Raw genomic sequence first — 112,784 nt, forward strand, 5'->3', positions numbered from 1 at the left:
CACGAATTGCTTGATTCAGTTGTTAAAGAGCGGTTGGTTAAGATCTTTCGTCTCAACCGAGGCGCGCATTCTACAGCAGCCTCATTTGCTGTCAAGTGATTATTTTCAGAAGTTTTCGAAGATTTCTTCAACAACTTCAACCACTTGCGCTTCCGATCTCTCGTTAGCGGGAGGCGAATTCTACAGCGTTACACGCTGCTGTCAACACCTCTTTTTCTCCGCTTTCGACCGAGAAGATCGAACCGTTGAAAGCACCAGAAAACCGGCATTTCCAACTCCTTCCAGGCTTCAATGAACTGAAGCAACCCACATTCGAAACCTGCTTAACTCATTGAATTTCAAGGAGTTTTCCGTTTCGGCTGCGCCGGAAGTGGGGCGAATTATAGAGACTCAGAATCTGCCGTCAACACTTAATTTCGCTTTTCTTTCAATAACTTGCCGATAGGCCAAAAAGCACTCAAGTCCTTCTATATAGAAGAAGGATTCAGCACCCTTTCTATATAGAGAGAACTCTCAGAGCACTCCATCCTCCTTCATCGCAGCCACTGCACCCGCCCCCAAGCCCAGCACGCGCTGTAAAACCTCCAGCGTATGCTCGCCCAGCAAAGGAGGCGCACGGCGATACTCGACAGGAGTCCGCGACAACCGAATCGGGCTGGCCACCTGCGGCACCATCCCCGCCAGCGCGTGAGGCAGCTCGATCGCCAACCCGCGCGATTTCACCTGCGGATCCTCGAACACCTGTGACAGATCATTGATCGGCCCACATGGCACGCCCGCCTGCTCCAGCTGACTCACCCACTCTGCGGTGGTCTTGAAAACGGTCGCCTGGCGGATCAGCGGAATCAGGACGGCCCGATTCGCCACTCGCAGCTTATTAGTCGCGAAACGCGGATCATCCGCCCACTGCGGCTGCCCCGCCACTTCGGCGAACTTGCGGAACTGCCCGTCATTACCCACCGTGAGAATGAAGTCGCCGTCAGCCGTAGGAAAATCCTGGTACGGCACAATATTCGGATGCGCATTCCCCAGCCGCTTTGGCGCAGTGCCCGTCGTCAGGTAGTTCATCGCCTGGTTGGCCAGGCACGCCACCTGCACATCCAGCAAAGCCATATCGATATGCTGCCCACCACCATCGTGATCACGGTGGGCCAGCGCCGCCAGAATCGCCACGGTCGAATACAGCCCCGTCAGGATATCCGTGAGCGCCACACCCACCTTCACCGGCCCCGCACCCTCATCACCTTCGGGCCGCCCGGTCAGGCTCATCAGACCGCCGAGCCCCTGGATCATGAAGTCATAACCCGCACGCTTCGCATACGGTCCGGTTTGACCGAAACCGGTGATCGAGCAATAGATCAGATCCGGATTGATTGCCTTCAGCGACTCGTAATCCAGGCCATAAGCCGCCAGCCCCCCCACCTTGAAGTTTTCGATAAGGATGTCGGACTTGGCTGCCAACTCCCTTACCAGCTTCTGACCCTCGGGACGCGTGAAGTCGATCGTCACCGATTGCTTGTTGCGATTGGCCGACAGGTAATAAGCCGCCTCGCTGGTGTTCTCGCCGTAAGCGTCTTTCAGGAAGGGCGGCCCCCAGGCGCGAGTGTCGTCACCATTGCCCGGGCGCTCGACCTTGATCACTTCCGCCCCAAGGTCGGCAAGAATTTGCCCGGCCCATGGGCCGGCCAGCACTCGCGATAAATCCAGTACCCGTAGATGCGACAGCGCGCCCATGGTCGCTCTCCTATTAATAGAACGCCTGCAGGCCGGTCTGCGCACGACCGAGGATCAGCGCGTGAACGTCGTGAGTACCTTCATAGGTATTCACCACTTCTAGGTTGACCAGGTGACGGGCCACACCGAACTCATCAGAGATCCCGTTGCCGCCCAACATGTCACGCGCCATACGAGCGATCTCGAGAGACTTGCCGCAAGAGTTGCGCTTCATGATGGAAGTGATTTCAACCGCAGCAGTGCCCTCATCCTTCATGCGGCCCAGACGCAGACAGCCTTGCAGCGCCAGGGTGATCTCGGTCTGCATGTCAGCCAGCTTCTTCTGGATCAACTGAGTAGCGGCCAGCGGACGGCCGAACTGTTGACGATCCAGGGTGTACTGGCGAGCGGTGTGCCAGCAGAACTCGGCCGCGCCCAGCGCACCCCAGGAAATGCCATAACGTGCAGAGTTGAGGCAGGTGAACGGACCTTTCAGACCACGCACGTCCGGAAAGATGTTCTCTTCCGGCACGAACACGTTATCCATGACGATTTCGCCGGTGATCGAAGCCCGCAGGCCGACCTTGCCGTGAATCGCCGGGGCGCTCAGGCCTTTCCAGCCCTTCTCCAGTACGAAGCCACGGATGTCGCCGGCATCATCTTTGGCCCAGACCACAAACACATCGGCGATCGGGCTGTTGGTGATCCACATCTTGGCGCCGGTCAGGCTGTAGCCGCCATCGACCTTGCGTGCACGCGTAATCATCGCGCCCGGGTCGGAGCCGTGGTTCGGTTCGGTCAGACCGAAGCAGCCGATCCACTCGCCGGAAGCCAGTTTCGGCAGGTACTTCTGTTTCTGTGCTTCGGTACCGAATTCGTTGATCGGCACCATCACCAGCGAAGACTGCACGCTCATCATCGAACGGTAGCCAGAGTCGACACGCTCGACTTCACGGGCAATCAGGCCATAGCTGACGTAGTTGAGGCCGCTGCCACCGTACTGCTCGGGAATGGTTGCGCCCAACAGGCCGACTTCGCCCATTTCACGGAAGATCGCCGGATCGGTCTTCTCATGGCGGAAGGCTTCCAGAACGCGTGGCGCGAGGCTCTGCTGGGCGAATTGCTCGGCAGTGTCGCGGATCATGCGTTCTTCTTCAGTCAGCTGTTGATCCAGCAGCAGTGGATCGATCCAGTTGAAGCTAGCTTTACCGCCCATGAGTGAGTCCTCGCAAATCGGGTGAATTAACGTGGCATTGATCCTAGGCCCGCTTCGCCATCCCGGCAAACGAGGATTTCGCATCCTGTTGTGCTAATTTCTCACTCCGAAACGTCGCGAAATGCCGATTAAGCGATGTATTAGTGAGGTTGACGTACATGCGCCGCAAGATACCCAGCACCACCGCCCTGATCAGCTTCGAAGCCGCCGCCCGTCACGAGAGCTTTACCAAGGCCGCCGAAGAACTTTCCCTCACCCAGGGCGCCATTTGCCGACAGATCGCCAGCCTGGAAGACTTCCTCAGCGTCGAACTCTTCCGACGCTCGCGTCGCGGGGTGAAACTGACAGAAGCGGGCCTTTCCTACAGCCGCCGGGTTGCCACTCAACTCGACGCCGTTGAACGCGACACCCTGTCGGTGATGGGCCAGCAAGGTACCAACGTGATCGAACTCGCCGTGGTGCCCACCTTCGGCACGCAATGGTTGTTGCCAAGGCTGAAGGACTTCCAGCTCAAGCACCCGGAAGTGACGGTCAACCTGACGAATCGCACGCGCCCATTCCTGTTTGCCGACACTGACTTCGATGCCGCCATCTACTTTGGCGATGCCGACTGGTCCGGTACCGAATCCCACAGGTTGATGGGCGAGAATCCGATGCCGGTATGCAGTCCCGCCCTGCTCGGCAACAAGACGCATCTGACACCCGATAAAATCGCCGATCTGCCGCTGCTCCAGCAAACCACCCGCCCCTACGCCTGGCGACAGTGGTTCAACTCGCAACACCTGAACATCCCCCGCGACATGACAGGTCCGCGCTACGAGCTATTCTCCATGCTGGCCCAGGCTGCCATGCACGACATGGGCATCGCGCTGATCCCACCGTTCCTGATTCAGCGCGAACTGGCCGAGAAACGCCTGGTGATTGCCAACCCAAACGCGCTCTCCAGCATCAAGGCGTATTACCTGATGATTCCGGAGCGAAAGGTCGAATCGGCGTCACTCAAGGCTTTTCGCGATTGGCTGGTGAACCAGGCACACAGCTACAACCTAGAAGGATAAAGGGCCTCAGCGATTACTAACCCCGTAGTCAGGAAAACCAAAGCCCTACAGATATAACTATTTGTCGCAAATAGACAGACTGTATCCGAAAGTCGTACAGACGTCCCACAAGCGCCTGACGACGTGGCTTTGCGCCCTCATTCGCGACTCATTGCGACCTATTCACGTCACCGATGAGAAAATTCTTCAAATTCATCCAGACTCCTTGAAAGGCACGGCCTGCAAGGGATTCAACTGGCCATCTGCGACATTCGGTCACGGGATGACTTGTAGTTAATTTTCCGTCACCCGTCATAATCCCTTGAAGGGCATAAACTTCGCCTGCAAAATGCCGCGCCCCGCCCTGATTTGGCGGGATCGTGCTGATCGGCCGCCCCAGTCGCACCATCCGTAGTGCATGGGTTTACTCAATAAGATCACGCAGGAGATTTGACGTGCACATTGGTGTTCCTCTCGAAACCCAGACCGGTGAAACACGGGTTGCTGCAACCCCGGAAACCATTAAAAAGCTGATCAGCCAAGGTCATAAGGTCACTGTGCAAACCGGCGCCGGCGTTAAAGCCAGCGTTGTCGACAGTGCCTATGAAGCGGCAGGCGCAACCATTGGCAGTGCCAATGACGCGTTTGGCGCCGAGCTGATTCTCAAAGTGGTCGCGCCAAGCGATGCCGAACTGACGCTGATCAAGCGCGGAACGGTGCTGGTGGGCATGCTCAACCCGTTCAACAACGACACCATCGCGAAGATGGCCGAGTGCGGGATTACCGCGTTCGCCCTGGAAGCGGCGCCACGCACCTCCCGGGCCCAGAGCCTCGACGTGCTGTCGTCCCAGGCGAACATTGCCGGCTATAAGGCGGTGCTGCTGGCCGCCCACTACTATCCGCGCTTCATGCCGATGCTGATGACCGCTGCGGGCACCGTGAAAGCGGCGCGCGTGCTGATTCTGGGTGCTGGTGTGGCCGGGTTGCAGGCGATTGCCACGGCGAAACGTCTGGGTGCCGTCATCGAAGCGTCCGACGTACGTCCGGCCGTGAAGGAACAGATCGAATCCCTCGGCGCCAAGTTCGTCGACGTGCCTTACGAGACCGATGAAGAACGCGAATGCGCGGTCGGCGTCGGTGGTTACGCACGCCCGATGCCGGCGAGCTGGATGCAGCGTCAGGCCCAGGCCGTGCACGAGCGCGCCAGGCAGGCTGACATCGTCATCACCACCGCACTGATTCCGGGCCGCAAGGCACCAACGCTGTTGAGCGCGGACACCGTGGCGCAGATGAAACCCGGCTCGGTGGTCATCGACCTCGCGGCAGCACAGGGTGGCAACTGCCCGCTGACCGTGGCCGATCAGGTCGTGATCGAGAACGGCGTGACCATCGTCGGCCCGACCAACCTCGCCGGTGAAGTCGCCGCAGACGCCTCGGCGCTGTACGCACGCAACCTGCTGGACTTCCTGAAGCTGGTCTTTACCAAAGAAGGCCAGTTCGAAGTGAACCTCGAAGACGACATCGTCGCCGCGTGCCTGATGTGCCGCGACGGCCAAGTCATCCGCAAAAACGCCTAAGCAGGGATTCAGACGATGGAAGAGCTTATCTCCCCCGGTATCTACAACCTGATCATCTTCGTGCTGGCGATTTATGTCGGTTATCACGTGGTATGGAACGTTACACCCGCGCTGCACACGCCTTTGATGGCGGTGACCAACGCCATTTCGGCGATCGTGATCGTCGGCGCCATGCTCGCCGCCGCACTGACCGTCACCCCTCTGGGCAAGACCATGGGCACCCTCGCCGTGGCACTGGCCGCGGTCAACGTATTCGGTGGCTTCCTGGTGACCCGCCGCATGCTTGAGATGTTCAAGAAGAAAGCCCCGAAAGCAAAAGAAGAGGCGCCTAAGTAATGAGCATGAACCTCGTCACGACGCTCTACCTGATCGCGTCGATCTGCTTCATCCAGGCCCTCAAGGGCCTGTCGCACCCGACCACGTCGCGCCGCGGCAACCTGTTCGGCATGCTCGGCATGGCACTGGCAATCATCACCACGGTCGGCCTCATCTATAAGCTGGGCGCCGAGCTGGCGACTGCTGGCATCGGTTACGTGATCGTCGGCCTGCTGATCGGCGGCACCGCCGGTTCGATCATGGCCAAACGCGTTGAAATGACCAAGATGCCGGAACTGGTTGCGTTCATGCACAGCATGATCGGTCTGGCAGCGGTGTTCATCGCCATTGCTGCCGTGGTCGAGCCGCAGTCGCTGGGCATCGTCAAGCAACTGGGCGACTCGATCCCGGCGGGTAACCGTCTGGAGCTGTTCCTTGGCGCAGCCATCGGTGCAATCACCTTCTCCGGTTCGGTGATCGCCTTCGGCAAGCTGTCTGGCAAGTACAAGTTCCGGCTGTTCCAGGGCGCACCGGTACAGTTCAGCGGCCAGCACAAGCTGAACGCGGTACTGGGCCTGGCGACTCTGATCCTCGGCGTCACTTTCATGCTGACCGGCAACCTCGCCGCGTTCGCACTGATGCTGGCCCTGGCGTTCGTCATGGGCGTGCTGATCATCATCCCGATCGGCGGCGCCGACATGCCGGTGGTGGTGTCGATGCTCAACAGCTATTCCGGCTGGGCGGCGGCGGGTATCGGCTTCTCGCTGAACAACTCGATGCTGATCATTGCCGGCTCGCTGGTGGGTTCGAGTGGTGCGATCCTCTCGTACATCATGTGCAAGGCGATGAACCGTTCCTTCTTTAATGTACTGCTCGGCGGTTTTGGCAATACAGCAGACGCCGGTCCTGCCGGTGAGAAGGAAGCCCGTCCGGTGAAATCCGGTTCGGCTGACGACGCGACGTTCCTGCTGACCAACGCCGACACCGTGATCATCGTTCCGGGTTACGGCCTGGCGGTGGCCCGCGCGCAGCACGCCTTGAAAGAGCTGACCGAGAAGCTGACCCACCATGGCGTGACCGTGAAGTACGCGATCCACCCGGTGGCCGGCCGGATGCCTGGGCACATGAACGTACTGCTGGCCGAGGCCGAAGTGCCGTACGACCAGGTGTTCGAGATGGAAGACATCAACTCCGAGTTCGGTCAGGCCGATGTGGTTCTGGTGCTGGGCGCCAACGACGTGGTGAACCCGGCCGCCAAGAACGATCCGAAATCGCCGATTGCCGGCATGCCGATCCTCGAAGCGTTCAAGGCCAAGACCATCATCGTCAACAAGCGCTCGATGGCCAGCGGCTATGCCGGTCTGGACAACGAACTGTTCTACCTGGACAAGACCATGATGGTGTTCGGCGACGCGAAAAAAGTCATCGAAGACATGGTCAAAGCGGTCGAGTAACCCTCGCCGGCAACACCGAACGCCCCGACTTGTCGGGGCGTTTTTGTTTGCGCAAAACGTCGGACAATTTGCCGCGTTGTTGCAGATCCGGTAACGGTGTTTTACTTGAAACCCGCTAAATAGACGCCTCGTTTGCGACCTTGGTAGCGGGACAGGCGCTCGCGAAATTCACTAGACTGCGCATCCTGCTACTCGCTGCCCGAGAAAATAATCCATGTACCGTGACCGTATTCGCCTGCCTTCGTTGTTGGATAAAGTGATGAGCGCCGCCGACGCCGCTGCGCTGATTGAGGACGGCATGACCGTCGGCATGAGCGGCTTCACCCGCGCCGGCGAAGCCAAGGCCGTGCCCCATGCGCTGGCCGAGCGAGCCAAGGTCACGCCGCTGAAGATCAGCCTGATGACCGGCGCCAGTCTGGGCAATGACCTCGACAAGCAACTGACCGAGGCTGGCGTGCTGTCCCGGCGCATGCCGTTCCAGGTCGACAGCACCTTGCGCAAGGCAATCAACGCCGGCGAAGTGATGTTCATCGACCAGCACCTGTCGGAAACCGTCGAGCAACTGCGCAACCAGCAGCTGAAGCTGCCGGACATCGCCGTCATCGAAGCCGTGGCCATCACCGAACAGGGCCACATCGTGCCGACCACTTCGGTGGGCAACTCGGCGAGCTTCGCGATCTTCGCCAAACACGTGATCGTCGAGATCAACCTGGCGCACAACGCCAACCTCGAAGGTCTGCACGACATCTATATTCCGACCTACCGCCCGACCCGCACGCCGATCCCGCTGGTAAAGGTCGACGACCGCATCGGCAGCACCGCGATCCCGATCCCGCCGGAGAAGATTGTCGCCATCGTCATCACCCAGCAGTCGGACTCGCCGTCCACCGTGTCGTCGCCGGATGTCGATACCAAAGCCATCGCCGATCACCTGATCACCTTCTTCAAACAGGAAGTCGATGCCGGACGCATGACCAACAAGCTCGGTCCGTTGCAGGCAGGGATCGGCAACATCGCCAACGCAGTGATGTGCGGGCTGATCGACTCGCCGTTCGAAGACCTGACCATGTACTCCGAAGTGCTGCAGGACTCAACCTTCGACCTGATTGATGCGGGCAAGCTGAGCTTCGCCTCGGGCAGCTCGATCACTCTGTCGGAGCGGCGCAACAGCGACGTGTTCGGCAATCTGGAGAAGTACAAGGACAAGCTGGTATTGCGTCCGCAGGAAATCTCCAACCACCCGGAGGTGGTGCGGCGCCTGGGCATCATCGGCATCAACACCGCCCTTGAGTTCGACATCTATGGCAACGTCAACTCCACCCACGTCTGCGGCACGCGGATGATGAACGGCATTGGCGGCTCGGGCGACTTCGCGCGCAACGCACACCTGGCGGTGTTCGTGACCAAGTCGATCGCCAAGGGCGGCGCGATTTCCAGCGTGGTGCCAATGGTCAGCCACGTCGACCATACCGAGCATGACGTCGACATCCTGGTGACCGAAGTGGGCCTGGCCGACCTGCGCGGCCTGGCGCCACGGGAACGCGCCCGGGTCATCATCGATAACTGTGTGCACCCGGATTTCCGCCAGGCGCTGAACGACTACTTCGACAAAGCCTGCGCGATCGGCGGCCACACCCCGCACATTCTGCGTGACGCCCTGAGCTGGCATATCAATCTGGAAGAAACCGGACGCATGCTGGCGGTGTAATCCGCACAGATTTTCCGCTGGCGCAAACACAGTTTCGCCAGCGGGATCTTGAAATCACTTCAATCGCCAAAAACTGTACTGCTGTACCGGTCTTTTCCTACGGCTTTTACCTACTCGAATCATCGAATTGGATAAAAATGCACCAAATAAGAGCAGACAAGTACAGTTTGCGCAATTTTGACCCGTACACCCCCTATAAACAGTTAACTGGTCACTCACATTACAGGTGAACTGTATCTAGAGAGTCTGGCCAAACGAGAGGATCATGGGCACCAGTTAAACCACTACCTAATCCCGCCACAAGCGGAAGGATGTCAACCATGGAACGTACACTCAGTTCCGAACTGTTCTTCGAAGACAAAGCTGTAAACACCCAGGCTTCCCTGCCTCTGCGCGTAATCGCCAATCTGATGCTGTGGCAGCGCCGCATCTCCAGCCGCCACCAACTGGCTCGCCTGGATTCGCGTCTGCTGGCCGATGCCGGTATCAGCGAAGCACAACGCTACGAAGAGCTGAGCAAGCCGTTCTGGCGCTAAGCAGCGTCGCTGGCTCTGGTCGCTAGACCCACCGCCAGCAACCCGAATTGAATAAACAAGACCCGTCGCGGGAAACCGCGACGGGTCTTGTCGTTTGCGGGCCAGAAAAACCGAGTATCCACTCTTGATCATCGAACAGGTACAGTTCTCGTAACTTAAGAAAAGACAGGTACAGTTACGATAAATCGGTTCAGGCCAGCATCCTGACCACTGTGCGAAGTTGCAACGGAAGCCTAAGCTCCATTCAGAACGTGGCGAATGCTGTGCAACTGGCGTCTGACCTTCAGACACCGAGCCACCTCTCAATACGGTTTATCCACAGGAGTTCTCCCATGTCCCGTCTTCGTCTGCTCAGCGCCGCCGCTCTGCTGGCCGTAGCTGCCAACGCCAGCGCCACCAGCTTCATCGTTACCACCGACGCCGTTGTTGGCGCGCTCAAGTCTTCTTCAGATGCCACCTCCGACGTTACTTCGTCCTTCCGTGACGACAAGATCGTGCTCGCTGCCCGTGACGACGCTGCCAGCTTCGTAGCCAGCGAAGGTGAAATCCGTGGCGTGAAACTGGAGAGCGCACTGGATCACATCCGTCATCAGGCTCCGCAACTGAACGCGACCGACGCACAGCTGGCCCAGGCCATTCTGACGATCTAAGCGACAGGGGCATCGCGGGACACGCCGGTCGTGTCCCGATGTTTCGGCGCTGGCTCTAGTCGGGGCATTGCGCTAGCCTTGGGACTCGCCAACAGTTGCCGAGTCCCATGCGTTTTCTTTCAAATCTGCTTATCCCTTCTTTACTGCTCACCGCCTGCTGGATTCCTCTGGCAGACGCCTTCGATGTGTCCACACAGAACACCGTCGTCAGCGTCTGGGCCACGGGCATGGTTTCTTCCGCACCGTTCGACCGTAAACTGATCATCGCCGCGCACGACGATGCCGCAGCGTTCGTTGCCAGTGACGGCCAGATGCGCGGCGCACAGCTCGAATCTGCGCTGCATTACCTGCGCAAGAGCCGGCCAAAACTTCATGTCAGTGACCTTGAACTGGCACAGGCAATTCTCGTCCAATAGTCATCCCTGTCCTTTCGGAGTCGTTCCATGCGTAGCCCGCTGATTGCTGCCGCCCTTGGCCTGCTGTTGTTGGCCGATATGGCCCAGGCACACACCCTGGTAGCCACCAGTAACATCATCGTCCGCGCCTCCCAGCGCACCATCGATTTCACCTCCGACACCACTACGTCGATTCGCGATTCGAAAATCATCCGCGAAGCCCATGACGACGCTGCCAGTTTCGTGGCCAGCGACGGTGATATCCGTGGTGCAAACCTGGAAGCGGCCTTCAAAACCTTGCGCACCCGCGTGCCGGAAGCCCGCGACGCCAGTGATCAGGTACTCGCCGAAGCCATCCTCGCACTGTGAGGTCACTCGGCGCCTGGCTGCTGGCCGGGGCGTTGTTGCTGCTTGGCAACAGCGCCCACGCCGGCCTGCAATTGCGGCTCAAGACCGATGGTTTGAGCCCCGCCCAACAACAGGCCAGCCAGGCGCTGCTCGATGAGGCCATGCAGGCATTGCCGCCGAGCTTCATCGAACGCCTGGACCGGCGCATCGATGTCGGCTGGACCGACGACATGCCTGGCAACGCCTACGGTCAGGCAACGCTCGTCTCCGAGCTGGACCTGAACCGCAAACTGCTCGCCGGACTAACCGATGGCAGCGCGGCCAAAGAAAAAACCAATCGCCCCCATGGCACCGTTCGCCGAGAACTGCTGGCCACGGTGCTGCACGAAATCACCCACATTTACGATCGCGCGCGCTTGTGGCCGGCGGCCGAACGCACGCTGATCCAGCGCTGCACCCGGCGCAACAACAGCGCCGGGCTGATCGGCATTCCCGATGAGTGCCGCGGCCAGAACGGTCGGCGCTTCACCCTCAGCGATGATCCACGCCTGCTCGATCTCGCCGGCTGGCAGCAATACGTCGGGCGTCGGGGTGAGCGGGAACAGCACAACCGGCAGATCGCTCGCAGCCCCGACCTCTACGAAATCTCCAGCCCGAAGGAGTTTGTCGCGGTCAACATGGAGTATTTCCTCCTCGACCCGAGCTACGCCTGCCGTCGCCCGGCGCTGTATCGCTATTACCAGGAACACTTCGGCTGGGCACCGCCAGCAAAGGATGAATGCGCCAAAACCTTCGCCTTCCTCAACGCCGGCAACGACTTTGCCAAACAGCCCCTGGGCCAGGTCGATCCGGAACGTGTGTACGCGGTGGATTACCTGCTGGCAGAAGCCAACCAGAACTGGGTCAGCCGTTGGGGCCACAGCATGCTGCGTCTGGTGATCTGCGCACCTGGCCGGCCACGCGGGCCGGACTGCCGGCTGGATCTGGATCAGCATCTGGTGTTGTCGTACCGCGCCTTCGTCGGGGACGTGCAGCTGTCGAGCTGGGACGGTCTTGTCGGCAAGTACCCGTCGCGCCTGTTCGTACTGCCGCTGGCGCAGGTGATCGACGAGTACACCAAGACCGAACTGCGCAGCCTGGCGTCGGTGCCGCTGAATCTCTCGCGCAGCGAAATCGAGGGCGTGGTCGAACACGCCGCCGAAATGCACTGGAGCTACGACGGCAATTACTTCTTCCTCTCCAACAACTGTGCGGTGGAAGGCCTGAAACTGCTGCGCAGCGGCAGCAACAACGCCCGACTCACCGGCCTCGACAGCATCATGCCCAACGGCTTGCTGGAAGTGCTGAAAGGGCGAGGCCTGGCCGACACCAGCGTGCTCGATGATCCGAAAGAAGCGCTGCGCCTGGGTTATCGCTTTGACTCGTTCCGTGACCGTTATCAGGCGATGTTCGATGTGTTGAAGAAGCAATTGCCGATCAAGCAGACAACCGTTGAAGAATGGCTTTCGCTGTCCGCCGAAGAGCGTCGGCCCTGGTTCGAACGGGCCGACCTGCGCACCAGTGCCGCGCTGCTATTGCTGGAACAGGCCAGTTTCCGCCGCCAACTGTTGCTGGCTCAGGATGAGGTCAAGCAACGTTACCTCGGCGCCCGGGAGCTGGAAAACGGTGGCATGGACAAGGCCAACGCGACGTTGCAGCAGATTCTCGCCAACAGCGGCTTCCTCAGCCGGCCGGCAGAATTGCTCGACTCCCGAGGTTATGGCCTGCCGCAACCAAGCGAATTCAGCCGACTGGAAGCAGAAAGCAGCCAGCGCCAGAAACAATTGCTGGCCCTGACCGGCGATCTCGATAAGGAAGTGCGCGCGCTGCTGGAGCCCAAACGAGCAGCCGAGATTGCGGCCAGCGAGGCCAACGTAAAGCAGATCGGCGAACATCTGCGCAAACTGCACAAAGCCTCGGGCGGATTGGAGTTGCCCTGAACAACAGCCCTGAAAACAAAAGACCACAGCCCGTAAAGGCTGCGGTCTTTTTTATTGCCTGACGGTCAGTACAGAACGCCATCCAACACTTCGTAAACAACCCCGCTACCCACCGCGATCAGCACGATGTCACCGCCGGCACGACGCCATTCATAACCCGGGTAATAAGGCAGACGACTCAACGCCCGGTTATCCAGCCGCTCGCCGTAATAGCCGCGGGGCAGCGGCCGGCCACGTACCAGGTGGATGCCTGGAGGTGGCGGCGCACCGCGCACGAAGTAGCCATGATTGTCGCGGATCACCTGACGCACCGGGCCGAAATCCCGAGGCGGCGGGCCGCCGCGATGGTTGCTTTGCCAATCATGGTGATCACCACCGCGATTGTCGTAGTGGCCCTGTTGCGGGCCGCCGTGGTCGTGATCGTCGCGCGGATCGGCGCTGGCCAGCAGCGGTGTCGCGCTGATCATCAGCACGCCCAGACTGGCAATCAGACGTTTCGGCATTTTCATCGGGTCTTTCCTCACTGCACTGACAGCAAAAAGGGATTCAGAACGTGGTTCTGAATCCCTCGGTCTTGCTTGGTTAGTCTGTGCTTGGAGGCTCTAATTCCTCTGTATCAGGAACTTTACCTTCAGCTGACGCGAGCCTTACGCACGCCTTCGGACAGCGCCGAACACAGGCTCAGCACGCCGTCGATGGCCTGGTCCGGCGTGGTCGCGTTGGCGATGTGATCGATCAGCGCCGAGCCCACCACCACACCGTCGGCCAGACGCGCAATGGACGCGGCCTGCTCCGGCGTGCGGATACCAAAACCGATGCTGATCGGCAGATCGGTATGACGACGCAGACGCGCCACCGCCTCCTCGACGTGTTCCAGAGTCGCCGCACCGGCGCCGGTCACACCGGCAACCGACACGTAGTAAACGAAGCCTGAGCTGCCATTCAACACTTTCGGCAGACGCGCATCATCGGTGGTAGGAGTGGTCAGACGGATGAAGTCGATGCCCGCCGCCTGGGCCGGGTCGCACAGCTCCGAGTTATGCTCCGGCGGCATGTCGACCACGATCAGGCCATCAACGCCGGCCTCTTTGGCTTCAGCGATGAAGCGCTCGACGCCGAACTTGTGGATCGGGTTGAAGTAACCCATCAGCACCAGCGGGGTGTCGCTGTTTTCCTTGCGAAACTCGCGGACCATTTGCAGGGTTTTGATCAGGTTCTGTTTGGCACCCAAGGCGCGGATGTTCGCCAGCTGAATCGCCGGGCCGTCGGCCATCGGGTCGGTAAACGGCATGCCCAACTCGATCACGTCGGCACCGGCTTTCGGCAGGCCCTTGAGGATCGCCAGCGAGGTGTCGTAGTCCGGGTCGCCAGCAGTGACGAAGGTCACCAGGGCGGCGCGGTTCTGTTCCTTGAGTTCGGCAAAGCGGGTTTGCAGGCGGCTCATCAGTGTTTCTCCTGCTTCGATTGCTCTTGTTGAGAGTGTTCCATGTGGTGCATGACGGTCTGCATGTCTTTGTCGCCGCGACCGGACAGGTTGACCACCATCAGGTGATCCTTCGGCAGTTTAGGTGCGCGTTTGAAGACTTCGGCCAGGGCATGGGCGCTTTCCAGTGCCGGAATGATCCCTTCCAGACGGCAGCACTGGTGGAACGCAGCCAGGGCTTCGTCGTCGGTCACCGAGGTGTACTGGACGCGGCCGATGTCATGCAACCACGCGTGCTCAGGGCCGATGCCCGGATAGTCGAGGCCGGCGGAAATCGAGTGGGCGTCGATGATCTGGCCATCGTCGTCCTGCAGCAGGAAGGTGCGGTTGCCGTGCAACACACCCGGGACACCGCCGTTGAGGCTGGCCGCGTGCTTGCCGGTCTCGATGCCGTAACCGGCGGCTTCGACGCCGATGATCTCGACGCTCTTGTCGTCGAGGAACGGGTGGAACAGGCCCATGGCGTTGGAACCGCCGCCGATGCACGCCACCAGGCTGTCCGGCAGGCGACCTTCCTGGGTTTGCAACTGATCGCGGGTTTCCTTGCCGATTACGGCCTGGAAGTCACGAACCATGGCTGGATAAGGGTGCGGACCGGCCACGGTGCCGATCAGGTAGAAGGTGCTGTCGACGTTGGTCACCCAGTCACGCAGCGCTTCGTTCATTGCGTCTTTCAGGGTGCCGGTGCCGGCGACCACCGGGATCACCTCGGCGCCCAGCAGCTTCATGCGGAACACGTTGGCCTGCTGGCGCTCAATGTCGGTGGTGCCCATGTAGATCACGCAGTCCAGTCCAAAACGCGCAGCCACGGTGGCGGTAGCCACGCCGTGCATGCCGGCGCCGGTCTCGGCGATGATGCGTTTCTTGCCCATGCGCCGCGCCAGCAGGATCTGGCCGATGCAGTTGTTGATCTTGTGCGCGCCGGTGTGGTTCAGCTCTTCGCGCTTGAGGTAGATTTTGGCGCCGCCGCAGAACTCGGTCAGGCGCTCGGCGAAATACAGCGGGCTCGGACGTCCGACGTAGTCGCGCTGGAAGTAGGCCAATTCCTCTTTGAACGCCGGATCTTCCTTGGCCGCCTCGTATTCGCGGGCCAGGTCGAGGATCAACGGCATCAGGGTTTCCGCGACATAACGGCCGCCGAACGAGCCAAACAGGCCGTTGGCGTCAGGGCCGTTACGCAGATCGGAGGAGTTCGAAGTCTGGGTCATGGTTCGCTCCAGCGGATTTCACGAGAAGACAATGGCGTTCACTCTACCCCTGACCTTCCAGGCTGAAAACCGATAAGATCGCCACAACCTGTCAGGAAAACTCACAGATATCATGAGCCATGATCTTCCCCCGCTGAACGCCCTGCGCGCCTTCGAAGCCACCGCTCGCCTGAACAGCGTCAGCCAGGCTGCGGAACAGCTACACGTCACCCACGGCGCGGTCAGCCGCCAGCTCAAGGTGCTGGAAGAGCATCTCGGTGTCAGCCTTTTCGTCAAGGACGGTCGTGGCCTGAAACTCACAGATGCCGGCATCCGCCTGCGCGATGCCAGCGGCGAAGCGTTTGATCGCCTGCGCAGCGTTTGCGCCGAACTCACCCAAAGCACCGCCGATGCGCCGTTCGTGCTCGGTTGCTCCGGCAGCCTGCTGGCGCGCTGGTTCATTCCGCGATTGGGACGCTTGAATGCGGATCTGCCGGATTTACGTCTGCACCTGTCAGCCGGCGAAGGCGATCTCGACCCGCGCCGTCCGGGACTGGATGCATTGCTGCTGTTCGCCGAACCGCCATGGCCGGCAGACATGCAAGTCTATGAGCTGGCCAGCGAGCGCATCGGCCCGGTCATGAGCCCGCTGTTCAGCGGCTACCAGCGCCTGCAATCGGCACCGCCCATTGCCCTGCTCGACGAACCCTTGCTGCACACGACTTCACGCCCGCAAGCCTGGCCGAGCTGGGCGCAGCAAAGCGGCCTCGACGCCAAGGCGTTGAAGCTGGGGCAAGGTTTCGAGCATTTGTATTACTTGCTGGAAGCGGCCGTCGCCGGGTTGGGCGTGGCAATCGCGCCGGAACCACTGGTAACCGAAGACTTGAAGGCCGGGCGCCTGGTCGCGCCATGGGGTTTCAGTGAAACCCCGGCGCAACTGGCGTTGTGGCTACCCAAGCGCGCCGCGGACGGACGCGCCCGGCAATTGGCGCAGTGGCTCAGGAACGAGCTGCGCCAGACGGATCACTCGCCGCGCTTGAATAGCAAGTAAGCGGCCAGCAGACCCAGCGCACCGACCGCCACACCGGCAGTCGTCCACGGGTGTTCCTGCGCGTAATCGCGGGTGGCGATCCCGGTCTCGCGGGTTTTGACTTTGACTTCTTCGTAGGCATCGCTGAGCAGGCTGCGCGAATGTTTCAGCGCGCTTTCAGCGTTGCTCTTGAGCGCCTTGAGGGTCTTGCGCGACTCGTCAGAAGCGTCGTCCTTCAGGCTTTCCAACGACTTGAGCAGACTCTCGATCTCCGCTTCCATGCTTTGCAACGAGGCTTTGCGTAACGAGGTGTTGGCCATGGTGGCTCTCCTGCATTGGTGATGAGTGGCGTGTGTTGGTTGGGACTTCAGCGTTTCTGGAAAGTGCAGAAAATCTGAACTTCCTCTTGTCCGGATCGCCGAAATCAACACGGCAAATCGCTGCTAGGCTCAATTGCACACTTCAAGGAGAACACCATGAGTGACCATCACACCTACAAGAAAGTCGAGCTGGTCGGTTCGTCCACCAGCAGCATCGAAGACGCCATCAACAATGCGTTGGCCGAGGCCAACAAGAGCATCAAGCATCTGGAATGGTTTGAAGTGACCGAAACCCGCGGCCACATCAAGGATGGCAAGGCTGCCCACTTTCAGGTGACCCTGAAAGTCGGGTTCCGGATAGCCAGCAGCTGAGTTTGGTCTACGCTTCTGAACTTGCGCGCTGGCCGAGTGCCATAGGAATGGCAATGCGCTACGAGGTGAGTGCATCGAGCGAACGGCTCGATGCCCGCCTTAATTAATCCGACCAGGGAGTGCGACCGATGAAGAAGTTGATATTGGCAGTAGGTTTGTTGAGCCTTGCGGGTGGTGCGTTTGCTGCCGGCAAGCCCTGTGAAGAACTGAAGGCTGAAATCGCGGCCAAGCTGGATGCCAAGGGCGTTTCCGGGTATTCGCTGGAGATTGTCGACAAGGGTGCGGCCAGTGGCGGCAAAGTCGTCGGCACCTGCGAAGGCGGCGCCAAAGAGATCGTCTACACCCGCGGCTGATCACGCCGGAAAAACAAAAGCCGACGCTATGCAGACCGTGTGAAAACCCAGTCGCCCGTCGCTAAAAACAAATGCCCCGACTTGTCGGGGCATTTGCTTCTCTGAAATTTGAAAAATTAAGGGCCTTTCAGCCCATCATCGCGATCAGCTTCTGCGCTCCCAGCACCTTGATTGCCCTTTTCAGGTTGTAGGCTTGTACCGCCAATGCCATTTCGGCTTGCGCACCTTTGAGTTGGCGCAGTAAAAAACGACCGTTTCCAAACAGCCATTGCTTGAGGTTGCCGAAGGGGTGTTCGACGATGGATCGTCTGCTGGTCATCATTTCGGGATGGTCCCGCATTCGCTGTTCCATCCGCTCAAAGGCGGCCTCATGAGCATGGCGTGTGAGATAGCGCCGATTCGTTTGGGTGCAGCGGCTTTTTAGCGGACAAACGCTGCAATCGCTGATGCTCGCCTGATAAACACGATTACCTTTGTTCATCTGTTTGAGTGTCAACCGCTTGCCGTCAGGGCATCGATAGGTGTCGCTCTGTTGCTCGTAGTTGAAGTCCGTGCGATCAAAAAACTCAGCGCCGTCACCCTGATTGTTGACCGAACGATTAGGTGGCACGAACGCCGTGATGCCGGCATCGTCACACGCCTGAAACTGCTCGCCATTGGAGTAACCGGCGTCAGCCGTGACGTCCAATTGCGGCTGCTCCAGTTCGGCCTTGGCAGCTTTTGCCATCGGTTCAAGCTGCTGCCGGTCTGCGCCATCCCGAGTGACTTCATGGTGCAGGATCAGACAATGCTCAGCGTCTACAGCGCTCTGGATGTTGTATGCCACATACTTGCCGGAAGGTGTCCGCATTTTTTGTGCATCCGACTCGCCGACAATGTGCTGAACCAGACCTTGAGCCTCCATCAGCCCTTGGCAGGTCTGGTTATCGGCCTTTTTTGCCTGCAACTCCCGAAGCGCGGTTTGCACGGCCGTGCGATCAATCGACTCTCCCTCTTCCCCGCGATCAGCCTCATCCAGTTGCGCCAGATAGCGGGCAATCCGCTGATCAAGCACCGCCTCCTGGTGCCTGAGCTTTTTAGGCGTCATTTGTTTACGGTTCGAAGCCACTGCCTGAAATTTGCTGCCATCAATGGCCACCAGCTCACCGGCAATCAGACCTGCGTTGCGACAAAACCGAACAAAGGCACGGCAGGTCGCGGTGAACGCAGCACTGTTGTCACGCCGAAAATCAGCAATGGTTTTGAAATCGGGGGCCAGTCGGCCCAACAACCACATGACCTCAACATTGCGCTGGCACTCGGCTTCCAGCCGTCGCGAGGAGCGAATGCGCTGGAAATAGCCGTAAAGATAGAGTTTGAGCAAATCGGCGGGGTCGTACGAAGGACGCCCAGTGGCCTTCGGCCTGGCTTTATCGAAACCCAGCTGCTCAAAGTCCAGAAGTGAAACATAGGCCTCGATGACACGAACCAGATGGTCATCAGGAATAAGCTCGTCCAGCGACACCGGAAAAAGTGCGGTCTGGGACCGGTTTTCACCTTGGATATAGCGCATAAGAAAATGCCCGTATCTTGCGATACGGGCATTTTCTTTAAGGGGACGGCAGATTGCTAGGTTTTCACACAGTCTGCTATGCGTCGGCTTTTTTGTGCGCGGCTATCGGGCTCAGCCCTTCATCACCTGCGCCAGCAGTTCGTAGGAATGCAGGCGATCGGCGTGCTCGTACAGGTCGCAGGTGAAGATCAGCTCATCAGCCTGGGTCTGTTCGATCAGCACTTCGAGTTTCGCGCGGATTTTCTGCGGGCTGCCGACCATCGCCAGACCGAGGAAATCACCCACGGCCTCACGCTCGTGGGGCAGCCACAGGCCGTCCATGGTTTTCACCGGTGGGCGCTGCACCAGACTTTGCCCACGCATCAGCGCGAGGATTCGTTGGTACACGGAGGTCGCCAGGTAGTCGGCCTGTTCATCGGTGTCGGCTGCCACCAGCGGCACGCCGAGCATCACATACGGTTTATCGAGCACCGCCGATGGCTTGAAGTGATTGCGGTAGACGCGAATCGCCTCGTGCATGAAACGCGGCGCGAAATGCGAGGCGAAGGCGTAGGGCAAACCGCGCTCACCGGCCAGTTGCGCACTGAACAGACTCGAGCCGAGCAGCCAGATCGGCACGTTGGTGCCGGTGCCCGGCATCGCGATCACCCGCTGATCCGGCGTGCGCGGACCAAGAAAGCGCGCCAGCTCAGCCACGTCTTCGGGGAAATCATCAGCACTGCCGGAACGCTCACGACGCAAGGCACGGGCGGTCATCTGATCGGAACCCGGCGCACGCCCCAGACCGAGGTCGATACGTCCCGGATACAGGCTTTCGAGGGTGCCGAACTGCTCGGCGATCACCAGCGGTGCGTGGTTGGGTAGCATCACGCCGCCAGAGCCGACCCGGATGGTCGACGTGCCGCCGGCCAGATAACCCAGCAACACCGAGGTGGCGGAACTGGCGATGCCGTCCATGTTGTGGTGCTCGGCGACCCAGAACCGCGTGTAGCCAAATTTCTCGACATGCTGCGCCAGGTCCAGCGAGTTGCGCAGCGACTGGGCCGGGCTGCCGTTCTCGCGCACCGGCACCAGATCGAGGGTGGAAAATTTTACGTCGGACAGTTGCTTCATAAACCTGCATCTCCGATTGAGGGCGCAGGTGTGTTCTTGGCGAACGCGAACCTGCCCAATTCATAAGCGTGTTGTGTGCAATGAGGGCATATACCCGAGTTTCAATAGCCGATCCGAAATTTCCTACTAAAAAAGTCAACGATTCACATGGGCTGAACTTTGTTCCGACGTCTATCCTCAGAAGCCTTGCAGGCAAAAACCACGACGGCGCGGCATTTCGCGCCCGATTTGAAGGAGGCACACATGGCTATCGTGAAGAAGGCATCCGCGCATTGGGAAGGTGACCTGAAAACCGGCATCGGCTCGATTTCCACCGAAACCGGCGTCCTGCGTGAAGCGCCCTACGGCTTCAAGGCCCGCTTCGAAGGCGGCAAGGGCACCAATCCGGAAGAACTGATCGGCGCCGCCCATGCGGGCTGTTTCTCCATGGCGTTCTCGATGATTCTCGGTGACGCCGGGCTCAAGGCCGACAGCATCGACACCCAGGCCGAGGTCACGCTGGATCAGGTGGACGGCGGTTTTGCAATCACCGCAGTGAAACTGATCCTCAAGGCAAAAATTCCGGGAGCGACCCAGGCGCAGTTCGAAGAGCTGAGCAACAAGGCCAAGGAAGGTTGCCCGGTGTCGAAGGTGCTGAATGCGAAGATCAGTCTCGACGCATCTCTGGTCAGCTGACTGCCTTGAGCCGGATCAGAACCCGCCAGGCAAAAGTGTGGTCGAATAAATGACAGCAGCTTTCGCGCATCTTCGTGCGCGCTGCTTCGATGGAGCTTCAACCATGAAACGTTTTGCCTTGGCGGTTATCTGTGGCGTGCTGGCAACGTCGGCCTTCGCAGCGCCCAAAGATTGCGAAGAACTCAAGCAAGAGATCGAAATCAAGATTCAGGCGAATGCCGTGCCCTCCTATACCCTGGAGATAGTTTCCAAAGAGGAGGCGGAAAAACACGACATCGCCATGATCGTCGGCACCTGCGACAACGGCACCAAAGCCATCATCTATCAGAAGAACGACCGCTGATACGCCTCAGATGATGCAGTTGACCTCGCGGTCTTCGGCGACGATTTCCCGCTTGTCGTTGTACAGGCGCGCACTCGGGGTAAACGCCAGAGAACGGCCTTCCAGCCTGTAACGCTGCCCTGCTTCGAAATGATCGTAGCGGATGGTCAGGTAGCACAGACGCTCCACGGGGCCGGTCATCAGGCTGCCGCCTCCGCCGAACACTTCAAAGTCGAAGCGCACCCGCAACTCATGGCTGCCGGGCGTTACCTGAAAGAAACGCCCGTCAGTCAGTCGCTTATTGTCGAGACGCTCAGCCATCAGCAACTTACCGCCCGGGGACGGCGTCGAGAACTCGACCCAGGCCATGTTCGGATCGACGGGGGGCAACGGTGTCTGGCAACCGGCGAGCAGGCTGACGGCGAGCAACAGCATCATCGTACGCATGATGGATGTCCGTGAGTTCGGACATCCAGCATAACGCCGATCAGGTTCGCTGACAGCCCGCCGGCGTGCCCTGGCCCACCACGTTGCGTTGTTGATCGTAGAGTTTGGCCCACGGGCGGAAACCGATGCTTCCCGCCTGCAACTGATAACGCTGGCCAGCGTTGAAATCCTTGAATTTCACGTTCAACTGACAATCGCGCCACAGCGGCTCGGCATCCGGGCCGATGTTGGTCGCCTCGACCGGGAATTGATAACGCACCGTCAGCTCATGGCTGCCAGGCTGCACTTCGAAGTAACGATGATCGACGGCAGCCTTGTCGTCGACTTCCAGCGCCTGCAGCGCCGTGTCCTGTTGCCGGGCATCCAGATCGATCCAGGCTTGCGAGGGGTCAGGGTTCGGCATTCCGAATCCGGCACAACCGGCCAGCGTCAGCACGCTTCCTGTCAGTATCAACATGCGCATAGCGAAGCTCCAATGGGCGGGATAGTCTTGGGCAGACTTTCCGGGGGATTTCTTATTTTGATCAGGCCGCTTCCAAGCCATGGGTTACTTGATCGCGTTTTGCGGATTTTGTTTCCGGGTGTGATGATTTTGTTGCTCAACGGTTGCTCAAGCCTGAGCTATTACAGCCAGCTGGCCAGCGGTCAGCTGCAGCTTTTGCGGGCGCGGGAGCCGGTGGCCAAGGTGATCGCCGACCCGGCTCGCGACGCCAAACTGCGCACTCACCTGGCCCAGTCCCAGAAAGCCCGGGCTTTTGCCAGCGAACACCTGCATCTGCCGGACAACCAAAGCTATCGCCTCTATGCCGACATCGGTCGGCCGTTTGTCGTGTGGAATGTGTTCGCCACCCCGGAGTTTTCCCTGAGCCCACAGAACCATTGTTTCCCGATTGCCGGTTGCGTGGCCTATCGCGGCTATTACAGCCAGAGCGCGGCGCGGGGCGAAGCCGCGATTCAGCGCCTGCAAGGCATGGACGTGTCGATCGGCGGCGTCGAGGCTTACTCGACCCTGGGCTGGTTCAATGACCCGATCCTCAATTCGATGATGGGCTGGGGCGACGAGCGTCTGGCAACGCTGATCTTCCATGAACTGGCCCACCAGCGTTTCTATGTGAAGGACGACACCGAATTCAACGAGTCCTTCGCGACCTTCGTCGAGCAGGAAGGTACGCGGCAGTGGCGAGCGTTTCGGGGCTTGCCCCCGGAAAACGACTCGAAGCTCAAGCAACGGGACCAATTCATTCAGTTGATCCTCGATACCCGCTCACGTCTTGAAAAGCTTTATGCACAACCATTGGCGGCAACGCAGATGCGCGAGCGCAAGGCTGCGGAGTTCGAACGGTTTCGACAGGACTACCGAACAATGCGCGATAGCCAGTGGGCCGGCGACAAACGCTATGACGCCTGGGTCAATGCGCCGTTGAACAACGCGCGGCTGTTGCCGTTCGGGCTGTATGACCAGTGGGTGCCGGCGTTTGCGGCGTTGTTCAGGCAGGTCGATGAGGATTGGGTCAGGTTTTACACAGAAGTCGAGAAGTTGGGTGGCTTGCCAGTCGTTGAGCGTAAGTCGGCTCTGAAAGTGCTGGCAGGCTCATAAATCTACTGCGGCTTTTTGGCCCCATCGCGAGCAGGCTCGCTCCCACAGGAAACCGAGTCCCGGTACTGAAACGCGGTCACTGTGAGAGCGGGCTTGCTCGCGAAGGCTATCTGATCAGCGCTGCAAAAATGCCTGATGCAACTGATCCAAAGTCTCGAAGTGATAAGCCGGCGCCTCGGCATTCAACTCTTCAAAACTGCCAAACCCATAACCAACAGCCGCCGCATCCAGACCGTTGCTGCGAGCACCGATCAGGTCGTGCTTGCGGTCACCGATCATCAGCGTGCTGGCCGGGTCCAGCCCTTCCTCGGCCATCAGGTGGGCAATCAGCTCGACCTTGTTGGTACGAGTGCCGTCCAGTTCGCTGCCGTAGATCACCTTGAAGTGCCTGGCAAAATCAAAGTGCCGGGCGATTTCCCGGGCGAACACCCACGGCTTCGACGTCGCGATATACAGCTGCCGGCCTTGGCCGCTCAGAGTTTCCAGCAACGGCGTGACGCCTTCGAACACCCGATTCTCGTAGAGGCCGGTGACCTTGAAGCGCTCGCGATAGAAATTCACCGCCTCCCACGCCTTCGCTTCATCAAAACCATAAAACTGCATGAACGCCTGCAACAGCGGCGGGCCGATGAAGTGTTCCAGCTTGGTCAGGTCCGGCTCATCGATGCCGAGTTTGCTCAAGGCGAACTGGATGGAACGGGTGATGCCCTCGCGCGGATCGGTGAGGGTGCCATCGAGGTCGAACAGTACGGTCTGGTAATGCATGAAAAATCCCGGGCGGTAGAGAGAAAAGTCAGAGCTGGTCGTAGCCTTCAGCCAGATGCAGGTCCTTGAGCTTCACGTAGTTCGCCGCGCTGTAGGTGAAAAAGGCGTTTTCCTTGTCGGTCAGCGGGCGAACCTGTTTCACCGGACTGCCCACGTACAGAAATCCGCTTTCCAGGCGCTTGCCCGGCGGCACCAGGCTGCCGGCGCCGATGATCACGTCGTCCTCGACCACCGCGCCGTCCATGACGATGCTGCCCATGCCGATCAATACGCGGCTGCCGACGGTGCAGCCGTGCAGCATGACCTTGTGGGCGATGGTCACGTCATCGCCGATCAGCAGCGGGAAGCCGTCCGGGTTGAACGGGCCGGCGTGGGTGATGTGCAACACGCAGCCATCCTGCACGCTGGTGCGCGCGCCGATGCGGATGCGGTGCATGTCGCCGCGGATCACGGTCAGCGGCCACACGGAGCTGTCTTCGCCGATTTCGACGTCGCCGATCACCACCGCCGAGCCGTCGACAAAAGCGCCTGGGTTCAAGCGTGGGGTGTGATTCTGGTACTTGCGAAGGGACACGATTAGTTCTCTCTCTGTCGCCGATAGCTGCGGTGGGTGTCGATTGTAATTAAGATGGGCGCATGTTTCTTCCAGCCAAGGTGCCAACCGTGAGCGTGAACAACCCTCTTCTGCAGTCCTACGACCTGCCGCCGTTCTCCGCGATCCGTGCCGAACACGTGCAGCCTGCCATCGAAACCATCCTGGCCGACAACCGCGCCGCCATCGCCGAAATCCTCAAGACCCAGGGCCAGAACCCGACTTGGGCCGGGCTGGTGCTGGCGATGGACGAACTCAATGATCGCCTGGGCGCCGCGTGGAGCCCGGTCAGCCACCTCAATGCCGTGTGCAACAGCGCCGAACTGCGTGAAGCCTACGAGTCGTGCCTGCCGGCATTGAGCGCCTACTCCACCGAGATGGGCCAGAACCGCGAGCTGTTCCAGGCCTATGAGGCCCTGGCCAACAGCCCGGAAGCCGCCGGTTTCGACGTGGCGCAGAAAACCATTCTGGAACACGCCCTGCGCGATTTCCGCCTGTCGGGTATCGACCTGCCGGAAGCCGAACAGAAACGCTACGCCGAAGTGCAGAGCAAGCTATCGGAGCTGGGCAGCCGCTTTTCCAATCAGTTGCTCGACGCCACTCAGGCCTGGACCAAGCACCTGACCGATGAAGCCGCCCTCGCCGGCCTGACCGATTCGGCCAAGGCGCAAATGGCTGCTGCCGCCCAGGCCAAAGGCCTCGACGGCTGGCTGATCACCCTGGAATTCCCGAGCTACTACGCGGTGATGACCTACGCCCAGGACCGTGCGCTGCGCGAAGAAGTCTACGCCGCCTACTGCACCCGTGCGTCGGATCAAGGCCCGAACGCCGGCCAGAACGACAACGGCCCGGTCATGGATGAAATCCTCGACCTGCGTCAGGAACTGGCGAAGCTGCTCGGTTTCTCCAGCTTCTCCGAACTGAGCCTGGCCACCAAAATGGCCGAGTCCAGCGATCAGGTGCTGAGCTTCCTGCGCGATCTGGCCAAACGCAGTAAACCGTTCGCCGCCCAGGATCTGCAACAGCTCAAGGCTTACGCCGCCGAGCAGGGCTGCGCCGATCTGCAAAGCTGGGACAGCGGTTTCTACGGTGAAAAACTCCGTGAACAACGCTACAGCGTGGCTCAGGAAACCCTGCGCGCCTACTTCCCGATCGACAAAGTGCTGGGCGGTCTGTTCGCCATCGTTCAACGTCTTTACGGCATCGAAATCGCCGAACTGAAAGGCTTCGACACCTGGCACCCGGATGTACGCCTGTTCGAGATCAAGGAAAACGGCCAGCACGTCGGCCGCTTCTTCTTCGACCTTTACGCCCGCGCCAACAAACGCGGCGGTGCCTGGATGGACGGCGCCCGCGACCGTCGCCGCACCGTCGACGGCGTGCTGCAAAGCCCGGTGGCCAACCTGGTGTGCAACTTCACCCCGGCCGACAGCGGCAAGCCTGCACTGCTGACCCACGATGAAGTGACGACCCTGTTCCACGAATTCGGCCACGGCCTGCATCACCTGCTGACCCGCGTCGAGCATGCCGGCGTGTCCGGCATCAACGGCGTGGCGTGGGACGCGGTCGAGCTGCCAAGCCAGTTCATGGAGAACTGGTGCTGGGAGCCGGAAGGTCTCGCGCTGATCTCCGGCCACTACGAAACCGGCGAGCCGCTGCCGCAGGATCTGCTGGAAAAAATGCTCGCGGCGAAGAACTTCCAGTCCGGCCTGATGATGGTGCGCCAACTGGAGTTCTCGCTGTTCGACTTCGAACTGCACGCCACCCACGGTGACGGCCGCAGCGTCGCGCAGGTGCTCGAAGGCGTGCGCAACGAAGTCTCGGTGATGCGTCCGCCGGCCTACAACCGCTTCCCGAACAGCTTCGCCCACATCTTCGCCGGCGGTTACGCGGCGGGTTACTACAGCTACAAGTGGGCGGAAGTGCTGTCGGCGGATGCCTTCTCCAAGTTCGAAGAAGACGGCGTACTCAATGCCGACACCGGTCGCGCCTTCCGCGAAGCGATCCTGGCTCGCGGTGGTTCGCAGGCGCCGATGGTGCTGTTCGTCGACTTCCGTGGCCGTGAGCCGTCGATTGACGCACTCTTGCGCCACAGCGGCCTGAGTGAGGACGCGGCAGCATGAGTGAGGCACCCGTGAAGACCAAAAAACGCTTTATCGCCGGGGCGGTCTGCCCGGCGTGCAGCGAGCCGGACAAACTGATGATGTGGAGCGAGGACGATGTCCCGCACCGTGAATGCGTGGCGTGCGGTTACAGCGACACGCTCAATGCCCAGGGGCTGTCGGTGCCGAAAGAGCTGGGCACGCGGGTCAACACCAGCGCGCTCAAGCCTGCCCCGGACAAGACGGTTCAGGCGGTGCAGTTCTTCCCGAATCCGAAGCTGAAGAAAAAGCCTGACGAGCAGCACTGATCCTCAACCACCTTCCACGATTCGTCGGTGGAAGGTGGTATTGGCTTAACACCTGTCCCCCGCACTTGCTTCGTAGGCTGGCCTCTTTGCGCCACGCCTCGAAGGAAGCTGCCATGCCCGACACCAATCCCCTCCTGCAACACTGGACGCTGCCACCCTGGCCAGCGATTCGCGCCGAGCATCTCGTGACGGCAGTCAACCGCATCATTGCCGACAATCGACACATCATCGCCCAAGTGATCGCCAGTCAGTCCGAACATCCCGGCTGGGACGATCTGGTGCTGAGCATCGACGAAGCCGATGCCCGCCTCGGTGAAGTCCGCTCGATTCTCGAAACGTTGTCGATGGTCAGGTCCGACGATCCCACCTGGCTCGTGGAAAGCGCCAAGGCGCATCTGGCGATCAATCAGTATCGCTCTGAAAAATCCCGCAATCGCCGGTTGTACAAGACCTATCAGCGTTTGGCGCAGAGCTCGATCGCCGGCAGTTTCGATGAGACGCGCAACATCGCACTGTCGCGGATTCTGCGCCGGTTCAAGCAGTCGGGCATTGAGCTTCCCACTCAACAGCAACAGGAGCTGGCGCGGTTGAACCGCGAGATCGGTGGGTTGGAATTCGTATTTCTGGACAACCTCGAGCGCTGGGCCGAGGCGTGGAGCAAACGTGTTGACGATGTGGCACTGCTTACGGGCCTGCCGCCGGCGATGAAGGATCGCCTGGCGCGCGCCGCACGCCAGGCCGGGCATGACGGCTGGCTGATCCGCCTGGACCAGAACACCTGCCAGCACATCCTCAAGTACGCCGAAAACCGCGCCTTGCGGGAGGAATGCTATGTGGCCTACCTGACCCGCGCCTCCGATCGGGGCCCACTGGCCGGCCGCTTCGATAACGGCCCGGTGCTGACCAAGCTGCTTGCCTTGCGCCAGCAGAAAGCCCGTTTGCTCGGCCACGAAAACGCCGCGCAACTGAGTCTGGCCAAACACAGCGCCGGGACGACCGCATGGGTCAGTGGCTTTCTCCAGCGTCAGGCGGCGCAGCTGGCACCTGCCCTCGCGCAGGATGCGAAACAACTGGCGGCCTTCGCACGGCAACGCGGGATCGACCGGGTCCAGCCGTGGGATGAAGACTTCCTCGCAGAACAATGGCGCCAGCAGCAGTTTCCCGGCGCACTGGAAAACCTGCGTGATTACTTCCCACTCGAGGGCACCCTGCGCAGGCTCTTTCTGTTCTGTGAACGGATGTTCGGGATCCGCATCGTCGAGCAGTCCGGCGGCGGGCACTGGCATGACGATGTGCGCCTGCTGGAAATCAGCGAGCATGAACAGGTCATCGGCTACATCTACCTCGACCCGTTTCACCGCGACAAGGCGGTGGACTTTCCCGGCACCACCACACTGCGCAATCGCCGGATCAACGCCGAAGGTCGCCCGGCGCTGCCGATTGCGCTGCTCTACAGCAATTTCACACCGGCCACCGACACCCATCCGTGCCGGCTCGAAATCGACGATCTGCGGGTGCTGTTTCATGAATTTGGCCATTGCCTCCAGCACGTGCTGACTCGCTCGCCCCATCACAGCCTGTCCGGCATCCTGCAACTGGGGCATGAAGCGGCGGAGTTTTCCGGGCAATTGTTCGAGCAGTGGTGTCAGTCGCGGGAGTTTTTGCTGTGGCTGGGTGCGCATTTTCAGACCGGCGAACGCTTGAGCGACGCACGGGTCGAAGCGGTACTGTCAGCTGCTCAGGCCCATTCCAGCCGGCAACAGGCCTTGTTGCTGATGGGGGCGATGATCGATTTCGAGCTGCACCTGACCCACGGCGACGGGCGCTCGGTCGAAGAGGTCTGCACCGATGTGCAGCGCAGTTTGGGTCATCTGCAACTGCCGGACGATCATCGCTTCGCCAATGGATTCGATTACATGGTGACCCAGTACGACGCCACGGTTTACGCGTACGTCTGGTCGGGCGTGCTGGCTCAGGAAGCGTTCAAGCGCTTCAGCCGGGACTGGGTGTTCAACGCGCAAACCGGCCGAGAGTTTCGTGCAACGTTCTTTGCGCCGGGTGCGGGGCGTCCGTTGCTGGACGCGGTGGAAGCGTTCGTCGGCCGGCCGGTTGCCGGCCTCGTTGACGGGGAGGCCGGGCTCATTACTTCAAATTGACCGTCTGAAACCAGCTCTTCATCGAACACGTGGCAAACGCGCTGGTGCTGCAATCGCCATTGGCCAGCGCGGTGCGCAACTTGTCGACATCGGCCTGCATCACGTAGCGCACGCTGTCCCGGAAGTGACCACTCTCGCCAAAGCCGCCCTGGGTCATTTCGTTCAGTGCGTCTTCCTTGCTCCAGCCCTGCACGACGATCCGGTACATCGCCGCCATCAGGCCGGTGCGATCGGAGCCGTGCTTGCAGTGCATCAGCACCGGGCCGTCGGCTTCGGCGGACTGAATGGCACGCAGGGTCTTGAGCACATCGCTGTCGTCCACGTGATTGGTGCGATAGGGCAGTTGCACCTGATGGATACCGGGGGCTTTCAGCCAGTGGGAATCCGCTTCCGGCAGGAAGTTGATGACCGTGGCCACCTTCAGGTTGTTCAGCAACGGTACCGCGCCGTCGTCGGGGAGCGCGCTGCGATACAGCGTGGGCGACATCTGGAACAGGTTGTATTGCACCTCTACCGGTTGCGCCCACTCGACGGGACGGGAAGCCGGGGTTTGCGCGGCCTGAGCTGGACTCCAGCTGAACAGGGCCAGCAGCGATAAACAGAATGCGAAGGAAAAACGCGTCAGGAACATGCTTTACGGCGACCGTGTGGGTTTCGTCAGTGAAGACCGCAGCTTGCTAGCCACGTAGTCAAATCCCCGTGAGGCGCTTGTAAAAGAATCGTGAATAGGCCGGTTCCCTTGGTCGAAAAGCGGTCTTTTTTCGGCTGAATCGGTTCATCCGGTTGCTTAGCCTGCTACCATTTGTCACATCATGTTGCAGACGTGTACCCCTTCTACCGGTCATTCCGGCCACGTCGCAGCCAGAAAATTCTTGAGCCGTTCGCAGAAACGGCTGACAACCATCAATGCCTGATGAGGTGCATCCCCATGTCTGATGAAGATCGAGACAACCCGCGGCGTGAGTTTTTGCGCAAATCCCTGACCCTTATTCCGGTCGTCACCCTCGCCGGTAGCGGTCTCGGCAGCACGGTGCTGCAAGCCGCGCCTGAAAGCGCGCCTGCCACAGCCCCGGCAAAATCGGCCGCGTTTGAAGCCAGCACTTATCAGCCAAGCTACTTCACCGCCGAAGAGTGGGCATTCATCAATGCCGCCGTCGCGCAGTTGATCCCCAACGATGCGCAGGGTCCAGGTGCACTCGAAGCTGGCGTGCCGGAATACATCGACCGTCAGATGAACACCCCCTACGCCGCCGGTGCCCTTTGGTACATGCAGGGCCCGTTCAATGCCGACGCCGCGCCGGAGATGGGCTGGCAGAGCAAACTGGTCCCGAAAGAGATCTATCGCCTCGGCATCGCCGCCACGGATCAGTGGGCAAAATCCATCAACGGTAAAACATTTGCCGAGCAAGACAGCGCTACCCGAGACGATCTGCTCAAGCAGCTTGAAGCTGGAAAACCGCAATTCGACGCGGTTCCGGCGAAGATTCTCTTCAGTCTGCTGCTGCAAAACACCAAGGAAGGGTTCTTCTGCGACCCGATCCACGGCGGCAATAAAGGCATGGTCGGCTGGACCATGATCGGCTTCCCCGGCGCCCGCGCCGATTTCATGGATTGGGTGGAACGCAACGAGCAGTACCCCTTCCCGGCAGTTTCGATTCGCGGCGAGAGGGCGTGAGCATGGCAACGGTAATGAAGAAGGTCGACGCAGTGATCGTCGGTTTCGGCTGGACAGGCGCGATCATGGCCAAGGAGCTGACCGAGGCCGGACTGAACGTGCTGGCGCTGGAGCGCGGGCCGATGCAGGACACTTACCCGGACGGCAACTATCCTCAGGTGATCGACGAACTCACCTACAGCGTGCGGAAAAAACTCTTCCAGGACGTTTCCAAGGAAACCGTCACCATCCGCCACAGCATCAACGACATCGCCCTGCCGAATCGCCAGTTGGGCGCGTTCCTGCCCGGCAATGGCGTGGGCGGCGCCGGGCTGCACTGGTCGGGCGTGCACTTTCGGGTCGACCCGATCGAGTTGCGCATGCGCAGCCACTACGAAGAGCGCTACGGCAAAAGCTTCATCCCCAAGGACATGACCATCCAGGACTTCGGCGTCAGCTATGAAGAGCTGGAGCCGTTCTTCGATTTCGCCGAAAAAGTCTTCGGCACCTCCGGCCAGGCCTGGACCGTGAAAGGCCAACTGGTCGGCCAGGGCAAGGGCGGCAACCCGTACGCACCGGATCGCTCGAACCCGTTCCCGCTGGAAGCGCAGAAGAACACGGTTTCCGCACAGCTGTTCGGTAAAGCGGCTACGGAGGTGGGTTACAAACCCTACAACCTGCCTTCGGCAAATACGTCGGGGCCGTACACCAACCCTTACGGCGCGCAGATGGGCCCGTGCAACTTCTGCGGTTTCTGCAGCGGTTACGTCTGCTACATGTATTCCAAGGCCTCGCCGAACGTGAACATTCTGCCGGCGCTGAAGCCGCTGCCGAATTTCGAACTGCGGCCTAACGCCCACGTGCTGCGGGTCAACCTCGACAGCACGAAAACCAAGGCAACCGGCGTCACCTACATCGACGGCCAGGGTCGCGAGATCGAACAACCGGCGGATCTGGTAATCCTCGGCGCGTTCCAGTTGCACAACGTGCGCCTGATGCTGCTCTCCGGCATCGGCAAACCCTACGACCCGGTCAGCGGTGAAGGCGTGGTCGGGCGCAACTTCGCCTACCAGAACATGGCCACCATCAAGGCGTTCTTCGACAAGGACACCCACACCAACAACTTCATCGGTGCCGGCGGCAACGGTGTGGCGGTGGATGACTTCAACGCCGACAACTTCGACCACGGGCCTCACGGTTTCGTCGGTGGCTCGCCGATGTGGGTCAACCAGGCCGGCAGCCGACCGATCGCCGGCACCTCCAACCCGCCGGGCACCCCGGCCTGGGGCAGTGCGTGGAAACGCGCGACCGCCGATTACTACACCCACCAGGTGTCGATGGACGCCCACGGCGCACATCAGTCCTACCGTGGCAACTACCTCGATCTGGATCCGGTGTACCGCGATGCCTACGGCATGCCGCTGCTGCGGATGACGTTCGACTGGCAGGAAAACGACATCAAGATGAACCGCTTCATGGTCGAGAAAATGGGCAAGATCGCCGAGGCCATGGGCCCGAAAGCCATCGCCGTGATCGGCAAGAAAGTCGGCGACCACTTCAACACTGCGTCGTACCAGACCACCCACCTCAACGGTGGCGCGATCATGGGCACCGATCCGAAGACCAGCGCGCTGAACCGTTACCTGCAGAGCTGGGACGTGCACAACGTATTCGTTCCGGGTGCCTCGGCGTTTCCGCAAGGGCTGGGCTACAACCCCACCGGCCTGGTTGCCGCGCTGACCTACTGGTCGGCGAAAGCGATCCGCGAGCAATACCTGAAAAACCCCGGCCCGCTGGTTCAGGCTTAAGGAGCGATGACCATGAAGACTCTCGTTATCGCGACCCTCGCGCTGCTCGGCAGCACTGCCGTTCATGGCGCCGAAGTTGATCAATCCTTGATCAAACAAGGCGAATACCTCGCCCGTGCCGGCGACTGCGTGGCCTGCCACACGGCAAAGGATGGCAAGCCGTTCGCCGGTGGCCTGCCGATGGAAACTCCGATTGGCACGATCTACTCGACCAACATCACCCCGGATAAAACCGGCGTCGGTGACTACAGTTTCGAGGATTTCGACCAGGCCGTGCGGCATGGCGTGGCCAAAAACGGCAGTACCTTGTACCCGGCGATGCCGTACCCGTCCTACGCCCGTGTCAGCGAACCCGACATGCAGGCGCTTTACGCCTACTTCATGCACGGCGTGGAACCGGTGGCGCAAGAGAACAAGGCCAGCGATATCCCGTGGCCATTGAGCATGCGCTGGCCGCTGATGGGCTGGCGCTGGCTGTTCGCGCCGAAGGTCGAGGATTACAAAGCCGCGTCGGACGACGCCGTCGTCAGCCGTGGGGCGTATCTGGTGGAAGGCCTCGGACATTGCGGCGCGTGCCATACGCCACGGGCCCTGACCATGCAGGAAAAATCCCTGAGCGCGGCCGAAGGCAGCAGTTTTCTGTCAGGCAGTGCGCCGCTGGAAGGCTGGATCGCCAAAAGTTTGCGCGGCGACCACAAGGACGGTCTCGGCAGTTGGAGCGAAGAGCAACTGGTGCAGTTTCTCAAGACCGGTCGCAGCGACCGCAGCGCGGTGTTCGGCGGCATGAGCGACGTGGTCACCCACAGCATGCAGTACATGACCGACGCCGACCTGACCGCGATTGCCCGTTACCTGAAATCGCTGCCGGCCAATGATCCTGCCGACCAGCCGCACCAGTACGACGAAAAAGCCGCCAAGGCCTTGTGGAATGGTGACGACAGTCAGCGTGGCGCGTCGGTGTACATCGATAACTGCGCCGCCTGCCACCGCACCGACGGCCATGGCTACACCCGGGTGTTCCCAGCGTTGGCAGGTAATCCGGTGTTGCAATCGGACGACCCGACTTCGCTGATCCACATCGTGCTCAAGGGCGGCACGCTGCCTGCGACGCACACGGCGCCGTCGACGTTCACCATGCCTGGCTTCGCCTGGCGTCTGTCGGATCAGGAAGTGGCGGATGTCGTGAGTTTTATTCGTGGAAGTTGGGGTAACAAGGCATCCCCTGTCACCGCGAAAGAGATTGCCAAGTTACGCACCGACGATATGACTACAACATCAGCCGGTGATCTTGGCCAAGTAACAAGCCACAAATAAGCGCAATAACCCCTGCATGATTAATCATGCGGGGGTTATTTATTTAATGGCTGTTACGGATTGGTAATACTGGCATAGGCTTTGGCCAGGGCAACCAGTTTGGCTCGATCCTGCTCACCGATTTCACCGTCACGATCCACATCGTGCTCCAGACGGCCGATGCTGAAGGTATGGCCGCCATCCCGGGAGGTCGCGGTGACAAAAATCGGATCAACCAGCATTTCGGTCTGTACGCCGGCCTCGGCATCCCAGCCCAGTTCCTTACGCGCCAGTTGCATGGAAACCAGTGTATTGGGTTCCGATGGGCCGGGCTGCATCAGTTGCAGAAAAATACCGCGCGAATTAAAAAACGACATCATCAAATCCTTTTGTCTTTTATATAGCCAAGTGGTGTGAAGCGGAGTGGATACTACGAACTTGAACAGTGAACGAACAGCCAACTTATGTTTCTTCAATTTGCACAACTACAACTTTAGCTCTAAACAAACTTACAACTAACTGCGCGATTTATTGATGGACGGCTGAACGGTAGTGGATCCTCCGCCACCTTGCGGATACTGTATGCATGTACAGACCAAGGACACCCGTGATGACCAGCCCCTTGCCCCCGCGCGGTCGCGGCACCGCGACCAACCCGCACAACCGCTTCGCACCGAGTCGTTCGGTGGCCGAAGATGATGGCTGGTATCAGGAAGTGCCTTTGACCCAAGGCACCGAAGTCAGCTTTGAGACGGCAAAGACCATCATCACCCGCAACACCTCGCCGGACCTGCCCTTCGACCGTTCGATCAATCCCTATCGCGGCTGCGAGCATGGCTGCATTTATTGCTATGCACGGCCCAGCCACGCCTATTGGGACATGTCGCCGGGGCTGGATTTCGAAACCAAACTGATCGCCAAAACCAACGCCGCCCAGGTGCTGGAAGAACAGCTGGGGAAAAAAGGCTATCAATGTGCGCCGATCAACCTCGGCTCCAACACCGATCCCTATCAGCCGATCGAACGCGAACACCGGATCACCCGCCAGACCCTCGAAGTGCTGCTGCGCTACCGGCATCCGGTGACCATCGTTACCAAGGGCTCGCTGATCCTGCGCGACCTCGACCTGCTCACCGAACTGGCACAACAGCGGCTGGTGGCGGTGATGATCAGCCTGACCACCCTGGACGACGAACTCAAACGCATTCTCGAACCCCGCGCCGCTGCGCCCAAGGCCCGGTTGCGGGCGATCCGGGTGATGCGCGAGGCGGGGATTCCTGTGGGCGTGCTGTGTTCGCCGATGATTCCGATGATCAACGACAGCGAAATCGAAAGCCTGCTGACCGAGGCCCACGCGGCCGGCGCCCAGAGCGCGGCCTATATGATGCTGCGCCTACCGCTGGAGGTGGCGCCGCTGTTCGAGGAATGGCTCGAGGCGCACTACCCGCAGCGTGCGGCGCATGTACTGAGCCTGATCCGCCAGAGCCGTGGCGGCGAGCTGTACGACAGTCGTTTCGGGGCCCGGATGCGCGGCGAGGGGCCGTTTGCCGACCTGCTCGCCCAGCGCTTCGCCAAAGCGATCAAGCGCTTGGGACTCAATCACCGCGAAGGCTTCAACCTCGATTGCACGGCCTTCTGTCCGCCGGGTCGCCAGATGGCGCTGATTTAGCGACAATTGGCCCTTGATTGAGAGGAAGGAATGCTTGGCCGGTTTACGCCGGTCACGTTTTTTGTGACCTGGAACACACGTTCTAGAGCGCTTGATTCAGTTTGAGTTAAGTTTCGGCAGTTACCTTGTTCATCGAGTGACTGACGGGTCGGGATGACCCGGATGTTCTAAACAGCCACTGGCTTCACACCGGAATACACGGGAACGACTCCCCGAATCCGCCAATGAGGATGAATCATGAGTGACAAGGATAAACAGCCGTTGGCTGCGTCGGCGCAAGCCGCCCCTGTGGCGGAATCCGCCGATGCAGCGTTGAAGCGTATCGTTGACGGCTTTTTGCATTTTCATCATGAGGTCTTTCCGCAGCAGGAAGAACTCTTCAAGAAACTCGCCACGGCCCAGTCGCCACGGGCCATGTTCATCACCTGCGCCGACTCGCGCATCGTTCCTGAACTGATCACCCAGAGTTCGCCCGGCGATCTGTTCGTGACCCGTAACGTCGGCAACGTCGTACCACCCTACGGCCAGATGAACGGCGGCGTTTCCACCGCCATCGAATATGCGGTTCTGGCACTTGGCGTGCAGCACATCATCATTTGCGGCCACTCCGACTGCGGCGCCATGCGTGCGGTACTCAATCCGGACAGCCTGGAAAAGATGCCGACGGTCAAAGCCTGGCTGCGCCACGCCGAAGTCGCGAAAACCATGGTGCATGACAACTGCAACTGCGCCGACGAAAAAGAAAGCATGCCGATCCTCACCGAGGAAAACGTCATCGCCCAACTGCAGCACTTGCGTACCCATCCTTCGGTAGCCTCACGCATGGCGAACGGTCATCTGTTCATCCATGGCTGGGTCTACAACATCGAAACCAGCGAAATCAAAGCTTACGACGCGGATCAGGGATGCTTCCTGCCGCTCGACGGCAGCCATCCGATTCCGGTGGCGACGCCCAAAGCGCGCTTCTAAATCCTCCTAAAAATCCGTGTGGTTTGACGCCGGCCGCTGTTTCAGCGGCCAGGCCTTGCCACGCCTGAAGAAAACTTCGGGAGTATCGCCATGCGTGCGGCTCAATTGAAAGCTGTGTTGCCACGGGAGCTGCTCGCTTCGGTGGTTGTGTTTCTGGTCGCGTTGCCGCTGTGCATGGGCATTGCCATTGCGTCAGGGCTGCCGCCGGCCAAAGGCCTGATCACCGGGATCATCGGCGGTCTGGTGGTGGGCTGGCTGGCGGGGTCGCCGTTGCAGGTCAGCGGGCCGGCGGCGGGTCTGGCGGTGCTGGTGTTCGAGCTGGTGCGCCAGCACGGCATCGAAATGCTCGGGCCGATCCTGCTGCTCGCCGGTTTCCTGCAACTGGTAGCGGGACGCCTGAAGCTCGGTTGCTGGTTCCGGGTCACCGCGCCAGCGGTGGTGTACGGCATGCTTGCCGGTATCGGTGTGCTGATCGTGCTGTCACAGGTGCATGTGATGCTTGACGCTTCACCGAAACCCTCCGGTCTCGACAACCTCACGGCTTTCCCCGGCGCGGTGGCGCAGGCCTTGCCGTCCTTTGGCTGGCAGGCCGGGCTGCTCGGGCTGGCGACCATCGCGGTGATGTGGCTGTGGGAGAAATTCCGCCCGCATTCGCTGCGCTTCATTCCCGGCGCGCTGCTCGGGGTCGGGCTGGCGACAGGCGCCAGCCTGCTGCTGGCGTTGCAGGTCAAACGGGTTGAAGTGCCGGCGAATCTGGCCGAAGCCATCGACTGGCTGACACCGGCGGATCTGCTCAGCCTGGCCGACCCGACGCTGCTGATCGCCGCGTTCGCCGTCGCCTTCATCGCCAGCGCCGAAACCCTGCTGTCCGCCGCCGCGGTGGATCGCATGCACAGCGGCCCGCGTTCGGATTTCGACCGTGAGCTGTCGGCGCAAGGCGTCGGCAACATGCTCTGTGGTCTGGTCGGCGCGCTGCCGATGACCGGGGTGATCGTACGCAGTTCGGCCAACGTCCAGGCCGGTGCCACCACACGCTACTCGACGATTTTCCATGGCCTGTGGCTGCTGGCGTTCGTGCTGTTGCTGTCGAGCGTATTGCAGAGCATTCCGGTGGCGAGTCTGGCGGGCGTTCTGGTCTACACCGGTTTCAAACTGGTGGATCTCAAGGCGTTCCGTGGTCTGGGGCGTTATGGCCGGATGCCGATGTTCACCTACGCCGCCACGGCGCTGGCGATCATCTTCACCGACCTGTTGACGGGCGTATTGATCGGTTTCGGCCTGACGTTGTTGAAACTGGCGTTCAAGGCCTCGCGCCTGAAAATCAGCCTGATCGATCTGCCGCAGGAAGGGGAAATGGAGTTGCGTCTGGTGGGCGCCGCGACGTTCCTCAAGGTGCCGGCGCTGACTCAGGTACTGGGCAGCATTCCGCCGGGCACGACGGTGCACGTGCCGCTCAATAACCTGAGCTACATCGACCATTCGTGTCTGGAACTGCTCGAAGAGTGGGGCCGGGCGAATGCGGCCAAGGGGGCGAAACTGTTGATCGAGTCTCGCGGGTTGAAGCGACGGCTCGAGGGGCGGATCCGCACCACCACCGGGATCGGTGCGGCGGGCTGAAAACATTTGGGGGAACAGAGCAATCTGTTCCCCCAATCGTTTGCGCCGGGATCAAGCCGCAGGCTGATCCAGCTCCAGGCCCACGCCCAGACGGCGGCTCATGCACGGCCAGCGTTTCCATGCCGCACCGGTGTCCGGGCTGCTGAGTTTCTCGCGGTAGGCTTCCACCGACTCCAGCGCAAAGCTGTCGTCGTCGAGCATGCTGTCCACCGCGTGGTGCACCACTTCGTCGAGTTGGTTGGCAAATTCCTCACCGATCAGCTGGTGAGCAATCAGATTGGCGACCGTCATGTCCAAGGGGATCAGTGGCTGGCCGAAATGCTTGATGTACAGGTCGTTGACCTCTTCGACAAAACGGTGCGCCAGATAGGCTTCGTCCAGCAGACTGTCCAGGCCCACGGGTGGCTGGAGGAAGTACTGCTCGGCGATTTTCAGCACCGGTTTGATCTGCGATTCGATTCCCGCTTCCCTGGCGACTTCATTGGCTGCATCCAGCAGGTCTGGCACTTCATCGATGTAGGCGGCGACAAAACGCGTCAGCACGCCATTGGCGTCGGTTTCCGGCAACTGGATCGCCGGGTGCAGGTGTTGCATTTGAGCTTCGAGCTGACGGGTCAGCTTTCCGGTTTCAATCTCGTGTTGTCGGGCTATGTGTATTTGCTCGCGCAATGCGGCGGTGTTCATGAAAACTCCAGGAAACAAGGCAATGAAATAGGGAAGACATAACTTAGCTGGCTTACGAAAAATGCTAAGACGCATTTGTCATAATTATTTCATCCTTGATGCACCGGCGTTATATCGGTTTGCCACCACTCGTCTGCATCCTTCTCCATTCGTGCCCTGGAACGCAAGCGTCAGCTGTTTCATTCGATTTACGTCCGCACATTGCATTTCTCGGTGGCTGTCTATACTCGCCATTGAATGGAGTTAGCTGATGACGCCCGACTGCCCACGCAGCAAGGCCCGGCGATTCAAGTTCGTAGTCTGATGCAGCCGCTCCCTTGCCTCTGGTGAAAGCCGGCGGGATAACAAGAACGATAAGGGGAACCCGCAATGATGCGACATCCACACGTCTGGATGGGCCTCCTGTTGTGGTCGATTTTCAGCCCGGTGCACGCTGCCTGGACTGTGAATATGGCGCCTGGAGCGACTGAAATCAGTCACGCAGTATTCGACCTGCACATGACCATTTTCTGGATCTGTGTGGTGATCGGGATCATCGTCTTCGGCGCCATGTTCTGGTCGATGATGGTGCACCGCCGTTCTACCGGGCAGGTCGCCGCAAAATTCCACGAAAGCACCACCGTCGAAATTCTCTGGACCGTCGTCCCGCTGCTGATCCTGGTGGCGATGGCCGTTCCGGCGACCGCGACCCTGATCAAGATGTACGACACCAGTGAGCCGGATATCGATATCCAGATCACCGGTTATCAGTGGAAGTGGCACTACAAATACCTGGGCCAGGACGTCGAGTTCTTCAGCAACCTGGCCACGCCCGCCGAGCAGATCCACAACAAGGAGGCCAAGGGCGAGCACTACCTGCTCGAAGTCGACAAGCCGCTGGTGCTGCCGACCGGCGCCAAGGTGCGCTTCCTCGTGACCTCCGCCGACGTGATCCACTCCTGGTGGGTGCCGGCCTTCGCGGTCAAGCGCGATGCGATCCCCGGGTTCGTCAACGAAGCCTGGACCCGCATCGACAAGCCCGGCCTCTACCGTGGCCAGTGCGCCGAACTGTGCGGCAAGGACCACGGCTTCATGCCGATCGTGGTCGACGTCAAGGAGAAGGCCGACTACGAAAAATGGCTCGCCGAGCGCAAGGCCGAAGCGTTGCAGCTCAAGGAGCTGACCAGCAAGGAATGGACCCTCGACGAACTCAAGGAACGTGGCGACAAGATTTACCACACCACCTGCGTCGCCTGTCACCAGGCCGAAGGCCAGGGCCTGCCGCCGATGTTCCCGGCCCTCAAGGGCTCGAAAATCGCCACCGGCCCGAAAGACGCGCACCTGAGCATTGTCTTCCACGGCAAGCCCGGCACCGCCATGGCGGCGTTCGGCAAGCAGCTGTCGGAAGTCGATATCGCAGCGGTCGTGACCTACGAACGTAACGCCTGGGGCAACAACAAGGGCGACATGGTCACGCCAAAAGAAGTGCTGGAGCTGAAACAGGCGGAAAGCAAATGAGCCGGTCTATTGCGTACTTCGTGAACCGGTCGGGGCCCTGCGTCCCGGCCTGCCCAGTCCACTCACTTGAAGGAGACCGGCCATGAGCGCTGTCATCGATGACCACGGTCATGCCGAGCACGACCACGCCCACGGCCCCGCCAAAGGCCTGATGCGCTGGGTGCTGACCACCAACCACAAGGACATCGGCACGCTGTACCTGTGGTTTGCGTTCTGCATGTTCCTGCTCGGCGGCTCGTTCGCCATGGTGATCCGCGCCGAGCTGTTCCAGCCCGGCCTGCAGATCGTCCAGCCGGAATTCTTCAACCAGATGACCACCATGCATGGTCTGGTGATGGTATTCGGGGCGGTGATGCCAGCGTTCGTCGGCCTCGCCAACTGGATGATCCCGTTGATGGTCGGCGCGCCGGACATGGCCCTGCCGCGGATGAACAACTTCAGCTTCTGGCTGCTGCCGGCGGCGTTCCTGCTGCTGGTCTCGACTCTTTTCACCCCCGGTGGCGGGCCGAACTTCGGCTGGACGTTCTACGCGCCGCTGTCCACCACCTATGCCCCGGAAAGCGTGACGTTCTTCATCTTCGCCATTCACTTGATGGGGATCAGCTCGATCATGGGCGCGATCAACGTGATCGCCACCATCCTCAACCTGCGCGCCCCCGGCATGACCCTGATGAAAATGCCGCTGTTCGTCTGGACCTGGCTGATCACCGCGTTCCTGCTGATCGCGGTGATGCCGGTGCTGGCCGGGTGCGTGACGATGATGCTGATGGACATCCACTTCGGCACCAGTTTCTTCAGTGCCGCCGGTGGCGGTGACCCGGTGCTGTTCCAGCATGTGTTCTGGTTCTTCGGCCACCCCGAGGTGTACATCATGATCCTGCCGGCCTTCGGTGCCGTCAGCCAGATCATCCCGACCTTCTCGCGCAAGCCGCTGTTCGGCTACACCTCGATGGTCTACGCCACGGCGAGCATCGCGTTCCTGTCGTTCATCGTCTGGGCGCACCACATGTTCGTGGTGGGCATCCCGCTGGTGGGCGAGTTGTTCTTCATGTACGCGACGATGCTGATCGCGGTGCCAACCGGGGTGAAGGTGTTCAACTGGGCCAGCACCATGTGGCAAGGCTCGATGACCTTCGAGACGCCGATGCTGTTTGCCGTGGCGTTCGTGATCCTGTTTTCCATCGGCGGTTTCTCCGGGCTGATGCTGGCCATCGCCCCGGCCGACTTCCAGTACCAGGACACCTACTTCGTGGTCGCGCACTTCCACTACGTGCTGGTGCCGGGGGCGATCTTCGGGATTTTCGCGTCGGCCTATTACTGGCTGCCGAAATGGACCGGCCACATGTACGACGAAACTCTGGGCAAGCTGCACTTCTGGCTGTCCTTCGTCGGCATGAACCTGACGTTCTTCCCGATGCACTTCGTGGGTCTGGCGGGCATGCCCCGGCGGATTCCGGACTACAACCTGCAGTTCGCCGACTTCAACATGGTCTCGTCGATCGGCGCGTTCATGTTCGGCGCCACGCAGATCTTCTTCCTGTTCATCGTGATCAAGACCATCCGTGGCGGCGAACCGGCTCCGGCCAAACCGTGGGATGGCGCCGAAGGTCTGGAATGGAGCGTGCCGTCTCCGGCGCCGTATCACACCTTCACCACACCGCCGGAAGTGAAATGAACCCTGTAGCCGTTGAGGGCCGCCACCATGGCTGACTCGATCTCGATGAAGAAGCTGGTCACCCGACTGCTCGGCGTGGTGGTGGCGATGTTCGTCTTCGGCTTTGCCCTGGTGCCGATCTACGACGTGATGTGCAAGGCGTTCGGCATCAACGGCAAGACCGCCGGGCAGTACGAGGGCGAGCAGACCGTCGATGCCTCGCGGCAAGTGCGGGTGCAGTTTCTGTCGACCAACACCGCCGACATGCCATGGGATTTCTATCCCAAGCATGACGAGCTGACGGCCAACCCCGGCGCGGTGAACGAGATGATCTTCATCGCGCGCAATCCCACCGACAAACCGATGAGCGCTCAAGCCGTACCGAGCATCGCGCCGAGCAATGCGGCCGCGTACTTCCACAAGACCGAATGCTTTTGCTTTACCCAGCAGGTGCTGCAGCCCGGTCAGCAGATCGAGATGCCGGTGCGTTTCATCGTTGACCGCGACATGCCCAAGGACGTGAAGCACCTGACGCTGTCCTACACGCTGTTCGATATCACCGCCCGACATCCTCCGGTGGCTGCAAACACTGGCGGTTAAGCGTGCCCGATAAGGAGAACAATAAATGGCAACTCATGAGCACTATTACGTCCCGGCCCAGAGCAAGTGGCCGATCGTGGCCACGGTGGGGATGTTCGTCACCGTGTACGGCCTGGCGACCTGGTTCAACGATCTGAAGGCAGCGCGTCCGGAATCCCACGGCCCGCTGATCTTTTTCGTCGGCGGTCTGTTGCTGGCGTACATGCTGTTCGGCTGGTTCGGCACGGTGATCAAGGAAAGCCGCGCGGGGTTATACAGCCCGCAGCTGGACCGCTCGTTCCGCTGGGGCATGAGCTGGTTCATCTTCTCCGAGGTGATGTTCTTCATCGCCTTCTTCGGCGCGCTGTTCTACGTGCGGCACATTTCCGGCCCGGCGCTGGGCGGCGAAGGCACCAAAGGCATCGCTCATATGCTCTGGCCGAACTTCCAGTTCACCTGGCCGCTGTTGCACACGCCGGATCCGAAACTGTTCCCGCCGCCCAAGGAAGTCATCAGCCCCTGGGGCCTGCCGCTGATCAACACCATCCTGCTGGTGAGCTCCAGCGTGACCATCACCATCGCTCACCACGCGCTGAAGAAAGGTCATCGCGGCGCGCTGAAACTGTGGCTGGCGATCACCGTGCTGCTGGGTTGCGCGTTCCTCGGCTTCCAGGCCGAAGAATACATCCACGCCTACCACGAACTGGGGCTGACCCTCGGCTCGGGCATCTACGGCGCGACGTTCTTCATGCTCACCGGTTTCCACGGCGCCCACGTGACCATCGGCACGATCATTCTGTTCGTGATGCTGATGCGCATCATGAAGGGCCACTTCGACAACGAACATCAGTTCGGTTTTGAAGCGGCGAGCTGGTATTGGCACTTCGTCGATGTGGTGTGGATCGGCTTGTTCATCTTCGTTTATGTGCTTTAACAGCAGCTGCAAGCCGCGAGCTGCGAGCTTCAAGTCAAAACGGTAAGGCTTGTAGCTTGTAGCTTGGCGCTTGCAGCTACCACGGCACGTGGGACACCAGTTGGCCGCTGTAGAAACCCCAGGCGATCAGGCCGACGGTGACAGCGGCCAACGCCACCCGAACACTCAAGGCGATCACCAGCCGATTCGAGCTGCTGTCGTCCTTGACCAGGAAAAACAGGCCGCTGAACAGGCTGACCACCGTGGCAATCAGCATCAGGACGATGGCTGCTTTGAGCATGGGAAGAACTCCGGGGGAACAAGCGATGCAGTTGAGTATAGCGATCGCACTGACTGATTTTCTGGCGCGGCCATGAAGCGCTTCCGGCCGGGTGTGGTGCCGACACTGGTGGTCGGCCTGCTGCTGCCGTTGCTGATTTCGCTGGGCTTCTGGCAACTGGGCCGGGGCGCGGAGAAAACTGCCCTGCTCGCCAGCTACGCCGAACGCCGCGCCGCCGAACCGATGGCCAGCACCGAGTTGCTGCACAGCGCCGATCCGGCCTTTCGCCGGGTGCATCTGCACGGCCAGTTCGACGCCGCCCACAGCCTGTTGCTGGACAACCGTCAGCGCAACGGCAAGGTCGGCGTCGAATTGCTGCAACCATTCCAGGATCAGCGCAGCGGCCAGTGGCTGCTGGTCAATCGCGGTTGGCTGCCGTGGCCGGACCGGCGCACGGCCCCGCAATTCAATACGCCAGCCGATGCCGTGAATGTCGATGCCTGGGTGTATGTCGCCCCCGGTGCCACCTTCCAGCTGCATGCCGATCCGGTCAGCAGCACCTGGCCGCAGACCGTCACCGCCATCGAACCCGCGAAGCTGTGGAAAACCCTCGAACGCGACGGGTTCGCCTACGAATTACGCGCCGAACCCGGCCCCGCCAGCTATCAGGCCGACTGGCCGGTAGTCGCGATGGGCCCGGAAAAACACCTCGGTTACGCCGTGCAGTGGTTCGCCATGGCCACCGCCCTGCTCGGTCTCTACCTCTATCTCGGCTGGCACAACGCAAAGGAGAAACACCATGGGAGCGGCCATGAATCCACCCAGCATGTCTGAAACGAAAGTCCCGGCCAGTCGCCGTCGCGGACGTATCCAGCTGCTGTTGATCGTGCTCGGCGTGGTCGGTCCGATGATCCTCGCCACCGGCATGTACAAGTTGCAGTTCTGGGTGCCGGAAGGTCGCAGCTATCACGGCGAACTGATCGGCAACGGCCAGACCCGCGCTGACCTCGGTATCCAGGCTGACGAAACGCGCTGGCAGATGCTCGTGACCGCGCCGAAAGACTGTGCGGTGGACTGCCAGCAACTGGTGTACCTGGCGCGGCAGATCCAGATCGGCCTGGGCCGCGAAGCCGGGCGCGCCAGCCACGCCCTGGCCGCTGCACAACCGTTGGCTGCCGACTACGAAGCCAAGCTGACCCGCGAATACCCGCAGCTGCAACGCTACCCGCTGGACCCGGCGACCTTCAGCAAGGCCACAGGCGACAAGGCCACGCCGCAACTGTGGATCATCGATCCCCACGGCAACCTCGTGCTGCGCTACGACCCGAGCGTCAAGGGCAAGGATCTGCTCAACGACCTGCGCCACCTGCTGAAACTGTCGAACATCGGATAAGGGCATCGTCATGGCCAAACCTGGATTTCGCCTCGCGCTGTTTGCCACCCTGCTGGCACTGATCGTCGTGCTGCTCGGCGCCTACACCCGCCTGACCCACGCCGGCCTCGGCTGCCCGGACTGGCCGGGCTGCTACGGGTTCATCAGCGTGCCGAAAAGCCAAGCCCAGCTGGCCCATGCCGAACTGCATTACCCCGACTCGCCAGTGGAGGCGCACAAAGGCTGGAACGAGATGATCCACCGTTACTTCGCCGGCACCCTCGGCCTGCTGATCTCGGTATTGGCCGGTCGCGCGTGGGTCAATCGTCGTCATCCGGGGCAACCGCTGAAACTGCCGCTGTTTCTGCTGGCGGTGGTGTTCGCCCAAGCGGCGTTCGGCATGTGGACGGTGACGCTCAAGCTCTGGCCGCAAGTGGTAACCGGGCATCTGCTCGGCGGCTTCGCGACCCTGAGCCTGCTGTTTCTGCTGACGTTGCGACTGTCCGGCGTACTGCCGGCGCTGACCGTGCCCAAGCGTCTGCAATATTGGGCGACTGCCGGATTGCTGTTGGTGATCGGCCAGATTGCTCTCGGCGGCTGGGTCAGTTCCAACTACGCGGCGGTGGCCTGCATCGACTTCCCGACCTGCCACGGCCAATGGCTGCCGCCGGCGGATTTCGCCAACGGCTTTCACCTGACTCAACACATCGGCCCCAACTACCTCGGCGGGCAACTCGACAGCGATGCACGCACGGCGATTCACCTGACCCACCGCATCGGCGCGTTGCTGGTGACGGTCGTCCTGCTCGGTCTGGCCTGGCAACTGAAAGTGGTCGGCATGACGCGACTGGCCGGGCTGGTGCTGATCGCCCTCGCCGCGCAGATCACCCTCGGCATCAGCAACGTGCTGTTCCATCTGCCGCTGCCGGTGGCCGTGGCGCATAACGCCGGCGGTGCAGCGCTGCTGCTGACCATGGTGCAGGTCAACTATCACGCGCGGACCAGCCTGGTTCGGGTCAAGCAGCCGATGATCGCGCGCTGGCGCCTGAGCCCGCGCAAACACTCGGCGGCGCCCATCACGATTAAAGGAGAGACGCCATGGCGATTCTGATCGGCGAACGTCACGGACAGGCGATCTGGCGTGATTACCTGGAACTGACCAAACCGAAAGTCGTGGTGCTGATGCTCATCACCTCGCTGGTCGGCATGTTCCTCGCGACCCGCGCCGGGGTGCCGTGGACGGTGCTGGTGTTCGGCAACCTGGGGATCGCGTTGTGTGCCGGTGGCGCGGCGGCGGTCAATCATGTGGTGGACCGACGCATCGATGCGGTCATGGCCCGCACCCACAAACGGCCGCTGGCGGAGGGCCGGGTTTCGCCCACAGGAGCACTGACCTTTGCGCTGGTGCTGGCGTTGCTCGGCCAGGCACTGCTGCTGACCTTCACCAATCCGCTGACCGCGTGGCTGACCCTGGCCTCGCTGCTCGGCTACGCGGTGATCTACACCGGTTTTCTCAAGCGTGCGACGCCGCAGAACATCGTCATCGGCGGCCTCGCCGGCGCCGCCCCGCCGCTGCTCGGTTGGACCGCCGCGACCGGCCACGTCAGTGCCGAACCGCTGCTGCTGGTGCTGATCATCTTCGCCTGGACCCCGCCGCACTTCTGGGCGCTCGCCATCCATCGCAAAGAGGAATACGCCAAGGCCGACATTCCGATGCTGCCGGTCACCCACGGCGAGCACTACACCAAGGTGCACATTCTGCTGTACACCTTCGCCCTGCTGGCGGTCAGCCTGTTGCCGTACGTGATCCACATGAGCGGCCTGCTGTACCTGATCTGCGCGCTCGGTCTGGGCGCCAGGTTTCTGCAATGGGCCGTGGTGCTGTACCGTGGCACTCGGCCGCACGCGGCGATCAACACCTTCAAGTACTCTATCTGGTACCTGTTTCTGCTGTTCATCGCCCTGCTCGTAGACCACTACTTACTGTTGAACCTATGACTCGAACCCAGAAAACCGTCTTCATCCTCGTCGCCGTGATCGCGCTGATCCTCGGCCTGACCGTCAACAAAGTGCTGAGCGGCAAGGGCCAGGGCGACCCGACCGCACTGATCGACGCCGGCATCATTCTGCTGCCGCAGAGCCGCAACCTGCCGGACGTGACGATGACCAATCAGAACGGCCAACCGGTCACGATCAACGAGCTCAAGGGCAAGTGGAGCCTGCTGTTCTTCGGCTACACCTTCTGTCCGGACATCTGCCCGACCACCCTCGCCCAGTTGCGCCAGATCAAGAGCGAGCTGCCGAAGGATGCCGTGGACAAGTTGCAGATCGTGCTGGTCAGCGTCGACCCGAACCGCGACAACCCTGCGCAGTTGAAACAGTACCTGGGCTACTTCGATCCACAGTTCATCGGCCTGACGCCAAAGTCCATCGACGAGCTGCAGAAGGTGGCGAACGCGGTGAGCATTCCGTTCATTCCGGCGGACACCAGCAAGCCGAATTACACGGTGGATCACAGCGGCAACCTGGCGGTGATCGGGCCGGACGGGACACAGCGCGGGTTTATTCGGGCGCCGCTGAATAATGCCAAGCTGGTGGCGCAGTTGCCGGTGATGTTGAGCCGCAAGTAAAAACTGAACGCACAAAAAAGGGGACGCCACTGGCGTCCCCTTTTCGTTTTGATCGTTCCCACGCTCTGCGTGGGAATGCAGCAAGGGACGCTCTGCGTCCCAGCGGACGCGGAGCGCCCGGGGATGCATGCCCACGCAGAGCATGGGCACGATCAAATCAGAACGCCGGCAGCACCGCGCCTTTGTACTTCTCGGTGATGAATTTCTTCACTTCCGGGCTGTGCAGGGCGGCGGCCAGTTTCTTCATCGCGTCGCTGTCCTTGTTGTCCGCGCGGGACACCAGGATGTTCACGTAAGGCGAGTCGCTGCCTTCGATGACCAGCGCGTCCTTGGATGGATCGAGTTTGGCTTCCAGCGCGTAGTTGGTGTTGATCAGCGCCAGGTCGACCTGGGTCAGCACGCGCGGGATGGTCGCGGCTTCCAGTTCACGGATCTTCAGGTCTTTCGGGTTCTGGGCGATGTCCTTGACGGTCGACAGGATGTTGCTCGGATCATTCAGGGTGATCACGCCGGCCTTGGCCAGCAGCAACAGCGCACGGCCGCCGTTGGTGGCGTCGTTCGGGATCACCACGTTGGCGCCGCTTGGCAGCTCTTCGATTTTCTTGAACTTGCTGGAGTAGGCGCCCAGCGGTTCCAGGTGCACGCCGGTCACGGACACCAGGCTGGTGCCCTTGGCCTTGTTGAACTCATCGAGGTACGGCTGGTGCTGGAAGAAGTTGGCGTCCAGACGCTTCTCGGCCACTTGTACGTTCGGCTGTACGTAGTCGGTGAAGACCTTGACCTTCAGATCCACGCCTTCTTTGGCCAGTGCCGGCTTCACGAATTCGAGGATTTCCGCGTGCGGTACCGGAGTGGCAGCAACGGTCAGGGTTTCGTCGGCGTGGGCCGAGAACGCTGCAACGGCAGCCAGGGCAACAATCAGTTTTTTCATTCAGCTAACTCCTTTTTACGGCGCCCGTCTGGCGCCTGCCAGCGAATGGCCGGCTCATGTCATTACAAAACCGGTTATTTGCGCGAGAAGTGCACGACCAGTCGGTCGCCGACCATTTGCAGCACTTGCACCAGAATCAGCAGCAACACCACGGTGACAATCATCACGTCTGTCTGGAAACGCTGATAGCCGAAACGGATCGCCAGGTCACCCAGGCCACCGGCACCGACCACACCGGCCATCGCCGTGTAGGAAACCAGTGTAATCGCCGTCACCGTAATCGCTGCGAAGATGCCCGGACGGGCCTCCGGCAGCAGGGCGTTCATGATGATCTGGCGAGTGGTCGCCCCCATCGACTGGGTCGCTTCGATGATGCCGCGATCGACTTCACGCAGGGCGGTTTCCACCAGCCGCGCGAAGAACGGCGTCGCACCCACCACCAGCGGTGGAATCGCACCGGCCACGCCCAGCGAGGTGCCGGTGATCAGCACGGTGAACGGGATCATCACGATCAACAGAATAATGAACGGCAGCGAACGCAGGATGTTCACCACCAACGACAGCAGCGCGTACACGCCTTTGGCTTCGAGCAACTGGCGTGGGCTGCACAGGAACAGCAGCACGCCCAGCGGCAGGCCGAGCAGCACGGTGAACAGCAGCGAACCGCCGAGCATCATCAGGGTGTCGCCGGTGGCGAGCCAGATTTCGTACCAGTCGATATTGGTGAAGAAACTCATCAGGTCTTCCATTAGCGCAACACCTCCATGTGAACGTCAGCGGCGGTGAAGCGGGCGAACGCCGCTTCCATGTCGCCACCGGTGACGGCGAGGGTCAATTGCCCGTAAGGAATGTCTTTGATGCGGTCGATGCGACCGGCCAGGATGCTGTAATCCACACCGGTTTCCCGGGCGACGGTACCGAGCAACGGCGCGTAGGTCGCTTCGCCCTGGAAGGTCAGACGCACGATGCGGCCCGGCACGTGAGCGAAGTCATCGCGCTGCTCGCTTTCGTCGATCTGCTCGCTTTCCTGAACAAAGCGCTTGGTGGTCGGGTGCTTCGGATGCAGGAACACATCGGCCACCGAACCTTGCTCGACGATCACACCGGCGTCCATCACGCCGACCTGATCGCACACGCGGCGGATCACATCCATCTCGTGGGTGATCAGGACGATGGTCAGTTTCAGCTCGCGGTTGATCTCGGCCAGCAGTTGCAAGACCGACGCTGTGGTCTGCGGGTCGAGGGCGCTGGTGGCTTCGTCGCACAGCAGGATCTTCGGCTTGGTCGCCAGAGCGCGGGCGATGCCGACACGCTGCTTCTGACCGCCGGACAGCTGCGCCGGGTACTTTTTGGCGTGATCGGACAGACCGACCCGCGCCAGCAACTCGGCCACACGCTGGTCGATCTCGGCGCGGGACAGTTCACCGGCCAGGGTCAGTGGCAGCGCGACGTTGTCGGCCACGGTCTTGGATGCCAGCAGGTTGAAGTGCTGGAAGATCATCCCGACCTGCTGACGGAAACGGCGCAGGCCGTTGGCGTCCAGCGCGGTGACTTCTTCGCCGTCGACGATGATCTTGCCGCCACTGGATTGCTCCAGGCGATTGATCAGACGCAGCAGGGTACTTTTTCCCGCGCCGGAATGGCCAATCAGGCCGAACACCTGACCGTTCTCGATGGAGAAGCTGGTCGGGTGCAGCGCGGTGATGTCCTTACCGGCGACGCGGTAAGTCTTATGGACGTTTTGAAACTCGATCACGTAGCGAACCTTGTGGGGCGCGTTGGAAAAGGATCAGCGGTTAGCCGGGCGCGCATTTTAGCCTGTCCGTATAGAGGTTCTTAGCATTTATTTCGCGAATAACCTTCGATTTGGCAATAACAGGATCAAAGGTCATAAAAAAGGAACGCCCGAAACCCTCATCAGTCACTAATTAAGCGACTTGAAAACCCTGGGTGCCGTGCCTGGGAAACACTCAAGCGTTCCGGGGCAATCCCGGGACAAACAGGAGTTCATGACTGATGAGTACCAAGAAACCTGCCAATGACAAAAGCCAACTGGCCGGCACCGATACCCCGGATCGCGCCAACACCAATGCCAAACTCGACAGCCTGGAGAAGTTTCGCTCCGACGCTACCGGTCAGGCCCTGCGCACCAATCAGGGCGTGAAAATTGCTGATAACCAGAACACCCTCAAGGCCGGGGCTCGCGGGCCGTCGCTTTTGGAAGACTTCATCATGCGTGAAAAGATCACGCACTTTGACCATGAACGGATTCCCGAGCGCATCGTCCACGCCCGCGGCACCGGCGCCCATGGTTTCTTTCAGAGCTACGAGAACCATTCGACGCTGACCAAGGCCGGTTTCCTGCAGGATCCGGGGAAGAAAACCCCGGTGTTCGTGCGCTTTTCCACGGTCCAGGGGCCGCGTGGTTCCGGTGACACCGTGCGTGACGTGCGTGGTTTTGCCGTGAAGTTCTTCACCGACGAAGGCAACTTCGATCTGGTCGGCAACAACATGCCGGTGTTCTTCATTCAGGACGCGATCAAGTTTCCAGACTTCGTCCACGCGGTGAAACCCGAACCGCATAACGAAATCCCCACCGGCGGCTCGGCTCACGACACGTTCTGGGATTTTGTGTCGCTGGTACCGGAATCGGCGCACATGGTGATCTGGGCCATGTCCGATCGGGCCATCCCGAAAAGCCTGCGCAGCATGCAGGGCTTCGGCGTGCACACCTTCCGGCTGATCAACGCCGAGGGTAAATCGCGCTTCGTCAAATTCCACTGGCGCCCTACTGCCGGCACTTGTTCGCTGGTATGGGACGAGGCGCAGAAGCTCGCCGGTAAAGACACCGACTACCACCGGCGCGATCTGTGGGAAGCCATCGAGATGGGTGACTACCCGGAATGGGAACTCGGCGTTCAGGTCATCGAAGAGGAAAACGAGCACGACTTCGATTTCGACATCCTTGACCCGACCAAACTGATTCCCGAAGAAATCGTTCCGATCACGCCGCTGGGCAAGATGACCCTCAACCGCAACCCGGACAACTTCTTTGCCGAAACCGAGCAGGTCGCTTTCTGCCCCGGCCATATCGTGCCGGGCATCGACTTCTCGAATGACCCGCTGCTACAAGGCCGGCTGTTTTCCTACACCGACACGCAGATCAGCCGACTCGGCGGGCCGAACTTTCATGAGTTGCCGATCAATCGCCCAGTGGCACCGTTCCACAACGGCCAGCGCGATGCCCAGCACCGTACGGTGATCGACAAGGGCCGCGCTTCGTATGAACCCAATTCCATCGATGGCGGCTGGCCGAAGGAAACCCCACCGGCGGCGCAGGACGGCGGGTTCGAAAGCTATCCGGAGCGCATCGATGCCAACAAGATCCGTCAGCGCAGCGAGTCGTTCAGCGACCACTTCTCCCAGGCGCGGCTGTTCTTCAACAGCATGAGCCCGCACGAGAAAGAGCACATCATCGCAGCCTACAGTTTCGAACTCGGCAAGGTTGAGCGTGAGTTCATCCGGGCGCGGCAAGTGAACGAGATTCTCGCCAACATCGATCTGGAGCTGGCCAAACGCGTGGCGGCCAACCTGGGTCTGCCAGCGCCAGGCAAAGGTACCGTGGACGTGCCTGAAACATCACTGGATCGTTCGCCGGCGCTGAGTCAGGCCAACCTGCTGCCGGAGAACATCAAGACACGAAAAGTTGCGATCCTTGCGGCCAACGGCGTCGATGGTGCGGCGATTGATGCGATGAAGAAGGCGCTGGCGGCAGAAGGTGCGCACGCCAAACTGCTTGGTCCGACTTCGGCGCCGGTGAAGACCGCCGATGGCAAAACCCTGGCGGTAGATGCGTCGATGGAAGGTTTGCCTTCGATTGCGTTCGATGCGGTATTCGTGCCGGGTGGCGCAGCGTCGGTTAAAGCGTTGAGCGGTGACGGCGTGGCGTTGCATTACCTGCTGGAGGCGTACAAGCACTTGAAGGCGATTGCGCTGCATGGCGAGGCCAAACAGTTGCTGGACGTGTTGAAGCTGGAAACGGATGCGGGGTTGGTCGAAGGCAAGGATGTAGGCGCGCTGACCCAGCCATTCTTTGCGGCGATCGGGCAGCATCGGGTTTGGGATCGGGAGCCTAAGGCCAAGGCCATTCCAGCTTAAGGTTGTTGGTTAACTGAAAGGACGCCTTCGCGAGCAAGCCCGCTCCCACAGGAATTATGTTGTACCTGTGGGAGCGGGCTTGCTCGCGATTTTTTATGGTTTACGAGGACTCAAAACCACTTGAGCGGGAACGCTGCGCAGGATCTGCTTTTTGATTTGCAGATCGAAATCCGGATCGAGCTTCTTAACGCGCTTGGTGATCAACGTCGCCAGCCACGGGTAATCATTGGTGCGCGGGGCCTGAATGCTCACCGCACAGTCGTAATTCACCACATCGGCGGCGATCGCATCCAGTTGGCGGCGAAGTTTGCGGCTATCGGTGATATTCAGCGCAACCGTGGTGCTCTCGGCAGTCGGATCGATCACTTTGGCCTTCGGCTTGGCTTCAGCGGCTTGCAGCGCCGCTTCGGCTTTCTCCAGTTCAGCCTTGCGCGCTTCGGTGATCGCGCCATTGACGCCACCGGTCAGTGCCGGGGCCTTGGGCATCAGCACGCGGGCACGGGCCAACGCGGTCGCGGCCGCATTCACATCGCCCTTTTGCAGGACGATCTGGCTGCGGCGCAGATAGGCCTCGGCCAACTGGCGCTGGTATTGCTCAAGGGATTGATCGTTGGGTGTTTCGGCCTGCAAGGCTGCCAATTGGTCTTCGGCAGTGGCCAGTTCGCTGCTGGCCAGGCTTTGCTCCAGCTGTGCGATGGCCGTGGCCCGCGCATCGGGGACTTCGGCCACCGGTGGCGTGCTTTGGCAGGCGCCCAGCAGCACTGAAAAGGCCACAAGGAGCAGATAACGGGAGGCGAACGGCTTCATTCCTGCGACTCTCTATTTGCGCAAAAAACGAGCAAGTCTACACCCCTCGACGGGGCAGAACAAAACTCAGCAGAAACAGTGCGGCCGCCGTCACAACGATTGACGGGCCCGCCGGGGTGTCCTTGAACCAGGACAGCGCCAGCCCGCCACACACGGCGAGCATGCCCAGCACGCTCGCGCCCAGTGCCATCTGTTCCGGCGAACGGGCGTGACGTTGTGCCGCAGCCGCCGGGATGATCAACAGCGAAGTAATCAGCAACACACCGACGATTTTCATCGCTACCGCGATCACTACCGCGATCAACAGCATCAGCGCCATGCGCAAACCGGCCACCGGCAGACCTTCGACTTTGGCCAGCTCTTCGTGCACGGTGATCGCCAGCAGCGGGCGCCACAGCGTCACCAGCAACACCAGCACCGCCGCGCTGCCGCCGAGGATCCACGCCAGATCGGTCGGGCTGATCGCCAGCAGGTCGCCGAACAGATAGGCCATCAGGTCGATCCGCACTTCATGCATGAAGCTTAGTACCACCAGCCCGAGAGAGAGCGTGCTCGGCGCAAGAATGCCCAACAGTGTGTCGGACGCCAGCGGCTGGCGCTGTTGCAAGGTCACCAGCAGCACCGCCAGCAGCAGGCAGCCCACGGTGACCGCGACGGTCGGGCTGACATCCAGCAGAAAGCCCAGCGCCACGCCGAGCAGTGCGGCGTGGGACAGCGTGTCGCCAAAATAGGCCATGCGCCGCCAGACCACGAACGAGCCCAGCGGCCCCGCGACCACCGCCAGCGCCAGACCTGCAAGCAGGGCGTAGAACAGAAAATCAGCCATGCTTGCAGCTATCTCCGTGAACGTGAGGTTGGCCCGTCAAAGGCCCCTTGACCACCGAACCGTGCAGGTCGTGGGCATGGTCATGATGGTGGTGATAGATCGCCAGGCTCGGCGCATTGTTGCCGAACAGCTCGACAAAAGCCGGATCGCCACTGACCTGCTCAGGATGCCCGGAGCAGCAGACGTGACGGTTGAGGCACACCACCTGGTCCGTGGTGCTCATCACCAGATGCAGATCGTGGGACACCATCAGCACACCACAACCGTGACGGTCGCGCAGACGGGTGATCAGGCTGTACAGCTCGGCTTGCCCGGCAACATCGACGCCCTGCACCGGCTCGTCGAGCACCAGCAGTTCCGGCTCGCGAAGCAGTGCCCGAGCCAACAGCACGCGCTGCATTTCACCGCCGGAAACGCTTTGCACCGGGCTGTCGATGACGTGCTCGGCGCCGACTTCCTTGAGTGCCGCCAGCGCACGCGGACGATCGACGCCCGGCACCAGCCGCAGAAAGCGCAGGACTGACAGCGGCAAGGTCGGATCGACGTGGAGTTTTTGCGGCATGTAACCGACGCGCAGCTTCGGCTTGCGCCAGACGTTGCCGCTGTCGGGTTTCAGCAGCCCGAGCACGGCGCGCACCAGCGTGGTCTTGCCGGCGCCGTTGGGGCCGATCAGAGTGACGATCTGCCCCGGCTCGACGCTCAGGTGAATGTTGTCCAGCACGTTCTGCCCGGCAAATCGGACAGCCACCTGCTCCAGACGGATCAGCGCATCGCTCATCAAGCCCCCCGGCAACCGGAGCAGAGGCCGACCACTTCGACGGTCTGGGCCTCGACGATGAAGCCGACGTCCTTGGCGCTGTGAACGATAGCGTCGCTGATGGTTTTTTGCTCAAGTTCGATGGCGGCATGGCATTCGCGGCAAATCAGGAACTGACCCTGGTGCGAATGTTTCGGGTGAACACAGCCAACGAAGGCGTTGAGCGAGGAAATGCGGTGCACCAGACCGTTTTCCAGCAGGAAATCCAGCGCCCGGTATACGGTCGGCGGCGCGGCGCGGCGGCCGTCCTGCTCGCTGAGCACGGCCAGGATGTCGTAGGCACCCAGCGGCTTGTGACTCTGCCAGACCAGTTCCAGCACCCGCCGGCGCAACGCGGTCAGGCGCAAGCCTTTCTGTGCACACAGGGCATCGGCCTCGGACAGCGCGCTGTGAACGCAGTGCGAGTGGTCGTGGGGACGGCTGGCGATCGGTGTAATAGGCATGAGCGGCGACGAGTTTGGTTAGAGACGTTATTATGTTACCCGTTCTCGCCTCATTGAGTGGTCATCGTGTCCCGACTTTTTTCTGTTTTTGTCGTATTCATCACCGGTTTTCTGCTGATCGGTCCGGCTCAGGCCGAGGTCAGAGTCCTCACCAGCATCAAGCCCCTGCAACTGATTGCCGCTGCGGTGCAGGACGGCGTGGCTATTCCCGAAGTGCTGCTGCCACCGGGGGCTTCGCCGCATAACTACGCATTGCGACCGTCCGACGTGCGCAAGGTGCAATCGGTGGACCTGCTGTACTGGATCGGCCCGGACATGGAAAGTTTCCTGCCTCGCGTGCTGAACGGTCGTACGTTGCCGAGCGTCGCGGTACAGGACCTGCCTGGCATGAAACTGCGCCGCTTCGCTGCGGACAACCATTCCCACGCTGAAGAAGCCGACGAACATGATCACGACCATCGCCCGGGCAGCGTCGATGCGCATTTGTGGCTATCGCCGGTGAACGCGCGGGTCATTGCCGACAAAATGGCCGCTGACCTGAGCGCCGCCGACCCGGCCAATGCCGAGCGCTATCAGAGCAATGCCAAGGCGTTCGACGAGCGTCTCGATGCGCTGGATCAGCGTTTGAAGAAGCGCCTGGCCAGCGTTGAAGGCAAACCCTACTTCGTCTTCCACGAAGCCTTCGACTACTTCGAAGACGCCTACGGCTTGAAACACACTGGCGTGTTCAGCGTCGCGGCGGAAGTGCAGCCGGGCGCCCAGCATGTGGCGGCGATGCGTACGCGTTTGCAGGAAGTCGGCAAGACGTGCGTGTTCAGTGAGCCGCCGCTACGTCCACGTCTCGCCGAGACCCTGGTGGCAGGCCTGCCGGTGAAACTGGCGGAACTGGATGCGCTGGGCGGGTACACGCCAGCGACGGCTCAGGGTTACGAGCAAGTGCTGGAGAAGCTGGGGAATGATCTGGCGGGTTGTCTCGAATCGCTCTGATACAAAAAAAACCGCAGCCTGTGCAGGCTGCGGTTTTTTCTTTTACAGGGCGAAAGGTAGCGGCGTATTGACCGTCTGACGCTGCGCCAGCCGCTGCTCGAACTCTTTCGGATCGTGAATCAGCACGTCCTGCCCGGCGAACGATTCCGCCGCAATCAGGCGGGATAGCCAGAACCGCACGCACGCCACTCGCAGCATGGTCGGCCACAGTTCGGCTTCGGCCGCCGTGAAAGGTCGCAATGCCGCGTAGGCGCCAAGGAAGGCCCGTGCACGCGGGCCGTCGATCAGGCCGTCATCGTCCGAGCACCAGTCGTTCAGGGCAATCGCCACGTCATAGAGCATCGGCCCGGAGCAGGCGTTGTAGAAGTCGATCAGCCCGGTCAGGTGCGTGCCTTCGAACATTGCGTTGTCGCGAAACAGGTCGGCGTGGATATTTGCCCGAGGCAGCGCGAGAATTTTCTCTTTCTGTTGGGTGATTTCGTCCAGCGCGGTTTGCAGCAGCGCACGCGGCGCGTCGCTCAGGTGCGAAAGAAACTGTGTGCCTTCTTCCAGCATCCAGTCCAGACCACGATCGGTCTTGCGCTTGATCATGTTGTCGCCCTGGGTCGCCAGGTGCAGGTGCGCCTGCAACTCACCGACCTGCGCACAATGCTGGGCGTTGGCCTGCTTGATGTGCTTGCCGGCCAGGCGCGGTTGCAGCAGCGCCGGTTTGCCTTTCAGCTCGCGCAGGGCAACGCCGTCGGTGGTGCGCAGTGCGTAAGGCACCGGCAGGTCGGCTTCGTGGAGGACGTCGAGCAGGTCGATGAAGAACGGCATTTCCTGCACCGGGCCGCGCTCGACCAGGGTCAGGACGAACTCGCCCTTTTCCATGCTGATGAAGAAGTTGGTGTTTTCGCTGCCGGCGGCGATCCCCTGGAAATCGAGCAGACGGCCGAGCCCGTATGGGGCGAGAAAGGTTTCCAGCTCGGGCCGAGCCAGGGGGGTGAACACAGACATGGTTAAAAACTGCTCAGTTCTGGCGCCGCCATCAAACGGCGCCGATTAAAAGTCAGGAAACTTACTTCCAGGTAAAGATTTCCCACGACGGAATAAGCATATCCGGCTGGTCGGACCGGATGTAGTTCGCGTCCGAACCATCGGCGCGCACCAGGAAATAGGGTTTACCGCCCTTCGGTGTGACCTTGATCGCGTAGACGAATCCACTGCGGCTGTATTCCTGAATGACCTTGTCGCCTTCCGTGTGCGTGCTAATGGTAACTTCCGGCTCCGACGATGGCGCATCATCCGCCGCGATCGCGGCCAGCGGTGAAACAGCAATCAGACTGACCAGCAGCAAGCGATTTAACGTACGCATGATAACCTTGTCCCTTTGTCGTCAACGGTCCCGCTATTCTAGCGCCGGGCCCGCCGAAAAGGTTGATTCTGCTCATGAGCCAAGCCCCCCTCGTCCTGGTGGACGGTTCGTCTTACCTGTACCGCGCCTTTCACGCGCTGCCACCGCTGACCACCTCCAAAGGCCTGCCGACCGGTGCGGTCAAAGGCGTGCTGAACATGCTCAAGAGCCTGCGCAAGCAGTATCCGGACAGCCCGTTCGCCGTGGTGTTCGACGCCAAGGGTGGGACATTTCGCGATGAGATGTACGCCGAATACAAAGCCAACCGCCCAAGCATGCCCGACGACATGCGCGTGCAGATCGAGCCGCTGCACCAGAGCGTGATCGCCCTCGGTTTCCCGCTGCTGTGCGTCGAAGGCGTCGAGGCCGATGACGTGATCGGCACCCTGGCCCGCAGCAGCGCGGCCGCCGATCGTCCGGTGATCATCTCCACCGGCGACAAGGACATGGCGCAACTGGTCGACGGCCACATTACCTTGGTCAACACCATGTCCGGTAGTTCGATGGATGTGGAGGGCGTGAAGGAGAAATTCGGCGTCGCTCCGGAGCAGATCATCGATTATCTGGCCCTGATGGGCGATTCTTCCGACAACATCCCCGGCGTTCCCGGCATCGGTCCGAAGACCGCTTCCGGCCTGCTGGTAGGCGTCAACGGTGGCCTGACCGAGCTGTACGCGCAGCTCGACATCGTGCCGACCCTGCCGATTCGCGGCGCCAAGACGCTGCCGGCCAAGCTCGAAGAGCACAAGGAGATGGCGTTCCTCTCCTATCAACTGGCGACCATCAAGGTCGACGTGCCGCTGGATATCGGCCTCGAGGACCTGCAAATGGGTCCGGAGGACCCGGCCAAACTTTACGAGCTGTACACCCTGCTGGAATTCAAGAGCTGGCTGAATGACCTGGATCGCGATGCCAAGCGCCAGGAACTGAGCGCTGCTGCCGAGCCTGCGCCGGCCGGCGATCTGTTCAGTGCGCCTGCCGAAGAGGAAGCGCCCGCCGCTCCGGCTGAAGCCGCGTACGAAACCATCCTCGATCAGGCGCGATTCGACGTCTGGCTGAAAAAACTGAAGAACGCCAAGCTGTTCGCCTTCGACACCGAAACCACCGGGATCGACGCGCAGCAGGCGCAACTGGTCGGGCTTTCCTTCGCGGTACAGGCCAACGAAGCGGCGTACATCCCGCTGACCCATTCCTACATCGGCGTGCCGGAGCAGTTGGATCGCGACACTGTGCTGCGCGCACTCAAGCCGATCCTTGAAGACCCGAACAAGCTCAAGGTCGGCCAGCACGCCAAGTTCGACATGAACATCCTGGCCAACTGCGCCATTGGCGGCGATCAGAATGAAGGCATCACTGTGCGCGGGATTGCCTTCGACACGATGCTTGAGTCCTACGTGCTCAACTCCACCGCCACCCGTCACGACATGGACAGCCTGGCGCAGAAATACCTGGACCACACCACCGTGAGCTTCCAGGACATCGCCGGCAAAGGCGCCAAGCAGCTGACCTTCGACCAGATCGCTCTGGAACAGGCCGGGCCGTATGCCGCCGAAGATGCCGACGTGACCCTGCGCCTGCACCAGACGCTGTTCGAAAAACTCAGCGCCATCCCGAGCCTGGCCAGCGTGCTGACCGACATCGAGATCCCGCTGGTGCCGGTGCTCGCTCGCATCGAGCGCCAGGGCGCGTTCGTCGATGCTGAACTGCTCGGCATTCAGAGCATTGAGCTGGGCAACAAGATGGTCGCGCTGGAACGTGAAGCCTTCGAGATTGCCGGTGAAGAGTTCAACCTCGGCTCGCCGAAGCAACTGGGCGTAATCCTCTACGAAAAACTTGGCCTGCCGGTGCTGAAGAAGACCGCCAAGGGCCAGCCGTCCACCGCCGAAGAAGTGCTGGCGAAACTGGCCGAAGACGACCACCGCTTGCCGAAAGTGCTGATGGAACACCGTTCCATGAGCAAGCTGAAAAGCACCTACACCGATCGCCTGCCGGAGCAGATCAACCCGCGTACCGGGCGTATTCACACTTCGTACCATCAGGCCGTCGCTTCGACCGGGCGCCTGTCGTCGAGCGATCCGAATCTGCAGAACATCCCGGTGCGCACCGCCGAGGGCCGACGCATCCGTCAGGCGTTCGTCGCGCCGAAAGGCTATAAACTGCTGGCGGCGGACTACTCGCAGATCGAATTGCGGATCATGGCGCACCTGTCTCGCGACGAGGGCCTGATGAACGCCTTCCGCAACAATCTGGACGTGCACACCGCCACCGCGGCCGAAGTATTCAAGGTCGAGCTCAACGAAGTGACGTCCGACCAGCGCCGGAGCGCCAAGGCGATCAACTTCGGCCTGATCTACGGCATGGGCGCGCAGAAGCTGGGCAAGGACATCGGCGTCGACACCAAGACCGCCAAGGCCTACATCGACACCTACTTCGCGCGTTACCCGGGCGTTCGCGAGTACATGGATCGCACCCGCGCGCAGGCGGCCGATCAGGGCTTCGTGGAAACGATCTTCGGTCGTCGTCTGTATCTGCCGGAAATCAACTCGAACAAGCCGCAGGATCGCGCGGCCGCCGAACGCACGGCGATCAACGCGCCGATGCAGGGCACCGCAGCGGACATCATCAAGAAAGCCATGGTGGCGGTGGATAACTGGCTGAGCGCTTCCGGGCTGGACGCCAAAGTCATCCTGCAGGTGCACGACGAACTGGTGCTGGAGGTTCGCGAGGATCTGGTCGATCAGGTTCGCGAAGAAATTCGCGTGCACATGAGCGAAGCGGCAAAACTGGATGTGCCGTTGCTGGTGGAAGTGGGAGTTGGCAACAACTGGGACGAGGCGCACTGAGGCCTCTGGGACGCGGCTTTGCTGCGACCGAGCGTCGCGGCAAAAGCACCGAAAACCGCTTAGGCCTGATCGTTCTTGAGTTTATTCCAAAGTTTTTTGAAAAGATTCTGAACTAATCTTGCGACAGGGCACTCAGAGATACTGAATGGCTGGTGAAGCCCTTCGATGCTCCTATGTTGTGTTAAGTGTTGGCAGATATCTGAACCCCGCCCTAGCGGTTCGGAACTTAAACCCCGGAACTTCTCCCTCCCCATACGAAGTCCGGGGCTTTTTTTTGCCTCAAAATTGGCTGTAGCGCGGTCATGCTGCGTTAAAAGCGTTAGTAAAAATGCTCATTTAGGTCCCCTAAACTCCGCTTTTTACTAACACTTTTGCCTTGCCTGACCGCACTACAGCCAATTTTCCATATCCTTATTATTCAGCCGCTGCTTCCGCGCCTTTATCGGCCAGTTCCATCCAGCCTGCCAACACAGTGTAGGCCTCTTCCAGACCCATGCGTTTTGGGGCGGAGAACAGCTGGATCGTCACTTGATCGCCCCAACCCTTACGGATTTCCGACTGCACCTTGAGCAGCGTGTTCTTGGCCGCGCCGTAGGTCAGTTTGTCGGCCTTGGTCAGCAGGATGTGCATCGGCATGCCGGCGGCAACGGCCCAGTCGAGCATCAGCAGGTCGAAATCGGTCATTGGATGACGGATGTCCATCATCAGAATCAAACCCTTCAAACTCTCGCGGCCACCGAGGTAAGCCTCGAGGTGACGCTGCCAGTGCTGCTTGAGCGGGATCGGTACTTTTGCATAACCGTAACCCGGGAGGTCGACCAGACGCCGTTCATCGTCTAGCTTGAAGAAGTTCAACAGCTGTGTGCGACCCGGGGTTTTCGAGGTGCGCGCCAGGCTGGCGTGAGTCAGGGTGTTCAGCGCGCTGGATTTACCGGCGTTGGAACGACCGGCAAACGCCACTTCGAAGCCTTCGTCGTCGGGGCACTGATCGACCTTGGCGGCACTGAGCATGAACGTGGACTGTTGGCACAGGCCGAGGATGGGATTCTTGAGTTGCATGGGATTTCCGATGTGGGCGGCGCCGGGATTAGGCGCGGAACGCGGTGTCGCTTCCGTTTCAGTGACGCCAGTATATAATGCCGCAGATTTTGTGTGTGCTTTGTCCCAGCGAAGGATGAAGTTCACGAGAGCGACAGACCTTGATTGCGCATTAGAACGCAGAACGCTCTCAACCCTGAAAAGGTCGTTTTATGACGAAATGGCTGCTGGCTGCCGGAGTCTTGATGCCGATTTACAGCGCACAGGCTACACAGGATCCGGAAGCCGTGTACAACCGTGTTTGTGGAGCCTGTCATTCCGGCCAACTACCCATGGCGCCCAAAAGAGGCGATCAGGAAGATTGGACGCCGAGGTTGGCGAAAGGTATGGAGACGCTGGTGCAACACGTGACCCAGGGTTTCAAGGCGATGCCGCCGCGTGGTTTGTGCATGGACTGCAGTGCCGAGGATTACCAGGCCCTCATCCTCTGGATGAGCGAGAGTAAGCCCGGTCCATAACTCTTAACCCTTAGCCGTAGTTGGATTAGCTGATGAACAAACTGATCGTGAGTCTGCTGTTGACCGTGGGAATCTCAGGCTTCGCCCATGCCGCCGGTGATGCAGCCGCAGGCCAGGCGAAAGCTGCCGTATGCGGCGCCTGCCATGGCCCGGATGGCAACAGCATGGCGCCAAACTTTCCAAAGCTGGCCGGACAGGGTGAACGCTACCTGACCAAGCAATTGCACGACATCAAGTCGGGCAAGCGCACCGTTCTGGAAATGACCGGCCTGCTGACCAACCTGAGCGATCAGGACCTGGCCGATATCGCCGCCTACTTCGCCAGCCAGAAAGGCAGCGTCGGCGCCGCCGATCCGAAGATCGTCGCTCGCGGTGAAGCCCTGTTCCGTGGAGGCAACCTCGAGAAAGGCCTGCCAGCCTGCACCGGTTGCCACTCGCCGAACGGCGCCGGCAACGCAGCCGCCGGCTTCCCGCACCTGGGTGGCCAACACGCTCAGTACATCGCCAAGCAGCTGACCGATTTCCGCAAGGAAGAAGCCGGCCGCAACAACGACGGCGACGCTATGACCATGCGCACCATCGCCCGCAAGCTGAGTGACGAAGACATTGCGGCAGTCTCCAGCTACATTCAGGGCCTGCACTAAGACACGCGATTCGAGCATTGCGTGCGATGGCCAACGCCTGCCACGTTAACGCTCGATTAATCCGTCGCAGCAAGTATAAAAAGGGTGGCTTTGGCCGCCCTTTTTTGTGGCCGCTGCCGTTACACTACAGAACTCATGCCCGCCAGGATCTGTCTGAAAACAGGTCGCGCGAGGCGACCAAAATTGTCCAGGAGTAAAGCATGCGTAATCTGATCATCAGCGCCGCCCTCGTCGCTGCCAGCCTGTTCGGCGTGACCGCCCAGGCCGCCGAAGCCCCTGCTGCCCCTTACGTCGAACTGAGCAACCCGGTGCCGGTCGCCGTGCCTGGCAAGATCGAAGTGGTCGAACTGTTCTGGTATGGCTGCCCGCACTGCTACGCGTTCGAGCCGGTGATCAATCCGTGGGTTGAAAAACTGCCATCCGACGTCAACTTCGTGCGCATTCCTGCGATGTTCGGTGGCCCGTGGGACGCTCACGGCCAGATGTTCCTGACCCTGGAAGCCATGGGCGTCGAGCACAATGTGCATGCTGCGGTGTTCAACGCCATCCAGAAAGAACACAAGAAGCTGACCGACAAGAACGACATGGCCGACTTCCTCGCCACTCAAGGCGTGGACAAGGACAAGTTCCTGGCGACCTTCGATTCGTTCGCCATCAAAGGGCAGATCGTGAAAGCCCGCGAACTGGCCAAGAAGTATGAAATCTCCGGTGTTCCAACCATGATCGTCAACGGTAAGTACCGCTTCGACATCGGCTCCGCCGGCGGCGCCGAACAGGCGCTGAAACTGGCTGATCAACTGGTGGCCAAAGAGCGAGCGGCCAACAAGGCAGCCGCCAACTAAGCGCGGCAATCGCCATGCGCCGCTGGGGAACCGATCGCGTCGTTGGCCTGCATGAACCGCAGGTCAACGAGCATCACCTGGAATCGACGGGCCTGCCCGCAGACAGCCGTCTGCGCTTGCTCAGCTTCAATATTCAGGTCGGCATCAGCACCGAGCGCTATCGGCACTACCTGACCCGCAGCTGGCAGCATCTGCTGCCGCACCCCGGACGCTCCAGCAATCTGCAAAAGATCGGCAATCTGCTCGGCGACTTCGATCTGGTCGCCCTGCAGGAAGCCGATGGCGGCAGCCTGCGTTCAGGCTACGTCAATCAGGTCGAACACCTGGCCCAGCTCGGCGCCTTCCCCTACTGGTATCAACAACTCAATCGCAACCTTGGCCGACTGGCCCAGCACAGCAATGGCGTGCTCAGTCGCCTGCGTCCGTGGGCGATTGAAGACCACCCGCTGCCGGGTCCAAAGGGACGCGGGGCGATTCTGGTGCGCTTCGGCGAAGGCCCGGAAGCGCTGGTGGTGGTGATGATGCACCTGGCGCTCGGCGCCCGGGTGCGCAGCATGCAACTGGCCTACATCCGCGAGCTGATCGGCGGCTACAAGCACCAAGTGCTGATGGGCGACATGAACACCCACGCCAGCGATCTGTTGCAACACTCGCCGTTGCGCGACCTCGGCCTGCTGGCCCCGCAACTCGAAGCGACATTCCCCAGCTGGCGCCCCCAGCGCTGCCTGGATCATATTCTGCTCAGCCCGACCCTGACCCTGGAAAAGGTCGAAGTGCTGGCGCAACCGATTTCCGATCACCTGCCGGTCGCGGTAGAGATTCGTCTGCCGGGTTCGCTCACGGCCGATGCATTGCCCGCGTTGAGCACTGCCCTTCGCGGAACCCCTGAATGAGCGACGAAGCCCAGCGCTGGAAAGAGAAATACCTCAAAAGCATCGAACAACAGGAAAAGCTCGAACGTCGATGGGACGCCCGGCTCGACCTGCTGCGCCGCGGCCTGGTGCGCAGCACGCTGGCAGCGGAAGGCACCGACCGCGTGGTCGACCAGTGCATGAAAGAAATGCGCGACGTGGTGCGCACCGATGACATGGACGCTGGCCTCGCCGCCCTGCTGCCGCGCCTGGAAAAAGCCGTGCTCGATTCCGAGCAGCGCCGGGAAACCCGGATCGAACAGGTCAGCACCGCACTGACGGCGCTGGTCACTCAACTGCAATCTCTGCCCCTGCCTCGCGATGTGGCCCAGCCGTTGAAGAAATTCGCCAAGCAGCTGGATGGCCGGGTGAGTCAGGCCAGAGAGATGCCGCTGCTGCTCAGCGAACTCAGCGGCCTGCAGGGCAAGGCCTTGAGCCAGCTGGCAACGCCGGCGGAACCGGGACGCCCGGGCTTGTTGCAGCGCCTGTTCGGCAATCGCGACAGCGAGGAAACGCCTGCTCCAGTGGCTCAAGCCGCTGCGGTCGCACCACCAGCGCAGCCACAGCAAGCGCCCGTCACACATGAAGCTGCGCCAGCGCCGGAAGCGGCTGTTACAAGCGCCGAACCGGTCGCCACTGCGAGCGTCAGCCAAGCACCGGTTGCCGCCCCCGTGGCCGAACCCGCGAAAACTCCAGAGCCACCCCCCGAATATCATGCGGAGCCGGAGGTGGCGGCCTTCGAGCCGGCCAGAATTCTCACCGAATCCCCCTCCGCCCCCAGCGAACCAGAAACCGCCGAGCCAGAACCGGAGCCGCAGACCTTCACGCCTCCTCCGGTTTTCGCGCCGGCAGTGCCCACGGCCATCAACCCCGACGAACTGATCCACCCCGGCGATAACCCGCCGCCCGTGATCCTCGACAGCCTGCCCCTGCCCGAGCCCATCGCCCAGGCATTGGCCGCCATCGATCCGGAACAATCCGAGCACGACATCCTCTACGCCCTGCCGGACTCGCCGGAGCCGTCCTACAGCTCGGTCGCCAAACACATCGAAGACACGCTGATCGGGCTGCTGGATGACCTGACCTTGCCGGAGCGCCATCGCCCGCAAGCCGAGGCCATGCGCGATCGATTGAAAAACGGCCTGAACTGGTACGAATTGCTGCCGATCCTCGACGATCTCGCGACCTTGATGCTGGCCATTACCGACAGCGGCCAGCACGAATTCGAAGCCTACCTGCAGCAACTCAACGAGCGCCTCGAAGCGTTCCAGAGCAACTTGCAGGCCGCCAGCGAAGGCCACGCCGACAACAGCTCTGCGGCGCGAGCGATGGACACGCAGATCCGCGAACAGGTCGACGGCCTGCAGAACAGCGTGCAGGAAGCGGCCGATCTGGATGATCTGAAGCAAGTGCTGGAAAACCACCTCGAAGGCCTGCTCGGCACCATGGATCAGCACCAGAAGCAGCGCGACGCCCGGGAACAGGAAGTGGCTGGACGCCTGAAAAGCCTGGCCGAACGCGTCGCACACATGGAGCAGGAAGCGCAGGGTTATCGCGAACACCTCGAAGAGCAACGCCAGAAAGCCCTGATCGATCCGCTCACCGGCCTGCCCAACCGCGCCGCCTGGACCGAACGGCTCGAACATGAAATCGCCCAATGGCAGCAGCACGGCAATACCTTGAGCCTGGCCATGCTCGACCTCGATCACTTCAAACGAATCAACGACAACTACGGGCATCTGGCCGGCGACAAGGTCTTGAAAATCATCGCCACGGTGCTGCGCAAGCGTTTGCGCGGCAGTGACTTCATCGCCCGTTTCGGCGGGGAAGAGTTTGTCCTTCTGCTCCCGGCCACCCCGCCGGCGGTCGGCGCCAAACTCCTGGAAACCCTGCGCGCCGCCATCGAAGCCTGCCCGTTTCACTTCAAGGGCGAGCGCGTCACGATCACGGTTTCCATGGGGCTGGCGGCATTCCGGCCGGGAGAACACAGCGATCTGGTGCTCAAAAGAGCCGATCAGGCGCTTTACCGGGCGAAAAACGCAGGGCGTAACCGGGTAGAGCTGGGCTGAGGCAATTGTTCCATATTGTTTAAATCAGCCCTTTAAGCGTCGAAGCGCAAGGCGATACGTTACACTGTTGCATTATCGTCTTGCGTGTACTGCCCTCTGCCATGAAATTTTTCACCCTCCTCGCGTCGCTCCTCTTATTGGCCGGTTGTGCCAGCGGCCCGCGTTTCGACACCAGCCATCCTTCGGTCAATCACGACAGCCGTGTGCAGTTCGTGATCGTGCACTACACCTCCGCCTCGCTCGAACGCTCACTGCAATTGCTGACCCACGGCGAAGTCAGCAGCCATTACCTGATCGGCGATGACAAGAACGCCACCATCTATAAGCTGATGGACGAAAACCTGCGCGCATGGCACGCCGGCGAAAGCGAATGGCAAGGCCGTACCTGGCTCAACTCCAGCTCGATCGGCATCGAAATCGTCAATCCGGGCTTCAAGGACACACCGACCGGTCGCCTCTGGTATCCCTACAGCGAAGCCCAGGTGCAATCGTTGATCGTCCTGCTCAAGGACATCAGCAAACGCCAGGGCATCAGCCCGCGCCACATCATCGGCCATAGCGACATCGCCCCGTTGCGCAAGCTCGACCCGGGGCCGCTGTTCCCCTGGAAGCGACTGGCGGCCGAGGGGCTGGGGCTCTGGCCCGACGAGCAAGCCGTGGCACGCCAGCAAGCGCAGTTCGACGCCGAGCTGCCGAGCATCACCTGGTTCCAGAGCCAACTGGCACGCCTGGGCTACTCGACGCCGCAAACCGGTGAGCTGGATGTAGCGACCCGCCATGTACTCGCGGCCTTCCAGATGCACTACCGCCCTGCGCGCTTTGACGGCACGCCGGATGCGCAAACGGCAGCGTTGCTGCTGGTGCTGAATCAGACAAAATAATGACGCCCGCCCGACGGTCAGGGCGAAATCGCAATCAGCAGCTATAACTCATTGGTAATTCTTCGGATATCCATGATGGTTGCTACCCGAGAGACGCTGCGTAGCTGGTTTTATCGCCCCTGGTTTCTGGCGATGATCGCGGCTGTCCTCAGTGCGAGCCTGCTGATCACCGGCGGGCTGTTCGTGGCCGTGCGCCAGGTCGAGCAAAGCGAAAGCCAGGAAATGAACGCCCAGGGGGAGCGGTTCCTGGCACGTCTGGAGCAACTCTTCGGCCAGTTGCGCGAAAGCCTCGACGACCTCGAAGCCCAGCCCTTGCGCAGCTGCGACGACGAAATGATCGCCACGTTGCAGCAAGTGACGTTCAACTACCGCTTCGTCTATGAAGCCGCCTACATGGACGCCACGCGGATTTGCTCCAACCGTCCGCGCCAGGAAGGCCTGTCGGTGATCCGTCCTCCGGACATCAAGGGCCCGACCTACAGCTACTGGCTGAACACCACCACCGAACCCGATGAAAACCGCGCAGCGCTGATGCTCGGGCGCGGCAACTTTCGCGTAGCCACCTCGCGCGGACATCTCACCGACATGGTCGACCTGTTGCCCGGCAGCAGCCTGTTGGTAGTGCTGGATCACGGGACCCGGGCGATTCCGGTGCTCGGCGTTCCACAGGTCTGGCCGCCCACCGAGCCCTGGCCGCCGAAAACACCGAACGCGCTGCAAGTCACCCAGTCACACCTGATCTACCGCATGCCAACCGACAACCCGGAATACCAACTGGTGCTGATCAGCCCGCGCACGGGCATGCACATTCCGGAGCTCTGGTGGTGGATGGTGCCTTTCTGTCTGGTGCTCGGTGCGCTGGTGGGCGTACTGGTGTTCTGGGTCGTGCGCCAGCGCCAGTCGCTCGACGCCGAGCTGCACGGCGCCATCCGCCGCGGCGAGTTGCAGGTGCTTTATCAGCCGATCTTCGATCTCGACAGCCGCAACTGCGTCGGTGCCGAAGCATTGCTGCGCTGGCGCCGGCCGGACGGCACGCTGACCAGCCCCGACCTGTTCATCCCGATGGCCGAGAACACCGGACAGATTCGCCAGATGACCGACTTCGTCCTGCAACGCCTGCTCGAGCAGTTGGGTCAGTTGCTGCGGGCCAATCCGCAGCTGTACATCTCGGTGAATCTGGCCGCCTGCGACGTGATGGTGCCGCGCATCGGCCAGGTCATGGCGCGGCTGCTGACCCTGCATCGGGTGGCGGCGCGGCAGATTGCTTTCGAGGTGACCGAGCGCGGCCTGATCGATGTGGTGGTAGCCCGGGAAAACCTGCAGGCGCTGCGCGATGTCGGGCATCAGGTGCTGATCGACGATTTCGGCACCGGCTATTGCAGCCTGGCCTATTTGCAAACCCTGCCGGTGGATTGCCTGAAGATCGACAAGGCATTTATCGACGCCCTCGGCCATGACGCTGCCAGCAGCGGTGTCGCGCCACACATCATTCACATGGCCCAGGCGCTGGACCTGAAGGTGATTGCCGAAGGGATCGAATTCGAGTCACAAGCGGCGCTGCTGAGCAGCGAAGGGGTGAAGTTCGGTCAGGGCTGGTTGTTCGCCCACGCCTTGAGCGCGGTGCAGTTCATCGAACTGATTACCCGTGGACGGCGACTCGCCGGCCGCCGGATCGACGACGAAGCCTAAACCGCCAGCGCCATATAGAACTGCGTGCCCTGCCCCGGCCGCGAGTAAACGCCCATCCGCCCACCGTGCAACTGGACGATTTCCTTGCACAGCGCCAGACCCAGCCCGGCCCCACCCTTCTTGCGGCCCACCTGAACGAAGGGTTCGAAAATCCGCCCTTGCTGACCGTAGGCAATCCCTTCGCCGTTGTCTTCGACGCTGATGATCACCCGTTCGCCATGGCGACGGGCCTGCAAGCGGATCAGCCCGTCGCGCGCCGTGTGGCGCAAGGCGTTGTCGATCAGGTTGTCGAGGACTCGATCGAGCTGCGCCTGATCCGCCTGCAAGCGTGGCAGCGGGCTCTGCGCTTCGACGGTCAAGGTAACGCCCTTCTGCGCTGCCGAATCGGCGAAACGCAAACGCGCCTGTTCAAGCAGGTCCTCGATGGAACACGGCGCCAGTGTGAGTTTCTGCAAACCGCTCTGATAACGCGAAAAGTTGAGCAGATCGTTGATCAACTGCATCAGGCGCTGCATTTCTTCATTGACCGTGTCGAGCAGGTCGGACTCACGCGACTCCGGAGGAAACTTCGCCCGCTCCCGGAACAGTCCGAACGCCATGTGCATGCCCGTGACCGGCGTGCGCAGTTCGTGAGAGGCGCGCAACACGAATTCGCTGCGCACCCGTTCGAAGGCGCGCTGCTCGGTGACGTCGTGCAGGACCATCACGGCGCCGAGTATATGCCCCTGGGTATGGCTGACCGGCGTCAGGCTGTAGGTCAGCAGGCGCGTTTCGCCGTCGACCTCAATGCTCAAATCTTCCGGCGCCCGCTCAAGGTTGCCACCGCGCAACACCAGTTGCAGCTGTGCATCCAGCTCCGGTCGCTGAAGCGCCGTGCCGAGGCCTTCGCCGAAACGGTCGCTGTCCCAGCCCAGTTGTCGCTGGGCCACCGGGTTCAAGTGTTCGAGACGACCCTGACGGTCGATCATCAGCAAACCGTCATCGATGCTGTCGAGCACCGCTTGCAGGCGCTGCTGGCCGGCGAGCAATTCGTCGACATTGGTCGCCTGATGTTCGCGCAGGGCTTCGGCCATCAACCCGAAGCGCCGGGTCAGCAAGTTGATCTCCATAGCCGAGGACACCGGCAGGGTCACCTCGAAATTGCCTTGGCCGATATTGTCCGCCGCTTTGGCCAGCGCTTCGATCGGCGCACCAAACCGCCGGGCAATGCCCTGTGCGGTAACGAAGCCAATGATCAGCACCGCCAGCCCCACCAGTCCCAACAGGCCAGCGATCAGCAATGCGCGGTCGCGGGCGGCATGCTGGACAGAATTGATGTTGTCCAGTGCGTGCTTGTGCTCGGTAATCAATCCGTTGCGCAGGGTGTTGAAGCGCTCACGCAAGTCGCCACCGCCGCTCAGGGCAGCAGCCGGGTCGCGGGAGATGTCGAACGCCTGGAGGAAGCTCAGGTAATCGGCTTTGGCCTGACTGAAACCATACTGGCGATCGTCGTCTTTCTGCTCTTGGGCGATGCCCTCGTCGAGCAACTGGAAGTAATGCTGTTTGGACGCCTCGAACGCCACGGGGTCGGGCTTTTCGGCGAGCATCATGATCAATTGATCGCCGAGGGTCTGGCGCAGCTTGAGCCCCAGATCGAGGGTGACGAAGTTGTTGCGGATCAGCGCCTCCTGAGTGCCGGCCATCTGCATCACGCTGACCAGCCCGAGCATCAGCCCGAGCAAGGCCACGGTGATCAGCGCGGAAATGCTCAGGAACAAGCGAGTCCGCAACTTCATCGCCAGTTTCATCCGCGGATGCTCACAGGTTGTACTGCTTGCGTTTGCGATACAGGGTCGAGGCGTCAATTCCCAGGGTCTTGGCGGCCTGATCGAGGGTTCCGGCAGTCGCCAATACTGCGCCGATGTGAGCCTTCTCCAGTTCGTCGAGACTCAGCGCCGCACCGACCCGTGGCGCATTGTTCGCCGGTTGTTCGGCCATGCCGAGGTGGCTGATTTCCACACGCTCCTGCGGGCAAATGATGCTGGCCCGCTCGACCACGTTGCGCAGCTCGCGAATGTTGCCGGGCCAGCGATAGCCCAGCAGTGCTTCGCGAGCCTCGTCACTGAAGCCCCGGGCCGGACGCGCGTATTCCTTCACGAAACGGGCAAGGAACCGGTCGGCCAGGGTCAGGATGTCTTCGGCCCGCTCGCGCAGCGGCGGCAAATGCAGGGTGATGACGTTCAGACGATAGAGCAGGTCTTCGCGGAAACGTCCGTCACGCACCATGTCTTCGAGATTGAGGTTGGTGGCGGCAAGAATCCGCACATCGGCGCGGCGGGTGACCGGATCCCCTACCCGCTCGTATTCCTTGTCCTGGATGAAACGCAGCAACTTGGGTTGCAATGTCAGCGGAAAATCGCCGATCTCGTCGAGAAACAGCGTACCGCCATCGGCCTGGTTGACTCGGCCCAACGTGCTTTCGCTGGCCCCGGTGAACGCGCCGCGACTGTGACCGAACAGCTCGCTTTCCATCAGTTCGGCGGTCAGCGACGGGCAGTTGATGGTGACGCAGGATTTTTTCTCGCGCTTGCTCCAGCCGTGAATGGCTCGGGCCAGCTCACCTTTACCGGTGCCGGACTCACCGAGGATCAGGATGTTGGCGTCGGTGCCCGCCACTTGCCGCGCCGTTTCCAGGACGACTTTCATCGCCGGGCTGTGGGAATCGAGGCCGTCCTTGGGTTTGCGAATCTCACCTTCGAGGGCTTCCAGACGCGCCGACAGCTGACGTACTTCCAGTTGCTTGGCGGTCGCCAGGCGCAATTGATCCGGGCTGCACGGTTTGACCAGATAATCGGCAGCGCCGGCCTGAATGGCGTCCACCGCGGTGTCGACGGCCGAATGGGCGGTGACGATCACCACCCGCATCCACGGCGCCTGAATGCGCATCTGCGCCAATACATCCAGGCCGTTGTCTTCGCCCAGACGCAAATCCAGAAAGCACAGATCGAACACCTGGCGTTGCAACAGCGCTTCAGCCTGGGCCGCACTGTTGGCAGTGGCGACAGAATAACCTTCGTCTTCGAGGCAATAACGAAAGGTTCGCAGGATGGCGGATTCATCGTCCACCAGCAGAATGCGGCCTTGGTGCTCAGTGGCTGATTCCATTTTTCCTACGCTCCATAAGTAAATGTCTTGGGTTAGTCCCGGAAAAATCGGGCAAGTTGCATGGTTGATTCTGATCGATTCCAGTCATAGCAGGGTAGCTCTCTCCTGCCCTCACGGCTAATCCACTGATTTTGTTAATTTTTTAAACATCGCACAGTTTCAGGACGGTTTCCTGCCTCCTTTTCTGACATCCGCACCCTGCTCTCAATTCAAAAAGAATGATTTCTCCTACGAAATAATCGTGCATTACGCACGACGCCGCGAGGGTCATCGTGCAGGATGCGTCGTCAGTAACTTTTGCAGCATCTATAACTATCTGATTTTATTAGATTTTTTTAAACAAAAAAGCTGGCATGCGGGCTGCAATACATCACTCAGCCCGGGCAGAAATGCACTGCCCCCACCGAACAAGAGTGAGGAACCCAGGATGACTCGCCAACGTGCCGCCCAAATGCGTATTTCGCCACTGCATCTGCAGCAGGCCCTGTTTGGCGCACTTGCGCTGCTGATCACTCTAATCGCCTGCCAGCAATACCTGCGCTGGGAGCAGAGCCAGCAGCCTGAGCCCCTGATTTCCATGCAACACGCGACGCAGACGCACTTCAGCGCCGTCAGCAGCAGCCAGGCCGACAACGGCGCGATGCGCATGATGGACGTCGACCAGCCACAACCGCTGGGCGACATGCCCCGTGAAGAACGCTGGGTTTTCTGATCAACGAATCTGGGCGCCTACGCGCCGAGACCGGCAACATCCCTAAATAGAAGCAAGGAGAATCACCATGTTGAGCTGGGCAATCACATTCCTGATCATTGCCATCATCGCCGCAGTACTGGGCTTCGGTGGTATCGCGGGCACCGCCACGGGTATCGCCAAGATTCTGTTTGTCGTGTTCCTGGTGATGTTCATCGCTTCCTTCTTCTTTGGCCGTCGCGGTCGAGGTTGAACATGAAGGGGTTAAAGACACTGGCAGCCGCCCTGCTCCTGGGCGGTAGTGCCATGGCAATCGCGGCCAATGACGGTCAGGCGCGGGTCAACGAACTGTTGAGTTCCGACCCGCAATACAGGGAAACCTGGGAAGGCGTGGTGAAGAAGGAAGAACGCCTGCCGGAATGGGTGATGAACCTGTCCGGCACACCTGACCAGCAGATGAATGCCGTGACCGAAGATGGCGACAAGTATCTGGTCGGCCCGCTCTGCGAATCCGCAGACAAATGCATGAACCATCGCTTGATCGTCGCATTCAGTTTCGACAAGAAAGACGCTTACGCCATGCTTGTGGATGTGCCCGAAGGACTGCCGGCGGACAAGTCGCCAACGCGACATGCCACCTACCGCTTCCTCGGCAAACCCGATCAGGGCATGCAAAACCTTCTGATGGAAACGCTGAAGAAAGATCCGAACTGGTATTGAACACGAGGGCAGCCGAAAGGCTGTCCTCCATTGCGTCGGCCCGAGGAAGGCCGGTGCATGACCAGGGGGCCGGGACGTTCTGACTGTTGCAGGGTCGGAGTGACCTACGGGTACAGGGAGTGCCTGCGATGAGGGCCGGGTCAGGGTAAAAGCTGCGACGCAAGTTCGCCAACCGGAGTGGTTCGACGGACTTGCGCTGGGCTTTCAACGTGACAAAACGTTGATCCAGAGCGTTCTGCTCAACTTTTTTATCGCTCACACTGCGTGCGAAAGCATTTCGCGGTGTTTCCTGGCGACCGTATATCGAGAAAGAGTCGACCGAATCAGTCGGACATTTAGTTTCCGAACGTAGGCTTTTTCCTAAATTTTTCGTCGAAATCACTCGTTCAAAAAATAACCAACCTACGCTGTAATGGCCGGTTCACGGCACTTATGCCTGCCGAAATGTCGTATTCGAACCGGTTGGGACGCCAGTTTCATAAAAAAAAGCTCATGCCGATTCGGCATAGGGTAGGCGTTTACGGCATTAGACGGCGCAACCTTGCATCGGAATAGTTGCGCCTTTTTTCGCCTGCCGGAGAGCCGTAAACACGCGCTCCGGGGCACCTTATACGGAGGCAGATGCACAGACTTTTCCGCTGATGAGCGTTCCAGTTCCTGCATGTGCCTGAGTCAAACGCAAGTAAGGGTAAAGATAATGAAGAAGGCAAAGCTTAGCCTCGCCTGGCAGATCCTCATCGGTCTGGTATTGGGGATTGCAATCGGCGCGATGCTTAACCATTTCAGCGCCGAAAAGGCCTGGTGGATCAGCAACGTCCTGCAACCGGCAGGCGATATCTTTATCCGTCTGATCAAGATGATCGTGATCCCGATCGTCATCTCTTCCCTGATCGTCGGCATCGCCGGCGTGGGCGACGCCAAGAAACTCGGGCGCATCGGCCTGAAAACCATCATCTACTTCGAAATCGTCACCACCATCGCCATCATCGTCGGCCTGCTGCTGGCCAACCTTTTCCATCCGGGTGCCGGCATCGACATGAGCACCTTGGGCACTGTGGACATCTCCAAGTACCAGGCGACCGCCGCTGAAGTGCAGCATGAACACGCGTTCATCGAGACCATCCTCAACCTGATCCCGTCGAACATCTTCGCGGCCATGGCTCGCGGCGAAATGCTGCCGATCATCTTCTTCTCCGTGCTGTTCGGTCTCGGTCTGTCGAGCCTGCAGTCGGACCTGCGCGAGCCGCTGGTGAAGATGTTCCAGGGCGTATCGGAAAGCATGTTCAAAGTCACTCACATGATCATGAACTACGCCCCGATCGGCGTGTTCGCCCTGATCGCGGTGACCGTGGCCAACTTCGGTTTCGCCTCGCTGCTGCCGCTGGCCAAGCTGGTGATCCTGGTTTACGTCGCCATCGCCTTCTTCGCCTTTGTGGTATTGGGCCTGATCGCCAAGATGTTCGGTTTCTCGGTGATCAAGCTGATGCGCATCTTCAAGGATGAGTTGGTCCTGGCCTACTCCACCGCCTCCTCGGAAACCGTGCTGCCACGGGTGATCGAGAAGATGGAAGCCTACGGCGCACCGAAAGCCATCTGCAGCTTCGTGGTACCGACCGGCTATTCGTTCAACCTCGACGGTTCGACCCTGTACCAGTCCATCGCGGCGATCTTCATTGCCCAGTTGTACGGCATCGACCTGTCGATCAGCCAGCAACTGCTGCTGGTCCTGACCCTGATGGTTACCTCCAAAGGCATCGCCGGCGTGCCGGGCGTGTCCTTCGTGGTGCTGCTGGCCACCCTGGGCAGCGTGGGTATTCCGCTGGAGGGCCTGGCCTTCATCGCCGGTGTCGACCGTGTGATGGACATGGCGCGTACCGCCCTGAACGTGATCGGCAACGCCCTAGCCGTACTGGTCATCGCTCGTTGGGAAGGCATGTACGACGACGCCAAGGGCCAGCGCTACTGGAACTCGCTGCCGCACTGGCGCAGCAAGGAAAAACTGCCGGCCGGTGACGTTTCGAACAACTGATCCCCGCCCGCAAGGCACCCTGACAAACCCCGGAGAAATCCGGGGTTTGTCGTTTCTGGCGACCCCGCTATCATTCGCCGCATCTTCCGGGGGATTTGACTGATGCTTAATGGCCTGTGGCTTGGCTTCTTCATCGTGGCAGCCGTTTCGGCGCTGGGGCAATGGCTGATCGGCGGCAATGCCGGGATCTTCGCGGCGATGGTGGAAAGCATTTTTGCCATGGCCAAGCTGTCGGTCGAAGTCATGGTGCTGCTGTTCGGCACGCTGACCCTGTGGCTGGGTTTCCTGCGCATCGCCGAGAAGGCGGGGATTGTCGAGTGGCTGGCCAAAGCGCTGGGCCCGCTGTTCCTGCGGCTGATGCCGGAAGTGCCGCCGGGTCACCCGGCCATCGGCCTGATCACCCTGAACTTCGCCGCCAACGGCCTGGGCCTGGATAACGCCGCCACGCCGATCGGCCTTAAAGCCATGAAGGCGCTGCAAGAGCTCAACCCCAGCTCGACCATCGCCAGCAACGCGCAAATCCTGTTCCTCGTACTGAATGCCTCGTCCCTGACCCTGCTGCCGGTGACGATCTTCATGTATCGCGCCCAGCAAGGCGCGCCGGACCCGACGCTGGTGTTCCTGCCGATCCTGCTGGCCACCAGTTGCTCGACCATCGTCGGCTTCCTGTCGGTGGCGTTCATGCAGCGCCTGCGGGTCTGGGACCCGGTGGTGCTGGCCTACCTGATTCCCGGCGCGCTGATTCTCGGCGGTTTCATGGCGTTGCTCGCGACAATGTCGGCCGCCGCACTGGCGGGGCTTTCGTCGATCCTCGGCAACCTGACGCTGTTCGGCCTGATCATGCTGTTCCTGGTGATCGGCGCCTTGCGCAAGGTGAAGGTCTACGAGGCCTTTGTCGAAGGTGCGAAGGAAGGTTTCGACGTTGCCAAGAACCTGCTGCCGTATCTGGTGGCGATGCTCTGCGCGATCGGCGTATTGCGCGCATCGGGCGCGCTGGACTTCGGCCTCGACGGCATTCGCCATTTGGTGGAGTGGGCAGGGTGGGACACGCGCTTCGTCGATGCGCTGCCGACCGCCATGGTCAAACCGTTCTCCGGCAGCGCCGCCCGGGCGATGCTGATCGAAACGATGAAAACCTCGGGCGTGGACAGCTTCCCGGCGCTGGTCGCGGCGACGATTCAGGGCAGCACCGAAACCACCTTCTACGTATTGGCGGTCTACTTCGGCGCGGTGGGCATCCAGCGCGCCCGGCATGCCGTAGGTTGTGCGCTGCTGGCCGAGCTGGCGGGTGTGCTCGGCGCTATCGGCGTTTGCTACTGGTTCTTCGGTTAAGGCTCAAGGCCGGGCAGGTGGGGCAACTTTCTGGCCTTGCTCCACCGCCCACGCCACCACCTTCGCGGTGAGGCGATCACTGGCCTGCCCGAACCCGGCCACTACCGCCGGGACCTTCACATCACCGAGCGGCTGACGTTCTTCGAATCGGCGACTGGCGAGAATTCGCTGGTCATAGCCGCGCACCAGCAACGCATCGACCCGCACCACCACGCTGGCCTGCGTGCCCTGATACTCGGTCTGAAACGCCTGCAGGCTGCCGCCCAGTTCCAGATCCGCCTGGAAGTTGCTGTCGTCGGTGCTCAACAGCGATATCCGGCCATCTCGCTGGAATCCATCCAGTAACCGGTTACGCACCAGCACCGGCGCCGGATCGCTCCAGCGCGAGGCCTTGTAACTGCTGATCACATCGCCCTGAGGAATCACCGCGATGCTCGGCCGGTTCAGCGCTTCGCTGGCCTGCAGTTTGTTCAGACGCAGCGACCAGTGCTGAGCAGCCGCCGAACCGGCCGAGGCGGGTGCCTGTGCCGCCGGCAGGCGATAGACATCCGACGGTTCGGACTTGGGCAGGATCGAGCACGCGCTGATCAGCGTGAAGCCGGCGAGGAGGGCGAGGCGAGTCAGCTTCATGGCGTGAACTCCTTGTTCTTGTCACTGCCCAGCAGGTAACCGCTGGGGTTGGCCTCCAGGCGTTGGGAAATGGCGCGCAGCGAATTCAGAGTCTCCCTCAGTTCACGGATCGCCGGGGCCAGGCCGTTGAGGCCCTGCATGCCGCTGTCGAGGGAATTCTGATTCTTGCTGAGCAGGCCGTTGATGGTGACGCTGCTTTGCTCCAGGGATTTCATCGCCTGTTCGGCACTGCCGAGCGCCTGTTTGCCCTGATCGTTGAGCAGGCCGTTGGCGTTGCGCATCAGCGCGGACGTCTGTTCGAGCATGTTGCCGGCCTGTTTGCCGACCGTCGCCAGTTGCTGCATGGCCTGACGCAGGTCGCCGCGCTGATCGTTGATCGAACCGGTGGTCTGCTCCAGATGCTCAAGGGTCTTGCTCACGCGCTCGATGTTGTCGGCAGAGAACATCTGATTGGCATTACTGAGCAACGTCGTGACCCCGCTCATCAAATCGTTGCTGTCGCTGAGCAGCCGCGAGATGGGCGAGGGCGAGGCGACGATGGTCGGCAGGTTGCCATCATGGCCCTTGAGTTTCGGACTTTGCGGCGTGCCTCCGCTGAGCTGGATGATCGAGGTGCCGGTGATCCCGGCCAGGGCCAGTTTGGCTTCGGTGTCTTCCTTGACCGGCGTGTCGCCGGCCAGACGAATCCGTGCCAGCACCCGACGTGGGTCCTGCGGGTCGAGGCGCAGGCTGACCACGTCGCCGACCTTGATCCCGCTGTACTGCACCGGGCTGCCCCGGGACAGGCCGCTGACCGCCTCGTTGAACACGACTTCGTAATCCTTGAACTCGGTGTCGACACTGGACTTGGCCAGCCACAGACCGAAGAGCAGGGCGCCTGCCACCACAATCACCGTGAACAGGCCGATCAATACATGATGGGCTCGGGTTTCCATGTCAGACCTCGTTGAGCTGTTTGGCGGCGTCCAGCGCCGAGCGGCCGCGAGGGCCGTGGAAGTATTCGTGAATCCACGCGTCGTCGGTTTCCGAGACCACGTCGATGGGACCGGCCACCAGCACTTTCTTCTGCGCCAGTACCGCGACGCGGTCGGTGATGGTGTAGAGCGTGTCGAGGTCGTGGGTCACCAGAAACACGCTCAGACCCAGCGCGTCGCGCAGGGTCAGGATCAATTGGTCGAACTGCGCCGCGCCAATCGGATCGAGGCCGGCGGTGGGTTCGTCGAGAAACAGGATGTCCGGGTCCAGCGCCAGCGCCCGGGCCAGTGCCGCGCGCTTGATCATGCCGCCGGACAGCGAAGCCGGGTACTTGTCCGCCGCCGACAGCGGCAGCCCGGCCAGCGCCAGCTTCACCGCCGCCAGATGTTCGGCGTCGTCACGGCTGAGCCCGGCGTGCTCGATCAGGGGCAGGGCGACGTTCTCGGTGACGGTCAGCGACGAGAACAGCGCGCCTTTCTGAAACAGCACACCGAAGCGCCGCTCGATCAGCGAACGCTCATGCTCCGGCAGGCTCGGCAGGTTCTGGCCGAACACCTTGACCATGCCTTCGCTGGGCTGGCGCAGGCCGACGATGCTGCGCAGCAACACCGATTTACCACTGCCGGAGCCGCCGACCACGGCCAGGATTTCGCCTTTGTACAAGTCGAGATCGAGGTTCTCGTGCACGCTCTGGCTGCCGAAGCGATTGCACAGGCCACGGACTTCAATCACCGCCTCGGAGGGCGCGCGGGGTAGACGACTCACCAGCCCATCTCCATGAAAAACAGCGCAGCGACCGCGTCGAGCACGATCACCACGAAAATCGATTGCACCACGCTTGAGGTGGTGTGGGCGCCGACCGATTCGGCGCTGCCGCTGACCTTGAAGCCTTCCAGACAACCGATAGCGGCGATCAGGAACGCGAAGATCGGGGCTTTGACCAGACCCACCAGGAAATGTTGAATCCCTATGTCGCTTTGCAGCAGCGACAGGAACATCGCCGGCGAGATATCCAGCGACACCGCGCAAACCACCGCGCCGCCGACGATCCCGCAGATCATCGCCAGAAACGTCAGCATCGGCAGCGCCACCAGCAGCGCCAGCACCCTGGGCACCACCAGCAACTCCATGGGGTCGAGGCCGAGGGTGCGAATCGCGTCGATTTCCTCGTTGGCCTTCATCGAGCCGATCTGCGCGGTAAAGGCACTGGCAGTACGACCGGCCATCAGGATCGCCGTGAGCAACACGCCGAACTCGCGCAGGAAGGCGAAGCCCACCAAATCCACGGTGAATACGCTGGCACCGAAACTGGCCAGCACCGTCGCCCCGAGAAACGCCACCACCGCGCCCACCAGAAAGGTCAGCAACGCCACGATGGGCGCGGCGTCGAGGCCGGTCTGTTCGATGTGGGCGATCATCGGCGTGATCCGCCAGCGCTTGGGCCGGAAAAGGCTGCGGGCGATGGTTTCGAGAATCAGGCCGACGAAGCCGAGCAATTGCAGGGTGTCTCGCCAGACCGTGTCGACGGCCCGGCCGATGCGCGTCAGCAGTTGCACGCTGACGCTGATTTCCGGTTCCTTGATCGGCACGCAGAAGTCGGTCAGCGAACGATACACAGTTTGCAGCAAGGCGCGGTCGGCGCTGGAAATCGTGCAATCGGGGTGTTCGGCGGACTTGCCCAGCCGCTCCGAGCCGAGCAGCTCCACCAGCAGCGACGCACCGGCGGTGTCGAGGGCGCCGAGGCCGTTGAGGTCGATGGGGGTGTTGGCGTCGTACTGGCCGTGGAGCGTTTCGCTCAGTTGCTTGAGGTCGGCGTAATGGGCAAGCGTCCAGTCCCCGGTCACCCGCAGGCGGGCAGGGGTGATCGAGGTGTCCAGGCGGGCACTGCCGGTCATTGGGCTGCTGGTCATAAGCTCCGTGCTTGTTCGGCTATCGAGACGAACCTACGTAATAGCACGAACCCGGTTACTTTTCTTTGGTCGGTGTGCTGTCCGTGACCTCGAAGCGCAGCACGCCAATCACCTGACCGTCCTCGGTCAACACTCGCACCTGCCACTTGCCCGCCGGGTTGCCGGGGAAGTTCTGCTTGTGGGTCCAGGCCCGGTAGCCTTCCTTGCGCCCGCCGTGGATGTCGAGGGCGATGCGGTCGACCTCTTTGCCGTTGAACTGCCAGACGTGATAAATCCGCTCGTCGAGCCCGCGCGGCGCGTTGATCGCGGTGTAGGCGTAGAGCCCGCCGCCACGGATCTGCTCGGCGCTGACTTCCTTGAGGCTGGCGCCCGGAACCCGGTCCTGCACCTGAGTGCTGATCGCCACGTCGGTCATCCATAGCGTCGCCGGCGGCACCCACGACCGCAGAACCCAGCCCACGCCGCCGATGCCGACCGTGATACACAGGATCGCCAAGGCATTGCGCACGGTGCGGATCGGGAAGATCGACGCCAGGCTCGGGAACGACAACACCACCGCAATCCCCAGCGCCCATTTGAAGCTTTGCGAGGTGGTCAGGTGCATGATCACCGGCAGCGCGGTGAGCAGGGCGGCGAACAGGGTCAGGGTGTGCAGCGCGAGGAACGCCCAGCGCCGTGGCGCCAGCCATTTGTAGTAGAGCGGGTCAACGATCGAGATCAGCGCCGCGATGCACAGCAGCCCGGTGAAAAACAGCTGGCCGCTGTTCCAGGTGGTGGTGATGAAGAAGAACGGCAGGACGAAAAACAGGCTTTCCTGGTGAATCATCTGCGTCGCGTAACGCAGCAGCGGCTGGGGGATTTCCCGTTTAAAGATCCGCGTGAACAGTTTGGTCAGGCTGTTTTCCAGCATCAGCCAGATCCAGCTCAGCAGCATGATCGTGGTGATCCAGCTCGCCAGCCCCTGTTGCCGGTCGACCAGAATGAAGCTGCCGACCCCGGAGATGAAACCGCCGAGCGCAATGACCCCGGGGTAGCGCTTCATCAGTTCGAGAATGCGCTGGATCAGGAGGGTCAATTTAGACATTTGGGCGGTTCACGACAGTCGAGGAAAAAACCCCGACAGAGTACCGCCCGCCGGGCCGTGTGGCGAGGCTGCCGGTCATTCCGGATGCACGGACTTGCGCCGATGCAGGCGCCAGCCGAGCAGAATCAGCACCAGCACGCCCAATCCGCCCGCCAGCAGCCACAACACCTGATCGTCGCTGAGCAGCGGTTTCTCGATCCGCAGATAACCCGGTTGCAGCAACAACTCGCGCATGGCCTTGTTCGCCGCCTCCAGCGTCACGCCTTGCAGCTCCCGCGCAGGATCGGCAAAGCGGCCATCCTCGTAGTCGCCCAGCGCGCTCCAGTAATAGTCGGCCATGGCGCTGGTGCCTTGCACGGCCCAGGCCTGGTGGGCGATGGCGGCTTGTTTCAAGCGATTGAAGGTGTCGGCGTCGAGGCCGTTTTTCAGCAGGTCGGCCTTGAGGTCTTCCAGCACCTGCTCGGCTTCGGCGATATCGCCGCGATCCAGGTCGGCGTTGAGGCTCATGAAACCGACGCCGCCGAACACTTCGCGCTCGGCCCACGGCCCGTAGGACAAACCGTGGTTCAGGCGCAACTGGCGGTATAGCGCCCACTCCAGGTATTCCTTGAGCAGGTCGAAGGTTTCGTCGTACTGGTCGTCCAGCACCGGCTCCGGCACCAGCCAGTGCAGCTTGGCACTGTTGCCGATGAAGCCGCGAGTGATCGTGCGTTCGTGGGCAGCGCTGGCGCGGATGTCCGGCAACGGACGGTGTTCGCTCGGTTCGACCGCTTCAAGTGCGCCCCACGCCCGTTCCAGATAGGCCGGCAGCAGTTTGTCGAGGTCACCAACGACAATCAGGGTCATGTTGTTCGGCGCGTACCAGGCCTTGCGCACCTTCTCCAGCTGCTCGCGAGTCAGGCCATCGACTTCGGCCCGCTGCGGGCATTTCAGGCCCAGTTCAACCGCTAGTTGATTGCTCGCGGTGTGGCCCAGGTCCTGCCGGTCGAGGAAGCGTTGCAGCCGGGTGTAATGGCCGCCGTCCTCGCGCTCGACTACCCGTTTGGCCGCGTTGATCGCGTTGTCGTCGAAGCGGGTCTGGGTCAGCAGGTCCAGCAGCAGGTCGAGGACCTTGCGCTGGTTTTTCGCCGGGGCTTCGATGACGAACGTGGTGTCGGCGTTGCTGGTGAAGGCGTTCCAGTCACCGCCGAGTGCCTGCATGCGCTCTTCGAGACCACCTTCACCGGTGGCGTCGATGCCGCTGAACAGCAAGTGTTCGAGCAGGTGCGGCAGCTCCTTTTCATTGCAGTCGAAATCATCGAGACCGACGCCGATCACCAGCCGGATCGCCACGTGCCCACGCTCGGTGCCGGGCTTGAGCAGCAATTGCAGCCCGTTGGGCAGCGCATAGCCTTCGACCTGAAAACGATCCAGGGCGAAGGCGGGCAGGGAACCGAGCAGCAGACAAGCGAACAACAGGCAACGCATAACGAGCTTCCATACGGCTGAATTGGAGATCCGTGTCGTCAGTCCGGCCGCGAGGCCGAACCTTGAGTTACTGACTGACCACAACCCCAGACGTTCAAGGCGAATGCGTGATGTCCGCCATATCGTCCGCCGCCAGCGCGCCGGTATCGGAAGTTTCCAGCACCACATAGGCGCTGCTGCAGAACAGCGAGTTCAAACGTTTCATGTCAGCAATCAGCTCCAGGTGCAACGAACTGGTCTCGATACTCTGCACGATCTTGCGTTGCAACCGGCTGACATGGGCGTGGGCCAGACGCCGTTCCTGGGCGCGAAAGCGACGTTTCTCGCGCAGCAACTGGCGGGCGCTTTCCTTGTCGCCGCTGAGGAACACCGACAGCCCGAGCCGCAGGTTGGCGATCAATTGCTGTTGCAGCCCGGCCAGCTCTTCCAGTCCGTCTTCGGAAAACGACCGGCGTTGCGAAGTCTTCTGCTGCTGCACTTTGCGCAGCATGCGTTCGATCAGGTCGCTGGCCAGTTTGAGGTTGATCGCCAGCTCAATGATCTCCGCCCAGCGACGACTGTCCTGCTCGCCGAGATCTTCGCGGGGCATCTGCGCCAGGTACAGCTTGATCGCGCTGTACAGCGCTTCGACGTCATCGGTCAGCTTGCGCATTTCCTGAGTGATGGCGGTCTGTTTGCCGCGCAGCACGTCGAGGGTCGCGTCGAGCATGTTGTCGATCAGGTCGCCCATGCGCAGGGTTTCCCGGGCGGCGTTGGCCAGTGCCAGGCTCGGCGTGACCAGCGCGGTGGGATCAAGGTGGCGGGGCTTGGCGGTGCCGTTGACCTCCGGCCGCTCCGGCAGCAGCCAGGCACACAACCGCGCCATCGGCCCGACGCTCGGCAGCAGGATCAGGCAACGCGCGGTGTTGTAGAGCAGGTGGAACCCGATGACCATTTCCTGGGGGCTGAAATCCAGGCTGTCGATCCAGTGCACCAGCGGATCCAGCACCGGAATGATCAGCAACAGCCCGATCAGTTTGTACAGCAGGCTGCCCAGCGCCACCTGCCGGCCGGCGGCGTTCTGCATGCTGGTGCTCATGAACGCCAGCACACCACTGCCGATGTTGGCGCCGATCACCAGACCGATCGCCACCGGCAGACTGATCACCGCAGCGCCGGCGAGGGTGGCGGTCAGCAGCACGGCCGCCAGGCTGGAGTAGGAAATCATCGCGAACAGCGCGCCGACCAAGGCGTCGAGCAGGATATCGCCGGTCAACGAGGCGAAAATCACCTTCACCCCTTGGGCATGGGTGATCGGCGCAGCGGCCTCGACGATCAATTGCAGCGCCAGAATGATCAGCCCAAGCCCGATGGACACGCGGCCCATCTGCCCGAGCCGCGTCTGTTTGCGCGACAGAAAGAAAATCACCCCGATAAAAATCAGCAGCGGCGACAGCCACGACAGGTCGAACGTCAGCACCCGCGCCATCAGTGCCGTACCGACGTCGGCACCCAGCATGGTCGCCAGGGCCGGGGTCAACGCCATCAGGCCCTGACCGACAAAGGACGTCACGAGCATGGCAGTCGCGTTGCTGCTCTGCACCATCGCGGTCACGAGGATGCCGGCGACAAAGGCCAGCCAGCGTTTGGACATGTTCTGGCCGATCACGTGGCGCAGATTGGTGCCGTACACCCGCAGGATGCCGGTTCGAACGATATGCGTGCCCCAGATCAGCAGGGCCACGGCAGACAGCAAATTGAGCAGGGTGAGCATGCAGACCCCCTGTAATGGCAGCGCCCCAGAGGGGCAAGTGGACGGTACCGCGCAATTTCTACGTTCTGATACTTAAGCTGTAGTTGGCTAACGGTCTGGGCGCCAGCATTGCACAGCTAAAGCGGGGATTGAAACAAAAGTGTCATGAAAACAGGTTCATGCAGCCATGAAAAAAGGGCCCGAAGGCCCTTTGATCTGTTGCGCAGCGTTCGGGTTACTGACCCGGAATATCCTTGCGCAATTTCACCGGATCCTGCTGTTTGCGTTTTTTCGCGATGGCGGTGCGCATCTTGATGTTGATCGCTTCGACCGCCAGCGAGAACGCCATGGCGAAGTAGACGTAGCCTTTCGGTACGTGCACGTCGAACGATTCGGCAATCAGTACGGTGCCGACCACCAGCAGGAACGACAGCGCGAGCATTTTCAGCGATGGGTGCTTGTCGATGAACTCGCTGATCTTGCCCGAGGCCAGCATCATCACCAGCACGGCCACGATGATCGCCGCGACCATGACCGGAACGTGGGACACCATGCCGACGGCGGTGATCACCGAGTCCAGCGAGAACACGATGTCGATGATTGCGATCTGGATGATGGTGTAGAGGAAGTTGCCGCCCTTGCCCGAAGGCTCGTCGCCAGCTTCGTCTTCACCTTCCAGTGCGTGGTACATCTCCTGGGAGCTTTTCCACAGCAGGAACAGGCCACCGAAGAACAGGATCAGGTCGCGGCCGGAAATGCCCTGGCCGAACACTTCGAACAGGTCGGCGGTGAGGCGCATGACCCAGGTGATCGACAGCAGCAACAGGATCCGCGTGATCATGGCCAGGCCAAGACCGAAGATCCGGGTGCGGGCCTGCATGTGTTTGGGCATGCGGCTGACCAGGATCGAAATCATGATGATGTTATCGATGCCCAGAACGATTTCCAGGGCGGTCAGGGTGAAGAAGGCAACCCAGATCTCAGGGTTGGTCAGCCATTCCATGTGTATTCCTTTGAGCGAGTGTTAAACCAGGACGCCAGCAATCAGCTGGCGTCCGGGTGAGTTTGGTGCCGTTACAACGTGCTGAACAGCGGGAAAGTCCCCAACAGCAAGGCTGCGACCAGTATGCACAGGCAGACCAGCACTGCCCACTTCAGGGTGAAACGCTGGTGATCGCCGAACTCGATCCCCGCCAGTGCGACCAGCAGGTATGTCGACGGCACCAGTGGGCTCAGCAGGTGAACCGGCTGACCGACGATCGAGGCACGGGCCATTTCCACCGCGGTGATGCCGTAATGGCTGGCCGCTTCGGACAACACCGGCAACACACCGTAGTAGAACGCGTCGTTCGACATGAAGAACGTGAACGGCATGCTCACCAGCGCCGTGATCACCGCCAGGTACGGGCCGAGGAAATCAGGGATCACCGCCAGCAGGCTTTTCGACATCGCATCGACCATGCCGGTGCCCGACAGGATACCGGTGAAAATGCCTGCCGCGAAGATCAGACTGACCACCGACAGCACGCTGCCGGCGTGGGCCGCGACGCGATCCTTCTGCATTTGCAGGCAAGGGTAGTTGACGATCATGGCAATACTGAACGCCACCATGAACAGCACCGGCAGCGGCAGCAGGCCGGCGATCAGGGTGCACATCAGGGCCAGGGTCAGCAGGCCGTTGAACCAGATCAGTTTCGGACGGCGGGCATCCGGGAATTGCGAGACGCTGATTTCGCTGTGATCGATTTCGTCGCCGATCAGGTGCAGCTCACCCAGACGCGCACGCTCACGTTTGCCGTAGAAGTAGGCAATGATCAGGATCGCCACCACACCGGCAGCCATCGCCGGGATCATCGGTACGAAAATGTCCGACGGGTCCACGTGCAGCGCACTGGCGGCACGGGCGGTCGGGCCACCCCATGGGGTCATGTTCATCACGCCGCCGGCGAGGATGATCAGACCGGCCATGATCCGCGGGCTCATGCCGATGCGGCTGTACAGCGGCAGCATGGCGGCCACGCAGATCATGTAAGTGGTCGCGCCGTCACCATCGAGGGAAACGACGAGCGCCAGAACGGCGGTGCCGACCGAAACTTTCAGCGGGTCGCCCTTGACCAGTTTGAGGATCTTGCGCACGGCCGGGTCGAACAGGCCGGAGTCGATCATCAGGGCGAAATACAGAATCGCGAACATCAGCATCACGCCGGTCGGCGCAAGCTTGGTAATACCTTCGAGCATCATCGGGCCGATCTTCGGAGCAAAGCCACCGAACAGGGCGAACAGGATCGGGATGATGATCAGAGCGATCAGCGCAGACAGGCGCTTGGTCATGATCAGGAACATGAACGTGATGACCATGGCGAAGCCAAGGAAAGTCAGCATGGGAATACTCCAGGCGTAGCGCGGCTAGGTAAGTGAGCGGATCGGGTTGGATCAGCGCAGAACGGGAAGCACAAGGCGTACGGGCGGAGTCGGAGCGAGGAGGCGCGTTACAGAGGACATCAGAATCACCATTGTTGTTGTTAATTGGGCCTGTCGTGCGGGCAATCACACGCGTTGGCCAACCGGTCTGTTGCCGGCAGTGGGGGCGATCCTAATCGGGGAACCTTTCAGCTACCTTTCGCGCAAGAAAGCTTTGGGCGAACGGCCAACCGGCCGTCGGATGCGGGCTAGAGTCAATGAACACGGGAAGCGGAGGGCAGGGCGATGACTGAGTTGCACAGCGGTGGCTGCCATTGCGGACATATCCGCTATCAGTTCAGCGGAGCGTTGCACGACATCGCCCACTGTCATTGTTCGGTCTGTCGAAAGGTCAGCGGCGGCATCGTCACCACCTGGATCACGCTGCCGGCAGCGAACTTCCAGTGGCTGGCCGGGACGCCTTCGCGCTATGACTCGTCGACCAGTTGCGCCCGGTTCTTCTGTCCGAACTGCGGCGCACAACTGGCGCTGGTAACGTTGCTCAGCCCCGAGAGCATCGATCTGACGGTCGCCACACTGGATCATCCGGAGCAGGCCGCCGCAGAGCGGCATATCTGGACCGACAGCCAGTTGCCATGGCTGCACCTGGACGAGCATTTACCTGGCGAACCCGAAGAAACCATCTGATTAAAAAACAGACAGATCCAGCGGCCGCATCGCCCCCATCCAGATTGCATGGTCGGTGTGGTCGAGCAAGTCATCGCCGGTGTCCGGGTGCAGGAACACCACCAATCCCTTGCGATTGAGCGCCAGCCACGGCAGCACATCGCCGATCAGCTCCGGGCCGAAGGCCAGCTGGCAGCTCCAGTCCGGGTGCGGGCCGACCGGGCGCTCATGCACGCGGCCCATCTTCAATGGAAATAATTGCGCGGCCTGCTCACACAGCGCCCGCGCCTGTTCGATCGTGCTGGCGTCGTAATAAACGTGGGCGTGATAACCCTTGATCGTCTGCATCGCAAACCCTCTGAATCGGTTCGAACCCTCGGCGCTGCCCGTATGTCACACGCCATACAAGGGAAAACAAAAGGGACCTCAGCCATGAAAAATGCCGAAACCCCGGCGGTGAAAGTGGTGCTCTATGGTGCCATGAGTAGCCTGGGCAGTGCGTTGATGGCTGAACTGCTGCGTCGCCAGCACGAAGTCATTGCCATCCTCGACGATCTGACGGCGCTCGCCCCACGGCCGGGGCTGCGCACCAAAAGCGGCGATCTGCTCGATGCCGAGCGGGTCAATCAGAGCGTGGCCGGCAGCACGGCAGTGATCTGCCTGCTGAATGCGCCGGGCTTGCCACTGAGCAGTGATCATGTCGAGAAATCCGTGGTGCTGGGGCCGGTGGAACAGGTGCTGGCGGTGGATGCACTGATCGATGGGCTACAGGCGGCAAACGTCTCGCGGCTGTTTGTCATCGGCGAATTCGAAGCACTGGACGATCCGGAAAACGCCGACCCGCTGCAACGCCACGCCGCTCTGGAAGTGCGCGAAGCCCTGCAAAGCAGCCCGCTGCACTGGACGCTGGTGAATGCACCGCGCAGCGTCGCCGGGCTGACGATCGAGCATTTCAATCAGGTCGGCCGCACGCTCGAACCGGGTCTGGCCGAACCGCTGGAGCGCCTGAACCGGGTAGCGGTGGGCATTGCCGATGAGCTGCGGCTGAATCTGCATCTGCGTCAGCACGTGGATTTTGTCGCCGCTTCCTGATCCGTTACACCGCAATCGACGGCAGCGCCAGCCCGGCCAGGGATTCGGCGCTGCTCGCCTGTTCGGCCATCAGCCAATCCACGAACGTCTGGATCAACGCGCCCCGGCGTTTGCGCTGCGGCAGCACCACGTAATAACCGAGGCGCGACAGGATGGTCTCAGCGATCGGCCGGCACAACAAACCCTGGGTGAGCAAGTTATCCACAAGGTGCCGCCAGCCGATGGCCACGCCCTGACCGCCAATCGCCGCTTGAATCAACAAAGTGTAATTGTCGAAGCGCAGTTGGCCCGGGGCCGGCGGTGTGCTGATGTTCAGCGCGCGAAACAGACCGCTCCAGTCGAACCAGTTGCTGCTGTTTTCCCCGCGCAGGTGCAGCAATGGAAACTCCATCAATGCCTGGGCGGGCATGGGCAGGGGACGATCCTTGAGCAATTGCGGGCTGCACACCGGGAATACTTCTTCGCTGAACAACCAGTGACTTTCGCCCTGTTTGAAGCGACCGTCGCCGAACAGCACCGCAACGTCGATATCCGGGCGCAGCATGTTGTGATTGCGCTCGCTGGTGACCAGGCTCACGTCCACCTGTGGATAAGCTTCATGGAAGCGGTGCAGACGCGGCATCAGCCAATACGCGGCGAAGGCGAAGTCGGTGGCGACTTGCAGTACTTCGTGCTGCTGTTGTGAGCTGATCGCGCTTAATCCCGCGTCGATATTCTGCAAACCAAGGGTAACTTGCTCGAACAGGATCGAGCCGACCTCGGTCAGTTCGATGCCCCGGTAGATACGATCGAACAGCCGTGTGCCGAGTTGCTCTTCCAGCCGTTTGATCTGCTGGCTGATTGCCGGTTGCGTCGTGCCGAGCTCCACCGCCGCAGCGGTAAAACTGCGATGACGGGCCGCCGCCTCGAAAGCGCGCAGCAGGTCGAGCGACAAATCACCGAGGGCTTCATACATAAGCTGTGCTTATCCTAGTCATTGTCCGGCGCGGGCTTTACCGGATATTGCGTGGACTCCATGCTCGATCGCAGCAATGTCGCATAAATATTCACTATGGAATGCCGCGATCACATGAAGCGCAAGAACATTCTTTTCATCATGGCCGATCAAATGGCCGCGCCAATGTTGCCGTTCTACGGCCCGTCGCCGATCAAACTGCCGAATCTCAGCCGCCTCTCCGAACAAGGCGTGGTATTCGATGCCGCTTACTGCAACAGCCCGCTGTGCGCACCGTCGCGTTTCACCCTGGTCAGCGGCCAGTTGCCGAGCAAGATCGGCGCCTACGACAACGCCGCCGATTTCCCCGCCGACATTCCCACTTACGCGCATTACCTGCGCCGCCTCGGTTATCGCACCGCGCTGTCGGGCAAGATGCATTTCTGCGGCCCCGACCAACTGCACGGTTACGAAGAGCGCCTGACCAGTGACATCTATCCGGCCGACTACGGCTGGGCGGTGAACTGGGACGAGCCTGATGTGCGGCCGAGCTGGTATCACAACATGTCTTCGGTGTTGCAGGCCGGGCCGTGCGTGCGCACCAACCAGCTCGACTTCGACGAAGAGGTGGTGTTCAAGGCTCAGCAATATCTGTTCGACCATATTCGCGAGGATGGCGACCAGCCGTTCTGCCTGACCGTGTCGATGACTCACCCTCACGATCCGTACACGATTCCCAAGGCGTTCTGGGATTTGTACGACGATGCGGATATCCCGCTTCCTACGACATCGGATCAGCATTCACTCGACCCGCACTCCCAGCGATTGCTCAAGGTCTACGACCTGTGGGACAAGCCGCTGCCTGTGGATAAGATCCGCGATGCGCGCCGCGCGTACTTCGGTGCATGCAGCTATATCGACGCCAACGTCGGCAAACTTCTGCAAACCCTCGAAGATTGTGGACTGATGGACGACACGGTCATCGTGTTTTCCGGTGACCATGGCGACATGCTCGGCGAGAAGGGCCTCTGGTACAAAATGCACTGGTACGAAATGGCCGCGCGAGTGCCCCTGTTGATAAGTGCGCCCGGTCAGTTCAAATCGGGCCGTGTCAGCGCTGCAGTCTCCACCGCCGATCTGTTGCCGACCTTTGTCGAACTGGCCGGCGGCAACCTGGAACCGAATCTGCCGCTCGACGGCCGTTCGCTGGTTCCGCACCTGCAAGGGCAGGGCGGTCACGACGAAGTGTTCGGCGAATACATGGCCGAAGGCACCGTCAGCCCGCTGATGATGATTCGTCGTGGCGCCTTCAAATTCATCTACAGCGAAACCGACCCTTGCCTACTCTTCGATGTGGATAACGATCCACGCGAGCGGGAAGAACTCAGCCAATCGCCACAACATCGCCAGCTGTTCGACGATTTTCTTGCCGAAGCGCGGGCCAGGTGGGACATCCCGGCAATCCACCGCGAAGTCCTCGAAAGCCAGCGTCGTCGGCGTTTTGTCGCCGAGGCGCTGACGATCGGCAAGCTGAAGAGCTGGGATCACCAGCCGCTGGTGGACGCCAGTCAGCAATACATGCGCAACCACATCGACCTCGATGACCTGGAGCGCAAGGCCCGTTATCCACAACCCTGCCAAAACCAATAACGTTAAGGGGAAGTCCATGGTCAAGTTATCCACAGTCGTGACGGTCAGTCTGCTGGCACTGGGCAGCGCATCTGCGTTCGCCGAGAGCTGCGACACGGTGAAAATGGCCGATCCCGGCTGGAGCGACATCGCCGCGACCAACGCCATCACCGGGTTTCTGCTGGATGGCATGGGCTACAAGGCCAAGGTTGACACCCTCGCGGTGCCGATCACCTTCGGAGGCTTGAAGGATGGCCAGGTCGACGTGTTCCTCGGCAACTGGATGCCGGCGCAGCAGGGCTTCTACGACAAGTTCGTCGCCACCGGTGACGTCACCCAACTGGCGAAGAACCTCGACGGCACCGAATTCACCCTGGCCGTGCCGGATTACGTGTGGAACGCGGGTGTGCATAACTTTGCCGACCTGAACAAGTACGCCGATAAATTCGAGAAGAAGATTTACGGCATCGGCTCCGGCGCGCCAGCAAACATTTCGCTGCAAGAGATCATCAAGAAAAACGACTTCGACCTGGGCCAATGGAAGCTGATCGAGTCCAGCGAACAGGCGATGCTGGCCGAAGTGTCGCGGGCGGTGAAGAAGCAGAAGTTCGTCACCTTCCTCGGCTGGACCCCGCACCCGATGAACGTGCAGCTGAAAATGCATTACCTCAAGGGCGGCGAGAAGTACTTCGGCGACACCGGCAGCGTCTACACCCTGACCCGCAAGGGCTACGCCGAGGCTTGTCCGAATGTGGGTAAATTGCTGACCAATCTTTCGTTCACTCAGGAGATGGAGAACAGCATCATGGCCGAGGTGGTGAACAAGAAGGTCAGCAATGCGGAGGCGGCGAAGGCGTGGATCAAGGCGAATCCGGGGGTGTTGGACAAGTGGCTTGATGGTGTGAAGACCGTGGACGGCAAAGATGCGTTGGCGGCAGTTAAAGCCAAACTGTAACTGCGCGGGCCGATCGTTCCCACGCTCTGCGTGGGAATGCCGCAATGGACGCTCCGCGTCCCGGGCTGCGTACAATGCGCAAAATTTCATCCGAGAGGATCCATGGCCCTCCCCAGCCGCCGCTCACTTTTCCCCTTCCTGACCTGGCTGCCCCGGCAGACCCGCGCCAGCGTCGGGCGGGACCTGGTCGTCGGCCTCAGCGGGGCGATTCTCGCGTTGCCCCAGTCGATTGCCTACGCCCTGATCGCCGGTCTCCCACCGGAGTACGGGCTCTACGCCGCCATCGTTCCGGTATTGATCGCCTGCCTGTGGGGCTCGTCGTGGCATCTGATCTGCGGCCCGACGGCAGCGATTTCGATTGTGCTGTTCGCCAGTGTCAGTCCGCTGGCTGTGCCTGCGTCTCAGGACTACATCACCCTGATCCTGCTGCTGACCTTCCTCGCCGGGATTTTCCAGTGGTTGCTCGGCCTGCTGCGCTTCGGCGCGCTGGTGAATTTTGTCTCGCATTCCGTGGTGCTGGGTTTCACCCTCGGCGCTGCGGTGGTGATTGCCATCGGTCAATTGCCGAACCTGCTGGGACTGGATCTGCCGGCCAAGGCCACGGCGCTGGCCAGCCTGATGGATCTGCTGCGCCATCTCGGGGCTGTGGATAAACCGTCGCTGGTCCTCGGTGTAGCCACGGTGGTGGTCGGAGCGTTGCTCAAACAATGGCTGCCACGCTGGCCGACGCTGTTGATGACCTTGGTCCTCGGCAGTCTGGTGGTGTGGCTGTGGCCGGCGATGTTCGGCCATGTTCAATTGGTCAGTGCATTTGTCGGGCGCTTGCCGCCGTTCAGTGGATTGCCGCTGGATATGGATCTGATCCTGCGCCTGCTGCCCAGTGCCGTGGCGGTGGGCATGCTCGGGCTGGTCACCAGCCTGTCGATTGCCCGTTCGATTTCCGCACGCTCGCAACAGTTGCTCGACGCCAACCAGGAAGTGCGCGCGCAGGGTCTTTCGAATATTGTCGGGGCGTTCTTTTCGGGATCGTTGTCCGCTGGCTCGTTCACCCGTTCCGGGCTGAGCTATGAGGCCGGGGCGTGTTCGCCACTGGCCGGGGTGTTTTCGGCGTTGTGGGTGGCACTGTTCGCGATTTTCGGTGCGGGGCTGATCGCGCATATTCCGATTCCGGCCATGGCCGGCAGCATTCTGCTGATCGCCTGGGGACTGGTGGATCATCGCGGCATTCGTGCGCTGCTGCGGGTCAGCCGGGCGGAATTCGTGGTGATGGGCCTGACCTGCATTGCCACGTTGCTGCTGGAATTGCAGACGGCAATCTACGCTGGCGTGCTGGCGTCGCTGTTTTTCTACCTCAAGCGCACCTCGCAGCCGAGAGTACAGCACTGGCGTGATGGCGAAGATGATGTACTGCGGGTCGGCGGCTCGATCTTTTTCGGCGCCAGCCACTATCTGCAAGTGCGCCTGCAACGGATGCACGGCGCGCGGGTGGTGATCGAGGCGCAGCAGATCAACTTCATCGACTATTCCGGCGTGGAAATGCTCCATCAGGAAGCCCGGCGCCTGTTGCGCCAGGATCGCAGCCTGACCTTGCGTCAGGCGCGACCGCAGGTGGTGGAGGAGTTGCGCAAACTCGAAGGGCCGGAGAAATGCCCGATCCGCTTCGAGGACTGAGGGCGCCTTACAGCGCCAACTGCCGACGCAATTCCGCCAGAACCGGCGCAGTGTCGGGACGCACACCGCGCCACAGGAAGAACGCCTCGGCAGCCTGTTCGGCCAGCATGCCCAAACCGTCCATCACCACACCCGCGCCGTGCTCGCTGGCCCAGCGGCAGAACGCGGTCGGTTCCTTGCCGTACATCATGTCGTAGCACAAGGTCTTGCCGGGCTCGATCAGGCTTGGCGCAATCGGCGGCACGTCGCCGGTGAGGCTGGCGGAGGTGGCGTTGATGATCACGTCCACCGGCTCGCGCAACCAGTCGTAACCACTGGCCGACACCGGCCCCAGATCACAGAACAGTTCGGCCAGCAGCTCGGCCTTGTCCACCGTGCGATTGGCGATGATCACCGAGGCCGGTTTTTCCGCCAGCAACGGCTCCAGCGCACCACGCACCGCGCCACCGGCGCCGAGCAGCAGAATGCGTTTGCCGGCGAGGCTGAACCCGGCGTTGACCGTCAGATCGCGCACCAGCCCGGCGCCGTCGGTGTTATCGCCGAGCAGGCTGCCGTCGTCGCGCTTGCTCAAAGTATTCACCGCACCCGCGCGTTTGGCGCGGGCAGTCAGGCTGTTGGCCAGGCGATAGGCGTCTTCCTTGAACGGCACGGTCACGTTGGCGCCGCGACCTTCCCGGAAAAACGCCGTTGCGCAGCCGGAAAAGTCCTCGAGCGGCGCCAGCAGGGTGCTGTAGTCGAGGCTTTGCCCGGTTTGTTCGGCGAACAGTTTGTGAATCATCGGCGACTTGCTGTGGCCGATCGGGTTACCGAAAACGACGTAACGATCCATCAGAAGTCCTCAGGCCTGGGCCAGCCAGTCGCGATCTTGCAGGAAGTACTCGGTCAGGCGCGCTTCTTCGCTGCCCGGCTCGGCTTTCCAGTCGTAGGCCCAGCGCACTTGCGGCGGCAGCGACATCAGGATCGACTCGGTGCGCCCGCCCGATTGCAGGCCGAACAGGGTGCCACGGTCGTAAACCAGGTTGAATTCGACGTAGCGGCCACGGCGGAATTCCTGGAACTCGCGCTGTTTGGCGGTGAAGGCGTCGTTCTTGCGCCGTTGCACGATCGGCAGGTAAGCGTCGATGTACGCATCGCCGATGGCGCGCATGAAGGCGAAACTGGTGTCGAAGTCCCACTCGTTCAGGTCATCGAAGAACAACCCGCCGATGCCGCGCGGTTCGTGGCGATGCTTGATGTGGAAATAGGTGTCGCACCAGGCCTTGTAGCGCGGGTAGACGTCCGGGCCGAACGGCGCGCAGGCCTGCTCGGCGACGCGGTGCCAGTGGATGCAGTCTTCTTCGTTGCCGTAGTACGGGGTCAGGTCGAAGCCACCGCCGAACCACCAGACCGGTTCTTCACCTTCCTTCTCGGCGATGAAAAAGCGTACGTTGGCGTGGGACGTCGGCACATGCGGGTTGTGCGGGTGGATCACCAGCGACACGCCGAGGGCTTCGAAGCCACGCCCGGCCAGCTCCGGCCGATGGGCACTGGCGGACGGTGGCAGGCCACTGCCGAAGACGTGGGAAAAGTTGACGCCGCCCTTTTCGATCACCGTGCCGTTCTCGATCACCCGGGTCCGACCGCCACCGCCGGCCGGACGGGTCCAAGCGTCTTCGACGAAGCGCGTGCCACCGTCTTCGGTCTCCAGCGCGGCGCAGATGCGGTCTTGCAGGTCGAGCAGATAGGCCTTTACGGCGTCGGTGCGGGTCGTCATGGCTTCACCTTGGATCGGGCGGAACTGCGCGGCGCCCCGCGCAAATGGGCGCGTAGCATACCATCGCAAACCGGCACGCCGCAGTTGACGAAGATCAAGCATGAGCGTTCGATAGGGACCTTCCCAAATGACCCAAGGAGTAGGCAGATGGCCAAGCGAATCCAGTTCCGCGCCCACGGCGGCCCCGAAGTGCTCGAGTACGTTGACTATCAACCGGCCGAACCCGGTCCGCAGCAGGTTCGCGTGAGCAACAAGGCCATCGGCCTGAACTTCATCGACACCTACTACCGCAGCGGTCTTTACGCGCCACCGGCGTTGCCTTCGGGCGTGGGTGCGGAAGGCGCCGGCATTGTCGAGGCCGTGGGCAGCGAGGTCACCCGATTCAAGGTCGGTGACCGTGTGGCGTACGGCAGCGGCCCGTTGGGCGCGTACAGCGACGTCCACGTTCTGCCGGAAGCGAATCTGGTGCACCTGCCCGACGCCATCAGCTTCGAAACCGCCGCCGGCGTGATGCTCAAGGGCCTGACCGTGCAATACCTGCTGCGCCAGACCTACGAACTCAAGGGTGGCGAAACCATTTTGTTCCACGCAGCGGCCGGCGGTGTCGGCTTGCTCGCCTGCCAATGGGCCAAGGCCCTGGGCGTGAAGCTGATCGGCACCGTCAGCTCGAAAGCCAAAGCCGATCTGGCCAAGGCCCACGGCGCCTGGGAAACCATCGACTACAGCCACGAAAATGTCGCCCAACGGGTGCTGGAATTGACCGACGGGATAAAAGTCCCGGTGGTCTACGACGGCGTCGGCAAGGACACCTGGCCGGCTTCGCTGGACAGTGTGGCGCCCCGTGGCCTGCTGGTGAGCTTCGGCAATGCGTCGGGCGCGGTGGACGGGGTGAACCTGGGGATTCTGGCGGCGAAAGGTTCGCTGTACGTCACCCGTCCGACCCTGGCGACCTACGCCAATAACGCCGAAAACCTGCAGCGCATGGCCGACGAGCTGTTCGGGATGATCACCAGCGGCAAGCTGAAAGTGGATATCAGCCAGCGTTATCCACTGGCTGATGCGGCGAAAGCGCAGACCGAGCTGTCTGCACGGCGCACCACGGGCTCCACTGTTCTGCTGCCCTGACCACCGATGACCTCGGCTCATCTTCATGACTGTACCGGGGTCTTTTCCGTCGTCACGAAAAACGGCGTCTTGCCGGCCAGGGTGGTTTCGAATTCCTGACGGGCAAGACGCTTCACCTCCACCCCCAAAACACCCGGCAGCCTGAGCAATGCACTGGCCTGTCCTTCGACTTGCAACGCATCTTCAATGACGCTCTGTGCGTTGGCTGTCAGTACGTCCTCGGCTATGACCAGACGCATGCGTGTCCCCTCGGGCTGTCGATCAATCTGCACCTGGACATCGGTGTTCTGCAGCTGCGGCAAAAGCTGTCGGAGTACGTGCAACACCTGTGACTGAGTGATGATCGCGCCCCCCAGTTTGATCGATGTTTCCACCCGCCCCTCAAGCGCCAGTACCGGCATGGAACTGCCACAGTCGCACTTCGTCACTGTGCGCAGGATTCGCCCACGATCGCCGATCCGGTAACGCAACAACGGCACATGATCAGGCAGCAGCGGTGTCAGTAAGAACTCACCGGTTTCTTCTTCAGCCACAGCTTGAAGGGTCAACGGATCAACCACTTCGAGCAGCATGGCATCGGCATGCAGGTGATAAAAGCCATGCTCCAGATGAGCACACTGAAAACCGATGGGGCCGGTCTCCGTCGAGCTGTAGCCCAACGAGCGAATGTTGAGCATCGGCCAGTCCCGGGCCAACTGGTCGCGCAGCGTTTTACTGCAGGGTTCTCCAATGTAGTAAAGCCACTTCAGGCTGCACAATTGCACAGCGCCGACTTTCTTATGATTGAACAACGCGGTGGCGAAGGAGGATGTGCATATCAACGCATCTGCCTTGTGTGCCTCAATGAGCTCGGCAACGCGCTGCACGCCCATCTGTGAACCGGCAGGCAGCAGGCGTGCGCCAATGTGCTCGACGATGGCTGCCGCGTATTGAAAGGCACCCTGCATTTCCCCGGCTGTCAGGCAGTTGACGACCACCTCAGGGCGTTCGTCCGTCGCACCGAACATCCGTGCCCCCAAGGGCACGATTGCAGCGTTGAACGCCCAGGAATGGGTGATCTGTTTGCGATTGCCGGTGCTGCCTCCCGAGGTCAGGGTCAGTCCGCCGCCCGGTGCTCGATGGGAAGCTTCACCGAGCGCGGAAAACAGCACGCCGCCGGACTCGTCTTCCACCGCCAGAACCGGCAATCGATGCAGATCGGCCAATCCCCGCACTTCCAGGATTCGCGGATACAGCGCACGAAACCACGGCAGTGAACGCGCGTGAGCCAATTTATGCACAAGCGCCTCGGTCCAAACGTCGGTGACCGGTTCATTGCTCATTGCCGCGCCCTCCCTGACGAATGCCCAACTCATCAAATCCGCTACGGACGGCGTTCGCCAGAGACTCCAGATGGAGCTGACTGTGGCTCGCGCTGATGGCCAGACGCAAAATGGCCTCGCCCTTGGCCACCACCGGAAACACCGCGGTGGTGACCGCCATGCCCTGCCGGCGCAAATGCTGCGCCAAGCTTATCGCATCTCTCTCGGCCCCGACACGGATAAAACGAATGGGAGACGCGACGTGATGATTGCCCAGCACCGGCCCCAGCAACCTGTCGACCGTGGCGATGTTTCGCCACAACGCCGCCTGCAACTGCTCCAGTTCCGGGGACAAATGGATTTTGCCGGAAGCGACTGCCGCACCTACCCCGCCAACGGACAATGGCCCGCCAAACGTGTAAGTCGACGCATGGCGCCGAATCATCTCGGCATCGGCTTCGGTGCGCACAGTGATTGCCCCACCGGTTGCACCGAACGCCTTGGACAGCGACGACAGGAGGATCAGCCGGCCGCGCTGGCGTTCATCCGCCGCGTCCAGAGCGTAACCACCTCCGGCCAAGCCATGGATCGAGGTACCGTGGGCGTCATCCGCATAGAGATAACCGTCGAAACGCTCCGCCAGTTGCAGCAGCCGATTGATAGGGTACACACCGCGCATTGAGCCAATGCTGTCGGTCAGGATGATCGGGGTATTACCCGCCGCGACTGCCGTTGAACACGCTTCTTCGACCTGCTCTACGTCGCTGCAATCGCGGCGCTGTATCGGGCCGAATTGCCAGAGAATGCCTTGCAGCACTTGCATCGAAGCATGAGCGGCACGGTCGACAATCCAGCACGGGCCACGACGCATGGGATACGAGGGCATCTCGCCGGAGCCGAGCAGCGGCAGACAGCCAAGATGTGCACTGCCCACCGAGTTAAAGGTGACTGAATGCCCCTGAAATATCCGGTTCAGCAGTTCATCCAGCTCACGCATGGGTGGCAACAGCGCCCTAGTTCGTGCGGCGGCGAACTGCACACCGAAAGACTCCGCAGCGCTCATGGCTCCTCGAATCAAACGAGGATCACATTCCAGGCCCAGATAAGAGCAGGAAAGAAACTCGGTCAGCCGTTCGCCGTTGTCGAGTTCGATCTCCTTGCCTTCACGCTTATCCAGCTTCAGGCCGTTCAGCCCTGCATCGAACAGCTGTTGCTGATCGTCACGCGCTTGCCGGACACGGTTTTTGATCCAATTGACGGTCGGTTGAAAGGTGTTCATCGGGATACCTGCAAAGAGGGAGAGCGGCGATAGACCTGGACATGCCAGAGCTGGGTTCTTTCTCGTGCAATGTCTGCCTGGTACTGGTGGGTGATATCGCAGAAGCCAGCGCAATCGGGTCGCACCACATGCAAATGCCCCCGCATGACCACCTGTGCGTTTTCCGACAGCGCCGGGGCCAGGCGCTGCAAAACGTTCTTGCCGGCCGCTTCGGGCATGAAAGAAGGCACGTCCGACAGCGATACGAAATCGATGTCGGCTTCCCCGGCAGCACAGTCAAGGATGTCAGCCTGCATCACACGTAACTCGCACTGCCGAAGTCCCTCACGGGCCCGCTGGAAGATCTGCGGATCGCACTCCAGCGGAAAGCCTTGTGGATAACGCAGCTCACCGAAAAACAGCATTTGCAGGAAAAAGCTCTCGCGGACCACTTGAGTGGTGAACAACGTATGGAAAATTCCCAGATACGCCGCGCGGGAACTGATCCCGAGGTTGTTGGGTGGAAACGCGCCCTTGTACAACAACGAATTGAGGACCGCCGCGTTTCCCAGCAAAGCGATCACGGCTTTCCAGCGCCTGAGCGGAAAGCGGGCTCGGTAATATTCCGTTTGTTCGTCAAGCTGGCTGAACTGAAAAATGCCCCGGCCGGCCTTGCCGGTAAACAGTCCGGTGATCTTCGCCAACCGCTTCAGGGTTTGCTCGAATGCGCCCATGTAGATCGGCGCTTCCCAACGTCGGGACTGGAAGAAAGCGGACAACCAGCGACGATCCGCCGGCGGTAAAACCAGTTGCTGGAAAAGAGAGCGGCGCCGCGCCCGCATACTTTCCATTCGATAGCCCATGAACGCCATGAACGACTCGTGATCGGTCTGTTCCAGCAGGGCAAACCGCAATCGGGTAAACGCCAGTTGCGGCGCGCTGATATCGGTACAGGTCATGCGTGTCGGGGAGGCGGCCAATAACGGCAACAGCCGGCCGCCGCATCCGGCGATACCCAGCACGTGCCCGGCACGTCTGGGCAGGATCGCGTACTCAAGCGCGGTGTCCTCATCCCCGAGCGTGTAGTTGAGCCGGTCGAAATAATCAGCCATGTCTGCCTCCAGCCATCTGATCTGAACATCGGCGGGCGGCCTTCATTGGTTGGCCAGGGCGTGGAGGAAGTCATAACCGGGCGCCAGCCCGTTTTGCCAGGCCTCGAACTGCTCATAGACCGCCTCAAGCATGTTGCCGGTCAGGCGCAGGCTGGTTTCCATCACGGTGGCAATCGCATCCCAGTCTTCCTGACGCTTGCAGGTGCGCTGCAGCATGAGTTTGATTTCGTTGAAGTGCTCGATATCAATGTCGGAATGTGCAATGAAGAATGTAAGTTGAGCGGGTTTTAGCGACAGTGTTTCACTCAGACTATCTATGAGCGGAGTAATGAACTGGTAGGCATTTTCTGCCCAATAACTATAACCAAGTCGTTGTAGCGGATTACCGGTAAAGGAAATCCAGTATAAGTACGCGATCAATACATCTGTAGCCGGAAGTGCAGGCGGAATATCAAACACTTCATTCTTCAAACCAAGACTCATGACATCGTGTAGTGCCATCTTTTCATGGCCGACTTCCTGTGCCGCATGTTCAAAACAGAACTTTGCATACACAGGATTATCCGCATGTCGGACACCGACCAATCCTTGATTTCGCGCATTGTGCGCCGTGTAGTGAAAAGTCTGAATCATGTAGATCGCATACAAGGCTTTGGAAACGCTGCCCTCACGGATGGCTTTCACCAGCCGCGAACTTTCCAGAATATCGGCCCATGACTTTTCGATTCGCTCATCGAGCAGGCTTAATTGTTGTTCAAAACTGAGAGGCGTATTCATCAACGGAGGTCTCCAATGGGTTGGCGAGCAGGTGGGCAGACTGTTGAAGTGCCGTGAGGATTTGCTGCCATTGAGCCGAGAGCAGCCAGTAATCGCCGCGTTGGCGTTGTTCGATGTGCAGCGCGTCGGTGGTAATGGGCGTCAAGCCGAAGCGCTGGAACAATCGCCGCTGCGGTGATCGGCAGAGCGCGGTAACCCCTTCATAACCCCGCGTGACCGCCCATTCCGTGGCAGCCGCCAGCAGGCCGTTGATCGACATGGGGAACTGAGTTTGTGAGTGACTGATCAAGCGACTGAACTCGACATGGCGCGACAGCGTCGTGGCGGGAGACAGTTGCTGCTGCGCCAGTGAGGCCCATTCGAACGGCGCAGGGGTCACTCTCAATACGGCCGTGGGCCTGTCGTGCTGATACAACAGAAAGTGGGTACTGCGCGAAATAATCGCCAGGCGTGTTTCAAGTGACCTGGCTCTGGGTGTCAACATGTAGTGTTGCAATCGCAGCCGGAAATGGCGAGAAACAAACCGTTCAAACTCTCGTGTGTCTGATCCTGCTTCAAGAATAACGATGCGATAGTTTTCATGACGCCTTTTAAAGGTCGTCTGAATCTCCTGCAGATAATCCGTTAATTGCGAATCCCTGATATCCATTTCTTCTCCGCAGCCGTTAACTTTTCGAAGTTTTCTGAGCGCATTGAAATAATGAATGGTTTTAGAAAAATCGCCACTGTGTGGCTTCTGAGAATAACGTCGGAAAAATTACAACAATTGAATACTTAAAGATTCATCTGACGTAGAAAGGAAAATTTAAAACCAAAACCCGAGTTATTACTTCAGATACATGAAGGAAAAATCGCAGGCACGCGTAGTACTCCTCGCCATGAAAGCCGAGGAGCACTCAAAAATTAACCAAGGGTGGTATCAGGCCGGACGCACGATATTGCCGGTGGCCAGATCCCGAATCAGACTCGGATTCTTGCGACCGCCAAGCGCTCCGCCAAGCACCAGATCGACCTGACCACGGAAATACTGCTCGACCCGCAAGCGCGTGCGCGCTGCCGGCCGCCCCTGCGGATTGGCCGACGTCGAAATCAACGGCCCTACCAGCGAGCACAGATCCCGCACCTGCGGATGATCGCTGACCCGCAGCGCCACGGTGTCATGCACCCCGGTCACCCACTCTGGCAACAGGTTCTGGTGCGGCACCAGCCAGGTGTTCGGGCCCGGCCAGGTGCTGGCCATGCGGTCGATCCAGTCCTGCGGGAAATCCTCGAACAGAAAATCGAACTGACGAATGTTGTCGGCGACGAGGATCAAGCCCTTGTCCACCGAACGGTTCTTGATCGCCAGCAGGCGATCCACCGCTTCTTCATTCCAAGGATCGCACCCCAGCCCCCAGACGGCTTCGGTTGGATAGGCAATCACCGCCCCGGCGCGAACCTCTCGTGCGGCTTGTTGCACACGCCAACTGTTGACCATGAAAAACTCTCCGCAAACAGGTTTCGCGCAGTTTACCGATCTTCAATGTAAAACCTAGCTCACGCGCGCAAACCAGCGGCCGTTTTCGCACACCGCGCGGCCATCCATCTCCAGTTCGGTGAGTGCCGCCAGCACTTTGGGGAGCGCCCAGCCACTGCTGTCGGCCAGCCCCTCGCTGGTGTGCGGCGCCGCGTGCAGCAAGCTCAACAACGGGTTCTCCGGATTCGCTGCGGCTGTGGATACCGGCAGATGCTGCCAGCCGCGCAGGGCTTCGAGAATATGCTCGATGGTTTCCACCAACACGGCTCCGTCGCGTATCAGTTGATGACAGCCCCGAGCGCCGGGGTGATGGATCGAACCCGGAATGGCGTACACCTCACGCCCCTGTTCCGCCGCCAGCCGCGCGGTGATCAAGGAACCGCTGGCGACACTGGCCTCGACCACCAGCACGCCGAGGGACAAGCCGCTGATGATGCGGTTGCGTCTTGGGAAGTTGCTCGCCGTCGGCCCGGTGTCCAGAGGAAACTCCGAAAGCACCGCACTGCCGGACGCAATCATCGCGTCCGCCAGCCGACGGTTGCGCTGTGGATAAAAGTTTTCCAGGCCAGTACCGAGCACGCCGACCGTTTGCCCGCCGACGTCGACAGCGGCTTGATGCGCCGCCGCATCGATGCCCAGCGCCAGGCCACTGGTGATGACAAACCCGGCACCCGCGAGACTGCGGGAAAACGCAGCGGCAGTGTCCATGCCCGGACGGGAAGCGCGGCGACTGCCGACCATCGCCAGCTGCGGTTTTTCCAGAATCCGTGGGTTGCCAGCGACGAACAGCAAGGGCGGCGGGTCGGGAATCTGCGACAGCAAGGCCGGGTAATCCGGGTGATCCCACATCAACAAATGTTGATCCGGACGCTCTAGCCAGCGCAATGCATGGCTGGCGCCGTCGCGAACTTCAGGGCAGCGTCGGGCCTCGGCGCAGGCCGCCGGCAAACCCAGCGAACGCCAGGCGGTGGCCGGTGCGCTGATCGCCTTCGAGGCGCAGCCGAAGGCTTCGAGCAGTTTGGTGAATCGCTTGGGACCGATTTCCGGCAAGCGGTGCAGGCGCAGGCGCGCTTCCAGTTCTGCCGGCGACACCGACGGGGAGACAGGCATCATCATGGATCATCCTTGATCGTTATAAGGCCCGAACCTTTCGGAACAAGCTGTGGATAACTCTGTTGGTAACTTGTGAAGCCAGCTAAGGATTTCGCACCTTGTCCAGCACCGCCAGCGAGCGCGATGCGTTCAGCACGAGGCCGTAACTGAGTTTGTCGTAGGTGCGAAACACCATCAGCAATCCGGCGCGTTCATCCGGTATTTTCAGCGGTTGACCGGTGATCCGGTCACGCACGGTTTCCCCGGTTTTCATCACCACCAGCACGTTGCCCTCCGCCAGGCCGTCGCGTTTGCCTTTGTTCAGGGTCACCACGTCCATCGCGCCGATCTGCGTGACGCCGCGCGGCACATCGATGATCAGGCCGTTGATGTCGGTGGAGGGCGCGCTGGGCATGAAGGTCGAGTTGATCGAACGCTCTTCGCCGCTGAACAAGCGGTCGCCGAGGCGCACTTCCTGGGTCGTGCGTTGCAGGGCGAGGGTGGCGACGTCGCCTTCGGTGGCGACGATCTCACCACCGCCGATGTCGTCGGCGTTGATCCCCAGAAACTCCTTGCTCTGCGGATCGGTGTAGACCTTGCCCTGGCGGAAGATGCCGTAGACCGGCTGGTTCGGATCGAAATGGCCACGGGCGAAGATCCGGTCACCGGTGCCGCTGAGCACCCGTTCGGCATCGCCGGCGACGATGTACGGCGCCTTGTCGAAGTCCTCGACCTTGTCGACGATGCGGTTGCTCAGCAGAAAGCTGTTGATCGATTTGAGCGGAATGCTCGGAATCGCATCGGCCACCGGACTGGTGCGGATGCGCGGCGACAGCTTGATGGTGCCGCGTGACTCGCCGCGATTGACGGTCAGGCGCGGCTGGCCGTTGACGTAACTGAGCGTCAGCGTGTCGCCCGGATAGATCAGGTTGGGGTTTTCGATCTGCGGATTGGCCCGCCACAACTGCGGCCACTGCCAGGGTTCGCGCAAATATTTACCGGAGATGTCCCAGAGCGTATCCCCCGAAACCACCGTGTATTGCTGTGGAAAACCTTCCTTGAGTTGCACTTGCCCGTACGCGGTACCGGCCGAGGCCAGAAACAGCAGGGCGAGTAGTGATTTCCTCATGCGGTGAATCCCTTTATTATGTGCGTTCGCGTGAAACGCCAGAGCCCCCGTGGCTCGCTCCCTGCTCTATGCTGAAAATCAAGGAGCTACGTTTCACAACGGTAGCCTGCATCTTCGGACCCGCCAGGCCATCGCCCGACTTTACCTCACACGTGCAGCAATCAAGCTTATGGCCATTTTGAACATCCTCGAATTTCCGGACCCGCGTCTGCGCACTATCGCCAAACCTGTGGCTGTAGTGGACGACGAAGTGCGTCAGCTGGTCGATGACATGTTTGAAACAATGTATGAAGCGCCGGGCATCGGCCTTGCCGCGACCCAGGTCAACGTGCACAAACGTATCGTCGTGATGGACCTTTCCGAAGACCGCACCGAACCGCGGGTGTTCATCAACCCCGAGTTCGAACCGCTGACCGACGAAATGGAGCAATACCAGGAAGGCTGCCTCTCGGTGCCGGGTTTCTACGAAAACGTCGACCGCCCGCAGAAGGTCAAAATCAAGGCTCTGGACCGTGATGGCAAGCCTTACGAACTGATCGCCGAAGGCCTGCTCGCCGTGTGCATCCAGCACGAATGCGACCACCTCAACGGCAAGTTGTTCGTCGATTACCTGTCCACGCTCAAACGCGACCGGATCAAGAAGAAACTGGAAAAGCAGCACCGCCAGAACGCTTGATGCCCCTCTCCAAAGGCTTGCTGCGGCAAGCCTTTTTCTTTTTATGAGACTCCCCCATGACTGAGCCACTGCGCATCGTTTTTGCCGGCACCCCGGAATTCGCCGCCGAACACCTCAAGGCCCTGCTGGACAGCCCTTACGAGATCGTTGCGGTCTACACCCAACCGGATCGCCCGGCCGGGCGTGGGCAAAAACTGATGCCGAGCCCGGTCAAACAGCTCGCCCTGGAAAACAATATCCAGGTGTTGCAGCCGCCGACCCTGCGCAACGCTGACGCTCAAGCCGAGCTCGCTGCGCTCAAGCCGGATTTGATGGTGGTGGTTGCCTACGGCCTGATCCTGCCGCAAGCGGTGTTGGATATTCCGCGCCTGGGCTGCATCAACAGCCACGCCTCGCTGCTGCCACGCTGGCGCGGTGCGGCGCCGATCCAGCGCGCCGTGGAAGCGGGCGATGCCGAGAGCGGCGTCACCGTCATGCGTATGGAAGCGGGCCTCGATACCGGGCCGATGCTGCTTAAAGTCGTGACCCCGATCAGCGCCGAAGACACCGGCGGCAGCCTCCATGATCGCCTTGCCGAAATGGGCCCGCCCGCCGTGGTGCAGGCGATTGCCGGTCTGGCCGCTGGCACCCTGGAAGGCGAAGTGCAGAACGACGAGCTCGTCACCTACGCGCACAAACTGAACAAGGACGAAGCACGCCTCGACTGGAGCCGTCCGGCCGTCGAGCTGGAACGTCTGGTTCGCGCCTTCAATCCATGGCCGATCACCCACAGCACGCTCAACGGCGAAGCGCTGAAAGTGCTGGCGGCGACACCGGCCGAAGGCAAAGGCGCACCGGGCACGATTCTCGGCGCCAGCAAGGACGGCCTGCTCGTCGCCTGTGGCGAACAGGCTCTGTGCCTGACCCGTCTGCAATTGCCCGGCGGCAAGGCGCTGAACTTCAGCGATCTGTTCAACAGCCGTCGTGAGAAATTCGCCACCGGCACCGTGCTGGGTGCAGCGGTGGACGCACAATGAACCCACGTCTGGCCGCCGCCAAGGCACTCGCCGCCGTTCTGAGCGGCAAGGCTTCGCTCAATAGCTCCCTGCCGACGCAACTGGACAAGGTCGAGGATCGCGATCGCGGCTTCACTCAGGACCTGGCGTTCGGCACCGCGCGCTGGCAGCCACGCTTGTCGGCGCTGGCGGAAAAACTGCTGCAGAAGCCGTTCAAAGCCGCGGACGCCGATGTCGAGGCGCTGCTGCTGGTCGGCCTCTATCAACTGCTCTACACCCGCGTTCCGCTGCACGCCGCCATTGGCGAAACCGTCGGTTGCGCCGACAAGCTGAAAAAGCCGTGGGCCAAGGGCTTGCTCAACGCCGTACTGCGCAATGCCCAGCGCGAACATGAGGCGATCTTCGCCGAACTGGAACGCGATCCGGTGGTGCGCACCGCCCACCCGCGCTGGCTGCAAAAATCCCTGAAGGCCTTCTGGCCTGAGCAATGGGAAGCCATCTGCGAAGCCAACAACGCGCATCCGCCGATGATCCTGCGGGTCAACCGTCGTCATCACAGCCGTGACGCATACCTGGGTCTGCTGATAGAAGCGGGAATCGCTGCGCAGCCGTGCACTTTCAGCCGCGACGGCATCGTGCTGGATGCTGCTGCCGACGTGCGCAGCCTGCCTGGCTTCGCCGAAGGCTGGATCAGCGTGCAAGACGAAGCCGCGCAACTGGCCGCCGACCTGCTCGACCTCGCGCCGGGCCAGCGAGTGCTGGACGCCTGCTGCGCGCCGGGCGGCAAGACGTGCCACATCCTCGAAGCCGAACCGGCACTGGCCGGCGTGGTGGCGGTGGACCTGGAAGCCAAGCGTCTGGTGCGGGTCAAGGAAAACCTCGAACGCCTCGGTCTGAATGCCGAACTGATCGCCGCCGACGGTCGCGACACGGCAGCGTGGTGGGACGGCAAGCCGTTCCAGCGCATTCTGCTCGACGCGCCGTGCTCGGCCACCGGCGTGATCCGCCGTCACCCGGACATCAAGCTGACCCGTCAGGCCGACGACATCGCCGCCCTCGCGCAACTGCAAGGCGAGTTGCTCGACGCGATGTGGAAAACCCTCGAAGTGGGCGGCATTCTGCTCTACGCCACCTGCTCGACCTTGCCGACCGAGAACACCGAAGTGATCGCCGCGTTCCTTGAGCGCACGCCGGGCGCGCGGGAGCTGGATCTGGCCACCGCCGCCGGGATCAAGCAGCCCCATGGTCGCCAATTGCTGGCCCAGCAGGGCGGGCATGACGGGTTCTACTACGCCAAGCTGATCAAGATCGCTGCCGCGCGCGGCTAAACGGATTCAATGGAGTGACTGGATGAAAATCATCATCCTCGGTGCGGGACAGGTCGGCGGTTCGCTGGCTGAACATCTGGCCAGCGAGGCCAATGACATCACGGTGGTCGACACTGACGGCGACCGTCTGCGCGATCTTGGCGATCGCCTCGACATCCGCACCGTGCAGGGCCGAGGCTCGCTGCCGAACATTCTGCGTCAGGCCGGTGCCGACGACGCCGACATGCTGGTCGCGGTGACCAACAGCGACGAAACCAACATGGTTGCCTGCCAGGTCGCTCACACCCTGTTCCACACTCCGACCAAGATTGCCCGGGTGCGCGAAGCGTCTTATCTGACCCGCGAGGAGCAACTGTTCCAGAACGAGGCGATTCCGGTCGATGTGCTGATCAGTCCCGAGCAGGTGGTCACCAACTACATCAAGCGTCTGATCCAGCATCCCGGCGCCTTGCAGGTGATCGATTTCGCCGAAGGCCAGGCACAACTGGTCGCGGTGCGCGCCTACTACGGCGGGCCGCTCGTAGGCCAGCAGCTGCGCCAGTTACGCGAACACATGCCGAATGTGGAAACACGGGTGGCCGCGATTTTCCGCCGCGATCGACCGATTCTTCCCCAGGGCGACACGGTGATCGAGGCCGACGACGAAGTCTTCTTCATTGCCGCCCGTGCGAACATTCGCGCGGTGATGAGCGAAATGCGCCGGCTAGACGAAAGCTACAAGCGCATCGTCATCGCCGGTGGCGGGCAGATCGGCGAGCGGCTGGCCGAGGCCATCGAAAGCCGCTATCAGGTGAAGATCATCGAGATGAATCCGGCGCGCTGTCGTTATCTCTCCGACACCCTCGACAGCACCGTGGTGTTGCAGGGCAGCGCGTCGGATCGCGACCTGCTGCTGGAAGAGAACATCGCCGACGCCGACATCTTCCTCGCCCTGACCAACGATGATGAAGCCAACATCATGTCGTCGCTGCTGGCCAAGCGTCTGGGCGCGAAGAAGGTGATGACGATCATCAACAACCCGGCCTACGTCGACCTGATCCAGGGCGGTGACATCGACATCGCCATCAGCCCGCAACTGGCAACCATCGGCACCTTGCTGGCGCATGTGCGGCGCGGCGATATCGTCAGCGTGCACTCATTGCGCCGTGGCGCGGCGGAAGCCATCGAAGCGGTGGCCCACGGAGATTCGAAGTCGAGCAAGGTCATCGGCAAGGCCATCGAAAACATTGCGCTGCCGCCGGGAACTACCATTGGCGCGATCATCCGCGATGAAGAAGTGATCATCGCCCATGGCGACACGGTGATTGCCGCCGGCGACCATGTGATTCTGTTCCTTGTGGATAAAAAGCATATTCGCGATGTGGAGAAGCTGTTCCACGTGGGCCTGAGTTTCTTCTGATCGACCTAGAGGCGAAACCGATGATCGAATCCCTGGAAAAAATGCTCGCCAAGGGTGTGGATAACTCGCTGCTGCGCTTCGGCTTGGGCAAGGGTTATCTGGATCTGGGGGACAACGCCAAAGCGGCCGAACATTTCCAGCGTTGTGTCGGCTTCGATCCGAAGTATTCGGCGGCGTGGAAACTGCTGGGCAAGGCGCAACTGGCGCTGGGTGATCTGGCGGCTGCTCGCCAGGCGTGGGAGCAGGGGCTGGAAGCGGCCCGGGCCCATGGCGACAAGCAGGCCGAAAAGGAAATGACGGTGTTTCTGAAGAAGCTCGAACGGCAGAAGCCGTAACGGCTGTGGATAACCCGCTTTGTCAGGTTATCCACAATTGCACATCGCCGATCAGTACCAACGCGCCTCGCCCGGCGGACGCTTCTTGAAGCGTTTCATGCTCCACATGTACTGGCTCGGATAAGCGGCCACATAACGCTCGACTACCTGACTCATTGCCGCGCAGGACGTTTCGGTGTCGGTGCTGTACATGGCTTCCGGCGCCGCTTCGAGGATCACCTTGTAGCCGGAACCGTCCGGCAGACGCAGGGCGTGCAGGAATACGCCGACGGCCTTGCCACCGGCGAGCATGTTCGGTACGAACTTGCTGGTCAGGGCCTGAGTGGCGAAGAACGGCACGAAGATCCCGGCGGATTCCGCCGGTTCCGGATCCGCGGGAATCCCCACCTGGCCGCCCTTGCGCACTTCCTTGATGACACTGAGGATGCCTTCCTTGGTCGACGCCGCCACGCGGTTGCCCAATTGCACCCGCTGCTTGCGCAGCAATTCATCCACAGCCTTGAGCTTTGGTGGTCGGTAGAAAATTATCGGTTTGCACTGGCTGCAATAGAAGTGGTTGAGCACTTCCCAGTTGCCCAGGTGACTGGTGATGCCAACCACGCCCTTGCCCGAGGCCAGCGCGTCTTTCAGCACTTCAAGGCCTTCGACTTCGCGTACCAGGTCGATGGAGCGCTGGGCCGGCCAGATCCAGGCGCAGGCGCTTTCGGTCAGAGACTTGCCGATGTCCTTGAGGCTCTGGCCGACCAGACGCTCGCGTTCGGCCGGGTCCATCTGTGGAAAACATTTGGCCAGGTTGATCCGCACCACATCGCGGGAGCGGTTGGGGGTTTTCCACATGATCCAGCCGATCGCCGAACCCACGGCCTGTACGGCCCGCCAAGGAAGCAGGGCAAACAGCCGCAGAGCGCCAACCAGCATGGCGCCTTTAAACTTTTCCACAGGTCACTCCTGATCTTGTGCTGTGCGCGAGGCGGCCATTCTAACGCCGTTGGCGAGCTGCGCGTAGCGGTCGCAGTCCTGAGTGTGATCCATGACCATGCCCGAGGCCTGCATCAGCGCGTAGCAGATGGTCGGGCCGACGAAGGTGAAACCGGCTTTTTTCAGACCTTTGCTCATGGCCACGGCCTGCGGGGTGATGGCCGGGACTTCGCTGCGATCCTTGAAATGATTGATCACCGGGCGGTTATCCACAAACGACCAGAGAAACGCCACCGGATCTTCCAGCGCCAGCCAGGCCTGGGCGTTGCGCCGGGCCGCGTTGAGCTTGAGGCGGTTGCGGATGATTCCCGGATCGAGCATCAATTCATCGATTTCCGCGTCGCTCATTTGCGCCACGCGCTGTACGTCGAAGCCGAACAACACCTCGCGATATCGCTCGCGCTTGCGCAGCACGGTGATCCACGACAGCCCGGCCTGGAACCCTTCGAGCAAAAGCAACTCGAACAAACCCTGCGCATCGCGTAGCGGCGTACCCCACTCCTGATCGTGGTAAGCCATGTACAGCGGATCTTCGTTGCACCAAAAGCAGCGTGGCATAAGGCTCCAGGGGGTGGAGGTGCGACTGAATCGGGTATACTCCCGCTCTTTAAATCGCAGCCCAAGAAACAGGTGAATTTCGTGAGCCAGCCTACGCCAGCCGTGCGTACCTTCCAAGACTTGATCCTCGCGCTCCAGCAGTACTGGGCCGAGCAAGGTTGTGTGGTACTTCAGCCCTACGATATGGAAGTAGGCGCCGGCACTTTCCACACCGCGACATTCCTGCGCGCCATCGGCCCGGAAACCTGGAACGCCGCTTACGTGCAGCCAAGCCGCCGTCCGACTGACGGCCGTTACGGCGAAAACCCGAACCGTCTGCAGCACTACTACCAGTTCCAGGTGGTCCTGAAGCCGAACCCGGACAACTTCCAGGAACTGTACCTGGGCTCCCTCAAGCATGTCGGCCTGGACCCGCTGGTCCACGACATCCGCTTCGTCGAAGACAACTGGGAATCGCCGACCCTCGGCGCCTGGGGTCTGGGCTGGGAAGTCTGGCTGAACGGCATGGAAGTGACTCAGTTCACCTACTTCCAGCAAGCGGGCGGCATCGAGTGCTACCCGGTGACCGGCGAGATCACCTACGGTCTCGAACGTCTGGCCATGTACCTGCAAGGCGTGGATTCGGTCTACGACCTGGTCTGGGCTGACGGTC

The 112,784-nt window shown here is 60.9% G+C and carries 112 protein-coding genes (1 of these 112 running past the window's edge); 61 read left to right on the plus strand and 51 right to left on the minus strand.

The genetic code is table 11. The features are described 5' to 3' along the window. Positions 1-513: 513 nt before the first annotated feature. Both CAF80_RS09585 and CAF80_RS09590 read right to left on the minus strand, forming a co-directional pair. Positions 514-1,734: a CaiB/BaiF CoA-transferase family protein gene (locus CAF80_RS09585; RefSeq protein ID WP_085647208.1), complete on the minus strand. Its 1,221-nt coding sequence runs from the start codon at positions 1,732-1,734 to the stop codon at positions 514-516. Between the two features lie 13 nt (positions 1,735-1,747). Continuing rightward, entirely contained in the window at positions 1,748-2,929 is a 1,182-nt protein-coding gene (locus CAF80_RS09590; protein WP_011331834.1) for an acyl-CoA dehydrogenase, read from the minus strand. Positions 2,930-3,087: 158 nt separating this feature from the next. Here CAF80_RS09590 and CAF80_RS09595 point away from each other — a divergent pair, with 158 nt between their 5' ends. The 10 genes from CAF80_RS09595 to CAF80_RS09640 all read left to right on the plus strand — a co-directional run bounded on the left by CAF80_RS09595 (position 3,088) and on the right by CAF80_RS09640 (position 12,928). After that, positions 3,088-3,987 (plus strand): LysR family transcriptional regulator, encoded by a 900-nt coding sequence (locus CAF80_RS09595; RefSeq protein ID WP_074689734.1) that lies wholly within the window; start codon positions 3,088-3,090, stop codon positions 3,985-3,987. A gap of 434 nt (positions 3,988-4,421) precedes the next feature. Continuing rightward, on the plus strand, positions 4,422-5,543 hold the full coding sequence (locus tag CAF80_RS09600) for a Re/Si-specific NAD(P)(+) transhydrogenase subunit alpha (protein ID WP_039764785.1): 1,122 nt from the start codon (positions 4,422-4,424) through the stop codon (positions 5,541-5,543). 15 nt (positions 5,544-5,558) lie between these two features. Continuing rightward, positions 5,559-5,879, plus strand: coding sequence for an NAD(P) transhydrogenase subunit alpha (locus tag CAF80_RS09605; protein ID WP_003220416.1), 321 nt, complete (start codon positions 5,559-5,561; stop codon positions 5,877-5,879). Next, positions 5,879-7,312: an NAD(P)(+) transhydrogenase (Re/Si-specific) subunit beta gene (locus CAF80_RS09610; RefSeq protein ID WP_085613551.1), complete on the plus strand. Its 1,434-nt coding sequence runs from the start codon at positions 5,879-5,881 to the stop codon at positions 7,310-7,312. Before CAF80_RS09605 ends, CAF80_RS09610 begins: the two co-directional genes overlap by 1 nt. Positions 7,313-7,526: 214 nt before the next feature. Further along, positions 7,527-9,020 carry an acetyl-CoA hydrolase/transferase family protein gene (locus CAF80_RS09615; RefSeq protein WP_085667264.1) on the plus strand — a complete coding sequence of 498 codons (1,494 nt, stop codon included), beginning with the start codon at positions 7,527-7,529 and terminating at the stop codon, positions 9,018-9,020. Between the two features lie 320 nt (positions 9,021-9,340). Next, on the plus strand, positions 9,341-9,556 hold the full coding sequence (locus CAF80_RS09620) for a DUF1127 domain-containing protein (protein WP_007911656.1): 216 nt from the start codon (positions 9,341-9,343) through the stop codon (positions 9,554-9,556). A gap of 332 nt (positions 9,557-9,888) precedes the next feature. After that, a complete protein-coding gene (locus CAF80_RS09625) occupies positions 9,889-10,206 on the plus strand; it encodes a DUF2388 domain-containing protein (protein WP_007953908.1) in 318 nt (105 codons plus the stop codon). A gap of 107 nt (positions 10,207-10,313) precedes the next feature. After that, positions 10,314-10,622, plus strand: a complete 309-nt coding sequence (locus CAF80_RS09630) for a DUF2388 domain-containing protein (protein ID WP_064592548.1) — start codon at positions 10,314-10,316, stop codon at positions 10,620-10,622. Positions 10,623-10,649: 27 nt separating this feature from the next. Continuing rightward, positions 10,650-10,970: a DUF2388 domain-containing protein gene (locus tag CAF80_RS09635; protein ID WP_039764795.1), complete on the plus strand. Its 321-nt coding sequence runs from the start codon at positions 10,650-10,652 to the stop codon at positions 10,968-10,970. Beyond that, on the plus strand, positions 10,967-12,928 hold the full coding sequence (locus CAF80_RS09640; protein ID WP_039764797.1) for a DUF4105 domain-containing protein: 1,962 nt from the start codon (positions 10,967-10,969) through the stop codon (positions 12,926-12,928). Before CAF80_RS09635 ends, CAF80_RS09640 begins: the two co-directional genes overlap by 4 nt. Positions 12,929-12,993: 65 nt before the next feature. Here the strand turns inward: CAF80_RS09640 and CAF80_RS09645 are convergent, their stop codons facing one another. The 3 genes from CAF80_RS09645 to trpB form a co-directional block, all read right to left on the minus strand. Next, complete coding sequence (locus CAF80_RS09645) at positions 12,994-13,437, minus strand: anti-virulence regulator CigR family protein (RefSeq protein ID WP_085667265.1); 444 nt, start codon at positions 13,435-13,437, stop codon at positions 12,994-12,996. Between the two features lie 122 nt (positions 13,438-13,559). Next, complete coding sequence (gene trpA, locus CAF80_RS09650; RefSeq protein WP_085667266.1) at positions 13,560-14,372, minus strand: tryptophan synthase subunit alpha; 813 nt, start codon at positions 14,370-14,372, stop codon at positions 13,560-13,562. After that, positions 14,372-15,619, minus strand: coding sequence for a tryptophan synthase subunit beta (gene trpB, locus CAF80_RS09655; protein WP_085667267.1), 1,248 nt, complete (start codon positions 15,617-15,619; stop codon positions 14,372-14,374). Before trpB ends, trpA begins: the two co-directional genes overlap by 1 nt. Before the next feature lie 112 nt (positions 15,620-15,731). Between trpB and CAF80_RS09660 the strand changes: the two genes are divergently transcribed. Further along, positions 15,732-16,649, plus strand: a complete 918-nt coding sequence (locus tag CAF80_RS09660) for a LysR family transcriptional regulator (RefSeq protein WP_085667268.1) — start codon at positions 15,732-15,734, stop codon at positions 16,647-16,649. Here CAF80_RS09660 and CAF80_RS09665 read toward each other — a convergent pair. Next, the gene (locus tag CAF80_RS09665) at positions 16,622-16,948 is read right to left on the minus strand and encodes a YqjD family protein (RefSeq protein WP_011331820.1); all 327 of its coding nucleotides are present in this window, start codon (positions 16,946-16,948) and stop codon (positions 16,622-16,624) included. The two genes, CAF80_RS09660 and CAF80_RS09665, sit on opposite strands and share 28 nt — an antisense overlap. 156 nt (positions 16,949-17,104) lie before the next feature. Between CAF80_RS09665 and CAF80_RS09670 the strand changes: the two genes are divergently transcribed. Together CAF80_RS09670 and CAF80_RS09675 are read left to right on the plus strand one after the other, a co-directional pair. Continuing rightward, entirely contained in the window at positions 17,105-17,320 is a 216-nt protein-coding gene (locus CAF80_RS09670) for a dodecin (protein WP_007953919.1), read from the plus strand. A gap of 128 nt (positions 17,321-17,448) precedes the next feature. Then, positions 17,449-17,673 carry a DUF1161 domain-containing protein gene (locus tag CAF80_RS09675; protein ID WP_039764805.1) on the plus strand — a complete coding sequence of 75 codons (225 nt, stop codon included), beginning with the start codon at positions 17,449-17,451 and terminating at the stop codon, positions 17,671-17,673. A gap of 127 nt (positions 17,674-17,800) precedes the next feature. Here the strand turns inward: CAF80_RS09675 and CAF80_RS09680 are convergent, their stop codons facing one another. Continuing rightward, positions 17,801-19,225, minus strand: a complete 1,425-nt coding sequence (locus tag CAF80_RS09680; RefSeq protein ID WP_085667269.1) for an IS1182 family transposase — start codon at positions 19,223-19,225, stop codon at positions 17,801-17,803. A gap of 111 nt (positions 19,226-19,336) precedes the next feature. Then, positions 19,337-20,338: an LLM class flavin-dependent oxidoreductase gene (locus tag CAF80_RS09685; RefSeq protein ID WP_039764807.1), complete on the minus strand. Its 1,002-nt coding sequence runs from the start codon at positions 20,336-20,338 to the stop codon at positions 19,337-19,339. A gap of 243 nt (positions 20,339-20,581) precedes the next feature. On the opposite strand from CAF80_RS09685, the gene CAF80_RS09690 reads away from it, so the two are divergent. Both CAF80_RS09690 and CAF80_RS09695 read left to right on the plus strand, forming a co-directional pair. Next, positions 20,582-21,013, plus strand: a complete 432-nt coding sequence (locus CAF80_RS09690; RefSeq protein ID WP_011331817.1) for an OsmC family protein — start codon at positions 20,582-20,584, stop codon at positions 21,011-21,013. Between the two features lie 103 nt (positions 21,014-21,116). Beyond that, the gene (locus tag CAF80_RS09695) at positions 21,117-21,356 is read left to right on the plus strand and encodes a DUF1161 domain-containing protein (protein ID WP_007953935.1); all 240 of its coding nucleotides are present in this window, start codon (positions 21,117-21,119) and stop codon (positions 21,354-21,356) included. Positions 21,357-21,362: 6 nt separating this feature from the next. Here CAF80_RS09695 and CAF80_RS09700 read toward each other — a convergent pair whose 3' ends face one another. Next, positions 21,363-21,782: a hypothetical protein gene (locus tag CAF80_RS09700; protein ID WP_074689740.1), complete on the minus strand. Its 420-nt coding sequence runs from the start codon at positions 21,780-21,782 to the stop codon at positions 21,363-21,365. A 40-nt stretch (positions 21,783-21,822) separates the two neighbouring features. Next, positions 21,823-22,245: a hypothetical protein gene (locus CAF80_RS09705; protein ID WP_085667270.1), complete on the minus strand. Its 423-nt coding sequence runs from the start codon at positions 22,243-22,245 to the stop codon at positions 21,823-21,825. A gap of 57 nt (positions 22,246-22,302) precedes the next feature. On the opposite strand from CAF80_RS09705, the gene CAF80_RS09710 reads away from it, so the two are divergent. Continuing rightward, the gene (locus CAF80_RS09710) at positions 22,303-23,379 is read left to right on the plus strand and encodes an aminopeptidase (protein WP_085667271.1); all 1,077 of its coding nucleotides are present in this window, start codon (positions 22,303-22,305) and stop codon (positions 23,377-23,379) included. A 114-nt stretch (positions 23,380-23,493) separates the two neighbouring features. Here the strand turns inward: CAF80_RS09710 and CAF80_RS09715 are convergent, their stop codons facing one another. Further along, on the minus strand, positions 23,494-24,144 hold the full coding sequence (locus tag CAF80_RS09715; protein WP_085667272.1) for an HAD family hydrolase: 651 nt from the start codon (positions 24,142-24,144) through the stop codon (positions 23,494-23,496). 28 nt (positions 24,145-24,172) lie between these two features. Continuing rightward, entirely contained in the window at positions 24,173-24,718 is a 546-nt protein-coding gene (locus tag CAF80_RS09720; RefSeq protein ID WP_039764816.1) for a gamma carbonic anhydrase family protein, read from the minus strand. Between the two features lie 62 nt (positions 24,719-24,780). Here CAF80_RS09720 and prlC point away from each other — a divergent pair, with 62 nt between their 5' ends. From prlC to CAF80_RS09735, 3 genes are all read left to right on the plus strand, one after another. Next, the gene (gene prlC, locus CAF80_RS09725) at positions 24,781-26,859 is read left to right on the plus strand and encodes an oligopeptidase A (RefSeq protein ID WP_166742333.1); all 2,079 of its coding nucleotides are present in this window, start codon (positions 24,781-24,783) and stop codon (positions 26,857-26,859) included. Beyond that, positions 26,856-27,146, plus strand: a complete 291-nt coding sequence (locus tag CAF80_RS09730) for a YheV family putative zinc ribbon protein (RefSeq protein WP_007953955.1) — start codon at positions 26,856-26,858, stop codon at positions 27,144-27,146. The genes prlC and CAF80_RS09730 overlap by 4 nt, the downstream gene beginning before the upstream one ends. Before the next feature lie 113 nt (positions 27,147-27,259). Next, a complete protein-coding gene (locus CAF80_RS09735; protein WP_085667273.1) occupies positions 27,260-29,302 on the plus strand; it encodes a M3 family metallopeptidase in 2,043 nt (680 codons plus the stop codon). On the opposite strand, the gene CAF80_RS09740 is transcribed toward CAF80_RS09735, so the two are convergent. Next, entirely contained in the window at positions 29,289-29,933 is a 645-nt protein-coding gene (locus tag CAF80_RS09740; protein ID WP_085667274.1) for a dual specificity protein phosphatase family protein, read from the minus strand. The genes CAF80_RS09735 and CAF80_RS09740 overlap by 14 nt on opposite strands. Before the next feature lie 297 nt (positions 29,934-30,230). On the opposite strand from CAF80_RS09740, the gene CAF80_RS09745 reads away from it, so the two are divergent. From CAF80_RS09745 to CAF80_RS09755, 3 genes are read left to right on the plus strand one after another with little or no spacing between them, the layout of a single operon-like run. Beyond that, the gene (locus CAF80_RS09745; protein ID WP_085667275.1) at positions 30,231-30,977 is read left to right on the plus strand and encodes a gluconate 2-dehydrogenase subunit 3 family protein; all 747 of its coding nucleotides are present in this window, start codon (positions 30,231-30,233) and stop codon (positions 30,975-30,977) included. Between the two features lie 2 nt (positions 30,978-30,979). After that, positions 30,980-32,764: a GMC family oxidoreductase gene (locus tag CAF80_RS09750; protein WP_074689747.1), complete on the plus strand. Its 1,785-nt coding sequence runs from the start codon at positions 30,980-30,982 to the stop codon at positions 32,762-32,764. 12 nt (positions 32,765-32,776) lie between these two features. Then, the gene (locus CAF80_RS09755; protein WP_085667276.1) at positions 32,777-34,078 is read left to right on the plus strand and encodes a cytochrome c; all 1,302 of its coding nucleotides are present in this window, start codon (positions 32,777-32,779) and stop codon (positions 34,076-34,078) included. 53 nt (positions 34,079-34,131) lie between these two features. Here the strand turns inward: CAF80_RS09755 and CAF80_RS09760 are convergent, their stop codons facing one another. Continuing rightward, positions 34,132-34,434, minus strand: coding sequence for a hypothetical protein (locus CAF80_RS09760; protein WP_007953977.1), 303 nt, complete (start codon positions 34,432-34,434; stop codon positions 34,132-34,134). A gap of 233 nt (positions 34,435-34,667) precedes the next feature. Between CAF80_RS09760 and CAF80_RS09765 the strand changes: the two genes are divergently transcribed. From CAF80_RS09765 to CAF80_RS09775, 3 genes are all read left to right on the plus strand, one after another. Beyond that, positions 34,668-35,726: a PA0069 family radical SAM protein gene (locus CAF80_RS09765; protein ID WP_074689748.1), complete on the plus strand. Its 1,059-nt coding sequence runs from the start codon at positions 34,668-34,670 to the stop codon at positions 35,724-35,726. Positions 35,727-35,963: 237 nt separating this feature from the next. Continuing rightward, complete coding sequence (locus CAF80_RS09770; protein WP_064592510.1) at positions 35,964-36,695, plus strand: carbonic anhydrase; 732 nt, start codon at positions 35,964-35,966, stop codon at positions 36,693-36,695. Between the two features lie 90 nt (positions 36,696-36,785). Beyond that, positions 36,786-38,312, plus strand: a complete 1,527-nt coding sequence (locus CAF80_RS09775) for a SulP family inorganic anion transporter (protein ID WP_074689749.1) — start codon at positions 36,786-36,788, stop codon at positions 38,310-38,312. A gap of 51 nt (positions 38,313-38,363) precedes the next feature. Here the strand turns inward: CAF80_RS09775 and CAF80_RS09780 are convergent, their stop codons facing one another. Further along, complete coding sequence (locus CAF80_RS09780) at positions 38,364-38,996, minus strand: hypothetical protein (RefSeq protein WP_039764833.1); 633 nt, start codon at positions 38,994-38,996, stop codon at positions 38,364-38,366. Positions 38,997-39,365: 369 nt separating this feature from the next. Between CAF80_RS09780 and coxB the strand changes: the two genes are divergently transcribed. The 4 genes from coxB to CAF80_RS09800 all read left to right on the plus strand — a co-directional run bounded on the left by coxB (position 39,366) and on the right by CAF80_RS09800 (position 43,660). Further along, entirely contained in the window at positions 39,366-40,493 is a 1,128-nt protein-coding gene (coxB, locus tag CAF80_RS09785) for a cytochrome c oxidase subunit II (RefSeq protein ID WP_039764835.1), read from the plus strand. A gap of 82 nt (positions 40,494-40,575) precedes the next feature. Then, positions 40,576-42,168 (plus strand): cytochrome c oxidase subunit I, encoded by a 1,593-nt coding sequence (gene ctaD / locus CAF80_RS09790; protein ID WP_039764837.1) that lies wholly within the window; start codon positions 40,576-40,578, stop codon positions 42,166-42,168. A gap of 27 nt (positions 42,169-42,195) precedes the next feature. Continuing rightward, positions 42,196-42,747 (plus strand): cytochrome c oxidase assembly protein, encoded by a 552-nt coding sequence (locus CAF80_RS09795; RefSeq protein WP_011331799.1) that lies wholly within the window; start codon positions 42,196-42,198, stop codon positions 42,745-42,747. 25 nt (positions 42,748-42,772) lie between these two features. Further along, positions 42,773-43,660 (plus strand): cytochrome c oxidase subunit 3, encoded by an 888-nt coding sequence (locus CAF80_RS09800; protein WP_011331798.1) that lies wholly within the window; start codon positions 42,773-42,775, stop codon positions 43,658-43,660. Between the two features lie 76 nt (positions 43,661-43,736). Here the strand turns inward: CAF80_RS09800 and CAF80_RS09805 are convergent, their stop codons facing one another. Beyond that, positions 43,737-43,940 (minus strand): twin transmembrane helix small protein, encoded by a 204-nt coding sequence (locus CAF80_RS09805; protein ID WP_011331797.1) that lies wholly within the window; start codon positions 43,938-43,940, stop codon positions 43,737-43,739. A gap of 72 nt (positions 43,941-44,012) precedes the next feature. On the opposite strand from CAF80_RS09805, the gene CAF80_RS09810 reads away from it, so the two are divergent. Genes CAF80_RS09810 through CAF80_RS09830 form a run of 5 tightly spaced genes read left to right on the plus strand, consistent with a single transcriptional unit; the run spans position 44,013 to position 47,921 of the window. Then, entirely contained in the window at positions 44,013-44,753 is a 741-nt protein-coding gene (locus CAF80_RS09810; RefSeq protein ID WP_085667441.1) for an SURF1 family protein, read from the plus strand. Then, on the plus strand, positions 44,719-45,312 hold the full coding sequence (locus CAF80_RS09815; protein ID WP_039764840.1) for a hypothetical protein: 594 nt from the start codon (positions 44,719-44,721) through the stop codon (positions 45,310-45,312). The genes CAF80_RS09810 and CAF80_RS09815 overlap by 35 nt, the downstream gene beginning before the upstream one ends. 10 nt (positions 45,313-45,322) lie before the next feature. Beyond that, positions 45,323-46,402, plus strand: coding sequence for a heme A synthase (locus CAF80_RS09820; RefSeq protein ID WP_085667277.1), 1,080 nt, complete (start codon positions 45,323-45,325; stop codon positions 46,400-46,402). After that, positions 46,390-47,289: a heme o synthase gene (cyoE, locus tag CAF80_RS09825; RefSeq protein WP_085667278.1), complete on the plus strand. Its 900-nt coding sequence runs from the start codon at positions 46,390-46,392 to the stop codon at positions 47,287-47,289. Before CAF80_RS09820 ends, cyoE begins: the two co-directional genes overlap by 13 nt. After that, the gene (locus tag CAF80_RS09830) at positions 47,286-47,921 is read left to right on the plus strand and encodes an SCO family protein (protein ID WP_039764844.1); all 636 of its coding nucleotides are present in this window, start codon (positions 47,286-47,288) and stop codon (positions 47,919-47,921) included. The genes cyoE and CAF80_RS09830 overlap by 4 nt, the downstream gene beginning before the upstream one ends. A gap of 157 nt (positions 47,922-48,078) precedes the next feature. Here CAF80_RS09830 and CAF80_RS09835 read toward each other — a convergent pair whose 3' ends face one another. The 3 genes from CAF80_RS09835 to CAF80_RS09845 form a co-directional block, all read right to left on the minus strand. Further along, on the minus strand, positions 48,079-48,852 hold the full coding sequence (locus tag CAF80_RS09835; RefSeq protein WP_039764846.1) for a MetQ/NlpA family ABC transporter substrate-binding protein: 774 nt from the start codon (positions 48,850-48,852) through the stop codon (positions 48,079-48,081). A gap of 74 nt (positions 48,853-48,926) precedes the next feature. Then, on the minus strand, positions 48,927-49,601 hold the full coding sequence (locus CAF80_RS09840) for a methionine ABC transporter permease (protein ID WP_011331789.1): 675 nt from the start codon (positions 49,599-49,601) through the stop codon (positions 48,927-48,929). After that, positions 49,601-50,608 (minus strand): methionine ABC transporter ATP-binding protein, encoded by a 1,008-nt coding sequence (locus tag CAF80_RS09845; protein WP_007953999.1) that lies wholly within the window; start codon positions 50,606-50,608, stop codon positions 49,601-49,603. Before CAF80_RS09845 ends, CAF80_RS09840 begins: the two co-directional genes overlap by 1 nt. Before the next feature lie 260 nt (positions 50,609-50,868). On the opposite strand from CAF80_RS09845, the gene katE reads away from it, so the two are divergent. Further along, a complete protein-coding gene (katE, locus tag CAF80_RS09850; protein WP_074689752.1) occupies positions 50,869-53,010 on the plus strand; it encodes a catalase HPII in 2,142 nt (713 codons plus the stop codon). Between the two features lie 93 nt (positions 53,011-53,103). On the opposite strand, the gene CAF80_RS09855 is transcribed toward katE, so the two are convergent. Genes CAF80_RS09855 through zur form a run of 4 tightly spaced genes read right to left on the minus strand, consistent with a single transcriptional unit; the run spans position 53,104 to position 55,903 of the window. Beyond that, the gene (locus CAF80_RS09855; protein WP_064592487.1) at positions 53,104-53,817 is read right to left on the minus strand and encodes a PA5502 family lipoprotein; all 714 of its coding nucleotides are present in this window, start codon (positions 53,815-53,817) and stop codon (positions 53,104-53,106) included. 37 nt (positions 53,818-53,854) lie between these two features. After that, positions 53,855-54,643, minus strand: coding sequence for a zinc ABC transporter permease subunit ZnuB (gene znuB, locus CAF80_RS09860; RefSeq protein WP_007954005.1), 789 nt, complete (start codon positions 54,641-54,643; stop codon positions 53,855-53,857). Then, a complete protein-coding gene (gene znuC / locus CAF80_RS09865; protein WP_085667279.1) occupies positions 54,636-55,421 on the minus strand; it encodes a zinc ABC transporter ATP-binding protein ZnuC in 786 nt (261 codons plus the stop codon). Before znuC ends, znuB begins: the two co-directional genes overlap by 8 nt. After that, positions 55,421-55,903 (minus strand): zinc uptake transcriptional repressor Zur, encoded by a 483-nt coding sequence (gene zur, locus CAF80_RS09870; RefSeq protein WP_011331783.1) that lies wholly within the window; start codon positions 55,901-55,903, stop codon positions 55,421-55,423. The genes znuC and zur overlap by 1 nt, the downstream gene beginning before the upstream one ends. A 57-nt stretch (positions 55,904-55,960) precedes the next feature. On the opposite strand from zur, the gene CAF80_RS09875 reads away from it, so the two are divergent. After that, positions 55,961-56,890 (plus strand): zinc ABC transporter substrate-binding protein, encoded by a 930-nt coding sequence (locus CAF80_RS09875; protein WP_203546249.1) that lies wholly within the window; start codon positions 55,961-55,963, stop codon positions 56,888-56,890. Positions 56,891-56,932: 42 nt separating this feature from the next. Here CAF80_RS09875 and CAF80_RS09880 read toward each other — a convergent pair whose 3' ends face one another. Then, positions 56,933-57,886, minus strand: coding sequence for a homoserine kinase (locus tag CAF80_RS09880; RefSeq protein ID WP_085667281.1), 954 nt, complete (start codon positions 57,884-57,886; stop codon positions 56,933-56,935). A 61-nt stretch (positions 57,887-57,947) separates the two neighbouring features. Beyond that, positions 57,948-58,244 carry a DUF2782 domain-containing protein gene (locus CAF80_RS09885; RefSeq protein ID WP_074689754.1) on the minus strand — a complete coding sequence of 99 codons (297 nt, stop codon included), beginning with the start codon at positions 58,242-58,244 and terminating at the stop codon, positions 57,948-57,950. Positions 58,245-58,318: 74 nt separating this feature from the next. Between CAF80_RS09885 and polA the strand changes: the two genes are divergently transcribed. Then, positions 58,319-61,126, plus strand: a complete 2,808-nt coding sequence (gene polA, locus CAF80_RS09890; protein ID WP_085667282.1) for a DNA polymerase I — start codon at positions 58,319-58,321, stop codon at positions 61,124-61,126. Between the two features lie 414 nt (positions 61,127-61,540). Here polA and yihA read toward each other — a convergent pair whose 3' ends face one another. After that, on the minus strand, positions 61,541-62,185 hold the full coding sequence (gene yihA, locus CAF80_RS09895; protein ID WP_039764859.1) for a ribosome biogenesis GTP-binding protein YihA/YsxC: 645 nt from the start codon (positions 62,183-62,185) through the stop codon (positions 61,541-61,543). A gap of 191 nt (positions 62,186-62,376) precedes the next feature. Between yihA and CAF80_RS09900 the strand changes: the two genes are divergently transcribed. The 7 genes from CAF80_RS09900 to CAF80_RS09930 all read left to right on the plus strand — a co-directional run bounded on the left by CAF80_RS09900 (position 62,377) and on the right by CAF80_RS09930 (position 69,718). After that, a complete protein-coding gene (locus CAF80_RS09900; RefSeq protein WP_039764861.1) occupies positions 62,377-62,682 on the plus strand; it encodes a cytochrome c5 family protein in 306 nt (101 codons plus the stop codon). A gap of 32 nt (positions 62,683-62,714) precedes the next feature. After that, complete coding sequence (locus CAF80_RS09905; protein ID WP_039764863.1) at positions 62,715-63,326, plus strand: cytochrome c; 612 nt, start codon at positions 62,715-62,717, stop codon at positions 63,324-63,326. Positions 63,327-63,526: 200 nt separating this feature from the next. Then, the gene (locus tag CAF80_RS09910; protein WP_039764866.1) at positions 63,527-64,168 is read left to right on the plus strand and encodes a thiol:disulfide interchange protein DsbA/DsbL; all 642 of its coding nucleotides are present in this window, start codon (positions 63,527-63,529) and stop codon (positions 64,166-64,168) included. Between the two features lie 14 nt (positions 64,169-64,182). After that, on the plus strand, positions 64,183-65,061 hold the full coding sequence (locus CAF80_RS09915; protein ID WP_074689758.1) for an endonuclease/exonuclease/phosphatase family protein: 879 nt from the start codon (positions 64,183-64,185) through the stop codon (positions 65,059-65,061). Beyond that, on the plus strand, positions 65,058-67,148 hold the full coding sequence (locus CAF80_RS09920; RefSeq protein WP_085667283.1) for a GGDEF domain-containing protein: 2,091 nt from the start codon (positions 65,058-65,060) through the stop codon (positions 67,146-67,148). The genes CAF80_RS09915 and CAF80_RS09920 overlap by 4 nt, the downstream gene beginning before the upstream one ends. 101 nt (positions 67,149-67,249) lie before the next feature. Then, a complete protein-coding gene (locus CAF80_RS09925) occupies positions 67,250-68,029 on the plus strand; it encodes an N-acetylmuramoyl-L-alanine amidase (RefSeq protein ID WP_039764871.1) in 780 nt (259 codons plus the stop codon). 75 nt (positions 68,030-68,104) lie between these two features. Next, complete coding sequence (locus CAF80_RS09930; protein WP_170928281.1) at positions 68,105-69,718, plus strand: EAL domain-containing protein; 1,614 nt, start codon at positions 68,105-68,107, stop codon at positions 69,716-69,718. On the opposite strand, the gene CAF80_RS09935 is transcribed toward CAF80_RS09930, so the two are convergent. After that, positions 69,715-71,505, minus strand: a complete 1,791-nt coding sequence (locus CAF80_RS09935; RefSeq protein WP_085667284.1) for a KinB sensor domain-containing domain — start codon at positions 71,503-71,505, stop codon at positions 69,715-69,717. The genes CAF80_RS09930 and CAF80_RS09935 overlap by 4 nt on opposite strands. A gap of 10 nt (positions 71,506-71,515) precedes the next feature. Beyond that, the gene (gene algB / locus CAF80_RS09940) at positions 71,516-72,862 is read right to left on the minus strand and encodes a sigma-54-dependent response regulator transcription factor AlgB (RefSeq protein WP_039764876.1); all 1,347 of its coding nucleotides are present in this window, start codon (positions 72,860-72,862) and stop codon (positions 71,516-71,518) included. Between the two features lie 427 nt (positions 72,863-73,289). Between algB and CAF80_RS09945 the strand changes: the two genes are divergently transcribed. The 5 genes from CAF80_RS09945 (at position 73,290) to CAF80_RS09970 (ending at position 77,634) form a co-directional block, all read left to right on the plus strand. Next, the gene (locus CAF80_RS09945) at positions 73,290-73,574 is read left to right on the plus strand and encodes a hypothetical protein (protein WP_039764878.1); all 285 of its coding nucleotides are present in this window, start codon (positions 73,290-73,292) and stop codon (positions 73,572-73,574) included. Positions 73,575-73,641: 67 nt separating this feature from the next. Continuing rightward, positions 73,642-73,806, plus strand: a complete 165-nt coding sequence (locus tag CAF80_RS09950) for a DUF1328 domain-containing protein (protein ID WP_003177151.1) — start codon at positions 73,642-73,644, stop codon at positions 73,804-73,806. Positions 73,807-73,808: 2 nt separating this feature from the next. Continuing rightward, positions 73,809-74,273 carry an inhibitor of vertebrate lysozyme family protein gene (locus tag CAF80_RS09955; RefSeq protein ID WP_039764879.1) on the plus strand — a complete coding sequence of 155 codons (465 nt, stop codon included), beginning with the start codon at positions 73,809-73,811 and terminating at the stop codon, positions 74,271-74,273. Between the two features lie 697 nt (positions 74,274-74,970). After that, positions 74,971-76,302: a glutamate/aspartate:proton symporter GltP gene (gltP, locus tag CAF80_RS09965; protein WP_085667285.1), complete on the plus strand. Its 1,332-nt coding sequence runs from the start codon at positions 74,971-74,973 to the stop codon at positions 76,300-76,302. A 102-nt stretch (positions 76,303-76,404) separates the two neighbouring features. After that, on the plus strand, positions 76,405-77,634 hold the full coding sequence (locus CAF80_RS09970; protein ID WP_074689763.1) for a nucleoside recognition domain-containing protein: 1,230 nt from the start codon (positions 76,405-76,407) through the stop codon (positions 77,632-77,634). A gap of 3 nt (positions 77,635-77,637) precedes the next feature. Here the strand turns inward: CAF80_RS09970 and CAF80_RS09975 are convergent, their stop codons facing one another. From CAF80_RS09975 to CAF80_RS10015, 9 genes are all read right to left on the minus strand, one after another. Beyond that, a complete protein-coding gene (locus tag CAF80_RS09975) occupies positions 77,638-78,264 on the minus strand; it encodes an ABC-type transport auxiliary lipoprotein family protein (protein WP_085667286.1) in 627 nt (208 codons plus the stop codon). Next, positions 78,261-79,199 carry an MlaD family protein gene (locus CAF80_RS09980; protein WP_039764886.1) on the minus strand — a complete coding sequence of 313 codons (939 nt, stop codon included), beginning with the start codon at positions 79,197-79,199 and terminating at the stop codon, positions 78,261-78,263. The genes CAF80_RS09975 and CAF80_RS09980 overlap by 4 nt, the downstream gene beginning before the upstream one ends. A gap of 1 nt (position 79,200) precedes the next feature. Next, entirely contained in the window at positions 79,201-80,004 is an 804-nt protein-coding gene (locus CAF80_RS09985) for an ABC transporter ATP-binding protein (RefSeq protein ID WP_039764888.1), read from the minus strand. Next, the gene (locus CAF80_RS09990) at positions 80,001-81,149 is read right to left on the minus strand and encodes an ABC transporter permease (RefSeq protein WP_064592455.1); all 1,149 of its coding nucleotides are present in this window, start codon (positions 81,147-81,149) and stop codon (positions 80,001-80,003) included. The genes CAF80_RS09985 and CAF80_RS09990 overlap by 4 nt, the downstream gene beginning before the upstream one ends. Positions 81,150-81,204: 55 nt before the next feature. Continuing rightward, on the minus strand, positions 81,205-82,233 hold the full coding sequence (locus CAF80_RS09995) for a DUF5924 family protein (protein WP_039764894.1): 1,029 nt from the start codon (positions 82,231-82,233) through the stop codon (positions 81,205-81,207). Positions 82,234-82,308: 75 nt separating this feature from the next. Next, a complete protein-coding gene (locus CAF80_RS10000) occupies positions 82,309-83,700 on the minus strand; it encodes a pitrilysin family protein (protein WP_064592451.1) in 1,392 nt (463 codons plus the stop codon). Between the two features lie 94 nt (positions 83,701-83,794). Further along, positions 83,795-85,453, minus strand: a complete 1,659-nt coding sequence (locus CAF80_RS10005) for a Na/Pi cotransporter family protein (protein ID WP_074689766.1) — start codon at positions 85,451-85,453, stop codon at positions 83,795-83,797. A gap of 214 nt (positions 85,454-85,667) precedes the next feature. Further along, positions 85,668-86,435: a TerC family protein gene (locus tag CAF80_RS10010; protein WP_074689767.1), complete on the minus strand. Its 768-nt coding sequence runs from the start codon at positions 86,433-86,435 to the stop codon at positions 85,668-85,670. A 71-nt stretch (positions 86,436-86,506) separates the two neighbouring features. Further along, positions 86,507-87,814, minus strand: coding sequence for a CitMHS family transporter (locus CAF80_RS10015; protein ID WP_007954069.1), 1,308 nt, complete (start codon positions 87,812-87,814; stop codon positions 86,507-86,509). Positions 87,815-88,138: 324 nt separating this feature from the next. Between CAF80_RS10015 and CAF80_RS10020 the strand changes: the two genes are divergently transcribed. Further along, positions 88,139-88,540: a GFA family protein gene (locus CAF80_RS10020; RefSeq protein ID WP_085667287.1), complete on the plus strand. Its 402-nt coding sequence runs from the start codon at positions 88,139-88,141 to the stop codon at positions 88,538-88,540. On the opposite strand, the gene CAF80_RS10025 is transcribed toward CAF80_RS10020, so the two are convergent. Next, entirely contained in the window at positions 88,541-88,867 is a 327-nt protein-coding gene (locus tag CAF80_RS10025) for a DOPA 4,5-dioxygenase family protein (RefSeq protein ID WP_039764906.1), read from the minus strand. 84 nt (positions 88,868-88,951) lie between these two features. Between CAF80_RS10025 and CAF80_RS10030 the strand changes: the two genes are divergently transcribed. Further along, positions 88,952-89,611 carry an NAD(P)-dependent oxidoreductase gene (locus tag CAF80_RS10030; protein WP_074689770.1) on the plus strand — a complete coding sequence of 220 codons (660 nt, stop codon included), beginning with the start codon at positions 88,952-88,954 and terminating at the stop codon, positions 89,609-89,611. 4 nt (positions 89,612-89,615) lie between these two features. Here CAF80_RS10030 and CAF80_RS10035 read toward each other — a convergent pair whose 3' ends face one another. Continuing rightward, positions 89,616-90,566: a LysR family transcriptional regulator gene (locus tag CAF80_RS10035; RefSeq protein WP_074689771.1), complete on the minus strand. Its 951-nt coding sequence runs from the start codon at positions 90,564-90,566 to the stop codon at positions 89,616-89,618. Between the two features lie 114 nt (positions 90,567-90,680). Between CAF80_RS10035 and betC the strand changes: the two genes are divergently transcribed. The 3 genes from betC (at position 90,681) to CAF80_RS10050 (ending at position 94,800) form a co-directional block, all read left to right on the plus strand. Then, a complete protein-coding gene (betC, locus tag CAF80_RS10040; protein WP_085667288.1) occupies positions 90,681-92,195 on the plus strand; it encodes a choline-sulfatase in 1,515 nt (504 codons plus the stop codon). Between the two features lie 16 nt (positions 92,196-92,211). After that, a complete protein-coding gene (choX, locus tag CAF80_RS10045; RefSeq protein ID WP_085667289.1) occupies positions 92,212-93,129 on the plus strand; it encodes a choline ABC transporter substrate-binding protein in 918 nt (305 codons plus the stop codon). Positions 93,130-93,231: 102 nt separating this feature from the next. Further along, positions 93,232-94,800, plus strand: coding sequence for a SulP family inorganic anion transporter (locus tag CAF80_RS10050; protein ID WP_085647169.1), 1,569 nt, complete (start codon positions 93,232-93,234; stop codon positions 94,798-94,800). Positions 94,801-94,807: 7 nt separating this feature from the next. On the opposite strand, the gene aroE is transcribed toward CAF80_RS10050, so the two are convergent. Both aroE and hemF read right to left on the minus strand, forming a co-directional pair. Then, positions 94,808-95,629, minus strand: a complete 822-nt coding sequence (gene aroE / locus CAF80_RS10055; RefSeq protein ID WP_085667290.1) for a shikimate dehydrogenase — start codon at positions 95,627-95,629, stop codon at positions 94,808-94,810. Positions 95,630-95,638: 9 nt separating this feature from the next. Continuing rightward, positions 95,639-96,553 (minus strand): oxygen-dependent coproporphyrinogen oxidase, encoded by a 915-nt coding sequence (gene hemF, locus CAF80_RS10060; protein ID WP_007954079.1) that lies wholly within the window; start codon positions 96,551-96,553, stop codon positions 95,639-95,641. Between the two features lie 147 nt (positions 96,554-96,700). Here hemF and CAF80_RS10065 point away from each other — a divergent pair, with 147 nt between their 5' ends. Beyond that, entirely contained in the window at positions 96,701-97,678 is a 978-nt protein-coding gene (locus tag CAF80_RS10065; RefSeq protein WP_074689774.1) for an NADPH:quinone reductase, read from the plus strand. Positions 97,679-97,701: 23 nt separating this feature from the next. Here the strand turns inward: CAF80_RS10065 and CAF80_RS10070 are convergent, their stop codons facing one another. From CAF80_RS10070 to CAF80_RS10105, 8 genes are all read right to left on the minus strand, one after another. Further along, positions 97,702-99,000 carry a phenylacetate--CoA ligase family protein gene (locus CAF80_RS10070; RefSeq protein WP_085667291.1) on the minus strand — a complete coding sequence of 433 codons (1,299 nt, stop codon included), beginning with the start codon at positions 98,998-99,000 and terminating at the stop codon, positions 97,702-97,704. Beyond that, the gene (locus tag CAF80_RS10075; RefSeq protein WP_085667292.1) at positions 98,990-100,258 is read right to left on the minus strand and encodes an aminotransferase class I/II-fold pyridoxal phosphate-dependent enzyme; all 1,269 of its coding nucleotides are present in this window, start codon (positions 100,256-100,258) and stop codon (positions 98,990-98,992) included. The genes CAF80_RS10070 and CAF80_RS10075 overlap by 11 nt, the downstream gene beginning before the upstream one ends. Next, positions 100,255-101,349: a DUF3419 family protein gene (locus CAF80_RS10080; protein WP_085667293.1), complete on the minus strand. Its 1,095-nt coding sequence runs from the start codon at positions 101,347-101,349 to the stop codon at positions 100,255-100,257. Before CAF80_RS10080 ends, CAF80_RS10075 begins: the two co-directional genes overlap by 4 nt. Before the next feature lie 42 nt (positions 101,350-101,391). Then, positions 101,392-102,126, minus strand: coding sequence for an iron-containing redox enzyme family protein (locus CAF80_RS10085; protein WP_039764924.1), 735 nt, complete (start codon positions 102,124-102,126; stop codon positions 101,392-101,394). Beyond that, entirely contained in the window at positions 102,104-102,775 is a 672-nt protein-coding gene (locus CAF80_RS10090; protein WP_085667294.1) for a hypothetical protein, read from the minus strand. The genes CAF80_RS10085 and CAF80_RS10090 overlap by 23 nt, the downstream gene beginning before the upstream one ends. A 270-nt stretch (positions 102,776-103,045) precedes the next feature. After that, the gene (locus CAF80_RS10095; protein WP_039764929.1) at positions 103,046-103,603 is read right to left on the minus strand and encodes an L-threonylcarbamoyladenylate synthase; all 558 of its coding nucleotides are present in this window, start codon (positions 103,601-103,603) and stop codon (positions 103,046-103,048) included. 54 nt (positions 103,604-103,657) lie between these two features. Then, on the minus strand, positions 103,658-104,758 hold the full coding sequence (gene dprA, locus CAF80_RS10100; protein WP_085667295.1) for a DNA-processing protein DprA: 1,101 nt from the start codon (positions 104,756-104,758) through the stop codon (positions 103,658-103,660). A gap of 79 nt (positions 104,759-104,837) precedes the next feature. After that, complete coding sequence (locus CAF80_RS10105; protein WP_085667296.1) at positions 104,838-105,863, minus strand: LysM peptidoglycan-binding domain-containing protein; 1,026 nt, start codon at positions 105,861-105,863, stop codon at positions 104,838-104,840. Positions 105,864-106,032: 169 nt separating this feature from the next. Between CAF80_RS10105 and def the strand changes: the two genes are divergently transcribed. From def to CAF80_RS10130, 5 genes are read left to right on the plus strand one after another with little or no spacing between them, the layout of a single operon-like run. Continuing rightward, a complete protein-coding gene (gene def, locus CAF80_RS10110; protein WP_039764933.1) occupies positions 106,033-106,539 on the plus strand; it encodes a peptide deformylase in 507 nt (168 codons plus the stop codon). A 56-nt stretch (positions 106,540-106,595) separates the two neighbouring features. Next, entirely contained in the window at positions 106,596-107,555 is a 960-nt protein-coding gene (fmt, locus tag CAF80_RS10115) for a methionyl-tRNA formyltransferase (protein WP_085667297.1), read from the plus strand. Further along, positions 107,552-108,862, plus strand: a complete 1,311-nt coding sequence (rsmB, locus tag CAF80_RS10120) for a 16S rRNA (cytosine(967)-C(5))-methyltransferase RsmB (protein ID WP_085667298.1) — start codon at positions 107,552-107,554, stop codon at positions 108,860-108,862. Before fmt ends, rsmB begins: the two co-directional genes overlap by 4 nt. A gap of 22 nt (positions 108,863-108,884) precedes the next feature. After that, positions 108,885-110,261, plus strand: coding sequence for a Trk system potassium transporter TrkA (gene trkA / locus CAF80_RS10125; RefSeq protein ID WP_085667299.1), 1,377 nt, complete (start codon positions 108,885-108,887; stop codon positions 110,259-110,261). A gap of 20 nt (positions 110,262-110,281) precedes the next feature. After that, on the plus strand, positions 110,282-110,596 hold the full coding sequence (locus CAF80_RS10130; RefSeq protein ID WP_039764940.1) for a tetratricopeptide repeat protein: 315 nt from the start codon (positions 110,282-110,284) through the stop codon (positions 110,594-110,596). Positions 110,597-110,647: 51 nt separating this feature from the next. Here CAF80_RS10130 and CAF80_RS10135 read toward each other — a convergent pair whose 3' ends face one another. Further along, the gene (locus CAF80_RS10135; RefSeq protein WP_064592406.1) at positions 110,648-111,535 is read right to left on the minus strand and encodes a lysophospholipid acyltransferase; all 888 of its coding nucleotides are present in this window, start codon (positions 111,533-111,535) and stop codon (positions 110,648-110,650) included. A 3-nt stretch (positions 111,536-111,538) separates the two neighbouring features. Beyond that, complete coding sequence (gene tag, locus CAF80_RS10140; RefSeq protein WP_085667300.1) at positions 111,539-112,132, minus strand: DNA-3-methyladenine glycosylase I; 594 nt, start codon at positions 112,130-112,132, stop codon at positions 111,539-111,541. An 81-nt stretch (positions 112,133-112,213) separates the two neighbouring features. Here tag and glyQ point away from each other — a divergent pair, with 81 nt between their 5' ends. After that, positions 112,214-112,784 carry the 5' portion of a glycine--tRNA ligase subunit alpha gene (gene glyQ, locus CAF80_RS10145; RefSeq protein WP_003187265.1) on the plus strand. It continues 383 nt past the right edge of the window, so the window shows 571 of its 954 coding nt (coding positions 1-571); its start codon is at positions 112,214-112,216; its stop codon lies beyond the right edge, outside the window.

The sequence above is a fragment of the Pseudomonas sp. B34(2017) genome, from assembly GCF_002112915.1.
In the GTDB taxonomy this organism is placed as follows: Bacteria; Pseudomonadota; Gammaproteobacteria; order Pseudomonadales; family Pseudomonadaceae; genus Aquipseudomonas; species Aquipseudomonas pharyngis.

Bases quoted from the DNA above. Each gene is read 5' to 3' on its own strand.
- CAF80_RS10085 (WP_039764924.1), bottom strand. From the start codon at position 102,126: ATGAATACGCCTCTCAGTTTTGAACAACAATTAAGCCTGCTCGATGAG.
- CAF80_RS09605 (WP_003220416.1), top strand. From the start codon at position 5,559: ATGGAAGAGCTTATCTCCCCCGGTATCTACAACCTGATCATCTTCGTG.
- CAF80_RS09695 (WP_007953935.1), top strand. From the start codon at position 21,117: ATGAAACGTTTTGCCTTGGCGGTTATCTGTGGCGTGCTGGCAACGTCG.
- CAF80_RS09970 (WP_074689763.1), top strand. From the start codon at position 76,405: ATGCTTAATGGCCTGTGGCTTGGCTTCTTCATCGTGGCAGCCGTTTCG.
- CAF80_RS09900 (WP_039764861.1), top strand. From the start codon at position 62,377: ATGACGAAATGGCTGCTGGCTGCCGGAGTCTTGATGCCGATTTACAGC.
- aroE (WP_085667290.1), bottom strand. From the start codon at position 95,629: ATGGATCGTTACGTCGTTTTCGGTAACCCGATCGGCCACAGCAAGTCG.
- hemF (WP_007954079.1), bottom strand. From the start codon at position 96,553: ATGACGACCCGCACCGACGCCGTAAAGGCCTATCTGCTCGACCTGCAA.
- CAF80_RS10075 (WP_085667292.1), bottom strand. From the start codon at position 100,258: ATGAACACCTTTCAACCGACCGTCAATTGGATCAAAAACCGTGTCCGG.
- CAF80_RS09945 (WP_039764878.1), top strand. From the start codon at position 73,290: ATGACTCGCCAACGTGCCGCCCAAATGCGTATTTCGCCACTGCATCTG.
- dprA (WP_085667295.1), bottom strand. From the start codon at position 104,758: ATGATGATGCCTGTCTCCCCGTCGGTGTCGCCGGCAGAACTGGAAGCG.
- ctaD (WP_039764837.1), top strand. From the start codon at position 40,576: ATGAGCGCTGTCATCGATGACCACGGTCATGCCGAGCACGACCACGCC.
- CAF80_RS10095 (WP_039764929.1), bottom strand. From the start codon at position 103,603: ATGGTCAACAGTTGGCGTGTGCAACAAGCCGCACGAGAGGTTCGCGCC.
- CAF80_RS09675 (WP_039764805.1), top strand. From the start codon at position 17,449: ATGAAGAAGTTGATATTGGCAGTAGGTTTGTTGAGCCTTGCGGGTGGT.
- CAF80_RS10080 (WP_085667293.1), bottom strand. From the start codon at position 101,349: ATGGCTGATTATTTCGACCGGCTCAACTACACGCTCGGGGATGAGGAC.
- CAF80_RS10065 (WP_074689774.1), top strand. From the start codon at position 96,701: ATGGCCAAGCGAATCCAGTTCCGCGCCCACGGCGGCCCCGAAGTGCTC.
- CAF80_RS09660 (WP_085667268.1), top strand. From the start codon at position 15,732: ATGAGCCATGATCTTCCCCCGCTGAACGCCCTGCGCGCCTTCGAAGCC.
- CAF80_RS09585 (WP_085647208.1), bottom strand. From the start codon at position 1,734: ATGGGCGCGCTGTCGCATCTACGGGTACTGGATTTATCGCGAGTGCTG.
- tag (WP_085667300.1), bottom strand. From the start codon at position 112,132: ATGCCACGCTGCTTTTGGTGCAACGAAGATCCGCTGTACATGGCTTAC.
- CAF80_RS10050 (WP_085647169.1), top strand. From the start codon at position 93,232: ATGGCCCTCCCCAGCCGCCGCTCACTTTTCCCCTTCCTGACCTGGCTG.
- cyoE (WP_085667278.1), top strand. From the start codon at position 46,390: ATGGCGATTCTGATCGGCGAACGTCACGGACAGGCGATCTGGCGTGAT.
- znuC (WP_085667279.1), bottom strand. From the start codon at position 55,421: ATGAGCGATGCGCTGATCCGTCTGGAGCAGGTGGCTGTCCGATTTGCC.
- CAF80_RS09930 (WP_170928281.1), top strand. From the start codon at position 68,105: ATGGTTGCTACCCGAGAGACGCTGCGTAGCTGGTTTTATCGCCCCTGG.
- CAF80_RS10020 (WP_085667287.1), top strand. From the start codon at position 88,139: ATGACTGAGTTGCACAGCGGTGGCTGCCATTGCGGACATATCCGCTAT.
- CAF80_RS09715 (WP_085667272.1), bottom strand. From the start codon at position 24,144: ATGCATTACCAGACCGTACTGTTCGACCTCGATGGCACCCTCACCGAT.
- CAF80_RS10090 (WP_085667294.1), bottom strand. From the start codon at position 102,775: ATGGATATCAGGGATTCGCAATTAACGGATTATCTGCAGGAGATTCAG.
- CAF80_RS09920 (WP_085667283.1), top strand. From the start codon at position 65,058: ATGAGCGACGAAGCCCAGCGCTGGAAAGAGAAATACCTCAAAAGCATC.
- CAF80_RS09620 (WP_007911656.1), top strand. From the start codon at position 9,341: ATGGAACGTACACTCAGTTCCGAACTGTTCTTCGAAGACAAAGCTGTA.
- CAF80_RS09745 (WP_085667275.1), top strand. From the start codon at position 30,231: ATGTCTGATGAAGATCGAGACAACCCGCGGCGTGAGTTTTTGCGCAAA.
- CAF80_RS09700 (WP_074689740.1), bottom strand. From the start codon at position 21,782: ATGCGTACGATGATGCTGTTGCTCGCCGTCAGCCTGCTCGCCGGTTGC.
- CAF80_RS09905 (WP_039764863.1), top strand. From the start codon at position 62,715: ATGAACAAACTGATCGTGAGTCTGCTGTTGACCGTGGGAATCTCAGGC.
- yihA (WP_039764859.1), bottom strand. From the start codon at position 62,185: ATGCAACTCAAGAATCCCATCCTCGGCCTGTGCCAACAGTCCACGTTC.
- trpA (WP_085667266.1), bottom strand. From the start codon at position 14,372: ATGAGCCGCCTGCAAACCCGCTTTGCCGAACTCAAGGAACAGAACCGC.
- fmt (WP_085667297.1), top strand. From the start codon at position 106,596: ATGACTGAGCCACTGCGCATCGTTTTTGCCGGCACCCCGGAATTCGCC.
- CAF80_RS09935 (WP_085667284.1), bottom strand. From the start codon at position 71,505: ATGAAACTGGCGATGAAGTTGCGGACTCGCTTGTTCCTGAGCATTTCC.
- def (WP_039764933.1), top strand. From the start codon at position 106,033: ATGGCCATTTTGAACATCCTCGAATTTCCGGACCCGCGTCTGCGCACT.
- CAF80_RS10025 (WP_039764906.1), bottom strand. From the start codon at position 88,867: ATGCAGACGATCAAGGGTTATCACGCCCACGTTTATTACGACGCCAGC.
- polA (WP_085667282.1), top strand. From the start codon at position 58,319: ATGAGCCAAGCCCCCCTCGTCCTGGTGGACGGTTCGTCTTACCTGTAC.
- CAF80_RS10070 (WP_085667291.1), bottom strand. From the start codon at position 99,000: ATGAGCAATGAACCGGTCACCGACGTTTGGACCGAGGCGCTTGTGCAT.
- CAF80_RS09755 (WP_085667276.1), top strand. From the start codon at position 32,777: ATGAAGACTCTCGTTATCGCGACCCTCGCGCTGCTCGGCAGCACTGCC.
- CAF80_RS09670 (WP_007953919.1), top strand. From the start codon at position 17,105: ATGAGTGACCATCACACCTACAAGAAAGTCGAGCTGGTCGGTTCGTCC.
- CAF80_RS09590 (WP_011331834.1), bottom strand. From the start codon at position 2,929: ATGGGCGGTAAAGCTAGCTTCAACTGGATCGATCCACTGCTGCTGGAT.
- zur (WP_011331783.1), bottom strand. From the start codon at position 55,903: ATGCCTATTACACCGATCGCCAGCCGTCCCCACGACCACTCGCACTGC.
- CAF80_RS09840 (WP_011331789.1), bottom strand. From the start codon at position 49,601: ATGGAAGACCTGATGAGTTTCTTCACCAATATCGACTGGTACGAAATC.
- CAF80_RS09775 (WP_074689749.1), top strand. From the start codon at position 36,786: ATGCGTGCGGCTCAATTGAAAGCTGTGTTGCCACGGGAGCTGCTCGCT.
- CAF80_RS09740 (WP_085667274.1), bottom strand. From the start codon at position 29,933: ATGTTCCTGACGCGTTTTTCCTTCGCATTCTGTTTATCGCTGCTGGCC.
- gltP (WP_085667285.1), top strand. From the start codon at position 74,971: ATGAAGAAGGCAAAGCTTAGCCTCGCCTGGCAGATCCTCATCGGTCTG.
- CAF80_RS10000 (WP_064592451.1), bottom strand. From the start codon at position 83,700: ATGCGTTGCCTGTTGTTCGCTTGTCTGCTGCTCGGTTCCCTGCCCGCC.
- CAF80_RS09625 (WP_007953908.1), top strand. From the start codon at position 9,889: ATGTCCCGTCTTCGTCTGCTCAGCGCCGCCGCTCTGCTGGCCGTAGCT.
- CAF80_RS09595 (WP_074689734.1), top strand. From the start codon at position 3,088: ATGCGCCGCAAGATACCCAGCACCACCGCCCTGATCAGCTTCGAAGCC.
- CAF80_RS09630 (WP_064592548.1), top strand. From the start codon at position 10,314: ATGCGTTTTCTTTCAAATCTGCTTATCCCTTCTTTACTGCTCACCGCC.
- CAF80_RS09950 (WP_003177151.1), top strand. From the start codon at position 73,642: ATGTTGAGCTGGGCAATCACATTCCTGATCATTGCCATCATCGCCGCA.
- CAF80_RS09770 (WP_064592510.1), top strand. From the start codon at position 35,964: ATGAGTGACAAGGATAAACAGCCGTTGGCTGCGTCGGCGCAAGCCGCC.
- CAF80_RS09855 (WP_064592487.1), bottom strand. From the start codon at position 53,817: ATGAAGCCGTTCGCCTCCCGTTATCTGCTCCTTGTGGCCTTTTCAGTG.
- CAF80_RS09910 (WP_039764866.1), top strand. From the start codon at position 63,527: ATGCGTAATCTGATCATCAGCGCCGCCCTCGTCGCTGCCAGCCTGTTC.
- CAF80_RS09830 (WP_039764844.1), top strand. From the start codon at position 47,286: ATGACTCGAACCCAGAAAACCGTCTTCATCCTCGTCGCCGTGATCGCG.
- CAF80_RS09820 (WP_085667277.1), top strand. From the start codon at position 45,323: ATGGCCAAACCTGGATTTCGCCTCGCGCTGTTTGCCACCCTGCTGGCA.
- CAF80_RS10005 (WP_074689766.1), bottom strand. From the start codon at position 85,453: ATGCTCACCCTGCTCAATTTGCTGTCTGCCGTGGCCCTGCTGATCTGG.
- CAF80_RS09880 (WP_085667281.1), bottom strand. From the start codon at position 57,886: ATGTCTGTGTTCACCCCCCTGGCTCGGCCCGAGCTGGAAACCTTTCTC.
- CAF80_RS09990 (WP_064592455.1), bottom strand. From the start codon at position 81,149: ATGACCAGCAGCCCAATGACCGGCAGTGCCCGCCTGGACACCTCGATC.
- CAF80_RS09815 (WP_039764840.1), top strand. From the start codon at position 44,719: ATGGGAGCGGCCATGAATCCACCCAGCATGTCTGAAACGAAAGTCCCG.
- trkA (WP_085667299.1), top strand. From the start codon at position 108,885: ATGAAAATCATCATCCTCGGTGCGGGACAGGTCGGCGGTTCGCTGGCT.
- CAF80_RS09810 (WP_085667441.1), top strand. From the start codon at position 44,013: ATGAAGCGCTTCCGGCCGGGTGTGGTGCCGACACTGGTGGTCGGCCTG.
- CAF80_RS10030 (WP_074689770.1), top strand. From the start codon at position 88,952: ATGAAAAATGCCGAAACCCCGGCGGTGAAAGTGGTGCTCTATGGTGCC.
- CAF80_RS10015 (WP_007954069.1), bottom strand. From the start codon at position 87,814: ATGCTGACTTTCCTTGGCTTCGCCATGGTCATCACGTTCATGTTCCTG.
- CAF80_RS09955 (WP_039764879.1), top strand. From the start codon at position 73,809: ATGAAGGGGTTAAAGACACTGGCAGCCGCCCTGCTCCTGGGCGGTAGT.
- CAF80_RS09635 (WP_039764795.1), top strand. From the start codon at position 10,650: ATGCGTAGCCCGCTGATTGCTGCCGCCCTTGGCCTGCTGTTGTTGGCC.
- CAF80_RS09995 (WP_039764894.1), bottom strand. From the start codon at position 82,233: ATGTCTAAATTGACCCTCCTGATCCAGCGCATTCTCGAACTGATGAAG.
- choX (WP_085667289.1), top strand. From the start codon at position 92,212: ATGGTCAAGTTATCCACAGTCGTGACGGTCAGTCTGCTGGCACTGGGC.
- CAF80_RS09735 (WP_085667273.1), top strand. From the start codon at position 27,260: ATGCCCGACACCAATCCCCTCCTGCAACACTGGACGCTGCCACCCTGG.
- trpB (WP_085667267.1), bottom strand. From the start codon at position 15,619: ATGACCCAGACTTCGAACTCCTCCGATCTGCGTAACGGCCCTGACGCC.
- rsmB (WP_085667298.1), top strand. From the start codon at position 107,552: ATGAACCCACGTCTGGCCGCCGCCAAGGCACTCGCCGCCGTTCTGAGC.
- CAF80_RS09705 (WP_085667270.1), bottom strand. From the start codon at position 22,245: ATGCGCATGTTGATACTGACAGGAAGCGTGCTGACGCTGGCCGGTTGT.
- CAF80_RS09885 (WP_074689754.1), bottom strand. From the start codon at position 58,244: ATGCGTACGTTAAATCGCTTGCTGCTGGTCAGTCTGATTGCTGTTTCA.
- CAF80_RS09610 (WP_085613551.1), top strand. From the start codon at position 5,879: ATGAGCATGAACCTCGTCACGACGCTCTACCTGATCGCGTCGATCTGC.
- coxB (WP_039764835.1), top strand. From the start codon at position 39,366: ATGATGCGACATCCACACGTCTGGATGGGCCTCCTGTTGTGGTCGATT.
- CAF80_RS09685 (WP_039764807.1), bottom strand. From the start codon at position 20,338: ATGAAGCAACTGTCCGACGTAAAATTTTCCACCCTCGATCTGGTGCCG.
- CAF80_RS09780 (WP_039764833.1), bottom strand. From the start codon at position 38,996: ATGAACACCGCCGCATTGCGCGAGCAAATACACATAGCCCGACAACAC.
- CAF80_RS09795 (WP_011331799.1), top strand. From the start codon at position 42,196: ATGGCTGACTCGATCTCGATGAAGAAGCTGGTCACCCGACTGCTCGGC.
- CAF80_RS10130 (WP_039764940.1), top strand. From the start codon at position 110,282: ATGATCGAATCCCTGGAAAAAATGCTCGCCAAGGGTGTGGATAACTCG.
- CAF80_RS09980 (WP_039764886.1), bottom strand. From the start codon at position 79,199: ATGGAAACCCGAGCCCATCATGTATTGATCGGCCTGTTCACGGTGATT.
- katE (WP_074689752.1), top strand. From the start codon at position 50,869: ATGAGTACCAAGAAACCTGCCAATGACAAAAGCCAACTGGCCGGCACC.
- CAF80_RS09665 (WP_011331820.1), bottom strand. From the start codon at position 16,948: ATGGCCAACACCTCGTTACGCAAAGCCTCGTTGCAAAGCATGGAAGCG.
- CAF80_RS09805 (WP_011331797.1), bottom strand. From the start codon at position 43,940: ATGCTCAAAGCAGCCATCGTCCTGATGCTGATTGCCACGGTGGTCAGC.
- CAF80_RS09835 (WP_039764846.1), bottom strand. From the start codon at position 48,852: ATGAAAAAACTGATTGTTGCCCTGGCTGCCGTTGCAGCGTTCTCGGCC.
- CAF80_RS09765 (WP_074689748.1), top strand. From the start codon at position 34,668: ATGACCAGCCCCTTGCCCCCGCGCGGTCGCGGCACCGCGACCAACCCG.
- CAF80_RS10010 (WP_074689767.1), bottom strand. From the start codon at position 86,435: ATGGAATGGCTGACCAACCCTGAGATCTGGGTTGCCTTCTTCACCCTG.
- CAF80_RS09750 (WP_074689747.1), top strand. From the start codon at position 30,980: ATGGCAACGGTAATGAAGAAGGTCGACGCAGTGATCGTCGGTTTCGGC.
- betC (WP_085667288.1), top strand. From the start codon at position 90,681: ATGAAGCGCAAGAACATTCTTTTCATCATGGCCGATCAAATGGCCGCG.
- CAF80_RS09615 (WP_085667264.1), top strand. From the start codon at position 7,527: ATGTACCGTGACCGTATTCGCCTGCCTTCGTTGTTGGATAAAGTGATG.
- znuB (WP_007954005.1), bottom strand. From the start codon at position 54,643: ATGGCTGATTTTCTGTTCTACGCCCTGCTTGCAGGTCTGGCGCTGGCG.
- CAF80_RS10035 (WP_074689771.1), bottom strand. From the start codon at position 90,566: ATGTATGAAGCCCTCGGTGATTTGTCGCTCGACCTGCTGCGCGCTTTC.
- CAF80_RS09690 (WP_011331817.1), top strand. From the start codon at position 20,582: ATGGCTATCGTGAAGAAGGCATCCGCGCATTGGGAAGGTGACCTGAAA.
- CAF80_RS09925 (WP_039764871.1), top strand. From the start codon at position 67,250: ATGAAATTTTTCACCCTCCTCGCGTCGCTCCTCTTATTGGCCGGTTGT.
- CAF80_RS09760 (WP_007953977.1), bottom strand. From the start codon at position 34,434: ATGTCGTTTTTTAATTCGCGCGGTATTTTTCTGCAACTGATGCAGCCC.
- CAF80_RS09800 (WP_011331798.1), top strand. From the start codon at position 42,773: ATGGCAACTCATGAGCACTATTACGTCCCGGCCCAGAGCAAGTGGCCG.
- CAF80_RS10105 (WP_085667296.1), bottom strand. From the start codon at position 105,863: ATGAGGAAATCACTACTCGCCCTGCTGTTTCTGGCCTCGGCCGGTACC.
- CAF80_RS09915 (WP_074689758.1), top strand. From the start codon at position 64,183: ATGCGCCGCTGGGGAACCGATCGCGTCGTTGGCCTGCATGAACCGCAG.
- CAF80_RS09680 (WP_085667269.1), bottom strand. From the start codon at position 19,225: ATGCGCTATATCCAAGGTGAAAACCGGTCCCAGACCGCACTTTTTCCG.
- CAF80_RS09645 (WP_085667265.1), bottom strand. From the start codon at position 13,437: ATGAAAATGCCGAAACGTCTGATTGCCAGTCTGGGCGTGCTGATGATC.
- CAF80_RS09975 (WP_085667286.1), bottom strand. From the start codon at position 78,264: ATGAAGCTGACTCGCCTCGCCCTCCTCGCCGGCTTCACGCTGATCAGC.
- prlC (WP_166742333.1), top strand. From the start codon at position 24,781: ATGTTTCTTCCAGCCAAGGTGCCAACCGTGAGCGTGAACAACCCTCTT.
- algB (WP_039764876.1), bottom strand. From the start codon at position 72,862: ATGGAATCAGCCACTGAGCACCAAGGCCGCATTCTGCTGGTGGACGAT.
- CAF80_RS09730 (WP_007953955.1), top strand. From the start codon at position 26,856: ATGAGTGAGGCACCCGTGAAGACCAAAAAACGCTTTATCGCCGGGGCG.